This window comes from Stutzerimonas stutzeri (assembly GCF_009789555.1).
Taxonomy (GTDB): Bacteria; Pseudomonadota; Gammaproteobacteria; order Pseudomonadales; family Pseudomonadaceae; genus Stutzerimonas; species Stutzerimonas stutzeri_R.
Window position 1 is genome coordinate 3,608,070 of sequence record NZ_CP046902.1, and the last position, 115,343, is coordinate 3,723,412.

General features: G+C 61.5%; 101 protein-coding genes, 2 tRNA genes and 3 rRNA genes (2 of these 106 cut by a window edge). 50 read left to right on the plus strand and 56 right to left on the minus strand.

The window, feature by feature from the left end; translation table 11 throughout:
• Positions 1-1,061, plus strand: partial view of a TRAP transporter large permease gene (locus GQA94_RS16545; RefSeq protein WP_158189043.1) — the 3' portion only. Its footprint begins 235 nt before the window's first position; 1,061 of the gene's 1,296 nt are visible here — the last part of the coding sequence; its start codon lies beyond the left edge, outside the window; its stop codon occupies positions 1,059-1,061.
• 162 nt (positions 1,062-1,223) lie between these two features.
• On the opposite strand, the gene GQA94_RS16550 is transcribed toward GQA94_RS16545, so the two are convergent.
• From GQA94_RS16550 to GQA94_RS16575, 6 genes are all read right to left on the minus strand, one after another.
• A complete protein-coding gene (locus GQA94_RS16550; protein ID WP_158190139.1) occupies positions 1,224-2,399 on the minus strand; it encodes an NAD(P)-dependent oxidoreductase in 1,176 nt (391 codons plus the stop codon).
• Between the two features lie 306 nt (positions 2,400-2,705).
• Positions 2,706-3,206, minus strand: coding sequence for a thiol peroxidase (gene tpx / locus GQA94_RS16555; RefSeq protein WP_158189044.1), 501 nt, complete (start codon positions 3,204-3,206; stop codon positions 2,706-2,708).
• A gap of 50 nt (positions 3,207-3,256) precedes the next feature.
• Positions 3,257-4,609 carry an alanine/glycine:cation symporter family protein gene (locus GQA94_RS16560; RefSeq protein ID WP_158189045.1) on the minus strand — a complete coding sequence of 451 codons (1,353 nt, stop codon included), beginning with the start codon at positions 4,607-4,609 and terminating at the stop codon, positions 3,257-3,259.
• Positions 4,610-5,001: 392 nt separating this feature from the next.
• The gene (locus GQA94_RS16565) at positions 5,002-8,634 is read right to left on the minus strand and encodes a translocation/assembly module TamB domain-containing protein (protein WP_158190140.1); all 3,633 of its coding nucleotides are present in this window, start codon (positions 8,632-8,634) and stop codon (positions 5,002-5,004) included.
• Positions 8,635-8,690: 56 nt separating this feature from the next.
• Positions 8,691-10,418 carry an autotransporter assembly complex protein TamA gene (locus tag GQA94_RS16570; RefSeq protein ID WP_158189046.1) on the minus strand — a complete coding sequence of 576 codons (1,728 nt, stop codon included), beginning with the start codon at positions 10,416-10,418 and terminating at the stop codon, positions 8,691-8,693.
• Between the two features lie 144 nt (positions 10,419-10,562).
• Positions 10,563-11,201 carry a GNAT family N-acetyltransferase gene (locus tag GQA94_RS16575; protein ID WP_158189047.1) on the minus strand — a complete coding sequence of 213 codons (639 nt, stop codon included), beginning with the start codon at positions 11,199-11,201 and terminating at the stop codon, positions 10,563-10,565.
• A 163-nt stretch (positions 11,202-11,364) separates the two neighbouring features.
• Here GQA94_RS16575 and xthA point away from each other — a divergent pair, with 163 nt between their 5' ends.
• Positions 11,365-12,177 (plus strand): exodeoxyribonuclease III, encoded by an 813-nt coding sequence (gene xthA, locus GQA94_RS16580; protein ID WP_158189048.1) that lies wholly within the window; start codon positions 11,365-11,367, stop codon positions 12,175-12,177.
• 147 nt (positions 12,178-12,324) lie between these two features.
• Positions 12,325-13,698, plus strand: a complete 1,374-nt coding sequence (locus GQA94_RS16585) for a substrate-binding domain-containing protein (RefSeq protein WP_158189049.1) — start codon at positions 12,325-12,327, stop codon at positions 13,696-13,698.
• Between the two features lie 130 nt (positions 13,699-13,828).
• Here the strand turns inward: GQA94_RS16585 and GQA94_RS16590 are convergent, their stop codons facing one another.
• Positions 13,829-15,055 carry an acyl-CoA dehydrogenase gene (locus GQA94_RS16590; RefSeq protein WP_158189050.1) on the minus strand — a complete coding sequence of 409 codons (1,227 nt, stop codon included), beginning with the start codon at positions 15,053-15,055 and terminating at the stop codon, positions 13,829-13,831.
• Positions 15,056-15,196: 141 nt separating this feature from the next.
• On the opposite strand from GQA94_RS16590, the gene GQA94_RS16595 reads away from it, so the two are divergent.
• Entirely contained in the window at positions 15,197-16,111 is a 915-nt protein-coding gene (locus GQA94_RS16595; RefSeq protein WP_158189051.1) for a LysR family transcriptional regulator, read from the plus strand.
• A gap of 35 nt (positions 16,112-16,146) precedes the next feature.
• Here GQA94_RS16595 and GQA94_RS16600 read toward each other — a convergent pair whose 3' ends face one another.
• The 4 genes from GQA94_RS16600 to GQA94_RS16615 form a co-directional block, all read right to left on the minus strand.
• On the minus strand, positions 16,147-17,166 hold the full coding sequence (locus GQA94_RS16600) for a LacI family DNA-binding transcriptional regulator (protein WP_158189052.1): 1,020 nt from the start codon (positions 17,164-17,166) through the stop codon (positions 16,147-16,149).
• Positions 17,167-17,233: 67 nt separating this feature from the next.
• Positions 17,234-18,250, minus strand: coding sequence for a TRAP transporter substrate-binding protein (locus GQA94_RS16605; protein ID WP_158189053.1), 1,017 nt, complete (start codon positions 18,248-18,250; stop codon positions 17,234-17,236).
• A 104-nt stretch (positions 18,251-18,354) separates the two neighbouring features.
• Positions 18,355-19,632, minus strand: a complete 1,278-nt coding sequence (locus GQA94_RS16610; RefSeq protein ID WP_158189054.1) for a TRAP transporter large permease — start codon at positions 19,630-19,632, stop codon at positions 18,355-18,357.
• Positions 19,633-19,672: 40 nt separating this feature from the next.
• Complete coding sequence (locus GQA94_RS16615) at positions 19,673-20,758, minus strand: gluconokinase, GntK/IdnK-type (RefSeq protein ID WP_158190141.1); 1,086 nt, start codon at positions 20,756-20,758, stop codon at positions 19,673-19,675.
• Between the two features lie 246 nt (positions 20,759-21,004).
• Here GQA94_RS16615 and GQA94_RS16620 point away from each other — a divergent pair, with 246 nt between their 5' ends.
• Positions 21,005-21,283, plus strand: a complete 279-nt coding sequence (locus GQA94_RS16620) for a peptidylprolyl isomerase (protein ID WP_158189055.1) — start codon at positions 21,005-21,007, stop codon at positions 21,281-21,283.
• On the opposite strand, the gene zapE is transcribed toward GQA94_RS16620, so the two are convergent.
• Positions 21,271-22,419 (minus strand): cell division protein ZapE, encoded by a 1,149-nt coding sequence (gene zapE / locus GQA94_RS16625; RefSeq protein ID WP_158189056.1) that lies wholly within the window; start codon positions 22,417-22,419, stop codon positions 21,271-21,273. The genes GQA94_RS16620 and zapE overlap by 13 nt on opposite strands.
• Before the next feature lie 76 nt (positions 22,420-22,495).
• Positions 22,496-23,407: a LysR family transcriptional regulator gene (locus GQA94_RS16630; protein ID WP_158189057.1), complete on the minus strand. Its 912-nt coding sequence runs from the start codon at positions 23,405-23,407 to the stop codon at positions 22,496-22,498.
• Between the two features lie 124 nt (positions 23,408-23,531).
• On the opposite strand from GQA94_RS16630, the gene GQA94_RS16635 reads away from it, so the two are divergent.
• The 4 genes from GQA94_RS16635 to GQA94_RS16650 all read left to right on the plus strand — a co-directional run bounded on the left by GQA94_RS16635 (position 23,532) and on the right by GQA94_RS16650 (position 28,380).
• On the plus strand, positions 23,532-24,773 hold the full coding sequence (locus GQA94_RS16635; RefSeq protein ID WP_158189058.1) for a D-amino acid dehydrogenase: 1,242 nt from the start codon (positions 23,532-23,534) through the stop codon (positions 24,771-24,773).
• Between the two features lie 28 nt (positions 24,774-24,801).
• The gene (locus tag GQA94_RS16640) at positions 24,802-25,155 is read left to right on the plus strand and encodes a RidA family protein (protein ID WP_158189059.1); all 354 of its coding nucleotides are present in this window, start codon (positions 24,802-24,804) and stop codon (positions 25,153-25,155) included.
• A gap of 107 nt (positions 25,156-25,262) precedes the next feature.
• Entirely contained in the window at positions 25,263-26,234 is a 972-nt protein-coding gene (locus GQA94_RS16645) for a TAXI family TRAP transporter solute-binding subunit (RefSeq protein WP_158189060.1), read from the plus strand.
• Positions 26,235-26,415: 181 nt separating this feature from the next.
• Positions 26,416-28,380, plus strand: coding sequence for a PhoX family protein (locus GQA94_RS16650; RefSeq protein WP_158190142.1), 1,965 nt, complete (start codon positions 26,416-26,418; stop codon positions 28,378-28,380).
• Positions 28,381-28,411: 31 nt separating this feature from the next.
• On the opposite strand, the gene GQA94_RS16655 is transcribed toward GQA94_RS16650, so the two are convergent.
• Together GQA94_RS16655 and GQA94_RS16660 are read right to left on the minus strand one after the other, a co-directional pair.
• The gene (locus GQA94_RS16655) at positions 28,412-29,470 is read right to left on the minus strand and encodes an AI-2E family transporter (RefSeq protein WP_158190143.1); all 1,059 of its coding nucleotides are present in this window, start codon (positions 29,468-29,470) and stop codon (positions 28,412-28,414) included.
• Positions 29,471-29,605: 135 nt separating this feature from the next.
• Positions 29,606-30,922, minus strand: coding sequence for a Na+/H+ antiporter family protein (locus GQA94_RS16660; protein WP_158189061.1), 1,317 nt, complete (start codon positions 30,920-30,922; stop codon positions 29,606-29,608).
• A 186-nt stretch (positions 30,923-31,108) separates the two neighbouring features.
• Between GQA94_RS16660 and queD the strand changes: the two genes are divergently transcribed.
• On the plus strand, positions 31,109-31,465 hold the full coding sequence (queD, locus tag GQA94_RS16665) for a 6-carboxytetrahydropterin synthase QueD (protein WP_158189062.1): 357 nt from the start codon (positions 31,109-31,111) through the stop codon (positions 31,463-31,465).
• Between the two features lie 534 nt (positions 31,466-31,999).
• On the opposite strand, the gene rrf is transcribed toward queD, so the two are convergent.
• From rrf to GQA94_RS16690, 5 genes are all read right to left on the minus strand, one after another.
• Positions 32,000-32,115, minus strand: a 5S ribosomal RNA gene (gene rrf, locus GQA94_RS16670).
• Positions 32,116-32,269: 154 nt separating this feature from the next.
• Positions 32,270-35,158 (minus strand): 23S ribosomal RNA (locus GQA94_RS16675).
• A 251-nt stretch (positions 35,159-35,409) separates the two neighbouring features.
• Positions 35,410-35,485, minus strand: a tRNA-Ala gene (locus tag GQA94_RS16680).
• Between the two features lie 30 nt (positions 35,486-35,515).
• A tRNA-Ile gene (locus GQA94_RS16685) sits at positions 35,516-35,592 on the minus strand.
• 91 nt (positions 35,593-35,683) lie between these two features.
• Positions 35,684-37,219 (minus strand): 16S ribosomal RNA (locus GQA94_RS16690).
• The 16S, 23S and 5S rRNA genes sit together here with 2 tRNA genes alongside, the layout of an rRNA operon.
• Before the next feature lie 32 nt (positions 37,220-37,251).
• On the opposite strand from GQA94_RS16690, the gene GQA94_RS16695 reads away from it, so the two are divergent.
• The 5 genes from GQA94_RS16695 to GQA94_RS16715 all read left to right on the plus strand — a co-directional run bounded on the left by GQA94_RS16695 (position 37,252) and on the right by GQA94_RS16715 (position 41,578).
• Positions 37,252-37,704, plus strand: a complete 453-nt coding sequence (locus GQA94_RS16695) for a hypothetical protein (protein ID WP_233270175.1) — start codon at positions 37,252-37,254, stop codon at positions 37,702-37,704.
• Positions 37,705-37,931: 227 nt separating this feature from the next.
• Complete coding sequence (locus GQA94_RS16700; protein WP_158189063.1) at positions 37,932-39,263, plus strand: TRZ/ATZ family hydrolase; 1,332 nt, start codon at positions 37,932-37,934, stop codon at positions 39,261-39,263.
• Between the two features lie 136 nt (positions 39,264-39,399).
• Entirely contained in the window at positions 39,400-40,098 is a 699-nt protein-coding gene (ubiG, locus tag GQA94_RS16705; protein ID WP_158189064.1) for a bifunctional 2-polyprenyl-6-hydroxyphenol methylase/3-demethylubiquinol 3-O-methyltransferase UbiG, read from the plus strand.
• Positions 40,098-40,766, plus strand: coding sequence for an N-acetylmuramic acid 6-phosphate phosphatase MupP (mupP, locus tag GQA94_RS16710; protein ID WP_158189065.1), 669 nt, complete (start codon positions 40,098-40,100; stop codon positions 40,764-40,766). The genes ubiG and mupP overlap by 1 nt, the downstream gene beginning before the upstream one ends.
• Positions 40,767-40,837: 71 nt before the next feature.
• The gene (locus tag GQA94_RS16715; RefSeq protein ID WP_158189066.1) at positions 40,838-41,578 is read left to right on the plus strand and encodes a YciK family oxidoreductase; all 741 of its coding nucleotides are present in this window, start codon (positions 40,838-40,840) and stop codon (positions 41,576-41,578) included.
• Between the two features lie 319 nt (positions 41,579-41,897).
• On the opposite strand, the gene rluB is transcribed toward GQA94_RS16715, so the two are convergent.
• The 4 genes from rluB to zwf all read right to left on the minus strand — a co-directional run bounded on the left by rluB (position 41,898) and on the right by zwf (position 45,994).
• Positions 41,898-43,028 (minus strand): 23S rRNA pseudouridine(2605) synthase RluB, encoded by a 1,131-nt coding sequence (rluB, locus tag GQA94_RS16720; RefSeq protein WP_158189067.1) that lies wholly within the window; start codon positions 43,026-43,028, stop codon positions 41,898-41,900.
• 131 nt (positions 43,029-43,159) lie between these two features.
• The gene (locus GQA94_RS16725) at positions 43,160-43,807 is read right to left on the minus strand and encodes a bifunctional 4-hydroxy-2-oxoglutarate aldolase/2-dehydro-3-deoxy-phosphogluconate aldolase (protein ID WP_158189068.1); all 648 of its coding nucleotides are present in this window, start codon (positions 43,805-43,807) and stop codon (positions 43,160-43,162) included.
• 17 nt (positions 43,808-43,824) lie between these two features.
• Entirely contained in the window at positions 43,825-44,538 is a 714-nt protein-coding gene (gene pgl / locus GQA94_RS16730) for a 6-phosphogluconolactonase (protein WP_158189069.1), read from the minus strand.
• Positions 44,525-45,994 carry a glucose-6-phosphate dehydrogenase gene (gene zwf / locus GQA94_RS16735; protein WP_158189070.1) on the minus strand — a complete coding sequence of 490 codons (1,470 nt, stop codon included), beginning with the start codon at positions 45,992-45,994 and terminating at the stop codon, positions 44,525-44,527. Before zwf ends, pgl begins: the two co-directional genes overlap by 14 nt.
• A gap of 153 nt (positions 45,995-46,147) precedes the next feature.
• Here zwf and GQA94_RS16740 point away from each other — a divergent pair, with 153 nt between their 5' ends.
• Positions 46,148-47,011, plus strand: coding sequence for a MurR/RpiR family transcriptional regulator (locus GQA94_RS16740; protein ID WP_158189071.1), 864 nt, complete (start codon positions 46,148-46,150; stop codon positions 47,009-47,011).
• Here GQA94_RS16740 and GQA94_RS16745 read toward each other — a convergent pair whose 3' ends face one another.
• From GQA94_RS16745 to GQA94_RS16780, 8 genes are all read right to left on the minus strand, one after another.
• Positions 47,012-47,203 carry a DUF1289 domain-containing protein gene (locus tag GQA94_RS16745; protein WP_158189072.1) on the minus strand — a complete coding sequence of 64 codons (192 nt, stop codon included), beginning with the start codon at positions 47,201-47,203 and terminating at the stop codon, positions 47,012-47,014.
• Positions 47,204-47,472: 269 nt separating this feature from the next.
• A complete protein-coding gene (locus GQA94_RS16750) occupies positions 47,473-48,444 on the minus strand; it encodes a glucokinase (RefSeq protein WP_158189073.1) in 972 nt (323 codons plus the stop codon).
• Positions 48,441-50,270, minus strand: coding sequence for a phosphogluconate dehydratase (gene edd, locus GQA94_RS16755; protein ID WP_158189074.1), 1,830 nt, complete (start codon positions 50,268-50,270; stop codon positions 48,441-48,443). The genes GQA94_RS16750 and edd overlap by 4 nt, the downstream gene beginning before the upstream one ends.
• A 261-nt stretch (positions 50,271-50,531) precedes the next feature.
• Positions 50,532-51,302, minus strand: a complete 771-nt coding sequence (gene scpB / locus GQA94_RS16760; protein WP_158189075.1) for an SMC-Scp complex subunit ScpB — start codon at positions 51,300-51,302, stop codon at positions 50,532-50,534.
• Positions 51,303-51,340: 38 nt separating this feature from the next.
• Entirely contained in the window at positions 51,341-52,159 is an 819-nt protein-coding gene (locus GQA94_RS16765; RefSeq protein WP_158189076.1) for a segregation and condensation protein A, read from the minus strand.
• A gap of 64 nt (positions 52,160-52,223) precedes the next feature.
• Complete coding sequence (locus tag GQA94_RS16770; protein WP_233270268.1) at positions 52,224-53,399, minus strand: tryptophan--tRNA ligase; 1,176 nt, start codon at positions 53,397-53,399, stop codon at positions 52,224-52,226.
• Between the two features lie 77 nt (positions 53,400-53,476).
• Positions 53,477-54,100: an L-threonylcarbamoyladenylate synthase gene (locus tag GQA94_RS16775; RefSeq protein ID WP_158189077.1), complete on the minus strand. Its 624-nt coding sequence runs from the start codon at positions 54,098-54,100 to the stop codon at positions 53,477-53,479.
• A 13-nt stretch (positions 54,101-54,113) separates the two neighbouring features.
• Positions 54,114-54,980, minus strand: coding sequence for a PHP domain-containing protein (locus tag GQA94_RS16780; protein ID WP_158189078.1), 867 nt, complete (start codon positions 54,978-54,980; stop codon positions 54,114-54,116).
• Positions 54,981-55,161: 181 nt separating this feature from the next.
• On the opposite strand from GQA94_RS16780, the gene ispZ reads away from it, so the two are divergent.
• The 6 genes from ispZ to GQA94_RS16810 all read left to right on the plus strand — a co-directional run bounded on the left by ispZ (position 55,162) and on the right by GQA94_RS16810 (position 59,170).
• Positions 55,162-55,743 carry a septation protein IspZ gene (ispZ, locus tag GQA94_RS16785; RefSeq protein ID WP_158189079.1) on the plus strand — a complete coding sequence of 194 codons (582 nt, stop codon included), beginning with the start codon at positions 55,162-55,164 and terminating at the stop codon, positions 55,741-55,743.
• 8 nt (positions 55,744-55,751) lie between these two features.
• Entirely contained in the window at positions 55,752-56,051 is a 300-nt protein-coding gene (locus GQA94_RS16790) for a YciI family protein (protein WP_158189080.1), read from the plus strand.
• A gap of 76 nt (positions 56,052-56,127) precedes the next feature.
• Positions 56,128-56,511, plus strand: a complete 384-nt coding sequence (locus tag GQA94_RS16795) for a hypothetical protein (protein ID WP_158189081.1) — start codon at positions 56,128-56,130, stop codon at positions 56,509-56,511.
• An 18-nt stretch (positions 56,512-56,529) separates the two neighbouring features.
• Positions 56,530-57,207, plus strand: coding sequence for a response regulator transcription factor (locus GQA94_RS16800; protein ID WP_158189082.1), 678 nt, complete (start codon positions 56,530-56,532; stop codon positions 57,205-57,207).
• Positions 57,208-57,341: 134 nt separating this feature from the next.
• Positions 57,342-57,746, plus strand: coding sequence for a Spy/CpxP family protein refolding chaperone (locus tag GQA94_RS16805; RefSeq protein ID WP_158190145.1), 405 nt, complete (start codon positions 57,342-57,344; stop codon positions 57,744-57,746).
• Between the two features lie 74 nt (positions 57,747-57,820).
• Entirely contained in the window at positions 57,821-59,170 is a 1,350-nt protein-coding gene (locus GQA94_RS16810; RefSeq protein WP_158189083.1) for a sensor histidine kinase, read from the plus strand.
• A 4-nt stretch (positions 59,171-59,174) separates the two neighbouring features.
• On the opposite strand, the gene GQA94_RS16815 is transcribed toward GQA94_RS16810, so the two are convergent.
• Both GQA94_RS16815 and GQA94_RS16820 read right to left on the minus strand, forming a co-directional pair.
• A complete protein-coding gene (locus GQA94_RS16815) occupies positions 59,175-59,741 on the minus strand; it encodes a nitroreductase family protein (RefSeq protein ID WP_158189084.1) in 567 nt (188 codons plus the stop codon).
• 181 nt (positions 59,742-59,922) lie between these two features.
• The gene (locus GQA94_RS16820) at positions 59,923-60,306 is read right to left on the minus strand and encodes a YkgJ family cysteine cluster protein (RefSeq protein WP_158189085.1); all 384 of its coding nucleotides are present in this window, start codon (positions 60,304-60,306) and stop codon (positions 59,923-59,925) included.
• A 189-nt stretch (positions 60,307-60,495) separates the two neighbouring features.
• On the opposite strand from GQA94_RS16820, the gene GQA94_RS16825 reads away from it, so the two are divergent.
• On the plus strand, positions 60,496-61,947 hold the full coding sequence (locus tag GQA94_RS16825; protein WP_158189086.1) for a TrkH family potassium uptake protein: 1,452 nt from the start codon (positions 60,496-60,498) through the stop codon (positions 61,945-61,947).
• 6 nt (positions 61,948-61,953) lie between these two features.
• Here the strand turns inward: GQA94_RS16825 and GQA94_RS16830 are convergent, their stop codons facing one another.
• A complete protein-coding gene (locus tag GQA94_RS16830) occupies positions 61,954-62,394 on the minus strand; it encodes a nucleoside deaminase (protein ID WP_158189087.1) in 441 nt (146 codons plus the stop codon).
• 70 nt (positions 62,395-62,464) lie between these two features.
• Positions 62,465-63,394 (minus strand): DUF808 domain-containing protein, encoded by a 930-nt coding sequence (locus GQA94_RS16835; RefSeq protein WP_158189088.1) that lies wholly within the window; start codon positions 63,392-63,394, stop codon positions 62,465-62,467.
• Positions 63,395-63,594: 200 nt separating this feature from the next.
• Between GQA94_RS16835 and GQA94_RS16840 the strand changes: the two genes are divergently transcribed.
• From GQA94_RS16840 to GQA94_RS16855, 4 genes are all read left to right on the plus strand, one after another.
• Positions 63,595-63,912, plus strand: a complete 318-nt coding sequence (locus GQA94_RS16840; RefSeq protein ID WP_158189089.1) for an Mpo1-like protein — start codon at positions 63,595-63,597, stop codon at positions 63,910-63,912.
• 173 nt (positions 63,913-64,085) lie between these two features.
• On the plus strand, positions 64,086-65,474 hold the full coding sequence (locus GQA94_RS16845; RefSeq protein ID WP_158189090.1) for an adenylate/guanylate cyclase domain-containing protein: 1,389 nt from the start codon (positions 64,086-64,088) through the stop codon (positions 65,472-65,474).
• 67 nt (positions 65,475-65,541) lie between these two features.
• Positions 65,542-66,306: a helix-turn-helix domain-containing protein gene (locus GQA94_RS16850; RefSeq protein ID WP_158189091.1), complete on the plus strand. Its 765-nt coding sequence runs from the start codon at positions 65,542-65,544 to the stop codon at positions 66,304-66,306.
• A 145-nt stretch (positions 66,307-66,451) separates the two neighbouring features.
• Complete coding sequence (locus GQA94_RS16855; RefSeq protein ID WP_158189092.1) at positions 66,452-67,348, plus strand: DMT family transporter; 897 nt, start codon at positions 66,452-66,454, stop codon at positions 67,346-67,348.
• Between the two features lie 77 nt (positions 67,349-67,425).
• Here GQA94_RS16855 and GQA94_RS16860 read toward each other — a convergent pair whose 3' ends face one another.
• The gene (locus tag GQA94_RS16860; RefSeq protein ID WP_158189093.1) at positions 67,426-69,015 is read right to left on the minus strand and encodes an aldehyde dehydrogenase (NADP(+)); all 1,590 of its coding nucleotides are present in this window, start codon (positions 69,013-69,015) and stop codon (positions 67,426-67,428) included.
• Between the two features lie 197 nt (positions 69,016-69,212).
• Positions 69,213-69,494 carry a SelT/SelW/SelH family protein gene (locus tag GQA94_RS16865; RefSeq protein ID WP_158189094.1) on the minus strand — a complete coding sequence of 94 codons (282 nt, stop codon included), beginning with the start codon at positions 69,492-69,494 and terminating at the stop codon, positions 69,213-69,215.
• 71 nt (positions 69,495-69,565) lie between these two features.
• Between GQA94_RS16865 and GQA94_RS16870 the strand changes: the two genes are divergently transcribed.
• Positions 69,566-71,746, plus strand: a complete 2,181-nt coding sequence (locus GQA94_RS16870; protein ID WP_158189095.1) for a patatin-like phospholipase family protein — start codon at positions 69,566-69,568, stop codon at positions 71,744-71,746.
• Positions 71,747-71,782: 36 nt separating this feature from the next.
• Here the strand turns inward: GQA94_RS16870 and GQA94_RS16875 are convergent, their stop codons facing one another.
• The gene (locus GQA94_RS16875; protein WP_158189096.1) at positions 71,783-72,214 is read right to left on the minus strand and encodes a MarR family transcriptional regulator; all 432 of its coding nucleotides are present in this window, start codon (positions 72,212-72,214) and stop codon (positions 71,783-71,785) included.
• 165 nt (positions 72,215-72,379) lie between these two features.
• Positions 72,380-74,503, minus strand: coding sequence for a DNA helicase RecQ (recQ, locus tag GQA94_RS16880; protein WP_158189097.1), 2,124 nt, complete (start codon positions 74,501-74,503; stop codon positions 72,380-72,382).
• Positions 74,504-74,747: 244 nt separating this feature from the next.
• Here recQ and GQA94_RS16885 point away from each other — a divergent pair, with 244 nt between their 5' ends.
• Positions 74,748-75,335 carry a YecA family protein gene (locus GQA94_RS16885; RefSeq protein ID WP_158189098.1) on the plus strand — a complete coding sequence of 196 codons (588 nt, stop codon included), beginning with the start codon at positions 74,748-74,750 and terminating at the stop codon, positions 75,333-75,335.
• Between the two features lie 12 nt (positions 75,336-75,347).
• On the plus strand, positions 75,348-75,749 hold the full coding sequence (locus tag GQA94_RS16890) for a YbaN family protein (RefSeq protein WP_158189099.1): 402 nt from the start codon (positions 75,348-75,350) through the stop codon (positions 75,747-75,749).
• A 16-nt stretch (positions 75,750-75,765) separates the two neighbouring features.
• Here the strand turns inward: GQA94_RS16890 and GQA94_RS16895 are convergent, their stop codons facing one another.
• Entirely contained in the window at positions 75,766-76,362 is a 597-nt protein-coding gene (locus GQA94_RS16895; protein ID WP_158189100.1) for a tRNA-uridine aminocarboxypropyltransferase, read from the minus strand.
• Between the two features lie 96 nt (positions 76,363-76,458).
• Here GQA94_RS16895 and GQA94_RS16900 point away from each other — a divergent pair, with 96 nt between their 5' ends.
• Positions 76,459-77,130 (plus strand): glutathione S-transferase family protein, encoded by a 672-nt coding sequence (locus GQA94_RS16900; RefSeq protein WP_158189101.1) that lies wholly within the window; start codon positions 76,459-76,461, stop codon positions 77,128-77,130.
• A 26-nt stretch (positions 77,131-77,156) separates the two neighbouring features.
• On the opposite strand, the gene GQA94_RS23600 is transcribed toward GQA94_RS16900, so the two are convergent.
• Positions 77,157-77,282, minus strand: coding sequence for a PA1414 family protein (locus GQA94_RS23600; RefSeq protein WP_336508000.1), 126 nt, complete (start codon positions 77,280-77,282; stop codon positions 77,157-77,159).
• 159 nt (positions 77,283-77,441) lie between these two features.
• Complete coding sequence (aceK, locus tag GQA94_RS16905; RefSeq protein WP_158189102.1) at positions 77,442-79,178, minus strand: bifunctional isocitrate dehydrogenase kinase/phosphatase; 1,737 nt, start codon at positions 79,176-79,178, stop codon at positions 77,442-77,444.
• 152 nt (positions 79,179-79,330) lie between these two features.
• Between aceK and GQA94_RS16910 the strand changes: the two genes are divergently transcribed.
• Complete coding sequence (locus GQA94_RS16910; RefSeq protein ID WP_158189103.1) at positions 79,331-80,317, plus strand: DMT family transporter; 987 nt, start codon at positions 79,331-79,333, stop codon at positions 80,315-80,317.
• Here the strand turns inward: GQA94_RS16910 and GQA94_RS16915 are convergent.
• Complete coding sequence (locus GQA94_RS16915) at positions 80,244-81,119, minus strand: DMT family transporter (protein WP_158189104.1); 876 nt, start codon at positions 81,117-81,119, stop codon at positions 80,244-80,246. The two genes, GQA94_RS16910 and GQA94_RS16915, sit on opposite strands and share 74 nt — an antisense overlap.
• Before the next feature lie 323 nt (positions 81,120-81,442).
• Positions 81,443-82,417, minus strand: a complete 975-nt coding sequence (cysK, locus tag GQA94_RS16920) for a cysteine synthase A (protein ID WP_158189105.1) — start codon at positions 82,415-82,417, stop codon at positions 81,443-81,445.
• Between the two features lie 145 nt (positions 82,418-82,562).
• Here cysK and GQA94_RS16925 point away from each other — a divergent pair, with 145 nt between their 5' ends.
• The 4 genes from GQA94_RS16925 (at position 82,563) to GQA94_RS16940 (ending at position 86,302) form a co-directional block, all read left to right on the plus strand.
• Positions 82,563-83,639 (plus strand): DUF748 domain-containing protein, encoded by a 1,077-nt coding sequence (locus tag GQA94_RS16925; protein ID WP_158190146.1) that lies wholly within the window; start codon positions 82,563-82,565, stop codon positions 83,637-83,639.
• A 138-nt stretch (positions 83,640-83,777) separates the two neighbouring features.
• The gene (locus tag GQA94_RS16930) at positions 83,778-84,623 is read left to right on the plus strand and encodes an AAA family ATPase (protein ID WP_158189106.1); all 846 of its coding nucleotides are present in this window, start codon (positions 83,778-83,780) and stop codon (positions 84,621-84,623) included.
• Between the two features lie 52 nt (positions 84,624-84,675).
• A complete protein-coding gene (locus tag GQA94_RS16935) occupies positions 84,676-85,074 on the plus strand; it encodes a GFA family protein (RefSeq protein WP_158189107.1) in 399 nt (132 codons plus the stop codon).
• 49 nt (positions 85,075-85,123) lie between these two features.
• Positions 85,124-86,302, plus strand: coding sequence for a vWA domain-containing protein (locus GQA94_RS16940; RefSeq protein WP_158189108.1), 1,179 nt, complete (start codon positions 85,124-85,126; stop codon positions 86,300-86,302).
• Between the two features lie 43 nt (positions 86,303-86,345).
• Here GQA94_RS16940 and GQA94_RS16945 read toward each other — a convergent pair whose 3' ends face one another.
• From GQA94_RS16945 to GQA94_RS16955, 3 genes are all read right to left on the minus strand, one after another.
• Positions 86,346-86,897, minus strand: a complete 552-nt coding sequence (locus GQA94_RS16945; protein WP_158189109.1) for a DUF2937 family protein — start codon at positions 86,895-86,897, stop codon at positions 86,346-86,348.
• The gene (locus GQA94_RS16950; RefSeq protein ID WP_158189110.1) at positions 86,897-87,673 is read right to left on the minus strand and encodes a class II glutamine amidotransferase; all 777 of its coding nucleotides are present in this window, start codon (positions 87,671-87,673) and stop codon (positions 86,897-86,899) included. Before GQA94_RS16950 ends, GQA94_RS16945 begins: the two co-directional genes overlap by 1 nt.
• A 62-nt stretch (positions 87,674-87,735) precedes the next feature.
• Entirely contained in the window at positions 87,736-88,206 is a 471-nt protein-coding gene (locus GQA94_RS16955) for an MFS transporter (protein WP_158189111.1), read from the minus strand.
• A gap of 211 nt (positions 88,207-88,417) precedes the next feature.
• On the opposite strand from GQA94_RS16955, the gene GQA94_RS16960 reads away from it, so the two are divergent.
• Positions 88,418-88,858, plus strand: a complete 441-nt coding sequence (locus tag GQA94_RS16960; protein ID WP_158189112.1) for a universal stress protein — start codon at positions 88,418-88,420, stop codon at positions 88,856-88,858.
• 28 nt (positions 88,859-88,886) lie between these two features.
• On the opposite strand, the gene GQA94_RS16965 is transcribed toward GQA94_RS16960, so the two are convergent.
• Together GQA94_RS16965 and GQA94_RS16970 are read right to left on the minus strand one after the other, a co-directional pair.
• Complete coding sequence (locus GQA94_RS16965; RefSeq protein ID WP_158189113.1) at positions 88,887-89,579, minus strand: DUF6901 family protein; 693 nt, start codon at positions 89,577-89,579, stop codon at positions 88,887-88,889.
• A gap of 101 nt (positions 89,580-89,680) precedes the next feature.
• Positions 89,681-91,591: an ATP-binding cassette domain-containing protein gene (locus tag GQA94_RS16970; protein ID WP_158189114.1), complete on the minus strand. Its 1,911-nt coding sequence runs from the start codon at positions 91,589-91,591 to the stop codon at positions 89,681-89,683.
• A 281-nt stretch (positions 91,592-91,872) separates the two neighbouring features.
• Here GQA94_RS16970 and GQA94_RS16975 point away from each other — a divergent pair, with 281 nt between their 5' ends.
• The gene (locus GQA94_RS16975; protein ID WP_158189115.1) at positions 91,873-93,801 is read left to right on the plus strand and encodes a transglycosylase SLT domain-containing protein; all 1,929 of its coding nucleotides are present in this window, start codon (positions 91,873-91,875) and stop codon (positions 93,799-93,801) included.
• A 92-nt stretch (positions 93,802-93,893) separates the two neighbouring features.
• Here the strand turns inward: GQA94_RS16975 and GQA94_RS16980 are convergent, their stop codons facing one another.
• The 3 genes from GQA94_RS16980 to yegS form a co-directional block, all read right to left on the minus strand.
• On the minus strand, positions 93,894-94,697 hold the full coding sequence (locus GQA94_RS16980) for an MOSC domain-containing protein (RefSeq protein WP_158189116.1): 804 nt from the start codon (positions 94,695-94,697) through the stop codon (positions 93,894-93,896).
• A 26-nt stretch (positions 94,698-94,723) separates the two neighbouring features.
• Positions 94,724-95,656, minus strand: coding sequence for a chemotaxis protein CheV (locus GQA94_RS16985; RefSeq protein ID WP_158189117.1), 933 nt, complete (start codon positions 95,654-95,656; stop codon positions 94,724-94,726).
• Positions 95,657-95,774: 118 nt separating this feature from the next.
• A complete protein-coding gene (yegS, locus tag GQA94_RS16990; RefSeq protein ID WP_158189118.1) occupies positions 95,775-96,704 on the minus strand; it encodes a lipid kinase YegS in 930 nt (309 codons plus the stop codon).
• A 370-nt stretch (positions 96,705-97,074) separates the two neighbouring features.
• Here yegS and GQA94_RS16995 point away from each other — a divergent pair, with 370 nt between their 5' ends.
• The 10 genes from GQA94_RS16995 (at position 97,075) to GQA94_RS17040 (ending at position 109,793) form a co-directional block, all read left to right on the plus strand.
• Positions 97,075-98,511 (plus strand): undecaprenyl-phosphate glucose phosphotransferase, encoded by a 1,437-nt coding sequence (locus GQA94_RS16995; protein WP_158189119.1) that lies wholly within the window; start codon positions 97,075-97,077, stop codon positions 98,509-98,511.
• A gap of 157 nt (positions 98,512-98,668) precedes the next feature.
• A complete protein-coding gene (locus GQA94_RS17000; protein WP_158189120.1) occupies positions 98,669-99,106 on the plus strand; it encodes a low molecular weight protein-tyrosine-phosphatase in 438 nt (145 codons plus the stop codon).
• A gap of 15 nt (positions 99,107-99,121) precedes the next feature.
• Positions 99,122-101,332 (plus strand): polysaccharide biosynthesis tyrosine autokinase, encoded by a 2,211-nt coding sequence (locus GQA94_RS17005; RefSeq protein WP_158189121.1) that lies wholly within the window; start codon positions 99,122-99,124, stop codon positions 101,330-101,332.
• 178 nt (positions 101,333-101,510) lie between these two features.
• Positions 101,511-102,572: a glycoside hydrolase family 5 protein gene (locus GQA94_RS17010; RefSeq protein ID WP_158189122.1), complete on the plus strand. Its 1,062-nt coding sequence runs from the start codon at positions 101,511-101,513 to the stop codon at positions 102,570-102,572.
• Positions 102,573-102,911: 339 nt separating this feature from the next.
• Positions 102,912-104,168, plus strand: coding sequence for a hypothetical protein (locus tag GQA94_RS17015; RefSeq protein WP_158189123.1), 1,257 nt, complete (start codon positions 102,912-102,914; stop codon positions 104,166-104,168).
• Entirely contained in the window at positions 104,128-105,012 is an 885-nt protein-coding gene (locus GQA94_RS17020) for a glycosyltransferase family 2 protein (protein ID WP_158189124.1), read from the plus strand. Before GQA94_RS17015 ends, GQA94_RS17020 begins: the two co-directional genes overlap by 41 nt.
• Before the next feature lie 16 nt (positions 105,013-105,028).
• Positions 105,029-105,763 (plus strand): WecB/TagA/CpsF family glycosyltransferase, encoded by a 735-nt coding sequence (locus GQA94_RS17025; RefSeq protein ID WP_423835444.1) that lies wholly within the window; start codon positions 105,029-105,031, stop codon positions 105,761-105,763.
• Positions 105,764-105,926: 163 nt separating this feature from the next.
• Positions 105,927-106,958: a GDP-mannose 4,6-dehydratase gene (gene gmd, locus GQA94_RS17030; RefSeq protein ID WP_158189126.1), complete on the plus strand. Its 1,032-nt coding sequence runs from the start codon at positions 105,927-105,929 to the stop codon at positions 106,956-106,958.
• Positions 106,959-107,225: 267 nt separating this feature from the next.
• Entirely contained in the window at positions 107,226-108,140 is a 915-nt protein-coding gene (locus tag GQA94_RS17035; protein ID WP_158189127.1) for a GDP-mannose 4,6-dehydratase, read from the plus strand.
• Between the two features lie 564 nt (positions 108,141-108,704).
• The gene (locus GQA94_RS17040; protein WP_158189128.1) at positions 108,705-109,793 is read left to right on the plus strand and encodes a polysaccharide biosynthesis/export family protein; all 1,089 of its coding nucleotides are present in this window, start codon (positions 108,705-108,707) and stop codon (positions 109,791-109,793) included.
• A 200-nt stretch (positions 109,794-109,993) separates the two neighbouring features.
• On the opposite strand, the gene GQA94_RS17045 is transcribed toward GQA94_RS17040, so the two are convergent.
• Positions 109,994-110,182 (minus strand): hypothetical protein, encoded by a 189-nt coding sequence (locus tag GQA94_RS17045; RefSeq protein WP_158189129.1) that lies wholly within the window; start codon positions 110,180-110,182, stop codon positions 109,994-109,996.
• A 230-nt stretch (positions 110,183-110,412) separates the two neighbouring features.
• On the opposite strand from GQA94_RS17045, the gene GQA94_RS17050 reads away from it, so the two are divergent.
• Positions 110,413-112,569, plus strand: coding sequence for a TonB-dependent siderophore receptor (locus GQA94_RS17050; RefSeq protein WP_158189130.1), 2,157 nt, complete (start codon positions 110,413-110,415; stop codon positions 112,567-112,569).
• A 249-nt stretch (positions 112,570-112,818) separates the two neighbouring features.
• The gene (locus GQA94_RS17055; protein ID WP_158189131.1) at positions 112,819-113,862 is read left to right on the plus strand and encodes a hypothetical protein; all 1,044 of its coding nucleotides are present in this window, start codon (positions 112,819-112,821) and stop codon (positions 113,860-113,862) included.
• A gap of 89 nt (positions 113,863-113,951) precedes the next feature.
• Here the strand turns inward: GQA94_RS17055 and GQA94_RS17060 are convergent, their stop codons facing one another.
• Positions 113,952-114,578 carry a PQQ-binding-like beta-propeller repeat protein gene (locus GQA94_RS17060; RefSeq protein WP_158189132.1) on the minus strand — a complete coding sequence of 209 codons (627 nt, stop codon included), beginning with the start codon at positions 114,576-114,578 and terminating at the stop codon, positions 113,952-113,954.
• Between the two features lie 37 nt (positions 114,579-114,615).
• Positions 114,616-115,343: the 3' portion of a helix-turn-helix domain-containing protein gene (locus GQA94_RS17065; protein WP_158190147.1), read on the minus strand. It continues 490 nt past the right edge of the window; only the last 728 of its 1,218 coding nucleotides appear in the window; its start codon lies beyond the right edge, outside the window; it ends in the stop codon at positions 114,616-114,618.

Here is a 115,343-nt window from a genome sequence, read left to right on the forward strand (position 1 = left end):
GTCTGGTGCGCTTCGCGCAAGCACTGATCGGCCCACGGCACGGCGGCCTGGCCATGGTCGCCGTTCTGGTCTGCCTGATCATGGGCGGCATGAGCGGATCCGGCCCCGCGGACGCCGCGGCGGTGGCCATGGTGATGCTCCCGAGCATGACCCGCGCCGGCTACCCGAAGCCGTTCTCGGCCACGCTGATCGCCGCCTCGGCGTCCACCGCCATCCTGATCCCGCCGTCCATTGCGCTGATTCTCTATTCCATCGTCGTGCCGGGTGTGGACTTGCGCGCACTGTTCGCGGCGGGCCTGTTCCCGGGCATCATCGCCGGGCTGGTGCTGTTGCTGCCGGCCTGGTTGCTCTCCCGTCGCTACGGCTGGGAAACCCCGGAAGGTGCCGAGCGTCCACCCTTGGCCGAAAGTTTCCGTCAGGCGCTGCCAGCCTTGTTCGCACCTGTGCTCATCCTCGGAGGCCTGCGCAGCGGCCTGTTCACACCGACCGAAGCAGCGGTGGCGGGCGTCACCTATGGCGTACTGATCGGCCTGTTCGTCACCCGAGAACTGGACTGGCGCAACCTCTGGAAGCTCTGCGGCGAGGCCGCGGTCATCTCCGGCGTGGTAATGCTGATCATCGCCCTGGCGGGTATCTTCGCCTGGGCTGGCACCATGCTCGGTACGTTCCGTCACCTCGCCGAATGGCTGATATCGCTTTCGGACAACGCGACCGTACTGCTGATCCTGGTCATGATCGCCGTGTTGCTGGCCGGCATGCTGCTGGATGCGATTTCCATCTACCTGATCCTCATGCCGATCCTGATTCCGGTCATGCAGCACTTCGGCTGGAACCCCGTCTGGTTCGGCATCCTGTTGGCGATGAACATCGCCATCGGCCAGTTCACGCCACCGGTCGCGATCAATCTGATGGTCACCGCCGAGGTCGCCAAGATACGCCTGGAGCAGACGGTCGGCTGGGCGATGCTGTTTGTTCTGGTGATGGGAAGCGCCCTGGTGCTGGTAGCGGTCTTTCCCGAAATCGCGCTGTGGCTTCCGAGGGTGTTGGGCTACGCGGTCTAGCTGGCCGCTATCTCACCATGGGCCCCGTGACATCAACGGGGCCCAGCGACGGGAACAAGCCCCCGCGATACAACCGCTGGCAGGATAGGCGGGACGTCAAGGCGCGCGCCCTGACGTCATGCCGGGATCGCCCCCGGTCGTTCAGGCGACGGCGCGCCGCACTCAACCGCCTACCGCAACCATCCCGACCGGCGGCAGGCTCGTCGCCGGTGCCTGTGTGGACGCGGCAGCCCGCTCCGCACGCTGCTGCATCACGATATCCAGCGCTCGGCTGGGCAGGATGTCGATGTCATCGAAGGTAATCAACTGACCGGGTTCGACCGCTCGCTTGAGCGCCGTCTTGCGTAGCAGGCCGATCGGCACGTGGTCCGGGTTCTGGTCGAGCTTGAGTGCTTCGCCACGGAACTGGAACCCGCCGATCCCACGTTCGATGAGTTCACCCGGGCGCATGGCGCGCTTGGCGATGGCGCCCACACCCAGCGTTGGCGCGGTCGAGTTGTTCAGCAACACGCCGCCGCCATTGAGCACACGACGCACAGTCTTGCCCACTTCCAGCGAACACAGGTGGAAGGGTCGCACCAGTGTGTAATAGGGGCCTGCGCCGAGTTTGAAATACTCGATGGCGGCGCGCTGGTCGTCATCGTGCCGGCAGGTCAGGAACACGCCACCCGCCGGATAGCCGGAGGGAATGACATAGTCGACGAAGGGCTGGCCGAGGCGCTCGGCCATCATGCCCAACAGGTTTCCGGTTTCCGTCAGATTGGTCGAGGCCAGCCCTTCGAGCCCCTGCTTGGTGATGGTCGCGCCCAGGCCGTTTCCAACGATCACCTGTTCGATCTGCACTTTCGTGCCGTCAGTGAACGAGGTGGTCTGGTCGACGCTGATGCCCTGGCGTTTCGCCCAATAGGTCATGTCCTCCGGCGATGGGTCGTGGTTCAGGTACCCTTTCATGTTGCCGTAGACCAAGGGTTTGAAGCCCATCATCAAAGCTTCTTCGTGCAGGGCCGCCAATGAACCGGGCTGATCGCCCTCCGCCTCCGTTATGAACCCCTTGGCGGCCAGATAGGAGCCGGTGGTCACCTGCAGTTCCGCATTGATCGTCACCACAGGCAATCCAGCCTCGAAGGCGCGCTCGATGACCTCGGTGCCGTGGAAGACATCGCCACTGCACTCGACGATAAGATCAGCCTCGTCGATCAACTGGTCGATGGAATTGGTGAGCCGCTCAGCCATCGGAAAGTCGCTGAAAGCGCTCAACGGCCGGCGTGTCAGTACACGGGAAATCTCGAGATCCTGGTAGTGCTGCTTGATCAGCCGGATAAAACAGTGGGCGATCATTCCTGTGCCGGATACACCGATCTTCTTGGTAGGCGAGGTAGACATAAGCGAATCCATTCAATGGGCAACGAATGCTCTGACCGCAGCGGCAGAAAAAGATTTTGTAGCAAAATAAAAAAATCTGGCCTAACGCCATCTCCTGACGCGGCTGCGCTCATCAGGCGTGTGAATGCCTCAAGCTAAGCGTTTGCAGAGCAATTGAGCCAATTGATTAATGGCCAAGAAAGGGGGACAGCAGGTTGTATTTTTGTCGCCAGATTAAGGCGCAAAAGGAAGCGGCATTGCACCGCCTCCTATCGAACGCCGTTACTTCAGGGCCGCCATTGCCGCCTCGTAGTTCGGCTCTGTGCCGATCTCGGCGACCAGCTCGCTGTGCAGGACCTGATCCTGCTCATCCAGTACGACGACCGCACGCGCGCTTACGCCTGCGAGCGGGCCCGTGGCGATCAACACGCCATAGTCTTCGAGAAATTCCCGGCCGCGCATGGTCGACAGGTTGATGACATTATCCAGGCCTTCCGCGCCGCAGAAGCGCTTCTGCGCGAACGGCAGGTCAGCCGAAATGCACAGCACGACGGTATTGGCCAGCTCGTTGGCCTGGGCATTGAACTTGCGCACCGAGGTGGCGCATGTCGGCGTATCGATGCTCGGGAAGATGTTCAGCACCTTGCGCTTACCCGCAAAGCTGCTCAGCGTGACATCAGCCAGGTCGCCGCCGACCAGGCTGAACGGCTTGGCAGCCTGGCCCGTCTGCGGAAAAACGCCGGCGATCTGGATTGGGTTGCCTCTTAAGGTTACGTCAGTCATGTGGACTCCTGTTGGTCGTGGGCCACGGGTAAGCCCGCGGCCCGGATTGATCACGCCGCCTGGTTACGAGCGAAGTATTCCTTGGTCAACTTGACCACTACGGGGCTCAGCAGCATGAGGGAAATGAGGTTGGGAATCGCCATCAGCCCGTTGAGCGTATCGGCGAGCAACCAGGCGAAATCCAGCTGGGCGATCGCTCCGAACGGCACGGCCAGTACCCAGATCACACGGAAAGGCCAGATTGCCTTGGTGCCGATCATGAATTCCCAGCACTTCTCGCCGAAGTAGCTCCAGCCCAGAATCGTGGTGAAGGCGAATACCACGAGTGCGATGGTCAGCACGGCGCCACCGAAGCCCGGCATGGCGGATTCAAAGGCGGCCGCAGACAGTGCGGCACCGCTTTCGCCTCCGGTCCAGACGCCCGAGCAGATGATCGCCAGCCCCGTGACGGTGCAGATGATGATGGTATCGATGAAGGTGCCCATCATCCCGATCATGCCCGAGCGTACCGAACTCTGGGTGGTACCGGCTGCCTGGGCGATACCGGCTGTCCCCAGACCCGCCTCATTGGAGAAGATCCCGCGGGCGACGCCGAAGCGAATAGCGGCCATGACCGCTGCGCCGGCGAAGCCGCCCGTGGCCGCGATGGGCGAGAAGGCATGGGTAAAGATCAGGTCGAATGCCGCTGGAATCTGCTCGGCATGAACCACCAGCACCGTGACGCCGGCGATGATGTACGCCACGCACATGAAAGGCACCAGCGCCGCGGCCACCTTGCCGATCCGCTTGATACCGCCCAGGATGACCAGCCCGACGAACAGCATGGTGACCAGACCGGTCACCCACACCGGCACGGAGAACGTGGCCTCGAGCGCATGTGCCATGCTGTTCACCTGCACCATGTTGCCGATGCCGAAACCAGCCAGGCCACCGAAGATGGCGAAGGCGCCACCGAGCCACAGCCAACGCTTGCCCAAACCGTTCTTGATGGCGTACATCGGCCCGCCGACATGCTCACCGCGGTCGTCCTTCTCGCGGTAATGCACCGCCAGCACGACTTCGCAGTACTTGGTGGCCATGCCCACCAGCGCGGTGCACCACATCCAGAACAGCGCCCCGGGGCCCCCGAGGAAAATCGCCGTGGCGACGCCGGCGATGTTGCCGGTACCGACCGTCGCGGCCAGGCACGTCATCAACGCCTGGAACGGGCTGATCTCGCCCGAATCCTCGTCACCTTTGACGCGTCCGCGCCAGATCAGTGCGAAACCGGTGCCGATACGCGCCAGCGGCATGAACTTGAGCATCAGCATCAGGAAGAGACCGGTGCCAAGGATCAGCACCAGCATGGGTGGTCCCCAGACGAGACCGTTAATGCTATTGACCAGGTTTTGCAGGAATTCCATTCAAGGCACCCTTATTGATTATGTTAGACATCCTTGCCCGAGCGGCTCGCGTCGGAGCGGCGTCCAGATGCAGCGCATGGCACGCCGTGTTCGAACCCCGTGCCGAAGCGATTCGGTAACGGCCCCGACTTCATGTGCTGGGCACGACCGGGCACTTGCAAAACTCATGCTGGAGCCCTGCAATGACCGCCACGCAAGATGCGACCGAGCGATCCTACCACCACCGCGGGCGCTTGGCGCGACACCCTGCCAGTTCCGATGGCAGCCTTGGGCTACCCGCTGAGCAGCCCTCGTGTGGAGGCTCGATTGCCGGCTTCGCAAGCTCATCAGCGTAGCTCAGGCACGCCTTGTCGCCAGTGGCTGCAGCGCGAAATGGGCGCGCAGACGCGGCCTTAGAAATTGCGCCGGTAGAAGACGTCGAGCGAGCTGGCAAGCCCGCTCGCCGCTTCGAGAAAAATGCGTTTGGTCAATTGATATCGCAGGGCAACGGTATTGGCCGACTCGAAGACGCCCACGCCGTAGCGAAGCGTCAGGCGGTCGGTCAGGCGCCCGCTGGCAACGACGCTGGTTTCGGTCCCGCTGCCTTCGGTGTCGAGCTGGAAGTCCTCGATGCCCAGGCGCTGGGCGACATTCCCCGTAAACGATGCGCTACCCGCCAGGCCCAGCCCCAACGCCGCCTGCGCCAGCATGTCGTTATCGCCGGAATCGGTTCCCAGCGGCCTGCCCAGCACCAGGTATGACAATGCTTGCTCCTGACTCATCGCCGGCTCGGCGAATACATCGACTCTGGGCTGTTCCGCACTGCCGGTGATGCGCAGGCCGGCGATGACGTTATCCGACTCGATCCTTCGTATGGCCTCGATATTCAGGAACGGCTGAGAGAGCACACCGGTGAACAGCAACTGCGCACGTCGAATCGTCAGCCGCTGCCCGTAGGCGCGATACCGCCCATTGTTGAGATTCAGCTCGCCTCGGGTATCGAGGTTGTCGCCGATGTGTACGTATCCCACCAGGTCGGCGGTGAGCCCAAAGCCTGAAAATCGTAGACGGTCCTGGCCGACCTCGACGTCGATGTCCATCCGGATGGCCATTGGCGCCTGGGCTTCTTCGGCTTGCGCTCCGACGATCACCGCGTCCTCGGAAACCCTGACGGTTGACGGCGGCAACTCGCGAACGCTGATATCGCCGCGTGGCACGAGGACCTTGCCACTCACGGCCAATTGGCCATCGGCCAGCTCCAGCCGCAGGTCCGGCTCGATCTCAAGCTCGGCATAAGGCTCGACGATGACCGGCAGCCGTTGGCCCTTCACGCGCAGGTCCAGATCCAGTGCGTCGCGCCAATCCAGGGTACCGGCGATACCGCCACGCCCTTGCTCGCCGCTGCGCCAGTCACCATCGATCCGGACGCGCTCGCCGTCGATGACGGCCCGCAGTTGCAACTGCTCGAAGCTGACCGGTAGCTCGCTGCCGGCAATCTCGGCGTCGCTCAATCTCAGCTCACCGTTGACCTGCGGCTGCTGCAGGGTGCCGGACAGCTCGCCATTGCCATTCAACTGCCCGCTCATCCGTTCGACCTGAGTCACGAACGGCCGGGCTACGCCTAGGTCGAAATCACGCAGCCGGAATGCGCCGGAGATCGCCTTGGCCTCAGTGCTCGGGTCAACCTGCAGGCGCACGTCGAGCGACCCGAGTTCGCCACCCTCGAAGCGCAGCCGGCTGTCGACCCGCTTCGGTGTCAGTTCGCTGTTCAACGCCAGCGTCGTGTACGGAAAATCCAGCCATTGCTCGCCCTCGCGCATGCGCAGGGTACCCGGCCCCGCATCGACCCGGATCGCCCCGCTGGGCCCAGCGCTGGGCAGGTCAAGCGACAGGTCGGCATTGACCTCTCCTTCCCACGCCAGATTGTCGGGCAGATAAGCGGCCAACGATTCCAACGGAAAGTCGCGCAGGCGGTAGCGCAGTTGCGGATCAGGCATCAGCCGTTGGTCCTCGGCGCACAGCGTGGCGGGACCGGAGCCCCAGCAATGCGCGCCCAGTGTCAGCCGACCGCTGGCCAACCGCTGCAGCGTCGCCGGTTGCTGCAAGGCCCATTGTTGGCCCTCGGCGTCCAGCTCGGCGCGTACCAGCCGCCCTCGCCAATCGCCGCCGTGCAGCCCGCCCTGCAGCGCCAGGGCCAGATTCAGAAGCGGTCCCTGCAGACTCAGATCGATCTGATGGGTCTGCCGATCACCTTCCCCGTCCATTCGCAATTGGCCCAGGTCGGTATCGCCAGCCTGCAATCCGGCAGCGGTAAGACGCAGTTGCCCGCGCTCGCGCTCCTTCAGGCTGGCGGCCAGTTGCAGGCGTGCGACCCGGTTGCTTTGCAGCGCGACGTCGCGGCCATCGAGCGTCAACTCGCCCTGGGGTGCTTGCGGTGTGCCCGCCAGGCTGAGGTTGCCGGTCAGTTGCCCCTCGAGATCGGGCCACAGCTGCGCCAGACGCGGCAAATCCATCTCGAGGCGTCCCCGCAGGGTATCGGCCCAGCGTCCGTTGCCCTGGACACGGTTGTCGCCCAGACGCAGGTCGATGTTCGGCACATCCCAGGTGGCGTCCTGCCCGCTCGCTTGCAACTGCAACGTGAGCGGTTGCCTGCGCAACGTGCCGTTCAGGTCCAGGCCCACCAGTGCCTGCACCTGCGCACCGCGCACGGCACCGTGACTGTCAAGCGTGCCAGCCAACCGCCCAGGTAGCTCCGCGACCCAATAGGATGGGTCGAGTTCGCTGAGCGTCAGCCTGGTATTCCAGGTGAGGTCATCGGCGAAGCCAACACTGAGAGTGCCCGTTGCCTGCCCTTGTCCAGCGCGCAGTTCGAGCTGCGGCAGATGCACCTCTTCGAGGTCGCCACTGACTGGGCTCCGCAGGGTGAAATCACCGGACGGTCCGGTCATCGCCGCATCGAAGTTGCCCAGATAGCGGCCGTCGTCATACTGCAGCTGTGCGTTCAAGGTTCGCAGCGACACCGGCGGCTCTTCTACATCGGGGTACAGCCGGCGCCAGGGGAATTCACGCCAGGCCAGGTCGACCTCACCCTGCAGCCCTTCCTGCCAGCCTGCCGTTGCGCTCAGGCTGATCCGCTGCCCTTCAGCAGCCACCAGTTGCAACGCCTCGATCTGCGCATGAGCGGCATCGACCACCGCGTTCAGACTGACGCCGACCGCACCGCCCTCGCCTTGCAGGCTGCCGTCACCGACCAGGCGGTAACCGCGCTCGAGGTCGCCATCGGCTTTCAACTCGAGCCTATCCAGCCGTAGCGCATCGGGCAGTTCTGCGGTCGCCTTGAAGCCGTTCACCCGCAATGACAGGTTCGCTGGCAGTTCCGGCTCCAACGGACGTATGCGCCCATCGAGCGTGGCCTGCAGATAGCCCTGGCTCTGGGCTTCGATCGCCAGGTGCTCGCGTAGCGCGCCCTGCAGCGCGATCCTGACGGCCCAGGGTTGCCCATCGGGCGAGCGAAGCGCCGCATCGCCGGCCAGTTCCAGGGGCCAGTCGCCGCTCGGCTGCAAACGGCCGCTCATGTCCAGCCAGAGATCTTCGCGACGCAGATGCAATGCGCGGATATCCAGGCCCTCCTGACGCCAATCGGCGCGCAGCCGCAGACGCTGCAACAGCTCCCCGTCATTGAGGCGCAGCCTGCCGACCTCGATCCGCTCGATGCGCAATTCAAGCGGCAGTTTCACGTCAGGCAGACGGGTCGGTTCGGCGGGACCGTCGTCCTCTGGGCCGGGCGGGAATTGCAGATCGACATCGCCGACGACCAGTTCCTCGACACACAGAGTCATGCGCAGCAGGCACAGCGGTGACCACGCCATGCGCGGCGAATGCACCGACACGCGGTTGTCGTCCTGCTCCCAGGTCAGCCGTTGCGCCTGCCACGCGCCACCCAGGCGCCCGCTAAATTCCTCGACCTGCAGCCCGGGAATATGACTCAGGACCCAGCGACTGCCCGCATTGGTGCCCAGTAGCGCACCCACCGCGAGCAGAATCATCAGCAGCACGCTCAGCAGCCCCAACAGCGTCCAACCGACGACCCGCCCCGTGCGCCTCACAGTTCCGGCCCCATGGAAAAATGCAGCCGCACGCCCCCTTCGGCATCGAGCGGGTGCGCCAGGTCAAGGCGGATCGGCCCGACCGGCGACACCCAGCGGACCCCCAGGCCGACGCTGCTCTTGAGCGAAGGCAACTCCAGCGAATTGAAGGCGTTACCCTGATCGACGAACGTCGCCACCCGCCATTTGTCTGTCAGCGAATACTGGTACTCGGCACTGACCGCCAATTGATAACGGCCACCGATGCGGTCGCCATCCGAGTTGGTCGGTGACAGGCTCTGGTAGTCGTAGCCACGCACGCTCTGGTCGCCACCGGCGAAATAGCGCAGCGACGGCGGTACGTTGGTGTATTCATTGGTCCAGTTACCACCGACCTGCACACGACCGAGCAACCGATGGCGCCCCGCGAGCGTGATCAATCCCTTGACCGTCGTGTTCGCATGGATCAGGTCAGCATCGGACAACAGCCCTTCCTTGGCCGCCGCCAATTCAAATTCCAGCCGGTATCCGCGGCTTGGATCGATACGGTTGTCGCTGCGCAGATAGCTGTACGCCACGCCGGGCATCAGCAGCGTGCTGACGCCCGAATCGTCGCCCAGCTCGTATTGCTCGTGTCGCCATTTCAGCGCCCAGACCCGCTGCCAGCCACTGGGCAGTTTGCGATGCCACTCGGGGCCTACCGTCAGCAGCCGGCTCTCGCTGTCGCTATCGGCCAGTTGCTCGAACTGGTAACCGCCGGCGTAACGCAGCTTATCGGTCAGCGGCGGGTCCAGCGGCACGTCATACCAGAGCCCGACGTTCTGCCGTGGAGCCGACAATTCTGTTTCGATACCGTAGCTATGGCCCTGGGGATTGACCCAGTGGCGGAGAAAATCCAGCCGCATGCGCGGCCCGACGTCGGTGGAAAACCCAAGCCCGAGCCCCAGGGTTCTGGGGTCACGCGTGGTCAGTTGCACCGCAACCGGGATGCGTTGTCGTTCGGCATTGGCAGGGTTGGCGTCAACCCGCACGCCTTCGAAATACCCGCTGGACTGCATCGCCTGGTTCAGTTCGGCGACCCGTTCCGAGTCATACGGCGTCCCGGCCTCGAACGGCACCATGCGCGCCAGCAGATCCGGATCGAAGGGCGAGTCGCCTTCGAAGCGCAGTTCGCCCAGCACGTAGCGCGGGCCGCTTTCGAACACCAGTTCGACATCGGCGGCGTTCACCGAAGGGTCGATCGCGAGGCGCTGACGCGTGAATCGTCCGTCGAAAAATCCGTAGCGCGAGGCCTGGTTGAGGATCTGCTGCTTCACATCTTCGTACTGGCCGTGATTGAGCACACCACCGGCCTTGAGCGTATTGCGAGGCACCCGAAACTCACGCAATTGAGCCGCAGGACCTTCCACGCGCAGGGTGATATTGCGCAACCTGACGGGCTCGCCCGGCTGGATGCGCAGCCTGAGCTGCGGAGTGTCGCCGCCGCTCACCTCGGACTCGACCTGGCCGTTGTAATAACCCAGCGCCTGCAGCGCCTTCACCGCTTGCTCCTGGGCGATACGGCTGTAACGCAGCAGCTCCTGCTCGTTACGGTCGCCCAGCTCGCCGATGTAGTTCTCGACGTTCTCACGAAGCGCACGATTGGACGGCTCGACCCTGACATCGAGTTCCGCTGAGCAAATGCTCGTGGAAACGAACAAGGCGAGGCCAGCCGGGACGATTCGACCAACAGAGGATATGCGCATGGCGAACGATCTTAGCACGACACCGACCGAAGTTCGGGGCGGCGTCGATGCGTATGGCACGGCACATACAGCGTCAGGCTGGGCATTGGAAATGCTTCGTGGGACATCCTCTGGTTGGACTGTGCGCACCTGGCAAAATTCGCCTCAGCCCCGGTTGGCTTCTACCTGGCGCGGAGCGGGATGGAAGAACACGTGCTCGACCACTGGCCCTATGGCGACCTGTCCCACCTCTTCATAGCCCTGCCGCTCGTAAAAGCTCAGATAACGAGGGTTCCCGGTGTCGATCACCAGCCCTTGGGAGGTGGCGTCCTCCGCACACCAATTGTGCAACGCTTGCAGAAGCTGCTCGCCGTAGTGTTGCCCCTGGTATTGCGGGTGCACACCCATCAGCGGCAACACGTGGAATATGCCCGGCGGCAGGCACCCGAGCACCGCGGTGTGGTAGCTCAGATACCGTCGGGTGCAGCGAAACCCGGCGGTCAGCAGCATGCGCATGCGCCATGCCCAGCTCTCGGTGATATCGAGGCGCCGCTGCGGCGGGGCGATCAGCGCAACGGCAATCAACCGGTCATCGACCAGCAAACCCAGCGAAGGTTGGTCCTGCAGAAAATGCTGGTTGACCAACTCACGCACCGTTGCACGCACGCGCTGGTCGTAACCGGGCCGATCGGATTCGAACAGATAGGCGAACGTGGGTTCGTGCCGGTAGGCGTTGTATAGAAGCGAGCGGGCTTCACGGGCGTAACCACTGTCCAGCATTCGTATTTCGGCAGGCATTGGCATGGCGGGTCTCTTTCGATCTTGTTGTTGTAGTGCACTGTTGTCACGTTAGCACCCGCACCGCCGCTGTGCCGCGTCCGCGCGCGCCGATGGCGGTTCGCTCGATACGGCTCGCGCCGGGCGGGGCGAAACGATTAGAATCCCGCTTTTGCCGGAGCCAGAATCCATGAAGATTGTTTCTTTCAATATCAATGGGTTACGCGCCAGACCTCACCAACTGGCAGCCCTGATCGAAAAGCACCAGCCGGACGTCATCGGCTTGCAGGAAACGAAGGTCGCCGACGAGCAGTTTCCTCAGGCGGAGATCGAAGCGCTCGGCTATCACGTCCATTTCCATGGTCAGAAAGGCCATTACGGCGTCGCGCTGCTGTCACGGCAGCCTCCGCTGGAAATCCACAAGGGTTTCCCGGGCGATGGCGAGGAGTCGCAGAAACGCTTCATCTGGGGCCGCTTCGCCGACGGAGAAGGGCTGCCGGTCACCGTCATGAATGGCTATTTCCCGCAGGGCGAAAGCCGCATTCACCCCACCAAGTTTCCGGCGAAGACCAAATTCTATGCCGACCTGCAAGCCTTGCTGGAGGAGCGCTTCACCCCCGACCAGTCGGTTGCGGTGATGGGCGACTTCAATATTTCGCCAGAAGATTGCGACATCGGCATCGGCGAGGCGAATGCCAAGCGCTGGCTGCGCACAGGCAAATGCAGTTTCCTGCCGGAAGAGCGCGAGTGGCTGGCACGCCTGAAGAACTGGGGCCTACAGGACAGCTTCCGGACGCTCAACCCCGAGGTAGCTGATCGCTTCAGCTGGTTCGACTACCGCAGCCGAGGGTTCGAAGATGATCCGCGCCGAGGGCTGCGCATCGACCTGATCCTGACCACGGTCGGCCTGCACGACCGCGTCACCGATTGTGGCGTCGATTACGACATCCGCAGCATGGAAAAGCCTTCCGACCACTGTCCGGTCTGGATCGAACTGCGCTAACGCCCGCCACGTCACCCCAGCAGCGCTGGCGCCGTGTCGCGATCATCCGCGCACCGGCGCCTCCTATCGCACGATTGTCAGCGTGCCGTCATATAACCGCAAACAATGCGTCTTACTCTCCCCGCTTCTTTGAAAGGGAGTGGCTGCATGGCATTTTCCGCGTCCGCGCGCACCATAGGGAAACGGTTGTTGCGCCTGGCGTTTCTCGGCCTGTTCAGTGTCGGGCCCGCTTCAGTGAGCGGAGCCACTGTGGTGCCGACCGCGGGCGACGGCCCGATATTGCGCATACACGGATCGAACACCGTCGGCGCCAAGCTCGCGCCCATGCTGATTGCCGGCATGTTCGAAGCGAAGGGCTTGGGCTCGGTACGAATCGCCTCGGCTGGCCGCGAAAACGAACAGCGCGTGAGCGCTGTCGACAGTTCCGGTCGCACGCTTCACGCCCTGGTCGCCGCGCACGGCACAGGCACGGGATTTGCCGGACTGAAGGATGGCTCCGCCGATCTCGCCGCCGCATCGCGCCCGATCAAGCAGAGTGAGTTCGATAGCCTTGCCGAACTGGGCGATATGCGCAGCGCACAGGCCGAACAGATCATTGCCATCGACGGGCTGGCGATCATCGTCCACCCAGGCAACCGAATCGCCTCGCTCAACGTCGAGCAGGTCGCCCGCCTCTTCGCGGGTGAAATCCGAAACTGGCGCGAGTTGGGTGGCGATGATCTCGCGGTCGAGGTGCACGCGAGGGACGACCAGTCCGGCACCTACGACACCTTCAAGGAGTTGGTGCTCGGCACGCAGAACAGGACGTTGGCGAGTAATTCGGCGCGCTACGAGTCCAACGATGCGCTGTCCGAAACGGTCAGCACACGTCCTGGCGCGATCGGATTCGTCGGCCTCGCCTCGGTCGGCGCATCGAAGGCGCTGGCCATCGCCGATGGCGACTCGCAGCCGATGCCTCCCTCCACCGCGCTGGTCGCGACCGAAGACTATCCGCTATCGCGTCGCCTGTTCCTCTACGCCGATCCAGGCCGACAGTCAGACTGGACCCGCGCCTATCTCGAGTTCGTACACAGCGCTGCTGGCCAGGCCATCGTGGCGAAGTCCGGCTATATCGCCCAGGCCATCTCGGCGATCAGGCTTCCCGCCGAGGCAGGCATGCCGCCGCTCTATCAGGAGCTGGCCAGCAAGGCGCAGCGATTGACCGTCAATTTCCGTTTCGATGAAGGCAGCGCGCGCCTGGACAACAAGGCTCAACGCGACGTCAGTCGGCTGATCGACTACCTGCAGGCGACCGACAAGACGCTGAACGCAGCCGTGCTGGTGGGCTTCGGCGACGCGAAAGGAGACCGGGCACGCACCACGCTGCTGTCGAAGTTGCGCGCGATGGCGGTTCGTCGTGAATTGTCGCGTGGAGGAATACTCGTCAAGGACATCTCGGGCCTGGGCGACCAGCTACCTGTCGCGTCCAACAATGGGAGCGGTCGCATCAAGAACAGACGAGTCGAGGTGTGGGTATATTGAGCACCGAGGAAACGGTCGGCATCGTACCGGTCGTTGCCTTGTGCCCCCGCGGCAGCCAGAGCAGGCCGGACCAGCGCTGCATGAACGCGAAGCCATTTCGCATGGCTTCGCATGCGGGTGACACCGCCGATCAGCGGCTGCGCAGCATTTCCCGGGGGAAGTACTTGCCCAACTCATGCTTGGCAATGGAGGCGCGATGTACCTCGTCCGGGCCGTCCGCCAGGCGCAGCGTACGCTGCATCGCCCACCAGTGTGCCAGCGGGAAATCTTCGGAGACGCCGGCACCGCCATGGATCTGGATGGCGCGGTCGATCACTTTCAGTGCCACATTCGGCGCGACGACCTTGATCTGCGCGATCTCGCTGGCAGCAATCTTGTTGCCCACCGTGTCCATCATGTAGGCCGCGTTCAGTGTCAGCAGGCGTGCCATGTTGATCTCGATCCGGCACTCGGCGATGTGATCGAGATTGGCCCCCAGGCGCGCCAGCGGCTTACCGAAGGCTGTCCGGTTCACCGAACGCTCGCACATCAGCTTCAGGGCACGTTCGGCGACGCCGACCGAGCGCATGCAATGGTGGATACGGCCAGGACCAAGCCGGCCCTGCGCAATCTCGAAGCCGCGCCCTTCGCCGAGCAGCACGTTTTCATAGGGCACGCGTACGTTTTCCAGCAGCACTTCGGCGTGACCGTGCGGCGCATCGTCATAACCGAACACCGGCAATGGACGCAGCACTTTCAGACCTGGCGCATCCATCGGTACCAGGATCATCGAGTGCTGCTGATGGCGCGGCGCGTCCGGGTTGGTCAGCCCCATGAAGATCATCACCTTGCACCGCGGATCGCAGGCACCGGAGGTCCACCATTTGCGACCGTTGATCACCCACTCGTCGCCTTCGCGCACCGCACGGGCCTGCATGTTGGTGGCATCCGACGACGCCACGCCCGGCTCGGTCATACCGAAGGCGGAGCGAATTTCGCCACGCAGCAACGGCTCGAGCCACTGCTTCTTGTGTGCCTCGCTGCCATAGCGCACCAGCACTTCCATGTTGCCGGTATCCGGTGCCGAGCAGTTGAAGGCTTCCGGGCCCAGGCCCGAGCTACCCATGATCTCGGCAAGCGGTGCATATTCGGTGTTGGTCAGCCCCGCCCCGAGGTCGGATTCCGGTAGAAACAGGTTCCACAGTCCCTCGGCCTTGGCCTTCGCCTTGAGCTCCTCGACAATCGCGGTGGGCTGCCAACGGTCGCCTTCGCCGACCTGCTGGTAGAAGATTTTCTCGGCTGGGTAGACGTGCGCATCCATGAACGCCTGGACGCGCTCACGCAGCTCTTGAACCTTGGGGGAGTAGGCGAAATCCATGGGCAACCTTCTTCGGATTAGGTGATTTGGAAGGAATCCTAGTGCAGGGGTATGGATTTATCTAAGCTATTTTCCTCGTGTATAAACATTCATAACCGATATATGATCGGCGCAGACAACCCAGCCGGAGAGCTTGCGGAAATGAACCTGAACAAGGTCGATCTCAACCTGTTTATTGTCTTCGATGCTATCTACACCGAGGCAAACCTGACGCGTGCCGGGCAGATCGTCGGCATCACCCAGCCCGCCGTTTCCAACGCACTGGCACGCCTGCGTGAAACCTTCAACGACCCGCTGTTCGTGCGTACCGCGCAGGGGATGGTGCCGACGCCGATGGCTCAGAACATCATCGGCCCCGTGCGCAACGCGTTGCAGTTGCTGCGGGTTTCGGTGCAGGAAAGCCGGACATTCAATCCGCTGCAGGCGAACAAGACGTTCCGCATCAGCATGACCGACCTCACCGAGGCGGTCGTACTGCCCCCGCTGTTCCAGCGCTTGCGCAGGCTGGCGCCGAACGTGAAGATCGAAAGCATGCTCGCCAAACGTCGCGAGACCACCAAGGAGCTGGCCGCCGGGCGACTGGACTTTGCGATGGACGCCCCGCTCAACACGGACCCGCAGGTGCGCCACGTCAAGTTACTCGAAGATCGCTACGTGTGCGCCATGCGTCGCGGCCATCCGCTGGCCAAGGACAAGCTCAGCGTCGAGGAATATCTATCCCTGTCGCACATCCATATTTCCAGCCGGCGCAGCGGCCTTGGAATGATCGATCTCGCCCTGGGCAAGATGGGCCAGCAACGCAAGATTGCCCTGCGTTCGCAGCACTACATGATGGCGACCCAGGTCATTCAGCACACCGATATGGCGGTGACGGTGCCCGAACGCTTCGCCCGTCGTCACGATCTGCATCAGGTGCCGCTGCCGGTGGATATTCCTCCGCTGGAAACGCACATCTACTGGCATGAAAGCACCGACCAGGACCCAGCCAACCGCTGGATGCGCGAGCAGATGATCGAGATCGCTCAGCAGGTCACGGCAGCGCAACGCGCCGAGTAGTCACACCGCCGGCAGGCCCTCTTGCCGGCATCCAGTCATGCGCTTTCGCGCATCACCACTTCGAAGCCCACATCGATTCGCCGTTGCGGCGGCGTATCGCCACGCATCAGGCTGAGCAGCATCTGCCCGGCCAGTGTGCCGATTTCGCCACGAATGGTCCGTACCGTGGTCAGCGCAGGATGCATCCAGGCGGCGGCCGGCAGATCGTTGAAGCCCGCAATTGCCAGCCGTTGCGGCACGGCGAGCTGCAGCTGCCGAGCGCGGAACAGCGCGCCCAGCGCCAAGTCGTCGTTGTTGAAGAAAATCGCATCGATCTGAGGGTGCTGCGCCAGCAGCCGGTCCAGCAATTGCGCGCCAAGGCCGATGGACGAGACCTCCGGCGTCAGCAGTTCGAACGCCGCGGCGTAGCCCGATGCGTCGCGCATCGCCTGGCGGTAACCCTCCGCACGTTGCAGTGTCCGCGGGTCGAGCTGGGCGGCAGCGAAGGCGATGTTGCGATAGCCCCGTTCGAGCAACTTGCCGGTCATCGCGGCGCCCGCTTCGTACTGGGAAAAGCCGACGCAATAATCCTCCTGCGCATCGCTCAGCTCCATCAGCGTCACGATCGGGCTGGTGTAGCTGCCGAGCACTTCCCTAGCGGCATCGCTGCGCTCGAATCCGGTGACCAGCAAACCGGCCGGCTGATGCGCCAGGTAGGCGCGCAACAGGCGTTCGTCCTCATCCGGCCGGTAATGGCTGACGCCGATCATCAACTCGTAGCCGGCCGGCATCAGCACGCGCTGAACCGCCTCCACCGTATCGACGAATACGGCGTTCGACAGCGATGGAATGATCACCGCGACCAGATTCGAGCGCGCGCTGGCGAGGTTTCGTGCCGCTGTGTGCGGGACGTAGCCCAACGCCTTGACAGCTGTCATCACCCGTTCGCGCAACGCGTCCGACACCCGCTCGGGTTGGGACAAGGCTCGCGAAGCGGACATCAACGAACAGCCGGCATGGCGGGCAACGTCCGAGAGCGTGGCCCGTTCCAGGGAACGACGGCGGCGAGAACTCATAGCGACATCCAACTACCAGGGACGAGAATTCTATAACGCGGTGGCGCCCCCTGCGGGGCGCAGGCCCTCACTTCGGCGCTTTTGCGATGGCCGCCTGGACTTCGTTGAACAGCGGCTCGCCCACGGTATCGACCACGGTCTGGATCGCCGGCTTGGCCTGCTCGCGCATACGCTGGATTTCCTCGGGGCTGACCTTGTTGATCGCCATCCCCTTTTCCTCGATCTGCGCCAGTGCTTCGCTCGCCTCGGCACGGGTGTCGGCGCGCTCCGAGTCGCGCGATTTCCGGGCCGCCTCCATGATGATGTTCTGCTCGGTTTCGGACAGACCGTCCCACCAGCGCTTGGACGCCGTAACGATCCACGGGCTATAGACGTGGTTGGTGACGCTCAGGTACTTCTGCACCTCGTAGAATTTGGACGACAGTATGGTGTTGTAGGGGTTTTCCTGGCCGTCGACCGCTTTGGTTTCGAGCGCGGTGAACAGTTCGGAGAACGGCAGTGGCACGGCGTTGGCGCCCATCTGCTTGAACGTGTCGATGAAAACCGGGTTGGGCATCACGCGCAGCTTGATGCCATTGAAGTCTTCCATCGTCTCCACGGGCCGCACGTTGTTGGTCAGGTTCCGGAAACCGTTCTCCCAGTAGACGAGGCCGACCAGGCCTTTCGCCTCCAGCGCATCCATCACCTTCTGCCCGACCGGACCGTCCAACACGTAGTCGGCTTGCTTCTCGCTCTCGAAGAGAAACGGCGTATCCCAGACGGCCATTTCCTTGGCGATGCCGACCAGTGTCGCAGTGGAGCCGACCATCATTTCCTGCGCGCCACCCATCAAGGCATTCTGCATCTGGTCATCCGAACCCAGGCTGGCCGAACCATAGGTGCGAACCTTGAGTTTGCCATCGGATGCCTTGGCGATTTCTTCGGCCAGTACCTTGGCCGCCCTTCCCTGGTTGCTGTCCTCGTTGAGCCCGTAACCGAAGCGGATCATTCGCGGGCGGATATCGTCAGCCGCCTGGGCGCTGACCGAGGCGATGGCACTGCCGAGCGTGGTGGCCGCCAGCGCGGCTATGAGAAAGCGTTTCATGCTGTCATACCTTTTGTTGTTGTGATGTGTGGGTTGGGAAGATGGGTTAGCGAGTAGCGCGACGAACCCGGTGCGGCCCTGTCGACCGGAACGAGCCTCACGGTTCAGCGCAGCCATTGCAGGGGCACGGTGATGATCGACGGTACGGCGACCAACAACCCGACGATGACCAGGTAGATACAGAAGAACGGTGTGACGCCGCGCACCAGCGTCTCCATGCGCAACCGCCCTATCCCACCGACGACGTTCAGCACCGTGCCGACGGGCGGGGTGATCAGTCCGATTGAACCGATCAGCACGAACATCACCCCGAAATACACCGGATCGATGCCGGCCTTGACGGCGATGGGCGCGAGCACCGGCCCGAGAATGAGGATAGTCGGCGTCAGGTCGAGGACCATGCCGATCGCGATCATCAACAGCATGATTGCGACCATCAACAGCTTCGGATCCTCGGCCAGCGGACCGAGCATCGAGGCAATCTCGTCAGGCAGCTGCGCCAGCGTGATCATGTACGCCGAGACGATGGCGGCGGCGCAGAGAAACATCACCGATGCCGTGGTACGGCTGGCGCGCGTCAGCACCTCGATCACCCCTGTCCAGCTGAGTTCACGGTACAGCAGCGTCGACACACCCAGCGCGTAGACCGCGGCTACCACAGCCGCCTCTGTGGGCGTGAACAATCCACCACGCAGGCCACCTACGATGATCACCGGCAACATCAGCGCGGCAGCACCATCGACCAGCGCCTTGCGTCGTTCGGCCCCAGTGGCCTTCTTCTGCGGTGGCTCTTCGATCTTGCGGGCAATCAGCGTCCACGCAATCACCAGTCCGACCCCCATGATCAGGCCTGGGACCATGCCGGCCAGAAACAGCTGGCTGATCGAGGTGTTGGTTACCACCCCGTAGATCACGAAGGGCATGGACGGTGGAATGATCGGCGCGATGATCCCGCCGGCGGCGACCAGGCCCGATGAAGAACTCAGCGGATAACCGCGCTCGCGCATCATCGGCAGCAGCAGTGTCGCCAGCGCCGCGGTGTCGGCCAAGGCCGAACCAGACATGCTGGCCAGGAGCACCGAGGCGGCAATCGCGACATAGCCGAGCCCCCCGCGCTTGTGCCCGAAATAGGCCTGCGCCATGTTGATGATCCGTCGCGAGATCCCGCCGGCATTCATCAATTCACCGGCCAGAATGAAGAATGGCACCGCCAGCAGCGGAAAGCTGTCCGCACCGGCCTGCAGATTCTGCGCGAGCAACTGCACGTCCCAGAAATCCAGATACCACATCAGTACCGCGCCGGTGAGTATCAGCGCAAAAGCGATTGGCATGCCGAAGGCCATGAAGCCAAACAGTGATGAAAGGAAGACCACGACAGTCATGCTGGAACCTCGGCGGGCGCTGCCCTGTTGTTATTGGAAGTCAGTCAGCCGTTACGTTTGCGTCAGCGCCGGATTGCTGCGGCTCACGACGCCAGACGTTGACCAGCTGCACCAACGCCAGCACCGTCAACGCCACCATGCTGGCCATGACCGGCAACATCGCAACGGCCAGCGGATAGCCCACCACCGGGCTGTTGATGTTCCAGCCAAACTGCATCTGGTTCCATCCACCCACAGCGGCCAGCCCGCTGGCGACCGCCACCATCAACCAACTGATGGAGTCGACCAGACGGCGGAACAATGCCGGGAAACGGTCACGGATCATGCTGAACGCCATCAGCTCGCCACGACGCATACTGGAGGCAACGCCCACGAAGACCAGCCAGACGAATGCCAACCGTGACAGCTCTTCGGCGCCAGTCCAGCCGGTACCGAACGCATAGCGCAGCACGACGCTGCTGAACACGACGACCACCATGAATGCGAGCAGCGCGGCCATCAGCCAGTCGGTCGCACGGTCGAACCCTTGGGCAATCCTTCCGCTGTAAATGGGCGTGGTAGTCAGCCCAGCGCCATGTCCCACCGCACTGTCGGCGCGATCAAGCGGCCCCGCGGAATGGTCTTCGCCCCCGGCAATCTCCAGGCCGGACGCGTTCATCCAGGCGACTATCTCAGCCGAAACGCGCTCGGGCGATTGGCTGGCATCGACCACCCGCACGCCGGGTTCGCCCTCGGGAGATTCGAGCGTGGCGAACTGGCTGTCCACCAGAGAAATGGGCATGAAGTGACCGGTGCGTCCGCCGACCCGCCGCACCGCCGTGTCGTAGTCGATTGACAGATGAGCGAAGCGCAACGAAGGCACCGCGTCGCGCAGCAGGTCGCGGTAGCGACGCTTGAGTGCCGAACAAGCGAGCACGAAGCCCACCTCATCCTCGATGGCGCGCTGCATCTCGGTGATGAGCTTGCGCAGCCATTCGACGCGATCGGCATCCGACAGTGGCGTGCCGGCGCGCATGCGAGCGACGTTTTCTTCGGGATGGAAATGGTCGGCTTCGATATGCCGAAAACCGAGTGCTTCGGCAACCGCGTGGCTGGTATCGGTCTTGCCCGAACCGCTGACGCCCATGATTACCAACGCGCGAAAGGACGCGGGAATATCGTTGTGGGAACGGGGATCCACTCTCGATCTCCAGCAGCATCGGTGTGCTGCGTTTATGATTGTCAAGCAAGATGGTAGCGCTAACATACGGCCGCCATAACTACCATTCGTCAGGAGTTGCGGTCGACAGGCGGTCGGGGCCACCAGGATGTCGCTTCGGTTTTGTCACGACCCTGACTACAATCGCCGCCGTATCCGAGGAGAAAACCAAACATGCCCAAAGCCATGGCGCGCCACATTCTGGTCAAGACCGAAGCCGAAGCCGCACAGTTGAAAAAGCGCATCGCCGGGGGCGAGGCATTCGATGTGCTGGCAAGGAAATATTCGACCTGCCCGTCCGGCAAGAAAGGCGGTGATCTGGGCGAAGTCCGTCCGGGCCAGATGGTCCGGAGCATCGATCAGGTGATTTTCAAGAAATCGCTGCGCGAGATACATGGCCCGGTGAAAAGCCAGTTCGGCTACCACCTGGTACAGGTGTTCTACCGCGACTGAACCGGGTTCTGCTCGGTCGCACCGAACCGTTGCAACTGCATTTCGTGCAACCGGCTCAGCGTGCGACGAAACGCAAACGATAGATAACCCTCGGTATACAAGGCGTCCAGCGGCACCTGCGCTTCCAGGTACAGCGGCACAGCGCGGTCGTAGCACTCATCGACCAGCGCGATGAAACGCCGGACCGCGTCGTCGCGGGCAGCCAGCTTCGGCAGCTCGCGATCCCCTGCCTCGACTCGCTCGGCGGCATCTTCGGTACCGCGCGCGATTCGCCCTGCCCTCTGCCGGCTGCCGAGCGCCGGTACTTCGCTGATCAGGATCGCCACAGCGCGATCGCACAGCTCGATGAAGTCCAACGCCGAAAATGGCTGCTCGCAGAGGTCGACGAAACGACACCAGACCACCGACTCGCTGCGCGCCACCGTCAGCAGCGGACGGCGCCCGAGGGTCAGCGGCTCGGAATCGATAGCCTGTCCCGCCGCCAGATCATCGAACACGGCCTGCAAAGCGCTGCTGCCCCCTGGCGTGCTGATCCAGTAACGCTGCCGCGCCGCGCCAGGACGCAGCCGATGGTCCTCGCCGCCGTCGACATTCACGACCTGCATGCACTGCTCGATAGCCTCGATGGCCGGCATGAAGCGCTCACGGTTGAAGCCATCGGCATACAACTGGTTTGGCGGCTGATTGGACGTGGCGATGATGACCACGCCCTGCTCGAACATCACCTGAAACAAGCGCCCCAGGATAATCGCATCGCCAATATCTCCCACGAACAGCTCGTCGAAGCACAGCACCCGGACCTCCTCGCTCAGCGTGCGGGCCAGTGCCTGCAGCGGATCGGCGGTTCCGTTGAGCTGGTAGAGCCGGATATGCACCCATCGCATGAAATGATGAAAGTGCTGCCGACGTGACGGCACCCGCAAGCTGCCGTGGAACAGGTCCATGAGCCAGGTTTTCCCACGTCCGACCGGGCCCCACAGGTAGATGCCACATGCAGGTTGCGGGGCCGCCGGGTCGTGCAGCGCTTCGTGGCATCGCTGCAGCAGATCGACCGCACGTAGCTGAGCGGCGTCGCTGGCGAAGCCTTGACGAGCAATGGCCTGCTGATACCGGGCTTGCGGCGATTGGTGGTCCATGCAGACAGGTCGTGAGTGAAGATGGCATGCGATGGTAACGCAGGCATGCCGCAAGGCGGGACGCGCCAGCGGGAAACTATGCGCGAGGCTGCCCGCCCATCAACCTGTCGGCCTGCAACCGTACCTGCTCGAGCAGTTCCAGTTGGGCTGCGGACGCCGCTTCCTGCGCTCTTGCCAGCGCATACAGCGGGACGGGAATCAGCGGCTCCAGAGGCCGTGCCTGGATACGTTGGTCGCCACCTGCCTGAGCGGTGATCGGGTCCACCAATGCCAGTCCCTGCCCGGCCGCGACCAGGGTGCGCGCCAGCTGGTAGGTCTGCACCCAGGTATCGATGCGCGGCGGCGGATCGAGGGCCTCCAGGTGTCCACGCAGCAGCCCGCCGAGTGCATCGCGCGTATCCAGACCGATCAACGGGGCATCGGCCAGTTGCTCGAGCCGAAAGGGTTGGGCAAGCGCTTGCTGCGGCCACCAGCCGGCCGGGGCGATCACCATCATCTGCCCTTGTGCGAGAACCTGGCTGCTCAGACCCGGATGCTCCACCGCTTGCAGCGTCAGCCCGAGATCGGCCTCACGCAGCAGCACCGCCTCGATGATTTCCGTGGTGTGCTGGGTTGCGAGGTGGCACTGAGTACTGGCAAAGCGTGCACGCCAGCGGCGCAGCGCTTCGGGAACCAGCGCCTGTGCCAGCGCCGGTGTGCAGATCAGCCGCAGTGCGCGCTCTTCACCCCGACCGATGTTACCGGCCAGCCGCCGGAGATTCTGCAGGTCTGCGGCAAGCCGCTCGGTTTCCTGCTGCAAGATGCGCGCTTCGGCGGTCGGCTGGAGCTTGCCCCTGACACGGCTGAACAAGGCGAACCCGAGCTGCTGCTCGGCATGCTTGAGGATCTTGCTCGCCGCCGGCTGGGAAATGTGCAGCAATTGGGCAGCAGCGGTCAGGCTACCGGTTTGCAAGATCGCCTGGAACAGTTCGATGTGGCGAAGGCGCATGGGCAATCCTCTGGGTGTACCGCAGGAGCATAACCTCCGGTTATGCCTCGCCTCCATCCTTTCATTGGCCGCTTCGCTCGCCTTGCTCCTAGGCTTGCTCCACGAGAATTCAGGGAGCGACACGATGCGAATCGCGGTTATCGGAGGCGGCGTCATCGGTCTGACCACAGCGTACGCGCTGGTTCGCCAGGGCCATCAGGTCGAACTGATCGAAAAGCGTGACCAGATTGCGCTCGAGACAAGCTTTGCCAACGGAGGCCAGCTGAGCTACCGCTACGTATCGCCGCTCGCCGACGCGGGTGTGCCTTTGCAGGCGCTGGGCTGGCTACTGCGCGGTAATGACGCCCCTCTGCGTTTCCGTCCGCGGCTCAGTACCGAGCAGTGGCGCTGGTGCCTGCGTTTTCTATTCGCCTGTCGGCGGTCAACCAATCGAAGAAACGCGGCGCACCTGCTGCGCCTTGCCCTGCACAGCCAGCAGATATTGCGTCGTTGGCGTGAAGAGGACGGTCTGAGCGATTTTGCCTGGCGCGCCAATGGCAAGCTGGTGATCTATCGTGACCGGTCGCACTTCGCCAAGGCAGCGGCCGGGCTCGACGAATCTGCGAACCAGTTGGTGCTCGATGCCCAGCGGTGCACCGAAATCGAGCCAGCCCTGCTTCCCCTGGCCAAGCAAATGCACGGCGGCATCTACTCACCCGGCGACGAGGTTGCCGACTGTCACTCGTTCTGCCGGCGGCTGCTCGAACGGCTGGAGCAATCACCGCGATTTCACTTGCTTTGCGGCCAGACGGTTACCGCGCTGCACCGCGAGCACGGCAGGATTCGTGCGTTAAGCCTCGGCCCGCAGCGGTTGGACGTGGATCAATTGGTAATCGCCGCAGGTACCGCCAGCGTGCCACTGCTTCGCCCGCTGGGGATCGACCTGCCGATCTATCCGCTCAAGGGCTACAGCCTGACGCTACCGCTGGCCCGTTATGCCGGGATTCCGGAAACCAACGTGACCGACTATGACAACAAGGTCGTCTACGCGCGCCTGGGCAACAGTCTGCGAGTGGCCGCGATGGTGGATATAGGCGGTTGGGATGCCGGACTCGATCGGGGCAGGATTGCCATGTTGCAGCGCCTCGCCAGCGAGACCTTTCCCGCCGCAGGCGATTATCGCAACGCCACGCAATGGGCAGGGTTACGGCCAGCAACGCCTGAGGGAACACCGCTGTTGGGCGCCACTGCGCTCGATAATCTCTGGCTCAACGTCGGCCATGGCAGCCTCGGGTTCACCCTGGCATGCGGCAGCGCCGACCTTCTCTGCGACCTGATCGGCGACCAGCGCCCCGCCGTTGCACTGGATGGCTTGACCCTTGCTTGATTCCACGACAGACCCGGGAGGAACCCACATGACCTTGCAGCGCATCAACACGAACGCACGCATGTCCGCCGCCGTCACCTTTGCCGACCTGGTGTTTCTCTCCGGGCAGGTGCCGGATGACCGCAGCGTTGACGCGACCGATCAGACCCGCCAGGTCTTGGCGAAAATAGACAGTCTGCTCGCCGCAGCCGGCTCTGATCGCTCGCGGATGCTCAGCGCGCAGATCTGGCTGAAAGACATCGAAGCCGATTTCGCAGCGATGAATGCGGTCTGGAGCGAATGGTTGCCCGAGGGGTGCGCACCGGCCCGCGCCACCGTCGAAGCCCGCCTCGCCTCAGCCGACGTGCTGGTGGAAATCATGGTGATCGCCACCTGCGCCTGAACCCCCGCGCCGCCTTGGCCCGGCGGTGGCAGGCGCGATGAGTGCTCGATCGGTATCGACAAAACGATGAATAACCCAACCGACAAGAAACATAAGAGGGAATCACGATGAACCAGAATATCCGTATCGGTCTGTTGAGCTGCATGCTGGCCGGCTCGCTAGGCGTGAACACCGGAATGGCCCAGGAGCGCTTCGTCACCATCGGTACCGGCGGCCAGACCGGCGTCTATTACACGGCGGGACAATCGGTGTGCCGCTTTCTCAACCGCGCCGAGGTACAGCCGGCAATCAAATGCAACGCACCCTCCACCGCCGGCAGCGTGACCAACATCGTCTCGCTGCAAAACGGCGAATACGAATTCGGCTTCATCCAGTCCGATCACCAGCACAAGGCGTTGAACGGTCTTGCCCCCTTCGACAAGGACGGCCCGATCGAAAAACTTCGCGCCGTTTTTTCGTTACAAACCGAGATTCTCACCGTCGTCGCCCGAAGCGACAGCGGTATCGAGTCGTTCGATGACCTCAAGGGCAAGCGAGTGAACGTCGGTGTGCCGGGCTCCGGCAGCCGGGACACCTTCGATGAGGTGATGAAGGCCAAGGGCTGGACCCATGCCGACTTCGCTCTTGCCGGAGAACTCAAGCCAGCAGAAATGGCCTCGGCGCTTGGCGACAACAACCTCGATGTGATCACCTACGTCGTCGGCCATCCCAGCGGGGCGATACAGGAGGCGTTGACCAATGTCGAAGCCCGGCTGATTCCCGTCAGCGGGCCGGAGATCGAAACCTTCCTGCAAGGAGCCGATTACTACACCGCGGCCGCAATTCCCGCTGGCCTATACCCCGGCGTAGAGGCAACGGTGCCCTCGATCGGCGGCAAAGCGGTGCTGGCGACGACGGCAGACACAGAGCCAGAGGTGGTGTATCAGCTGGTCAAAGCGGTGTTCGACAACCTTGATCGCTTCAAACGCCTGCATCCGGCATTTGCCGATCTGGAAGCCAAGGACATGATCCGTGTCGGCCTCACCGCACCCTTGCATGAAGGGGCCGAACGGTTCTACAAGGAAAAAGGCTGGCTGTAAGTCCGTTTCGCCGCCCCCAACCGGGCGGCGCATTGGCAAACGGCTTGGCTCGCACCGATCAAGCGAACCGCTTGTCGGCGGTCGATCGAGCTGTCATTAAGCTGTCGCACATTGCCCCTAGCGTCACAGTTCCGTCGATTACCCATGGAGCTGCGTCGTGACTGACGATAATCACACCATCATGTTCGGCAACGGCGACGAACCGCCGAGCAACCGTTCCGCCAACGCTCATATCCAGGACGTGGTCGATGCAGGGCGACGCAAAGTCCTGGCTGGCGGCGCGGCGCTGGGCGCGCTTGCCTTCCTCGGTGGCTTGCCCGCTATGGCCGGCACTGCCGAACCCGCCAGCGTGGGCGCTGGACTGCCCTTTCAACGGCGTAGCCGGCTTCCGTTTGGCGCGGTAAGCGTCACCAGGGCCGACACCGTCACGGTACCGGCCGGCTATACGGCGAAAGCCTTCATCGCCTGGGGAACGCCTATTTGCGGAAGTTATCCGGCGTACCTCGAAGATGCCAGCAACAGTGCTCATGATCAGGCCCAGCAAACTGGCATGCACCACGATGGCATGCACTTCTTTCCCATCGATGCGAAATTCAAGGGACGCAAGAGCGACCATGGCATGCTCGCGCTCAATCATGAGTACATCGACGCACCGCTGCTGCATCGCAACGGGCCAACGGTCGTGAATGGCAAACGCGTCGATGCCGATGAAGTCCGCAAGGAGATCAATGCCCATGGCGTATCTATCGTGGAAATCCGCCGTAATGTTCGCGGCGATTGGGCAGTGTTGCCATCAGCCCGCAATCGACGCATCACCGGCGCAACCCCGATGCGGATCGAAGGGCCCGCACGCGGCCATGATTTGATGAAGACGCGCTACAGCCCGAGCGGCACTTCGGCTCGCGGAACCCTGAATAATTGCGCCAATGGTCATACGCCCTGGGGGACCTATCTGACCTGCGAGGAAAACTGGGCCGGCTATTTCAGCAGTCGGGACGCCGAACTTCCTCGTCACTTGCAGCGCTACGGCGTCCGCTCGACGAGCCGTTACGGCTGGGAAACGGTTCAGGGCGACGAGTTCCAGCGCTTCGATGCAACGCAAACCGCCGAAGACGCCCGGGCCGACTATCGCAACGAGCCCAACACCTTCGGCTGGATCGTGGAAATCGATCCGTTCGACCCCGACGCCACGCCGGTGAAGCACACGGCATTGGGCCGTTTTGCTCATGAAGGCCTGGTGTTCGCACCCGTCAAACCGGGTTGGCCGGTCGTCTGCTATTCCGGGGACGACTCGCAGAACGAGTACATCTATAAGTATGTCAGCCGCGACAAATACCGCCCGCAACGCAGCGATGGGAGCCTCCTCGACGAAGGCACCCTGTATGTAGCCCGTTTCAACCCGGACGGCAGCGGTAACTGGCTCGCGCTGGATATCGACGATGCCGGCTTTCAGCAGGCGTGTGCCACTGCGGGTGTCGACTTCGTCGATCAGGGCGACGTGATGGTCAATACCCGGATCGCGGCGGACGTGGTCGGAGCCACGAAGATGGATCGCCCGGAATGGGGGGCGGTGCACCCGGACACGGGCGAGGTCTATTTTACCCTGACCAACAACAGCGCTCGGCAGGACGCCGATGCGGCAAATCCTCGTGCGCCGAACCTCTACGGTCATATCATCCGTTGGCGCGAAGCTGGACGGAACCATGCGGGCACGCGATTCAACTGGGACCTTTACCTGCTCGCGGGGCCAGAGGGTGACAGCCGCGACCCGCGCGGCAAGCCATTGAACGATGAAAACATACTGGCAAGCCCGGACGGACTCTGGTTCGACGCCGAAGGCCGCCTGTGGATCCAGACCGACATGAGCGGCAGCCAATTGAGCTCCGGCCCCTTTGGTAACAATCAAATGTTGGTGTCGGACCCCAGAACCGGCGAAACCAAACGATTCCTGGTGGGACCGCAAGGTGCCGAAGTGACAGGCATCACGGCGACACCGGACTTCCGCACGCTGTTCGTCAATATCCAACACCCAGGTGAAGGCTCGAGCGCCACCGAGTACACCAGCACCTGGCCCGACGGACCGGGTCGCAGGCCGCGCTCCGCCACGGTCATCATCAGCCGCGACGATGGCGGACGCGTGCTCTGACCCTAATCGCGCCCGGCATGCCCGGGCGCGACTAAACCGAAGACTTGCCTTCCGGCGTCGTGAACAAGCCCCATGTGGAGATGAACAGGGCGGCAATGAGCGGACCGATCACGAAGCCATTCAGCCCAAACAGGGCGAGCCCGCCCAACGTCGAAATCAACACCAGATAGTCCGGCATCTTGGTGTCCTTCCCGACAAGAATGGGCCTCAGGATATTGTCGACCAGCCCGATCACCAAAATTCCGTAAAGCGTAAGAATGACACTCTGCAGCACCATCCCCTTCATCAGGAAGTAGATGGCGACTGGCGTCCATATCAATCCTGCTCCGACGGCGGGGAGCAACGACAGGAAGGCCATCAACACGCCCCAGAGCAATGCCGCAGGGATGCCCAGAATGGCGAAGATCACCCCGCCGAGAAATCCCTGGGTGGCAGCTACCACGATGTTGCCCTTCACGGTCGCTCTGACCACACGGGTGAATTTGCTGAACAGCCTGCGCTTCTGATTGTCGCTGAGCGGCAGGGCACGCCTGATCCGCGCGACCAGCTCTCTTCCGTCTCGAATGAAGAAAAACAGCAAATAGAGCATGACGAAAAAGCTGACCAGGAACTGGAAGGTTCCCTGGCCAAAGCTGAATGCCTTGGTGGCCAGGAACTGGCTTCCCTCCAGCGCCCCACTTGCTAGGCGCTCGCGCACCTGATCGACATTCCCTAGACCGAACCGCTGCAGTTGCATCTCCACCGACGCCGGCAACAGCTCTTTCGCGCCCCCCACCAGGCTGCCGATGTCGAGCTCTCCGCTTTCGATCTGCTTATAGAGCGATGTGCCTTCCTGGACCAGCAGGCCAGTGATCAGTATGACCGGCAATACAGCGACAACCAGGCACACCAATAGCGTAACCAGGGCGGTCAGGTTTCGCCTGTTGCCCAAGCGTTGATACAGTCGGCGTTGCAGTGGTGAAAAGATGATGGCCAGGATAACCGCCCAGAACACGGCCCCGTAGAACGGGAAAAGTATCCAGCCAAAAGCAATGGTTACGACAAGCAACAGAGCAAGAAACACTTTTTGCTCAAGGGTCGAGTTCACGATCTACATTCCTATCGCTGCGGCTGTAAAGGTTAGTCAGCGATTGCCGTTAGGAGTGCTGGTCCGGCGGGAACGAAGTGAATCAGAAAGGGCACCGTCCTTGCGACGGCGCCCGGTCATTGCGTCAGGTTCACCTCATCAAAGCGTCATGGCTGCAACCCAGCCAAACGCGAGAAGAGGAAGGTTGTAATGCAGAAATGTCGGCACCACCGTATCCCAGATATGGTTGTGCTGGCCGTCCGCGTTCAGCCCGGCAGTTGGTCCCAGGGTCGAATCCGAAGCAGGTGAGCCTGCATCTCCCAGCGCACCTGCGGTCCCTACGAGGCTGACGATCGCCAGCGGGCTGAAACCGAGCTCCAATCCAAGCGGAACGAAAATCGCCGCGATGATCGGAACGGTGGAAAAGGAAGAACCGATGCCGATGGTGACCAGCAATCCCACCAACAGCATGATCAAGGCTCCGATAGCCTTGCTGTTCCCGATCCATTGCGCAGAGGTGTCGACGAGGGTTTTCACTTCGCCCGTCTCGCGCATGACCTCTGCGAAGCCCGCAGCGGCAATCATGATGAAACCGATCATCGCCATCATCTTCATGCCTTCGGTGAACAGGTCATCGGCCTCCTTCCAGCGAACCACGCCCGAAACGGAGAAGATGACGAAGCCGATCAGCGCTCCGATGATCATCGAGTCCAACCAGAGTTGCACAACGAACGCCGCCGCCACGGCCAATGCCGCAACCACCAAGGTCAGGGGGCTGTAGCTGACGCTGATGGCTTTCGATTGGTCGACCTTGGCCAAGTCGTACACACGCGGCTTGCGATAGGTGAACATTGCTATCAGCAGACCCGCGCCCATCCCCAGGGCTGGAATCAACATGGCCTGGCTTACGTTTATTCCAGCGATATCAGCCCCGCTCTTGGCCACGTTCGCAAGAAGGATTTCGTTCAGAAAGATGCTGCCGAAACCAACCGGCAGAAACATGTAGGGCGTAATCAAACCGAAAGCCAGAACACAGGCAATCAGGCGTCGGTCGATCTGCAACTTGCTCAGCACGTACAACAACGGCGGAACCAGCAAAGGAATAAACGCGATATGAATAGGAAGAATATTCTGCGACGACACCGCGACGACGAGTAGCAGCCCGATCATTATCCACTTCAATGACCGAGCCGATTGCGATTCGCGCTTACCCACCATCATCAGCGCGCGATCGGCTAGCGCGTGAGCCAGGCCGCTCTTGCCAATCGCCACAGCGAATGCGCCAAGCAAGGCGTACGAAAGCGCAACCGTCGCACCCCCGCCCAAGCCTTTGTTGAAGGCCGCAAGACTGCCTTCGAGTCCCAATCCACCCAATACGCCGCCGGCAATAGCGCCTGCAATCAATGCCACGACGACATGGACCCTACACAGGCTAAGAATCAGCATAATGCCGACCGCCGCCACTACTGCATTCATTTCAACTCCTCGAAGTGGCATACGCCGATAAAAAGCCGGTCACTTTGCACCAAGGCTCCAAGAGTGTCAAAAGCCATGGGAACTCGTCTTGGCACATTTGCGATGCGTTATTAAATGCGCGATTCAACTGTGACCCCTGGTGCCGGAACGGTAAGATGAGCCGCAGTCTTACGTTGAGATCAATCAGTGGAAATATTCAAAGAGTTTACGTTCGAGTCCGCGCACCGGTTGCCGCATGTTCCGGAAGGCCATAAATGCGGGCGCCTGCACGGCCACTCTTTCCGGGTCGCGATCTATCTGGAAGGTGAAGTCGATGCCTACACGGGCTGGATTCGAGATTTCGGCGAAATCAAACAAGCGTTCCAGCCGATCTACGAACGACTCGATCACAATTACCTGAACGATCTACCGGGACTGGAAAATCCCACTAGCGAAAATCTGGCGAAGTGGATCTGGCGGGAATTGAAACCGCTGATGCCTGAACTTTCCCGCATTCGCATCCATGAAACCTGCACAAGCGGGTGCGAATACAGAGGCAGCTGAACACGCCTGCCTGGCGCGGGTTTGAAGCACCGCTTATTGATTGCACCTCGTCGTACCCCGCCTTGTAGTTCAGCGACCGCCGCTATGAAACCGCTGGCTGGCCCGGGGTGGCCAACGAACGCTGCCGCTCCTGTTGCGAACTGTTCATTGCCCCGCTCTTCCCAATTATGCGCCCAGGCGGCAAGCCAGCAGAGCGCTAGCGCTATCTGTATCCAGCTGTGCCAGACACGGAACGGCATTCAAGCGCCTTCAAACCCCGCACAGCCAGCCCGCAGTATGCGCCGGGATGTCAGAGCGCCTAATAGGCGATGACACCTGCAGGGCGCTACGGGCTTGACGGCCAGTGAGCCAGGGTGACCGTCGACCGGCCTGGGTTCTTGATCTTTACCGCGGGGCCTTGGCTTGAACATCAGCGGACGGCCTTGATGGCAACGTCAGCGGACGACGACAGTCTCGCGCTGCAGCGCCGGGGTTTTCCGTCGCGCAAAGACAAACCCCCGGACCTCTTTCGAGGACCGGGGGTTTGGGATTTAAGCTTGACGATGACCTACTCTCACATGGGGAGACCCCACACTACCATCGGCGATGCGTCGTTTCACTTCTGAGTTCGGGATGGGATCAGGTGGTTCCAACGCTCTATGGTCGTCAAGCAATTCGGTTGGGGACTCGGTGTTCAGTCGCGTCCCCTAATCAGGTATGTGATGGTGTCGCTGTTTCGGTATCGCTTGCGAGCGATGCGTCTTTTCGGTTTGTTTGTCGACTTCAACCGTCTGACACGCAAACATCAAATTGTTTGGGTGTTATATGGTCAAGCCTCACGGGCAATTAGTATGGGTTAGCTCAACGCCTCACAGCGCTTACACACCCCACCTATCAACGTCGTAGTCTTCGACGGCCCTTCAGGGAGCTCAAGGCTCCAGTGAGATCTCATCTTGAGGCAAGTTTCCCGCTTAGATGCTTTCAGCGGTTATCTCTTCCGAACATAGCTACCCGGCAATGCCACTGGCGTGACAACCGGAAACACCAGAGGTTCGTCCACTCCGGTCCTCTCGTACTAGGAGCAGCCCCTCTCAAATCTCAAACGTCCACGGCAGATAGGGACCGAACTGTCTCACGACGTTCTAAACCCAGCTCGGCGTACCACTTTAAATGGCGAACAGCCATACCCTTGGGACCGGCTTCAGCCCCAGGATGTGATGAGCCGACATCGAGGTGCCAAACACCGCCGTCGATATGAACTCTTGGGCGGTATCAGCCTGTTATCCCCGGAGTACCTTTTATCCGTTGAGCGATGGCCCTTCCATACAGAACCACCGGATCACTAAGACCTACTTTCGTACCTGCTCGACGTGTCTGTCTCGCAGTCAAGCGCGCTTTTGCCTTTATACTCTACGACCGATTTCCGACCGGTCTGAGCGCACCTTCGTACTCCTCCGTTACTCTTTAGGAGGAGACCGCCCCAGTCAAACTACCCACCATACACTGTCCTCGATCCGGATAACGGACCAGAGTTAGAACCTCAAAGTTGCCAGGGTGGTATTTCAAGGTTGGCTCCACGCGAACTGGCGTCCACGCTTCAAAGCCTCCCACCTATCCTACACAAGCAAATTCAAAGTCCAGTGCAAAGCTATAGTAAAGGTTCACGGGGTCTTTCCGTCTAGCCGCGGATACACTGCATCTTCACAGCGATTTCAATTTCACTGAGTCTCGGGTGGAGACAGCGCCGCCATCGTTACGCCATTCGTGCAGGTCGGAACTTACCCGACAAGGAATTTCGCTACCTTAGGACCGTTATAGTTACGGCCGCCGTTTACCGGGGCTTCGATCAAGAGCTTCGCTTGCGCTAACCCCATCAATTAACCTTCCGGCACCGGGCAGGCGTCACACCCTATACGTCCACTTTCGTGTTTGCAGAGTGCTGTGTTTTTAATAAACAGTCGCAGCGGCCTGGTATCTTCGACCGGCATGAGCTTACGGGGTAAACCCTTCACCCTCACCGGCGCACCTTCTCCCGAAGTTACGGTGCCATTTTGCCTAGTTCCTTCACCCGAGTTCTCTCAAGCGCCTTGGTATTCTCTACCCAACCACCTGTGTCGGTTTGGGGTACGGTTCCTAGTTACCTGAAGCTTAGAGGCTTTTCCTGGAAGCATGGCATCAACCACTTCTCCTTCTAAAAGAAGGATCGTCATCAGTTCTCGGCATTAAGACCCCGGATTTACCTAAGATCTCTGCCTACCACCTTAAACTTGGACAACCAACGCCAAGCTGGCCTAGCCTTCTCCGTCCCCCATCGCAGTAACTAGAAGTACGGGAATATTAACCCGTTTCCCATCGACTACGCTCTTCAGCCTCGCCTTAGGGACCGACTCACCCTGCGTCGATTAACGTTGCGCAGGAACCCTTGGTCTTTCGGCGTGCGAGTTTTTCACTCGCATTGTCGTTACTCATGTCAGCATTCGCACTTCTGATACCTCCAGCAAGCTTCTCAACTCACCTTCACAGGCTTACAGAACGCTCCTCTACCGCTCAACTTGCGTTGAACCCGTAGCTTCGGTACCTGGTTTGAGCCCCGTTACATCTTCCGCGCAGGCCGACTCGACTAGTGAGCTATTACGCTTTCTTTAAAGGGTGGCTGCTTCTAAGCCAACCTCCTAGCTGTCTGAGCCTTCCCACATCGTTTCCCACTTAACCAGGATTTTGGGACCTTAGCTGACGGTCTGGGTTGTTTCCCTTTTCACGACGGACGTTAGCACCCGCCGTGTGTCTCCCGTGCTGACACTTGCTGGTATTCGGAGTTTGCATCGGTTTGGTAAGTCGGGATGACCCCTAGCCGAAACAGTGCTCTACCCCCAGCAGTGATACACGAGGCGCTACCTAAATAGCTTTCGAGGAGAACCAGCTATCTCCGAGCTTGATTAGCCTTTCACTCCGATCCACAGGTCATCCGCTAACTTTTCAACGGTAGTCGGTTCGGTCCTCCAGTTAGTGTTACCCAACCTTCAACCTGCCCATGGATAGATCGCCCGGTTTCGGGTCTATTCCCAGCGACTAGACGCCCTATTAAGACTCGCTTTCGCTACGCCTCCCCTATTCGGTTAAGCTCGCCACTGAAAATAAGTCGCTGACCCATTATACAAAAGGTACGCAGTCACCTAACAAAGTAGGCTCCCACTGCTTGTACGCATACGGTTTCAGGTTCTATTTCACTCCCCTCTCCGGGTTCTTTTCGCCTTTCCCTCACGGTACTGGTTCACTATCGGTCAGTCAGTAGTATTTAGCCTTGGAGGATGGTCCCCCATATTCAGACAAAGTTTCTCGTGCTCCGTCCTACTCGATTTCACTTCTAAGATCCTTTCGCGTACAGGGCTATCACCCACTATGGCCGCACTTTCCAGAGCGTTCCGCTAAAATCAAAGAAGCTTAAGGGCTAGTCCCCGTTCGCTCGCCACTACTAAGGGAATCTCGGTTGATTTCTTTTCCTCAGGGTACTTAGATGTTTCAGTTCCCCTGGTTCGCCTCACACACCTATGTATTCAGTGTGTGATAACCATCTTATGATGGCTGGGTTCCCCCATTCAGACATCTCCGGATCACAGTCTGTTTGCCGACTCCCCGAAGCTTTTCGCAGGCTACCACGTCTTTCATCGCCTCTGACTGCCAAGGCATCCACCGTATGCGCTTCTTCACTTGACCATATAACCCCAAGCAATCTGGTTACTGTCTATAACGTGAAGACGACATTCGCCGAAAATCCGCATTTTGCTCCTAAGAGCATCTCGCAAATTTTACCTTGACTTGAATAATCACCAGTGAAAGTAATTACCCAAATCTACTTCTATCACATACCCAAATTTTTAAAGAACAGTTCTGGCGCAAAGACCAGAAATCAATACGCTCCATCCGGAACGGATTCATTTCTGCGCTTTCAGCGATTTTCGAGGTAATGGTGGAGCCAAGCGGGATCGAACCGCTGACCTCCTGCGTGCAAAGCAGGCGCTCTCCCAGCTGAGCTATGGCCCCATCTACAGATCGGCCACATCCCATGACAATTGGTGGGTCTGGGCAGATTCGAACTGCCGACCTCACCCTTATCAGGGGTGCGCTCTAACCAACTGAGCTACAGACCCAATCGTCTCTCTCGGGTCGAAACCCAATCGCTTTTCGCTAGTGAATCAAGCAATTCGTGTGGGAACTTATGAAGAAGCCGATGTCTTCGATTAAGGAGGTGATCCAGCCGCAGGTTCCCCTACGGCTACCTTGTTACGACTTCACCCCAGTCATGAATCACTCCGTGGTAACCGTCCCCCCGAAGGTTAGACTAGCTACTTCTGGAGCAACCCACTCCCATGGTGTGACGGGCGGTGTGTACAAGGCCCGGGAACGTATTCACCGTGACATTCTGATTCACGATTACTAGCGATTCCGACTTCACGCAGTCGAGTTGCAGACTGCGATCCGGACTACGATCGGTTTTATGGGATTAGCTCCACCTCGCGGCTTGGCAACCCTTTGTACCGACCATTGTAGCACGTGTGTAGCCCAGGCCGTAAGGGCCATGATGACTTGACGTCATCCCCACCTTCCTCCGGTTTGTCACCGGCAGTCTCCTTAGAGTGCCCACCATCACGTGCTGGTAACTAAGGACAAGGGTTGCGCTCGTTACGGGACTTAACCCAACATCTCACGACACGAGCTGACGACAGCCATGCAGCACCTGTGTCAGAGTTCCCGAAGGCACCAATCCATCTCTGGAAAGTTCTCTGCATGTCAAGGCCTGGTAAGGTTCTTCGCGTTGCTTCGAATTAAACCACATGCTCCACCGCTTGTGCGGGCCCCCGTCAATTCATTTGAGTTTTAACCTTGCGGCCGTACTCCCCAGGCGGTCGACTTAATGCGTTAGCTGCGCCACTAAGATCTCAAGGATCCCAACGGCTAGTCGACATCGTTTACGGCGTGGACTACCAGGGTATCTAATCCTGTTTGCTCCCCACGCTTTCGCACCTCAGTGTCAGTATTAGCCCAGGTGGTCGCCTTCGCCACTGGTGTTCCTTCCTATATCTACGCATTTCACCGCTACACAGGAAATTCCACCACCTCTGCCATACTCTAGCTTGCCAGTTTTGGATGCAGTTCCCAGGTTGAGCCCGGGGCTTTCACATTCAACTTAACAAACCACCTACGCGCGCTTTACGCCCAGTAATTCCGATTAACGCTTGCACCCTTCGTATTACCGCGGCTGCTGGCACGAAGTTAGCCGGTGCTTATTCTGTCGGTAACGTCAAAACAGCAAGGTATTAGCTTACTGCCCTTCCTCCCAACTTAAAGTGCTTTACAATCCGAAGACCTTCTTCACACACGCGGCATGGCTGGATCAGGCTTTCGCCCATTGTCCAATATTCCCCACTGCTGCCTCCCGTAGGAGTCTGGACCGTGTCTCAGTTCCAGTGTGACTGATCATCCTCTCAGACCAGTTACGGATCGTCGCCTTGGTGAGCCATTACCTCACCAACTAGCTAATCCGACCTAGGCTCATCTGATAGCGCAAGGCCCGAAGGTCCCCTGCTTTCTCCCGTAGGACGTATGCGGTATTAGCGTTCCTTTCGAAACGTTGTCCCCCACTACCAGGCAGATTCCTAGGCATTACTCACCCGTCCGCCGCTGAATCCGGGAGCAAGCTCCCTTCGTCCGCTCGACTTGCATGTGTTAGGCCTGCCGCCAGCGTTCAATCTGAGCCATGATCAAACTCTTCAGTTCAATACTGCTTGGGTTTTGAGAAAACCCTAAACTTGGCTCAGCAATCGCAAATCTCTTCGAAAGATCGCTCTTTCAAAAAGTCACTCAATGATTTCTCGTTGAGTATTTGTGATGCTGATAATCTTGCTGACTATCAGTCTTACCTCACAAGCACCCACACGAATTGCTTGATTCAGTTGTTAAAGAGCGTTTCGATCAAGTCTTTCGTCTCAACCGAGGCCGCGCATTCTACAGCAGCCTTGTTTCTCGTCAAGCTGTTTTTGAAGAAGTTTTTCTTTCTTCTCAACCGCTTGCGCTTCCGATCAACCTGCGTCTCTCGTCAGCGGGAGGCGAATCATACAGCGTCTGAAACCGCTGTCAACCACCTCTTTACACCGCCTCCGACCAACCCGACCGAAGCCACCAACAGCGCTCAACCACCGCCCTGCCAGCCCGGCGCATTCTACTCGAATTCACCGTCCGTGCAAGCCCTTATTTTAAGCTAACTTCTTGATTTTCAAGAGGTTTCGCCAAGGCCCTGCGCCGGAGAAGGTGCGCATTATAGGCCCTCAGAATCACACGTCAACGCTTGTTTTCGGATTTTTTACAGGGGCCTCGCCCGCCTCGCAAGCGCGCTTATATAGAGGTTATTAGTCGAGTTTCGCCATTCCTTCAAATCTAGGCTCGACAGGCTTTACACTGAAGCCCTTTCTGACTCGGTTCGAAGACTTCCATGCCGCATACAGCTGCCGACCCGCTCGATCTTCTATTGCTGCCGACCTGGCTCGTCCCGGTCGAGCCAGCCGGGATTGTCCTGACCAATCATGCACTAGGCGTCCGTGACGGCCGCATCGTGCTCATCGCGTCCCGCGAGGAAGCGAGCAAGTACGTTGCCCGAGAAACGCTCGATCTGAGCGGCCAGCTACTCGCCCCCGGCCTGATCAACGCGCACGGACACGCGGCAATGACCTTGTTCCGTGGGCTGGCTGACGATTTACCCTTGATGACCTGGCTGCGCGAGCATATCTGGCCGGCGGAGAGCCAATGGGTCGACGAAGCCTTTATACAGGCCGGAAGCGAATTGGCGATCGCAGAACAGTTGCAAAGCGGCATTACGTGCTTCTCGGATATGTATTTCCACCCGGAAGTCGTCAGCCAACTGGTCCACAAGCACGGGATTCGAGCCCAGATAACCATTCCCGTGCTGGATTTTCCTATTCCCGGCGCACGTGATGCCGATGAGGCGCTTCGAAAAGGTGTCGCACTGTTCGACGACCTCAAGCATCACCCTCGTCTAAGTATCGCGTTTGGCCCACATGCACCCTATTCAGTGGCCGACCGGACGCTGGAAAACATTCGCACACTGGTTGCGGAGATGGATATCGGCATTCATATGCACGTCCACGAAACGGCGCATGAAATGGAGGAAGCGCTGAGCAAGCACGGCGAACGACCGCTGGCCCGCCTGGCCCGCCTGCAACTGCTCGGCCCACGTTTTCAAGCCGTTCACATGACCCAGATAAATGATGACGATATCGCCCTGCTGGTCGAGCACAACAGCAGCGTAATTCATTGCCCGGAGTCCAATTTGAAACTGGCCAGCGGTTTCTGCCCAGTCGAGCGGCTATGGGAAGCGGGCGTTAATGTCGCCATAGGAACCGACGGCGCAGCCAGCAATAACGATCTCGACCTTTTGGGCGAGACCCGTACCGCCGCGCTACTTGCAAAAGCGGTCGCGGGGTCGGCCACCGCGCTCGATGCCCATCGTGCGCTGCGCATGGCAACGCTCAACGGCGCTCGCGCGCTCGGACTGGACGATCACACAGGTTCGCTGGAAATCGGCAAATTCGCGGACATGGTGGCGTTCGACCTGTCGCGCCTCGCACAACAGCCCGTCTACGACCCCGTCTCACAACTCATTTATGCCAGCGGTCGAGACTGCGTACGCCATGTATGGGTAGGCGGCAAGCAGCTGGTCGATAACCGTCAATTGACCCGCATGGATGAAGACCGCCTCGTCGCAACAGCCAGGGAGTGGGGACAGAAGATCGGCGCAAGAAACTGAGAGGCGCCCTTTTTGCAGCACTGCGACAACTTGACGTACACGGAGCACTCCACCAGAGCGCCTTCGTCTGACAGAAGCTGGCAACATGAGCACCGCCGCTCGAGCTTCTCCCTCAAGCTTTCAAACGGAACAGACCATGAGCAACGTCGACCACGCCGAAATCGCCAAATTCGAAGCCCTCGCCCACCGCTGGTGGGACCGCGAAAGCGAGTTCAAGCCCCTACACGAGATCAATCCGCTTCGGGTGAACTGGATCGACGAGCACGTTTCGCTGGCCGGTAAGAACGTTCTGGACGTTGGCTGCGGCGGTGGAATACTCAGTGAGGCCATGGCCCAGCGCGGCGCCACGGTAACCGGAATCGACATGGGCGAAACCCCCCTGTCCGTTGCCCGGCTGCATCTGCTCGAATCTGGCTTGAACGTCGAGTATCGACAGATCACCGCCGAGGCGCTGGCTATCGAGTCAGCCGAGCAATTCGATGTCGTCACCTGCCTGGAAATGCTCGAGCACGTTCCGGATCCCGCTTCGGTCATTCGCGCGTGCTACACGATGGTGAAGCCTGGCGGGCAGGTGTTCTTCTCGACGATCAACCGCAACCCGAAGGCCTATGCCTTCGCCATTGTCGGCGCGGAATATGTGCTTCAACTGTTGCCGCGCGGCACTCATGACTACCGCAAGTTCATTCGCCCATCGGAATTGGGCGCTTGGAGCCGCGAAGCAGGGCTGGCGGTCAAGGACATCATAGGTTTGACCTACAACCCGCTGAGCAAGCATTACAAGCTATCGTCGGATGTGGATGTGAATTATATGATCCAGACGATCCGGGAGGCCTGATGCGTTTGCGCGCGGTGTTATTCGACATGGACGGTACGCTGCTCGATACCGCTCCGGACTTCATCGCCGTCGCACAGGCCATGCGTCTGGCTCGCGGCCTCGATCGGGTACCCGATCAGCAGGTCCGCGATGTCGTTTCCGGGGGCGCTCGGGCGATGGTGCTGAGCGCGTTCGACGTGGACCCGCTGTCCGACGAATTCGAAGTACTGAGACTGGAGTTTTTGGACCGCTATCAGCGTCATTGTGCCGTGCAGAGCCGGCTATATGACGGCATGGAAGAGCTGCTCGCCGAGATCGAAAAAGCCAACCTGATCTGGGGCGTGGTCACTAACAAGCCGTTGCGCTTCGCTGAGCCAATCATGCATCAGCTGGGGCTTGCTTCCCGCTCAGCCGTCCTCATCTGCCCCGATCATGTCAGCAAAAGCAAGCCCGATCCGGAGCCCATGTTGTTGGCATGCAGCCAACTGGACCTGGACCCTGCGACCGTCCTGTTCGTCGGGGACGACCTACGCGACATCGAATCGGGCCGTGCGGCCGGTAGCCGTACCGCCGCGGTGCGTTATGGATATATCCACCCCGACGACGATCCCGACACCTGGGGCGCGGACGCGGTCGTCGATCACCCGCTCCAATTACGGGCATTGCTGGATCGCACCGTCTGGAACTGACCCTTGGTCAGCCCCGTTTCCATCGATAATGATCGGTGGGCCTTGGCCCACGTATGCACATGAGGTTTCAGATGTTCGAGTATTCCGCCCGTCCCGACCTGCTCAAGGATCGGATCATTCTGGTTACCGGCGCTGGCCGCGGGATTGGCGAAGCCGCCGCTAAAGCCTACGCCGCCCACGGTGCGACCGTGTTGCTGCTGGGCAAAAGCGAAGAGAACCTGAACAGGGTATACGACGACATCGTAGCCGCTGGATGGCCGCAACCCGCAGTGATCCCGCTCAATCTGGAAACGGCCCTGCCGCATCAATACGATGAACTGGCGGCCACCCTCGAGCGGGAATTCGGCCGCTTGGACGGGTTGCTGCACAACGCTGGTATCGTGGGTCCACGCACACCCATCGAGCAGTTGTCTGGTGACAACTTCATGCGCGTCATGCAGGTCAACGTCAACGCCGCGTTCTTGCTGACCAGTACCCTGCTGCCTCTGCTCAAGTTGGCGAAGGATGCTTCGGTGGTGTTCACCTCCAGCAGCGTCGGGCGAAAAGGCCGTGCCTACTGGGGCGCTTACGCCGTATCGAAGTTTGCCCTCGAGGGGCTGATGCAGGTGCTGGCGGATGAGTTGGACGGCACGACATCCGTGCGCAGCAACAGTGTCAATCCGGGCGCCACCCGTACAGACATGCGCGCCAAGGCCTACCCAGGGGAAAATCCTGCGGTCAACCCGGCGCCCGCCGACATCATGCCGGTCTATCTCTACCTGATGGGACCAGACAGCAACGGGATCAACGGCCAGGCACTGGACGCGCAATAAGGCCCCGTGACAGGAGCGCCTGTTTTCACGCGCTCCTGTAAACCCTTGAATATCCAACCGACATCATTCTGCCGTTTCGCTGACACCGCTTTTTTTGTGGGCGATCAGCGGATTCGATTGTCTGCCAGCTTGGGTTACGCCGCGTATCGTGCCTGAGCGGCTCAAAACGAATTGTTGCGCCGACCCGATCAGGCGCTAACCAGGCCAAGCGCGCAGGCTGCGACCGGCTACGCCGCCGCGTTATAAACGAGGCGAGCAATCGGATACAAAAAAGGGCGGGGCCAATTACGGCCCCGCCCTCATCGTTTCACCTCAGCACTCAAGGGCGCTTCGAGCGATCGCCCCGCCCGAAACCGGGACGCTGCCCGTCTGACGCTGGCGGCCCGTTGCGCTTGGTTGGCGATGGTTTACGATCACGCCCGACAGCGCTGGGCCGCTCCGCCACGGGCGTACCGCGGCCTGGCTTGCTGCGCTCATCCGCATCGCGCGGCTTGCGCGCGGGTTGGTCATCGCGCGAGCGACGGCCTTTCCCGCCACCGCTTGGCGCATCGGCCTCATGAGCCGAGCGCAGCACCCTGGGCCGGCGCTCGCCGCGCCCGATCGGCTTTGCCACCTTGCGTTGCATGCGGTCGAGCTTGTCCTTGGTCTTTGCCTTCATGCCCGGCAGCGCAACCGGTTTGAGACCGACCTCCTCGCTAAGGATATCCACCTCGCCCTGGGACATTTCGCGCCAGCGCCCCATCGGCAGGTCAGAGGTCATGAAGACAGGCCCGAACCGCACGCGCTTCAGCCGACTGACCACGAGCCCCTGCGACTCCCAAAGACGGCGCACCTCGCGGTTACGGCCTTCCATTACCACGCAGTGGTACCAGTGGTTGAAGCCTTCGCCGCCGGGCGCTTGCTGAATATCGGTGAATCGTGCCGGCCCGTCTTCGAGCATGACGCCTGTTTTCAAGCGCTCGATCATCTCGTCATCGACTTCACCACGCACACGCACCGCGTATTCGCGGTCCATCTCGTAAGAAGGATGCATCAAGCGGTTGGCCAGCTCGCCATCGGTGGTGAATAACAGCAGACCGGTCGTGTTGATATCGAGCCGGCCAATATTGATCCAGCGACCCTCTTTCGGACGAGGCAGGCGGTCGAAAACCGTTGGCCGGCCCTCGGGATCGTCGCGGGTGCAGATTTCGCCATCCGGCTTGTTGTAAATCAGGACGCGGCGGACCCCTTCGTTGGCTTCTTCACGCTTGAGCAGGCGCCCGTCGACCGCAATCGCGTCATGCAGGTCGACACGCTGGCCTAGCGTTGCGACGGCGCCGTTGACCTTGACCCGGCCAGCGGCAATCCAGTTCTCGACATCGCGTCGCGAAGCCAGGCCAAGACGAGCCAGCACTTTCTGCAGCTTTTCGCCGTGGGCAATATGAGGGGTTGTATCGTCGTGTTCGGTCATCTGGGCACCTCCCGGTGTGGCAGTTCCGATAGAAAGGCCGCGCACTATACGCGCACCGGTTCGTCAACGCACTAGCAAGGTTGGCAAGCGGAACCGCACGATGCGCCAGACGCATCGTGCACGCAGACTCATCATCGGTCGAGTGCCGCCAGCGCTTCAGCGGTGGCCTGCCGAATGGCCGCCCAATCGCCGTTCTTCAGTGCTGCACTGTCGATCATCCAGGTACCGCCAACGCACATCACGTTCGAAAGCGACAAGTACCGCGCCGCATTGTCGGCGTTGACGCCACCGGTCGGACAGAAGCGCACGTCGGCGAAAGGCCCGCCGAGCGCCTTGATCGCAGCGACCCCGCCGCACACCTCGGCAGGAAACAGCTTGAAGCGGCGGTAGCCGAGCGCGTAGCCACGCATGATGTCGGATGCGTTGCTGATACCGGCCAACAATGGAACCGAACAGTTCACACCGGCCTGCAACAGTTCATCGGTACAGCCGGGCGAGACGATGAACTGCGCACCCGCCGCCTCGACCTCATCCATCATGCGTTTATCGAGCACCGTCCCGGCCCCGACGCACAGCTCCGGCCGCTCTTCGCGCAGGCGGCGAATCGCTGTAAGCCCATGGGCCGAGCGCAACGTGATTTCCAATGCCGTAAGCCCGCCTGCCGCGAGCGCATCGGCCAGCGGCAGGATCTGCTCCTCGCTGCCGACGGTGATGACGGGAAGGATGCGCGCCTCGGTACAGATCCGTTCGATCAGCGCGTTTTTCTGGTCCATGGTCATGAAAAAATCCTCGGGCCTCACGGGCACCAGTAAATCTCTAGCGGGGAATGCAGAAATGCGCCGATGGGCATTTGCAAGGTTTCGAGCTGCATAGCCTGGCGCAGCGTGTCCAGCTTCTGCTGCCCCTGAATCGCCAGGCACTGGATCCGGGCGGACGCCAACAACGGATAGGTCATGCTGATGCGCTGCTCCGGTGCACTGGGCGCCCGCATCGGCAGGCAATCGACACGCCCAGCGGGATCAAGCCCTCGTGCCAGCAGTGGACTGTTCGGAAACAACGACGCGGTGTGACCATCATTGCCCATTCCGAGTACCAGCACATCGATCGGCCGACCAAGATCACGCAGCCGTCGATTCGCTTGCTCCGCAGCCTGCTCCAGTGTTTCGGCTGGCTGGTACAGGCCGATCAACTGCGCGTCGACCGCAGCGTTGCGCAGCAGGTGACGTCGCACAAGCCCTTCATTGCTGTCTGGATCGTCTACGTCGACCCAGCGCTCATCGGCCAGGCTGACCTGCACCCTCGACCAATCCAACTGGCGCGTTGACAGGGCTTCCAGGAACGCGATCGGACTACGCCCCCCCGACACCACCAGGCTGGCTTTGCCCCGGGCCGCCAGAGCCTCGCTCAGTGCCTCGCACACCCGGTCAGCCAGCGCCCGAGCCAACTGCTCGGCATCCGACTGGGGATGCGCGACCACGCCGGCCGGCAGTTCGAGTTCAGAGATCGCCATACCAAGACCTCCCGTCACGTGTGATCAGAGCGATGGATGCCACCGGGCCCCAGGACCCGGCGGGATAGGATTTCGGGGCGTCGCCGAGACGCGACCACCCATCGATGAGCTGGTCACACCACTTCCAGGCGTACTCGATCTCATCCTTTCGCACGAACAGGTTCTGGTTACCCTGCATGACCTCGAGCAACAAGCGTTCATAGGCATCGGGGACGCGCGAACGCTTGTAGGTCTCGGAGAAATTCAGCTGCAGCGGCCCGCTGCGAAGATGCATGCCTTTGTCGAGCCCCTGCTCCTTGGTCATCACTTGCAGCGAGATACCCTCGTCCGGCTGCAGGCGGATGATCAGCCGGTTGCTGGTCAGGGAGCGTTGCTCAGGCGCAAAGATATAGAACGGCGGCTCCTTGAAATGGATGACGATCTGCGAAAGTTTCTCGCCCATGCGCTTGCCGGTTCGCAGATAGAACGGTACGCCTGACCAGCGCCAGTTGCAGATGTCGGCGCGCAGCGCAACGAAGGTTTCGGTGCTGCTTTCGGCATTCGAGTTCTCCTCTTCGAGGTAGCCCGGCACGGCCTTGCCAGCGACGGACCCTGCCACATACTGTCCGCGCACCACCTGCGTACCAAGACGCTCCGGAGAGATCGGTGCCAGCGCTTTCAACACCTTGACCTTCTCGTCACGGATGCTGTCAGCGGTGAGGTCGCTCGGCGGGTCCATCGCGATCAGGCAGAGGAGTTGCAGCAGGTGGTTCTGGATCATGTCGCGCAATTGCCCGGCCTGATCGAAATACCCCCAGCGCCCCTCGATGCCGACAGTCTCGGCGACCGTTATCTCGACGTGCGAGATATGGTGCTGGTTCCATTGCGTCTCGAACAGGCTGTTGGCGAAGCGCAGTGCAATCAGGTTCTGCACGGTTTCCTTGCCTAGATAGTGATCGATCCGGTAGATCCGCGTCTCGGGGAAGTACCGGGCGACCGCATCGTTCACCACTCGCGAAGAGGCGAGATCATGACCGATCGGTTTTTCCAGTACCACCCGGGTCTGCTCGGCCAAGCCGACCGCCGCGAGGTGCTCACAGATCGAACCGTACACCGAGGCAGGCGTTGCGAAGTAGGCGATCAGCGGCAGGCCCGGCGAGACCGCGTCGGCCAATGCCGGGTAGTCCTGGGCGTTGCGAAAATCCATCGTGAACGAGTCAAGCCGCGCCTGGAAACGCCCGAGCACCGCCTCGTCAAGCTCTGCCGGGGGAACGTACCGGCGCAGCGCCTGATCGATCCGCTCCAGATGGGCCGCCGGCTCTCCATGATCACGCGAAAGCGCCAGGATGCGTGTATCGCTGTGGAGCAGTCCCGCTCGATCCAACTGGTAAAGTGCCGGGAACAGCTTGCGTAACGCCAGATCGCCCGAGGCGCCGAACAAAGCAAAGGTGGTCGCGTCAACAGTGATAGCAGGCATGATTTTATACTAACCAGTTAAGACGGCTTGACAGGTCAATTCACGCAATTTAAGCACACAATGTTTTTATTAAAACAACATACTGCGGCTTTTTTCGCGTTCAATGCAGGCAATGTGCCGCTGCGGCACTCGTAGCCCCTTGATAGAAGAGACATGGATCGCATGAAAAATCTCTTGGAACAGATAAAAAATCGGCTCGAGGAGTTGAACAAAGCGGAACGGAAAGTCGCCGAGGTGATCCTGAGCGACCCTCAACAGGCGACTCGCTACAGCATTGCGGCGCTGGCCCAGGCGGCGAAGGTCAGCGAGCCGACCGTCAACCGATTCTGCCGCTCGTTCGGCGTTGCGGGCTATCCCATTCTCAAGATTCAACTGGCGCAGAGTCTGGCCAGCGGAGCCGCCTACGTCAGCCGCGCCGTGGAAGCCGGCGACGGCCCCGAAGCCTACACGCGGAAAATCTTCGGCAGCGCCATTGCCTCGCTCGATAGCGCTTGCCAGGCGATCGACCCAAAGGTGATCAGCCACGCGGTGGACCTGATGATTCAAGCACGTCAGATCCATTTCTTAGGCCTTGGCGCTAGCGCGTCGGTCGCGCTGGACGCCCAGCACAAGTTCTTTCGCTTCAACCTGCCAGTCACCGCGCACAGCGATGTACTCATGCAGCGGATGCTGGCGTCGGTCGCCCACACCGGCGATCTGTTCGTGATCATCTCTTACACCGGGCGCACCCGCGAACTGGTGGAGGCGGCGGCGATGGCACGCGACAACGGGGCATCAGTGCTGGGCCTGACCGCCGCGGACTCTCCGCTGGCCCGGGTCTGCACGCTGAGTCTGGACATTCCGCTACCTGAAGATACCGATATCTATATGCCGATGACGTCCCGGATCATTCAACTGACCGTGCTGGACGCGTTGGCCGCGGGCGTTACGCTTCGGCGCGGCGTGGATTTCCAGCCACACCTGCGCAAGATCAAGGAGAGCCTGCTGGCAACGCGCTACCCGGCCGAAGAGGAGTGATCACCGGCCTTTCTTGCGCGCCTTGCCGAGCGCTTTCAATCGCTCGGTGGCCAACGCGTTGACCGCCTTGCGCTCCTTGTTCTTCATTTTTTTCCAGGATTTCATCTCTTCGCGGCTGCGCCCGCAGCCGATGCAGACATCGTCCTTGAGCTTGCAAATGCTGACGCATGGGTTCTTCGCCTTGTCGCCCAAATCCACCTCCCGTTCAGCGTGAGGACTACCGCTTCGCCTAAGTAGAGACCCGCCCGGCCAGGAGGTTCTAACTAAATGAAGCTATCGGGTCGATCAATCCCAACGTGTGACGACTGGCTGGCCAGACTGCCAGCGCTGTGGATCGCCCTCCGAAGCGCGCATCGCGCGCATTGAGCCTGACGCCAGACAAGGGCGATCCGCCCGTCCTGCTCCAGCACGGGCATCAAAGCCGGCAGGCTGCGCCCGTCACTGGCCGGTATCGAAGCGGGTCAGCGCGTGCGGTACGGCACCTGCAATAGTTGTTGCAACGCGACCCCGGCGCCTTCCAGGCCAGGATATTCAGCGGTCACTACCCAGACCGGAAGGTCGTCGAAGTACCGACTCATGCAGCCTTTGTCGCGAAAACTCTGGCGGAAACCACTGTGCCGGAAGAATTCGACGATGCGTGGCACGATGCCGCCAACGATATAGACGCCGCCTTGCGCGCCGGTCGTCAACACATTGTCCCCCGCAATGCGGCCCAGCCAGACACAGAACTGCTCCAATACCGAACTTGCGTAGGTATCACCCGCCAGGGCCGCGGCTGTTACCTCGGCGGGCGTAGTGAACCGTGGCGGCTGTCCATCCAATGCACAGCTGGTTCGATACAGCGCCAGCAGGCCACCGCCGCTGAGAACCGCTTCGGCATTCACATGGCCGAGCTTCTCGTGCAGCAGGCCCCACAACGCAGCCTCACGGGCCGTACCGATCGGCAGGCAGACATGCCCGCCTTCCCCAGGCAAAGCGCGCCATCCGCCATCGCCAAGCGGCAGCAATGTGGCAACCCCTAGACCGGTGCCCGGCCCGATCACCAGCCGAGCCCTGCCGGTTTCGGAGCGTCCGGGACACACCTCGATCAGCTCGTCGTCGCGCACACGCGTCATGCCCAAAGCCATGGCGGCGAAATCGTTGATCAGCAGCAGATCCTTCAAGCCCAGGTTCCGGCAAAAGGCCTGACGACTCAGGCGCCAGTGGTTGTTGGTGAATGCGAACGCGTCGCCGGAAACCGGCCCGGCACAGGCCAGGCAGACAGCCTCCAGTGCCTCGACGCGCTGGCCGACCCCTTGTAGATAAGCGCGAATAGCATCTTCCGGACAGGAGAAATCAGCGGTTGGGACGACGCGCACCGACTCGATCCGTTGGTCGCGCCACAGTGCGAAACGGGCATTGGTGCCGCCGATATCCCCGACCAGCCCCGTCACTTGAGCGCCTCCAGCGCCTCGGTGAATACGCTTGCGCCATTTTCCGCCGGGCTGAAGGCCGTACGCAGGAAACCGAACAGTTCGCGCCCGCACCCGATACCCAGGTCGCTCGGTGCCATCACCCGCTCTCGTGCGTCGAATGCCGCCTGGTCAACCAGCACACGCAACTGACCCGTCTCGCCATCGACACGGATAATGTCACCGTCGCGCACCCGACACAGCGGCCCCCCATCGAGCGCCTCGGGGCATACATGAATCGCGGCCGGAACCTTGCCCGAGGCGCCGGACATGCGGCCGTCGGTCACCAGCGCCACCTTGTAGCCTCGGTCCTGGAGCACGCCCAGAAACGGCGTCAGCTTGTGCAACTCCGGCATGCCATTGGCCTTTGGCCCCTGGAAGCGCACCACCGCGACGAAATCCCGTTCCAGTTCACCCTTCTTGAACGCCTGGGCCAGTTCGGTCTGGTCGCTGAATACGCGCGCCGGGGCCTCGACCACGCGATGCTCCGGCGCGACCGCCGAAATCTTGGTGACGCCGCGCCCGAGGTTACCTTCCAGGACGCGCAGGCCTCCTTCGGGGGAAAACGGACGCTCGGCCGGCCGTAGGATCGTTTCGTCGAGGCTGGCCGCCGGCCCTTCGCGCCAGACCAGACGACCGTCCTCCAGAAAGGGTTCGCGCATGTACTGCCTGAGCCCCTGCCCCATGACCGTATGGACATCCTCGTGCAACAGCCCGGCATCGAGCAGCGTACGGACCATGAACGGCACACCACCACAGGCGTGGAAATGGTTCACGTCGGCTTGCCCGTTTGGATAGACCTTGGCCAGGGTAGGCGTTACGGCGGAGATATCGGCCATGTCCTGCCAGGTCAGCTGGATGCCTGCCGCCTGGGCAAATGCCGGAATATGCAGCGTGTGGTTGGTCGAGCCGCCTGTGGCGTTCAGCGCCACCACGGAATTGATGATCGCCTTCTCATCGACGATCTTGCACAACGGCAGGTAGTTGCCCGATTGCGGCGTCAGGCGGGTGACCTGGCGCGCCGCCTCACGCGTCAGCTCGTCGCGCAGCGGGGTGTAGGGATTGACGAAGGATGAACCTGGCAGATGCAGTCCCATGATCTCCATCACCACCTGATTGGTGTTCGCCGTGCCGTAGAAGGTGCAGGTCCCCGGACTGTGATAGGACAGCATCTCCGACTCCAGCAATTGCTCACGGCTGGCCTTGCCTTCGGCGTAGCGTTGCCGGACTTCGGCTTTCTGCTTGTTGGGTATACCCGACGGCATCGGCCCCCCCGGCACGAAGACCGCCGGAAGATGACCGAAGCGCAACGCACCGATCATCAGACCTGGGATGATCTTGTCGCAGATGCCCAGATACAGCGCCGCGTCGAACATGTTGTGCGACAACGCAATGGCGGTAGCCATGGCGATCACCTCGCGACTGGCGAGGCTCATTTCCATGCCCGCCTCGCCCTGGGTGACACCGTCACACATGGCCGGAACGCCGCCGGCGAACTGTCCGACCGAACCGACGTCGCGCAGCGCCTGCTTGATGATGTCCGGGAAGTGCTCATAGGGCTGGTGCGCCGACAACATATCGTTGTAGGCCGACACAATCGCCACGTTGGCCTCATTCATCAACCGCAGGGCCTGCTTATCACTGGACGACGCACAACCCGCGACGCCGTGAGCGAAGTTGGCGCATTGCAACCTGCCGCGCTGAGGCCCGTCGCTTGCCGCGCCGGCCATCTGGGCAAGATACCGCTGTCGCGACGGGCGGCTGCGTTCGATCAATCGTTCGGTAACTTCTTGAATCCGCGGGTGCATGCCATCACTCCTGCTCGTGAATCTGTAGTTTTACCAACAAACCAGCGTATCAATGGGCCTGACCGACCGTGGCAGCCGGGCGAAAAGCACTCGCCTCTTGCGATATGACAGCGCCCATTGCCATTTCGACGCAATAATCGAGATCAGCTCCGATCGATTGACCGGCTGGACGCCAGACGACCCTCACCCGTCCTGCTCGAAACGCGGCACCCATTGAGCCTCCGGATTACCGAATGCATCTGAGCGATCGACAGCCGCTGATCAATAATCGCGGCGATCCTCGCCTGGAAGGCCTGACCCTTGCGCCTGCGTTTCGTCGCGCAGGTCGTCGAAATCAGTCTTGAGCCCAGTTTCCATGCTGTCCAGCTCCGCCAGAAGGCTGCGAAAGCTGGTCCGCTCACCAGGCGCGTCTTCGGCCTCAAGCGCAAGATCGGCACGAGCCTGCAACGCCGTCGGCACGGGGGCTTCTTCCACATCCACCGGCAGCGGCTCCGGCTCCATCTCTCGCAGCACCGCCAGCGGCGGCAGCTCGTCGAGGTTTTTAAGGTTGAAATGGTCGAGAAACTGTCGGGTGGTGGCGAACATCGCCGGACGTCCCGGCACATCACGGTGACCAACGACCCGCACCCACTCGCGTTCGAGCAGCGTCTTGACGATCTGGCTGTTGACCGCAACGCCGCGGATGTCCTCGATCTCGCCGCGGGTAATCGGCTGGCGGTAGGCGATCAGCGCCAGCGTCTCCAGCAATGCGCGTGAATAGCGCTGGGGCCGTTCCTCCCAGAGCCGGCCCACCCAGGGCGAAAAGCGTCCGCGAACCTGCAAGCGATAACCGCTGGCGACCTCTTTCAGTTCGAACGCGCGCCCCTTGCAGGACTTGTCGAGCACCTCCAGTGCCTTGCGCAACAGCGCAGGTGAAGGCCGCTCGGCCTCTTCGAACAGCTCGGCCATTCGATCGAGCGACATCGGTTTGCCTGCAGCCAGCAAGAACGCTTCGAGCAGGGACGCGAGATCCTTGGGATCGGAAAGATTCAACCTTGACTACCTCGATTCAGCCACAGCGCGCGCGAGCGCTATTCGACCCGCGCACGAACATGAATCGGCGCAAAGGGCTCGTTCTGCACCAGCTCGACCAAGGATTCCTTGATCAACTCCAGCACGGCCATGAAGGTTACCACCACGCCGAGCCGGCCTTCTTCCAGCGCGAACAGCGCAACGAACGGCACGAAAGCGCCACCCTTGAGCCGCTCAAGCACCTCGCTCATCCGTTCACGGGTCGACAGTGTTTCGCGCGTGACCTGATGGCTCTCGAACATATCGGCCCGGCGCAACACCTCGGCCATGGAAATCAGCAATTCCTCGAGGCTGACCTCGGGCAACAACTTGCGCGCCCGGGCGTCCGGCGCCTCAAGCCGCGGCACATGCAGTTCGCGGCCGACCCGCGGCAATTGATCGAGGTCCTCGGAGGCCGCCTTGAAGCGCTCATACTCCTGCAGGCGACGAATCAGCTCGGCACGCGGATCGAGCTCTTCTTCCTCCACTTCGGCCGAACGGGGTAGCAACATACGCGACTTGATCTCGGCCAGCATCGCGGCCATGACCAGATATTCGGCAGCCAGCTCCAATCGCACGGCCTTCATCAACTCGACATAGCCCATGTACTGACGCGTGATTTCGGCCACCGGAATATCGAGGATATCGATGTTCTGCTTGCGTATCAGGTACAGCAGCAGATCCAGCGGTCCCTCGAATGCCTCGAGGAAGACTTCAAGCGCATCGGGCGGGATATACAGATCCTGCGGCAGGTTGTTGAACGCCTCGCCGTAGACGAGTGCCAGCCGCAACTGCTCGCCGGGCGGATCGGTCGCCGCTGCGGCCTGGGGTTCTTGCATGCTTTCTCCACGGAACGAACGAATCGGGTAGCGGCGCCAGCTTAGCCCGCTTTGCCGGGTGGCCCTAGCGGTAGTTCAGGCCCATGGCCTGGCGTACGACCACCAGCGTTTCGCGAACCTCGTCGCGAGCCTGCTCAGCACCTTCGGCAAGAATGCTGCGCACCAGGTCCGGGCTTTGCTCGTAATCGAGCGCCCGCTCCTGGAGCGGCGCCAGTTCAAGCTTGATAGCGTCAATCAGTGGCGCCTTGCATTCCAGGCAGCCGATTCCAGCGCTGCGGCAGCCTTGCTCGGCCCACCGACAGACCTCGTCGGTCGAATGGGAAAGATGCATCTGCCAGACCGGGCAACGTGTCGGTTCTCCGACATCATGGCGATGCACCCGAGCCGGATCGGTGGGCATGCGCTTGATCTTGTCTTCGATCACCTCAGGTGTGTCGCGCAGGTAAATAGAATTGCTGGCCGACTTGGCCATCTTGCCGCCGTCCAGGCCCGACAGTTTCGGCGAATCGCTCAGCAGCGCCTGTGGCTCCGGCAGCAGCAGCCGGCCGCTGCCTTCCAGATACCCGAACAGGCGCTCCTGGTCACCGATAGTGATGGTCTGCTGATCCTTGAGCAATGCGCGAGCGGTATCCAGGGCTTCGAGATCGCCCTGTTCCTGGTATTGCTTTCGCAGACTGGCGTAGAGCTTGGAACTCTTCTTGCCGAGCTTGCGCACCGCCGCCTCGGCTTTCGCCTCGAAATCTTCTTCGCTGCCATAGAGGTGATTGAAACGCCGCGCTACGTCGCGCGCGAATTCGATGTGCGGCAACTGGTCGGCCCCCACGGGTACCACACCTGCGCGATAGGCCAGGATGTCGGCGGCCTGCAACAGCGGGTAGCCGAGAAAGCCGTAGGTGCCGAGTTCCTTTTGCTGCGCATCGAGCTGCAGTTCCTTGTACGAAGGTACCCGCTCCAGCCAGGCCAGGGGGCAGATCATCGACAACAACAGGTGCAACTCGGCGTGCTCGGGCACCTGGGACTGGATGAACAACGTCGCCGAGCTCGGGCTAACGCCCGCCGCCAGCCAATCGATCGCCATGTCCTGCACGTTACGGGCGATATCGGCACCGGCCGCATGATCGGTGGTCAACGCATGCCAGTCGACGATGCAGAAGAAGCACTGATATTCATGCTGCATCCTGACCCAGTTCTTCAGGACGCCATGATAATGGCCAAGGTGAAGGCGGCCGTTGGGTCGCATACCGGAGACCACACGTCGCTGCGAATCCATGGAGCTCAAAAGGGTTTCCTTCGTAGAGTTCGAAAAGGCGAATCGGATCAGGCGGTAAAGGGCGCGGGATCACCGCAACCCACCCGCACCACCTCCGGATCGCCGTCCACCAGACTGATGACCGTCGAAGCTTCGACGCCACCGTAACCGCCGTCAATGATCAGGTCTACCTGATGCTCCAGTGCATCGCGCATTTCGTAGGGATCGCTCATCGGTTCGGTGTCGCCGGGCAGGATCAGGCTGACGCTCATCAAGGGTTCGCCCAACTCGGCCAGCAGAGCTTGGGCGATCGGCTGCGCCGGGACCCGCAAGCCGATGGTGCGCCGCTTGGGATGCAACAGCATCCGCGGCACTTCCCGGGTGGCGCTCAGAATAATCGTGTAAGGTCCTGGCAGGTGCGTCTTGAGCAGGCGAAACGCCGCCGTATCCACTTTTGCGAACAGGCCGAGCTGGGACAGATCACGGCAGACCAGCGTGAAGTTGTGCTTGTCATCGAGCTGGCGCAGACGGCGGATACGCTCGATGCCCGCCTTGTTGCCCATCGAGCAGCCGATGGCGTAGGACGAGTCGGTGGGGTACACCACCACGCCGCCGCTGCGAATGATTTCAACGGCCTGCTTGATCAGCCTGGCCTGCGGATTTTCCGGGTGTATCTGAAAAAACTGACTCATGAAAACTCCCTGCTCAGCGGGCAACAGACTCGCATGGTTCATCTTCGAAATGCCTCCACAATGGCTGCAGATCGTCCGGCAAGGTCCGATACATGCCCAACTCAGACCAGTCGCCCGGCGCATGGAAATCGCTGCCGACACTGGCCATCAGGCCGAACTCACGGGCCAGGATCGACAGGCCACCTACCTGCTCCAGCGGCTGCATGCCATTGACCACCTCGAGTGCGTGACCGCCAGCGTGGGCAAACTCGATGACCAGGCGCCGCCGCTTGCTACGGGTGAATTCGTATTGCCAGGGATGCGCCAGGCTGATCCAGGCGCCGGCCTCGCGCAGGGTCGTCACCGTTTGCTCGAGGCTCGGCCAATGCTGCTTCACATCGCCGAGCTTGCCCGAGCCGAGCCACTTGCGGAACGCTTCAGCGCGGTCCCGGACATGACCGGCACGCACCAGGTATTCAGCAAAGTGAGGACGCGCCGGGGCATTGCCGCTGTCGCCCAGCTCCTGCTGCACCGCCCGTGCGCCTTCCAGCGAACCGGGCATCCCCTTCGCGTCCAGCCGCTGCGCGATCAGTTCGGCCCGACGCCAGCGCCCCTCATGCAAGGCTTCGATGGCCTTATTCAGCGCCTCTGCGTCCCGGCGAAACGCATAGCCGAGCACATGTACGGTCGCTCCGTTCCAGACACACGAAAGCTCGATGCCGTTGATCAGCCGGACGCCCAGCGAATCCGCCGTAGCGCGCGCGGCATCGAGCCCCTCGAGGGTGTCGTGATCGGTCAGCGAAAGCAGCTCGATACCGCGCGCATGTGCCCGCTGCACCAGCGCTGCAGGCGCAAGCACGCCGTCCGACGCGGTGCTGTGGCAATGCAGATCAACAATCATTCAGGACCTATTCTCCAAAGGCTTGGCGGCATACTGGTACAGACCGTCGCCGCGGGCGCTCGTGCCGTCGTGGAAACGTCGCCAAAGCTTGCGCGGCGTCCGGTAAATCGCCGGACGACAGCGTTTCGCCAAAAGCGCGGTTTGCTATTATGCCGGCCACATCCCGCTTCTGGCTCTGTTCGTGAAACAAATCGTCGACTTCATACCCCTGCTGCTGTTCTTTGCGGTCTACAAGCTCGAGCCCAGAAGCATCGAACTGGCGGATATAAGCATCACCTTCGGCGGCATTTTCAGTGCGACCGCCGTGCTCATCGCCAGCTCCATCGTCGTATGCGCCGGGCTGTTGATCCATCAGCGCCGGCTGCACAAGAGCCAATGGCTGACGCTGGCGGCCTGCATCCTGTTTGGCGGACTGACCCTGGCCATGCACAGCGAGGCCATCCTCAAATGGAAGGCACCCGTTGTGAACTGGCTGTTCGCACTGGCGTTCATCGGCAGCCATTTCATTGGCGGAAAACCGCTCATCCAGCGCATGATGGGCCACGCCGTACAGCTGCAACACGCGCAATGGACCCACCTGAACGTCGCCTGGATCCTGTTCTTCGTCGTCTGCGGTTTCGCCAACCTCTTCGTGGCCTTTGCCTATCCGTCCATCTGGGTCGACTTCAAAGTGTTTGGCAGCCTGGGCCTGACGCTACTCTTCATGGCTGGCCAGGCCCTCTACCTGATCCGCCACGTGCAACCTGAACCCGAACAATCATAGGAGTAAACATGCTCTACGCCATCATCGCTACCGACGTCCCCGATTCGCTGGACAATCGTCTGGCCGCACGCCCGGCTCACCTGGCACGTCTCGAGCAGTTGAAGAACGAAGGCCGCATGGTGCTGGCCGGCCCGCACCCCGCAGTCGACAGCAACGATCCCGGCGCTGCCGGTTTCACCGGAAGCCTGGTTGTCGCCGAGTTCGACTCGCTGCAAGCCGCCGAAGCCTGGGCCGCGGCTGATCCGTACAAGGCTGCTGGGGTCTACGGCAATGTCGTGGTCAAACCCTTCAAGCAAGTATTTCCCTGAATCGACCCGCGCAAGCCGCCAGGTCGTCGCCAGGCCGTGGATTTTTCCGCGGCCCGTTGAGGAAAAAGGAGTTCCGATGCGCCAAGGTTCGCTATCCCTGCTGCTCGTCCTGAATATCGCCATGCCTCTGGCGCATGCCGATGAAGACGCAGCCGCGCTGCCCGCCGAACGACAGGCTGAACTGCAACAGCGCCTGTCCGAAAACGAACGGCAGCGTGAACAAGTGGCCGACAATTCGGGCATATCCATTACCGCTGCCGAACGCGCACAGCTGGCACGGCTGCGCCAGGAGAATCATCGCCTGCGCACGCAGCTGCAGCAGAGCCTGCCAGAGGCCCGGCCGCAGTTGCTCAACGACCCGCAGCAATGGTTCGCCGTGGGCGGCGGCGTCGGTGTGCTGGGTTTCCTGCTTGGCGTACTGACCACGCGGGGGCGTCGCCGTCGGCAGTGGCTGAACTGAAGCGGATACGAGCGAAGCATGAGCGAATTGTTACTGATAGACGATGACATCGAACTCTGCGAGCTGCTGGTGAGCTGGCTGGCTCAGGAGGGGTTTGCCGCTCGCGCCTGCCACGACGGGCAGAGCGCGCGGGCAGCACTGGCCGAAGACCAACCGGCAGCGGTCGTACTCGATGTGATGCTGCCCGACGGCAGTGGCCTGGAGTTGCTCAAGCAACTGCGCAGCGAATACCCCGACCTGCCGGTGTTGATGCTCTCGGGCCGCGGCGAGCCGCTGGATCGCATTCTCGGCCTCGAGCTGGGCGCAGACGATTACCTGGCCAAACCCTGCGATCCCCGCGAACTCACCGCTCGGCTACGCGCCGTGCTGCGACGCAGCCAGCCAGCGAGCGCGCCGAGCCAACTGGAGCTGGGGGACCTTTGCTATAGCCCGGCGCGGGGCGTCGCCAATGTCGGCGACCATGAAGTGACCCTGACGCTGTCCGAGGGCCGCATCCTCGAAGCGTTGCTCAGCCAACCTGGCGAGCCTCTGGACAAGCAGGCACTGGCGCAACTGGCGCTCGGACGCAAGCTGACCTTGTACGACCGTAGCCTGGACATGCATGTCAGCAACCTGCGTCGCAAGCTCGGCCCGCACCCCGACGGCCGCCAGCGGATCGTCGCGCTACGTAGCCGAGGCTATCTCTACGCGTCCTGATCGGCTTTACCGAGCCTTTACCCTGCGCTGACCGCCCTTGACCTTGCGCGCCCTAGACTGGGCTCATCCGATCGAAACCAGAACCGCACAGGCGCTTCCCGGTGATCGGTTTCACACACAGGAGAGACCTCATGATGCGCAAGACACTTATTGCCATGCTTTTCGCTTCGACCCTCCCCGCCATTGCCATGGCGATGCCCGGAGAAGGCCATCGCCATCACGGCGGCAAGCACACCCCGTTCGAACAGCTTGACCTGACCAAGGAACAGAAACAGGACATGCGCAAGCTGATGGGCGAACAGATGAAAAATCATCGCGAGATCACCCAACGCTATCTCGACAAGCTGCCTGAGTCCGAGCGCAAGGCCATGCAGGACGAACTCAAATCCAGCAAGGAAACCACCCACAAGCAGATGCGCAACCTGCTCAAGCCCGAGCAGCAGAAGCGGTTCGACGAGATGCACGAGAAGATGCAAGCCAAACGTGCAGAACGTGCCGAGTTCGCGCAGTGGAAAGCCGAGCGCGAGCAGAAAAACTGACCCCGGCTGATACCAACCCGCCCGGCGAGCACCTCACGCGGTGCCCGCCGGGCTTTGCTGTGGAGAGATGACCGTTGCGATCCCTGTTCTGGCGAATCCTTGCAACCTTCTGGCTGGCAATCGCGCTGGTCGCCGGCCTCGCCATGCTGCTCGGCCACGCATTGAACCAGGACTCCTGGATCGTCAACCGGCACCCCGGGGTCAAGGACCTGGCGGAAGTCTGGACACGCGTCTACGAACGCCAGGGCCCGCTGCCCGCGCAATTCATGCTCGAACGGCACCGGCACCACTTCCATGTCGACGTGCAGGTATTGGCCGAGAACGGTCAGCCGGTCATCCGCGGAACCTTCCCAGCCCGTGCCGCCGCGTTCGAGGCGCGCCAGGAAAACCGCGCGGGGCGCCTGCCCTGGCGACGCTTGACCACCGATTACACCAGCCCGCTCAGCGGCGAAACCTACCTGTTCATTTACCGCATTCCCAACTCCGAACTCCAGGCCTGGCATCGTGGCAGCCTGTTCTGGCCGTTGAGCGCCATAGCCATCACGCTGGTGGTACTGACCGGTTTCAGCCTGTTGCTCACCCTGTCCATCACCCGCCCTCTCGATCGTCTTCGCGGCGCCGTGCATGACCTCGGACAGACCACCTATCAGCAGAACTCCCTCGCCCGCCTGGCCACGAGACGTGACGAGCTAGGCGTGCTGGCCAAGGATTTCAACCGCATGGGCGCGCGTCTGCAGAGCCTGATCGGCAGCCAGCGACAGCTGTTGCGCGACGTTTCGCACGAGCTGCGCTCGCCGCTTGCGCGCCTGCGGATTGCCCTGGCGCTCGCCGAACGCGCAACCCCGGCCGAACGTGAAGTCATCTGGCCGCGCCTGGCCAAGGAGTGCGATCGCCTGGAAGCGCTGATCAGCGAAATACTCGAGTTGGCGCGGCTGGACGCGGAGCCTGGCGCGGCGACCACCGTGAATCTGCCGTCGATATTCGACCAGTTGCAAGAGAATGCACGCATCGTGGCGCCTGCCCAGCGCATCGAAACCCGCATTGACGCCAGCATCGCACTTCAAGGCTGGCCGGACATGCTCGAACGGGCGCTGGACAACCTGTTGCGCAATGCACTGCGCTTCAATCCCGAGGGAGCGCCGATCGAACTGCGCGCCGCCGTGGACGGCGACGGGGTGCTGCTGACCATCCGCGATCATGGTCCCGGTGTGGACGAAGCCCATCTGGCGCAACTGAGCGAGCCGTTCTTCCGAGCGCCCGGACAGACCACCGCCGGTCACGGATTGGGGCTGGCGATCGCTCGCCGCGCCGCCGAACGGCATGGCGGTGAGCTGCTGCTGGGCAACCACCCGGACGGTGGATTCGTTGCCAGCCTGAAGCTTCCGCCCACGCCATCTGGAGCGAGCTTGCCGCGCCCGCATTGAGCCGTTACGCGTTGCGATCCCAGCGACTGACGAAGTAGCGCGGGTCCAGTTCAGGCGGCGTACGCAGACTGCCTTCCGGCGTGCCGAGATAAATGAAGCCGAGGACCTGCTCGTTCTCCGCCAGGCCCAGTTGTTGGGCGACATGCCGATCGTAGGCGAATTCACCGGTGCGCCAGACTGCCCCCAAGCCCTGCGCATGCGCCGCCAGCAACAGCCCGTGCACCGCGCAGGCGACCGCGAGCACTTGTTCGGATTCAGGTATTTTCGGATGAGGCAGAACCCGCGCGATGGCTACCACCACCAGCGGCGCCCGCAGCGGCATCTTGCGCGCCTTGCGTAACGCATCCTCGCCGGCCTCCGGCTGGCGCAAGCGAAGCGCCTCGACGAACAGCTCACCCAGACGTTCACGCGCGGTGTCCTCAACGGTCAGGAAGCGCCAGGGCCGGAGCTGGCCGTGATCCGGTGCGCGCAGCGCCGCGCGAAACAGCACGTCCAGCTGAACGGCTGTCGGAGCCGGCTCAGCCAGTCGGGTCACGGAAACGCGGTTCTGCAACAAGTCGAGAGCATCCATTATCACCTCCAAAACGAATCGGACATTCTAGAGGCTGTTGGCGTTTCACCGCGACCATGCCATAGCCCGCCAAGGCGAGTCGGCCACACTGCACGAGCGCCCGGAAGGCGCATCGGAGCGGTCGCCGCGAGCGAGCCGCTCGCCAGACCGAGGTGTGAGTCGATCACCGCCACCGCCAGCGTCAGGCAACTCGATCGGGGGACAGCTGCGGTTCCAGCGGAGGCGTCAGCGGAGGCGTCAGCGGAGGCAGACCGTGTGCCGCGCGTGCCGCGTCGCAATGGGCGTTGTGCTGACCATCGGCCCAGGACGCCTCGAACTCCCGGCAGGTGCTCGAGCGCTGCTCGTACATCGTGCAACGCACGCCACATCCCACGTCGCCCATCAGCCCGACGCAACGCGCCGGCTTGGATTCGGTACCCAGCATCGCGACGTGAAACGGGCTGACCTGCACGGTCGCGCTGTCAGGAACGGTACCGCCGGACGAGGCGCATTCACCCCAGAAGAAAGACACACGAAAATACGCGCAGCAGGCGCCGCACGTGAGGCAGGGATTGTCGATGGACATGGAAGGTGAACATCCAGAAACCGGGAAAGGGCCGGCGCCCGGGCCGCTATTCTATTCATCGCAACGAACTTGGGAAGAGCCCCGCGGGGCACATCCGAAAAGATTTTTCAGCGAATCGATAGCCGGTTTACTGCCGCCGTGACCCGAGTAGAATGGCGAGCCCCTTTTCGAGCCGAGCAGCGAACACAAATGGCCTTGCCGACCCTGCGTATCATCGGTTTCATCCTCGGCATTTTCCTGATCACGCTTGCGATCAGCATGGTCATCCCGATGATCACACTGTTTGCGTTCGATCGGACGGACGATCTCCAGGCCTTCCTGTGGGCCAGCCTGATTACCTTCAGTTGCGGCATCGCGCTGGTTGCGCCGGGGCGTCCGGAACTGGCGCAGATGCGTCCACGCGACATGTATTTCCTTACCACGGCCAGCTGGCTGGTGGTCTGCTGCTTCGCCGCGCTGCCAATGATGCTGATTCACCACATCAGCTATACCGATGCGTTCTTCGAGACGATGTCAGGCATCACCACCACCGGCTCTACCGTACTGTCCGGGCTGGACTCCGCTTCGCCCGGCCTGTTGATGTGGCGATCCATGTTGCAATGGCTCGGCGGCATCGGCTTCATCGGCATGGCGGTCGCCATTTTGCCGCTGCTGCGAATCGGTGGCATGAGGCTGTTCCAGACCGAATCGTCCGACTGGTCGCAGAAGGCCATGCCTCGCTCGCATGTCATGGCCAAGTGGATCCTGATCGTCTATCTCGCGCTGACGCTGCTTTGCGGTATCGCCTATTGGCTCAGTGGCATGACACCGTTCGAGGCGATCAACCATGCGATGACGACCATCGCCACTGGCGGCTATTCCACCTCCGACAGCTCCATGGCGAAATTCACCCCGGCGGCTCACTGGACCGCCGTGTTCTTCATGCTACTGGGCGGTCTGCCGTTCATCCTGATGGTTTCGACCATCCGCGGTAACCGCTACGCGCTGCTTCACGATCAGCAGGTGCAAGGGTTCGTCGGCATGCTGGTGATCATATGCCTGGCATTCGCGACCTGGCTGACGTTCCACTCGGACTACGTGTTTCTCGACGCGCTTCGCATCGTGTCGCTGAACGTGGTCTCGGTGGTGACGACCACCGGCTATGCGTTGGGCGATTACACACTCTGGGGCGAATTCGCGGTGCTGGCGTTCTTCTATCTGACCTTCATCGGAGGGTGCTCCGGATCGACATCCGGTGGTCTGAAGATATTCAGGTTCCAGGTGGCCTATTCCCTGTTGCGCGCCAACCTGGCGCAGCTCGTACACCCTCGCGCCGTGATCAAGCAGCAATACAACCGGCACACCCTCGACGAGGAAATCGTCCGGTCGATCCTGACCTTCTCGTTCTTCTTCACCATTACCATTGGCGCGCTGGCGCTCGCACTCGCCCTGCTGGGCCTGGATATGCTGACGGCGCTCACCGCAGCAGCCACCGCGGTCTGCAACGTTGGGCCCGGATTGGGCCCCGTCATTGGTCCGGCGGGCAACTTTTCGACCCTACCGGACGCCGCCAAGTGGCTGCTGTCGTTCGGCATGCTGCTCGGCCGCCTGGAAATCATTACCGTGCTGGTGATGCTGACACCGTCGTTCTGGCGACATTGACCCGCCTTACGTCTCGCCGATGTCTTCATTCCACAGCTCGGGGCTGTTGGCAATGAAATCGCGCATCATCTGGACACAGCCAGCGTCCTGCAGGACCTCTACCTCGACGCCGCGGCCACGCAACAGCAGCTCCTCGCCCATGAAGGTCTGATTCTCGCCGATGACGACTTTGGGGATGCCATAGAGCAGGATGGCCCCGCTGCACATCGGGCAGGGCGACAGCGTTGTATAGAGGACCGATTCGGCATACACGCTGGCCGGCTGCCGCCCGGCATTCTCGAAAGCGTCCATCTCGCCATGCAACACAGCGCTGCCCTGCTGGACCCGCCGATTATGTCCCCGGCCGATGATCTGCCCCCGATGAACAATCACCGAGCCGATCGGAATGCCACCCTCAGCCAGTCCTTTCCTCGCTTCGTCGACTGCCGCCTGCATGAATGCATCCATCTGCTGTGCCCTCTGATGTCATGACATGGTGTGCCTGGCGCGCCGCACCAGACGCTGCAATACGCCGCGATCAGGCTGCGTCGGCCTTGCCCTTGAACAATCGTCCACCCAGCGTGACCGCCGCGAAAACCAGCCCCCCGACGAGGATGCCGAAGGCCGCATCGAGCACCGTCGGCAGCAATCCTGCCAACACCGAGCCGACATAGGGCAACGCCACGGTGTTCTGGGCGCTGTCCTCGATGAAGTGGTGAATCGCCTGGATGCCGTGGGTGAGGATGCCACCGCCGACCATGAACATGGCCGCCGTACCGATCACCGACAACGATTTCATCAACCAGGGCGCTACTGTCAGTATGCCCCGCCCGATCGCCTGCACGGCGCCACTGGCGCTTTTGCTGAGGGCCAGACCGGCATCGTCCAGTTTCACGATACCGGCCACCAGTCCATACACCCCGACCGTCATGATGACGGCGATGCCGGCGAGCACCGCGACCTGCTCGGTGAAGCTCGCGGCGGCTACGGTGCCCAGTGTAATGGCGATGATTTCCGCCGAGAGGATGAAGTCGGTACGCACCGCGCCGCTGATCTTGCCGCGCTCGAAGGCAACCATGTCGACGCTCGGATCCGCCAGCGCTTTCAACTGCTGCGCATGGTGGTCATCGTCACGATGGAAAAAGCGGTGCGCAAGCTTCTCGAACCCCTCGAAACACAAAAACGCACCGCCCAGCATCAATAAAGGCGTGATCGCCCAGGGAATGAACGCACTGATCAACAGCGCCGCCGGCACCAGGATCAGCTTGTTTCGCATCGATCCCTTGGCTACGGCCCATACGACGGGCAGCTCCCGGTCGGCTTTGACGCCAGTAACCTGCTGGGCATTGAGTGCGAGGTCATCGCCCAGTACACCCGCGGTTTTTTTTGCGGCGACCTTGGTCATGACGGACACATCATCCAGAACCGTCGCAATATCGTCGATCAGGGCAAGCAGGCTACTGGCCAAAGCTGGGCATCCTTTGCTGATGAATCACGGAAGCGACGAAGCTAGACCGCCGCTTTTGAACAGTCGAACATTAAGGCCCTCGCGCCGCCGCACAAGTTCCGGCTTGCGTAAACGCAGCACCGCCGGGTTCTTGCGCAAACCCATGGCCAGATGGCCTCGGCGAATCTAGACTGCGACGACACAATAACAGGAGGTGCAACATGAGCACGCAAACCGCCGAACGCTTTACCCGCTTTGCCGACTTCTATCCGTTCTACCTCGCCGAGCACAGCAACCGCACCTGTCGCCGGCTGCATTACGCAGGCAGCCTTCTGGTACTGGCCATACTGGGCTATGCGCTGATCAGCCAGCAGTGGCTATGGCTGCTCGCGATGCCACTGGCCGGGTACGGGTTCGCCTGGGTCGGGCACTTCATTTTCGAGAAAAACCGACCGGCGACGTTCCAGTATCCGCTGTACAGCTTTCTCGGCGACTGGGTCATGCTCAAGGACATGCTGACCGGCAAAATCCGCTTCTGAACGGTGCGACCGAGGTCATTCGCGGTCGATATCCGCTGCCCGTCACAGCGCTGATTGGTGATTTGGCGCAACCGCAGCGACTTGGTTATGATCGCGGTCAGCGTCGCTCGATGCGCCGTCGCTTACACTGGCGCATCCTAGACCGCCGGACCTTCCAGGGATAGTTAACCATCATGCCAACCGTGACCCGCGAACGGCGTAACGGCCTCGCGACTCGCCCAATGCGCGAGTATTACGCCCGGGTTCTTGCTTACCTGACCTCCGCTGCCACGCTCGCCGCCGGCGTCTATACCCAGCAATTCGCACTCGATCTGTTGTGGATGGTGCCTTACACGCTCCTTTACCCGCATTTCGCCTATCACCTGAGCTATCGCTTCAAGCGCCAATATCCGGAACAGACCTCCCAGACCCTGCTCTGCCTCGACGCCCTCAATGCCGGTGCCGGAATCGTGCTGCTCGGCGGCCCGCTGGTGCCCAGCCTGATGTTCCTGCTCACGCTGGGGTTCAGCGCGCTGGTCATTGGCAGCCTGCGCCATTTGCTGATGACGCTGCTGATGGTGGCTATCGGTATCGGACTGACCAGCCTGCTGGTGCCACTGCGCTTCGACGGCGCGACGCCGGCGTTGGTGTCTACGGTCAGCATTCTGTTCACCACGCTGTATGTCTGCATCACCGCCTACTACGTGCACCAACAGGGAATACGACTGGCCCAGGCGCGCCAGGAAGTCGAAGCCCAGCAGGCGAAGGCTGCGCGACTGGCCCGCAATCTGGCCAAGTACCTCTCGCCGCAGGTCTGGGAATCGATTTTCTCCGGCAAACGCAGCGTACGATTGGAAACCCAGCGCAAGAAGCTCACGGTGTTCTTTTCGGACATCAAGGGCTTCACCGAACTCGCCGAAGAGCTTGAAGCCGAGGCCCTGACCGATCTGCTCAACAACTACCTGAACGAGATGTCGAAAATCACCCTCAAGTACGGCGGCACCATCGACAAGTTCGTTGGTGACTGTGTGATGGTGTTTTTCGGCGACCCCGCCAGCCAAGGCGCCAAAAAGGATGCGGTGGCCGCGGTTTCGATGGCCATCGCGATGCGCAAGCATATGAAAGTGCTGCGCCAGCAATGGCGCGCGCAGGGCATTACGAAGCCGATGGAAATCCGCATGGGGATCAACACCGGTTACTGCACGGTGGGCAATTTCGGCGCCGATACCCGCATGGACTACACCATCATCGGTCGCGAAGTGAACCTGGCCAGTCGATTGGAAAGCTCTGCCGAAGCCGGGGAAATCCTGATCTCCCACGAGACCTATTCCTTGGTCAAGGACGTCATCATGTGCCGCGACAACGGCCAGATCAGCGTCAAGGGCTTCTCGCGTCCCGTACAGATCTATCAGGTCGTGGATTTCCGTCGCGACCTGGGCGCGGCCAACAGCTTCGTCGAGCATGAGTTGCCGGGCTTTTCGATGTACCTTGACACCAACGGCGTACAGAACTTCGACAAGGAACGTGTGATCCAGGCGCTCAACCAGGCCGCCGACAAGCTGCGCGACAAGGTCATCATGTAGCCATCGCCAGGCCACGGCGCAGCACCGCAACGCCGTGCCGACCATCAGGATGTAGCCGAGGTTACCGATGCCGCCGATCCTTTCCCTGCGCCACTATGGTCATGAACAGATCGTCCACAGCCATTCGCATACCCAGTTGGTGTTCGGCCTGAATGGCCAACTGGACTTCGAGATCGACGGTCGCGGCAGCCGGATTCAACAGCAATTGCTGGCGGTGGTGCCAAGCGATGTCCGCCACGCCTGCGGCAGCGCTCGGGGAAGCCAATGCCTGGTGCTCGATATTCCAGACGGACGTTGGCTTCAGCAACGGCTCGGACACCACGGCGAGTCCGGGCGAAGGCTATTGGAAGAGCCAGCGGCGTTGCGCCTTACCCCCGCGCAAAATCAGTTGGTCAGCTGGTTGGCGGCCAGTGCGATCAATGATCCGGTCATCAGCGAACAAGGCGCCGTCCTCCTGCTGGCCAGCCTCGCCAGCGGTTGCGAGCCTGTCACACGCCGCGGTCAGCTGCCACTTGCTGCGCTCTATGCCCATGTCGACCGCCATTTGGCCCATCCGCTCGAGGTCAAGGATCTTGCGCGGCTGGCCGGGCTGTCGGTTCCTCGCTTTCATGCACGCTTCGTCAGCGAAACGGGCCTGACGCCGCTGGAATTCGTCCGACTGCGCCGCCTGCAGCAAGGGCGCGCGTTGCTGACCTGCACGCAATTGGCTGTCGGCGAGATTGCGGCGCGGGTCGGGTATGCTTCACAAAGCGCATTCACCGCCGCCCTGCGCCGCCAATTCGGTACTACGCCGAGGGGCCTGCGACGCGAGTCGCTCGACGATTCCCGATAGGGGCGCGACAGACGCGCCACGCGACAAGCCTTACCCTCTCGACGCATACCGATTCTTACAGCGCCAGATTGCGAGGTCCCATGAGCAGTACCCGCTTCCCACACCCTCCCGACGGAAATCCGTGCCACGCAGCGGGCGAGCGACCATGACCCACCGCAATGCCTTGCTGGCGATCCACTTCGGCGCACTGATGTTCGGTCTTTCAGGCGTATTCGGCAAACTGGCCGAAAGCGCACCACTGCTCATTACCTTCGGCCGCGCATTGTTCGCCGTCATCGCCCTGTCGCTGGCCGCGCAGATGTTGCGCAGCAGCGGGCACTGGCCGAGCTGGCGTCAGCGCGCAGGCCTGCTGCTCGGCGGCGTATTGCTGGGTACGCACTGGCTCACCTTCTTCATGGCGGTGAAGATCGCCGGCGTGGGTATCGCGACCCTGGGCTTCGCCAGCTTTCCAGCCTTCACGGTCTTGCTCGAAGGTCTGCTGTTTCGCGAACGCACCCGCCCGGTGGAGTTCGCCATGGTGGGACTGGTATGCGCGGGCCTGCTGTTGGTCACACCGCATTTCGATCTGGCCAACGAAACCACCATCGGCCTGCTCTACGGCATTCTTTCGGGACTGACATTCGCGTTGCTTTCACTGCTCAATCGGGCCGTTACTCGTGGCGTCGACCCGGTACAGGCCGCGCTCTGGCAGAACGGCATCATCCTGCTCTGCCTGCTACCGTTTACCTGGGCCTCGCTGCCTCAGATCCCGCCGCTGGACTGGCTATGGCTGGCACTGCTCGGGGTGTTCTGCACGGGCGTGGCCCACAGTTTGTTCGTGGCGAGCCTCAAGGTGCTGAAGGCGCGGACGACCGCGGTAATCTTCGCCCTCGAGCCGGTCTATGGCATCGCCTTCGCCTGGTGGTTGTTCAGCGAGCAGCCAACAGTTCGCATGCTGGCGGGTGGCGCACTGATCATCCTCGCCACGGTGATCACCAGCCGACTGAAAGCGCCGCCCGTGCCGACTGCACGCCCTCGCGAAGCACCAGGTTCACTCAACTGAGGGCGCCGCCCGGCCAGCGGGCGACGCGTATCGCTCCATGAAAACGAGCACGCCGATCACGGCCTCGAGACGTCGCGTCAGGGTGCCCGGAGCGCACTGTGGGTCAACTCGCCGTCCACCAGGCGGTTGATTCCCAGCGGGTTGGCGTTCTTGAGGGCGTCCGGCAACAATGCGTCAGGGAAGTTCTGATAGCACACCGGCCGCAGGAAGCGATCGATCGCCAGCGTTCCCACGGACGTCCCTCGCGGATCGGACGTCGCCGGGTACGGTCCGCCATGAACCATCGCGTCGCATACTTCCACCCCGGTCGGATAGCCGTTGAGCAACAACCGCCCGGCCTTTTGCTCCAGCACCGCGACGAGATCGCCAAACTCGTTCAGATCCGCCGGGTCCGCGATCAGGGTTGCGGTGAGCTGGCCGCGCAAGCCGTTCAGCGCACGCAACAGTTCCGCCTTGTCGGCGACCTCGATCACGACGGTGGTTGGCCCGAAGACTTCCTCTTGCAGCAGCTCGTCCCCATCGATGAGCAATTTTGCATCGGCCTTGAACAACTGCGGCCGCGCCTGGTTGCCGTCCTGCGGTGCGCCCGCCAGACGGTCGATCCCGGTATGCGCCTGGAGATGCCCGACGCCTTGGGCATAGCTGGCCAGCGTGCCCGCATTGAGCATCGTCTGTGCTGGCTGCTCGGACATGAAGCCCGCGAGCCGCTCGAGAAACGACGTAAACGCAGGCGAGCGCATGCCGATCACCATGCCCGGATTGGTGCAGAACTGACCACAGCCCATCACCACCGAAGCGGTCAGCTCGTTGGCGATGGCATCGCCACGGGCTTTCAGCGCCTCAGGCAGTACCAGCACCGGATTGATGCTGGACATCTCCGCGAACACAGGGATGGGTTGTGGGCGCGCGGCCGCCATATCGCACAATGCGCGACCGCCGCGCAGGGAGCCTGTGAAGCCGACCGCCTGGATTGCCGGGTGCTTGACCAGCCACTCGCCGACGCCCCCGCCGTAGATCATGTTGAATACCCCCTTGGGCATGCCGGTTTTCTCGGCGGCGCGAACAATCGCATCGGCGACCCGTTCGGCAGTGGCCATGTGACCGCTGTGTGCCTTGAACACAACCGGGCAGCCGGCGGCCAATGCCGAGGCGGTGTCGCCGCCAGCTGTAGAGAATGCCAAGGGGAAATTGCTGGCACCGAACACCGCGACCGGGCCAAGCCCCATGCGGCACTGGCGCAGGTCGGGACGCGGCAGCGGCTTGCGCTCAGGCAGCGCATGATCGATGCGGGCCGCATAGAAGTCGCCGCGACGCAGCACCTTGGCGAACAGCCGCATTTGTCCACTGGTTCGAGCACGCTCGCCCTGGATTCGCCCGGAGGGCAGTGCTGTTTCCTGGCAAACCAGAGCGATGAAGTCATCGCCCAGCATGTCCAGCTCGTCGGCGATCGCCTCGAGGAATTGCGCACGTTTATCGGCGGGCAGCGCGCGGTAGCGGGGATAGGCAGCAGCGGCGGCCTCGGCCGCCGCACTCACTTCGTCTTCGGTGGCCTGAACGAACTCGAACGGCAGCGCTTGGCCGCTGGTGGCGTCGTGACTCTGAAGCTTGCAAGTGCCTGCGGCACTGCGAGCGCCGGCTATGTAGTTGTGGCCGACTATGACGGACATGACATTACTCCTCTACCCGTTTGGTTCAGGGGGACTGCGCATCGCGTGCGGTGATGATCGGTGACGGAAGACCGCCCTGCGCAAATGCCATGCGCACGGTCTGCTTGCTCAGATGGTAGGCGAGATTCCCCAGCCTGTGTCACCTGTTGCGCTCCGCAGACAGCCCAGCCAGAACGACGCAGCGCGGCATGGCTCGCTTACCGATCGTTATGGCCCAGCTCACGCTGCGGGTCGAACTGATCGCGCACGCGCTGCTTCAACGTCTTGGCTTCAGGAAAGCCGCCGTCCCGCTTGCGTTCCCAGATTTGCACACCGTCGCAGCTGATATGGAATGTACCGCCGGTAGCGGGCACCAACGAGACCTTCCCAAGGTCGTCGCCAAAGGTGGACAGGAGTTCCTGCGCCAGCCAGGCCGCGCGCAGCAACCACTGGCATTGGGTGCAGTAGGTGATGACGATCTCCGGCTTGGAATCGGGCATGACAGAGCACTCTCAGGCTGACGGGGGCTTATAATAGCCGCCATTTCGCAGTCCTTGCGCCCGGTGTTGCCATGTTCCGTTTAGTCTTCCTGCTGATCCTCCTGACCCCACTGACAGGATTCGCCAATGCCCAGCCCACCACCGGCCTGGTGCTTTCTGGCGGGGCCGCACGGGGGTTGGCGCATATCGGTGTGCTGAAGGCACTGGAAGAGCACGGCGTGCGTATCGACGCGGTTGCCGGCACCAGCATGGGCGCGGTCATCGGTGGGCTCTACGCAGCAGGCTATAGCGTCGATGAGCTGGAAAAGCTGGCGCTGAGTCTCGATTGGCAGCAAGTATTGTCGGACGACCCACCGCGGCAGGATGTTCCCTTTCGACGCAAGCAGGACGACCGGGATTTTCTCGTCAAACGCAAGCTCAGTTTCCGCGACGACGGCAGCCTCGGATTGCCCCTGGGCGTCATCCAGGGACAGAACCTGGCTCTGCTGCTCGAGCGACTCCTGGTCCATACCAGCGACACACGCGACTTCGACAGATTGCCGATTCCCTTTCGTGCGGTGGCGACCGATATTGCCAACGATCAGAAGGTGATCTTCCGCAGCGGCCATCTGCCCCAGGCGATTCGCGCCAGCATGTCGATTCCTGCGGTGTTCGCGCCGGTTGAGATCGATGGCCGACTTCTCGTCGATGGCGGCATGGTCGACAACATTCCCATGGACGTCGCGCGCGACATGGGGGTGGAGCGGCTGATCGTCGTGGACATCGGCACGCCTTTACAGCCACGTGAGCAATTGCTGACGGTGGTCGATGTGCTCAATCAGTCAATTACCATGATGACTCGGCGCAATTCCGAAGCCCAACTGGCGACGCTGCGCCAGGAAGACCTGCTGGTGCAGCCAATGCTGGCGGGGTTCGGTTCGACCGATTTCGGCCGCGCGCAGGCGCTCATCGAAGCCGGCTATCGCGCCGCTAACGCCCTCGATGGCCGCCTGTCCGCCATGCGCAGCGAGAGCGGTGGCAACCTCGCCTTGAGTCTCGCCCGCTCAGCCGAACCCCGGACGCCGCTGATCACTGCGGTGCGCATCGAGAACGATTCGAAAGTGGGCGACGCGGTTATCCGCCGCCACATCCGTCAGGAAGTGGGCGAACCCCTCGACCTGCAGGGCCTGCAGAAAGACATGGGCACCCTCTACGGATTGGACTACTTCGAACAGGTCGAGTATCGCGTCGCGCATGGCAGCCCCGGCAATACGTTGATCATCACGACCCGCGAAAAGCGCTCCGGCACCGACTACCTGCGCCTGGGCATCAACCTGTCGGACGACTTCGGTGGCGACAGCGCGTTCAACATCGGCGCCAGCTATCGCAAGAATGGCATCAACGAGCTGGGTGCGGAATGGCTGACGCGCCTGCAACTGGGTGATCGCCAGGAGTTGTTCAGCGAGTTCTACCAACCCCTGGATGCCGGTTCGCGGTGGTTCGTGGCACCCAATCTGTTCGCCGAAACACAGAACGTCGAGGCGATCCTGGACAACGACCCGATCGCCGAGTACCGCCTTCAGCGCTACGGCTACGGCCTGAACCTGGGGCGACAGATCGCCAACAACGGCGAGATTCGCTTCGGCGTGGGCCAGGCCTGGGGTGAGGCGGACGTTCGCGTCGGCGACCAGCAGCTACCGGATTTCACGTTCGAGGAAGGCTATTACCAACTGCAGTACTCGTTCGACACAGTAGACAACGTCGACTTTCCTCGCGAAGGCGAGGATATCGGCCTGACCTTGCGCCAGTTCGAGCCCAGCCTTGGCTCCGATCAACGCTACCGGCAATGGCAGTTCAACCTGGACAAGGCCGTGAGTTTCGGATTGGATACGCTGGTCTTCGGAGGGCGCTACGGGCGCACCCTGGACGACGCAGAGGTCGTCACATCGAGCTTTCTGCTCGGCGGTGCGCGGCAGTTATCCGGTTTCCGCCAGGATGCCTTGTCTGGACAAAACATCAGCCTGGCACGCCTGATCTATTTTAGGCGGATGACCCCGCGTTCGTTCCTGCCGCTGGATTTCCCGCTCTATCTCGGCGCATCGCTTGAGCGCGGGCGCGCCTGGAACAATGACAACGAGTTCGACAGCGGCTACATCAATGCCGGCAGTATCTTCGTTGGCTACGAAACGCCACTGGGTCCGCTCAACTTCAGTTATGGCTTGAACGACGAGTCCGAACGTGCGCTGTACATGAACCTTGGACGCAGCTTCTAGCCGGTTCAGCCCGCGCCGCCCGCCAGGTCGACGCGACTAGCGCTTTACCAGATTGGCCAGTATTCGCTCATGCACTTGCTGGCACTTGCGCAGGTCTTCCTCGTCGATACCATCGAAAAGTTCCTCCCGGACCTGGGTCGAGATCGCTTCGATCTTCTGGATCAACGGGCGCGCCGGAGCGCCAAGGGTGATGAGCTTGGCCCGGCGGTCCCCCGGCGCTGGCTGCCGGTGGACCAAGCCCTGCGTCTCCAGGCCATCGAGTAACCTCGCCAGCGTCGGCCCCTCGACCGCCACACTTTGCGCGAGCTCGCGTTGCGTGGGATCGTGGTCGAACCGGGCCAGATGCAGCAAGACCAGCCACCGGGCCTGCGACAAACCGAGATCTGCCAGCCGCCGATCCAGTTCGGCGCGCCAGCCGCGCGACAGTTGCGCCAATTGCATGGCGAAGCGGTGTTGGTCGGGGTACATGGAGCGGCGATCCTGCAAAACTAATTATTAGCGAGCTAACCACAGCTCCAAATTGCTGGCAAGGCTACCATCGGCCCAACAACGTAACCGTGGATTGCAATCGCCGCGCTAGATCGCGCGACCGCCCAGCACAGTGGCAATACGCCGCGTGCCGGGCGTGCCACGCTAGAGCTCGAATTCAGCCTGTAGTGAGGCTCGCACACAGAACAGCACCGCCTCGGGCACCCGTCCGGCAAACAGCTCGGCAATCGCCGCAACCGACGGTAGCTCGCCCTCGCCATCCAGAAACGCTTCCTGGATCTCGCCCAGCAATGGCTCCGGTAGGTCCAGGGCCTGCTCCAGACTGAGCTGTTGCTGGCCGATCGCGTCGGCCAGCATGGCGTAGACGTTCTTTTCGCTGCAGTCGAGTTGACGGGCGATCTGAGCGGGCGTCATACCGGCCCGCGCCAGGGTAATGAGTTCATGGCGGATGTCTGCTGGCGACCTAGCCGGACTCGCCGTACCTTGCAGCACTTGCAGGAACGCTTGCCCGTAGCGTTCCAGCTTGCGCGCGCCCACGCCACTGATACGCGCCATGTCGTCAAGGGAGCCGGGCTGGCTGCGGAGCATTTCCAGCAAGGTCGCATCCGGGAAAATGACATAGGGTGGTACGCCGTGCTCTTCGGCCAGTTTACGCCGCAAGGCCCGCAACGCTTCCCAGGTTTCGCGCTCCTCGCTGCGTACCAGTTGGCTCGCCGCACTGACTGCAGACTTCGGCGCCTTGGTCGCCAATTCACGGCGCAGTTCGAGCGTCACCTCGCCGCGCAGCAATGCCCGACAGCTGTCGCTGAGCCGCAGCCCACCGAAGCCTTCCAGGTCGACGTCGGCCAGCCCGCGCGCCACCAACTGACGAAACAGCGAGCGCCACTCGCCTTCGGACAGCGCCTTGCCAACGCCGTACACCGAGAGCTGCTGATGGCCAAGGCTGCGAATCTTGTCATTGTCACGGCCCAACAGAATATCGACCAGATGCCCGACACCGTAGCGCTGCCCGCTGCGGTAGACAGCTGACAGGGCTTGGCGCGCCGGCTCGGTGGCATTCCAGGTCTGGACCCCGTCGACGCAGTTGTCGCAATGCCCGCACGGCTCCGGCATCTGCTCATCGAAATAGGCCAGCAGGACCTGACGACGGCAGCGGGTTTCCTCGCACAGCGAGAGCATGGCGTCGAGCTTGTGTTGCTCGATGCGCTTGTGCCGCTCGTCACCTTCGGAATTGTTCAGCATCTGCTTGAGGAAGATGACGTCCTGCAACCCGTACGCCATCCAGGCATCGGCCGGCAAGCCGTCACGCCCCGCCCTGCCGGTTTCCTGGTAGTACGCCTCCAGCGATTTGGGCAGATCGAGATGGGCGACGAAACGCACGTTGGGCTTGTCGATACCCATGCCGAACGCGATGGTTGCGACCATGATCAGCCCTTCCTCGTTGAGGAAGCGCTTCTGATGGAAGGCCCGCAACTCGTTCGGTAATCCGGCGTGGTAGGGCAATGCGGGAAAGCCCTGCTCGGTAAGGAAAGCGGCGATGTCATCGACCTTCTTGCGCGACATGCAGTAGATGATGCCCGCATCGCCCCGGCGCTCGGCCAGGAAGGCCATCAACTGCTTGCGCGGCTGCTCCTTGGGCACGATGCGGTAGAAGATGTTCGGCCTGTCGAAGCTGGAGAGGAACCGTTCGGCGTTTTCCAGATGCAGCCGCTGAACGATTTCTTCGCGCGTGCGCTTGTCAGCCGTGGCCGTCAGCGCGATCCGAGGGACGCTGGGGAAAAACTCTGCAAGCTGCCCGAGCTGAAGATACTCAGGGCGGAAATCATGCCCCCACTGCGAGACGCAATGCGCCTCGTCGATGGCGAACAGGCTGATCTGCAGGCGCTGCAGAAAAGCCAGCATACGCGGCTGGACCAGCCGTTCGGGCGCCAGATAAAGCATTTTGATTTCGTTGCGCCGCAGGCGATCGGCAATGTCGCGCTGCTGGTCGGCCGTGAGCGTGGAATTGAGCGCAGCCGCGGCTACGCCCAGCTCCTCGAGCGTGGCCACCTGATCGTCCATCAGGGCGATCAGCGGCGATACCACCACGGCCAAGCCCTCACGAAGCAACGCCGGAACCTGATAGCAGAGCGATTTACCGCCCCCGGTCGGCATCAGTACCAGCGCGTCTTCGCCGCTGGCCACGCGTTCGATGATCGCACCCTGATTGCCCCGAAACGCGTCGTAGCCGAAAACGTCTTTTAGAATGCGCTGTGCCTGATCGAGCATGCCGGTCTCCGAAACAAGACGCGCGAGTATACGCGACACGGGCGCAGGGTTCAGGCCGAACACCCGGATGACGCGATGGCCGGACGGCGACCGCCATCGCTGCGGAACTCCGCGCGGTTTTTCCTATCTGTCGAAGACGAAGGGGCTGAATCGCTGCCCCGGCCGCCGTGGCGTGATGGCGCGGTAGCCGGAGACCCCCAGCTCGTCTAGAATCACCGCTGTCTTCTATCCAAGGTAGTCATCGATGTCATTCGCCGAGCAACTCGCCCGCCTGCAAGTGTTTCTTGATGCAGATGATCTGCATGAAGAGGCGCTGGATTACATCGCCGCACACGGCTACCTCACCGCGCTGTGCATCTGCTCGGAGCAAGTGCCCGAGCGTGAGTGGATCGATGCGCTGTTCGCCGAGCCGCCAAAATACGCCGACGACACCGAACGCGAGGCCATCGAGGCGACCCTGGTCCAACTCAAGGCGCATATCGCCCGCCAACTGGCCAGCGACGAAGACATGGAGCTGCCCTGCGATCTCGAACTGGGCGACGAGCCGGACGAGTCCGACCTGCGCGGTTGGTGCATCGGCTTCATGGAAGGTGTGTTCATGCGCGAGTCCGTCTGGTTCGAGGACTCCGAGGAAGAAGTCAGCGAGCTGCTCCTGCCGATCATGGTCGGTTCCGGTCTGTTCGATGAACAACCTGAATTCAGCGACATTGCCGATGACCGCGATCTGGTCGAAGAAATGGTCGCGCAAATTCCGGAGATTCTCACCGCGCTGTACCTGATCTGCCATGCCCCGGAAGAGAAGCCGGCGCTTCTCAAACCGCGTAAACACTGACCGGACCTCCTCTTGGCGCACCGCGATATCCCGACGTATCGCAACCCGGTAGTGCGCTATGTGCTGCTGGGAATCGGCTGGCTCAGCGTTGCGCTCGGTATCATCGGCATCTTCCTGCCGATCCTACCGACCACGCCCTTTCTGCTCCTGGCCGCAGCCTGCTTCGTCCGCAGTTCTCAGCGCTTTTATGACTGGCTGGTGATGCACCCAAGGCTTGGTCCCTTGCTCCGGGACTATCTGGAGGGGCATGGGGTCCCGCTGAAAGCCAAGATCTACTCGATCTCGACGATGTGGCTCAGTATTGGCGTGTCCTGCTGGATCGTCCCGCTGCCCTGGGCGCGCGCCGGCATGCTGATCAGCGCAACACTGGTCACGCTGTACATCCTTCGTTTGCCTACGCTGCCACCGCGCTGAGGCGCCGCCTGCCAGCCTACCGGTGCCGACCATCCGTGTGGTTGCGGCGGAAGACGTCCTCCCCCATCGCGGCTATCTGAGCATCGATCATCGCCTCGAACGGTCTCAGCAGCGCATCGAACCGACCGGCGCCCTCCAGCGTATTCAGCGCGACCACGATCGCTTCCAATGTCGACAGTGCACCGGGCATCGGAGCCTTGCGCAGCCTATAACGAGAGACCAACCCTTCGGGCAGCGCTACGCGGGGCAGACTGGCCAGGCGCGGATTGAGGTACAACAATCGGCGGGCTTTGCGCCAGGTGCCGTCCGGAACGATCAGCCGCGACGGCCTGCCCCGCTCTGCCACCTCGACGAGCGGCACGGCTTGCTCGCCCGGAAACAACAAGTAGTTATCAAGGCCGTCGTCGGCCGGCAGGTCCTCGAACACTTCGCCAATCCGCAACTGAGCATTTACCAGGCCCAACGCAGCCAGCCGCGCCGTGTTCAACGCATGCCCGGCTTCACTTGGGTGCTGGAGCACGAGCACGGCGGTGTCGCTGGCGAGCGAAGGGATCGCAGCGCAGAGACAGTGGCTCAACGGGCGCTGGCAGCGCGGGCATTGCGGACGGGACATGGCTCCTCCTGGGCGGAGGGAAGTCTGCCACAAACGGCAGAAAGGTGACGGTGAACTAAGCTAGTCGCGGTCACCGAAACCGACGAGGGTCAATCGATGCTCACCCTGCACCATCTGGACAATTCCCGCTCGCATCGCGTGCTCTGGCTGCTGGAAGAACTGCAGTTGCCCTATGAGATCAGGCGCTACGCCCGTGACCCGCGAACCCTACTGGCACCGACGGAGCTGAAGCAGGTGCATCCGCTCGGTAAATCCCCCGTCATCACCGATGACGAGCTGACGCTCGCCGAATCCGCCGCCATTCTCGAATACCTGGTCGAGCGCTATGGCCAGGGCCGGTTGGCGCCAGCCTCCGGCTCGCCGGAATACCGCCGTTTTCGCTACTGGATGCACTACGCGGAAGGCTCGGCGATGCCGCCGCTGCTGCTCAGGCTGGTGTTCGATCGTGTATCCGGCGGACCGATGCCGTTTTTCGTTCGTCCTCTGGCCAGGGCAATCGCCAAAGGCGCCAACAACGCCTTTATCGGCCCACAGCTAAAGCTCCATCTGGATTATATGGAGAGCGAACTGGGGAAAACTCGCTGGTTCGCCGGCGAGACGTTCAGCGCTGCGGATATCCAGATGAGTTATCCACTGGAAGCGGCTCAGTCCCGCGCCGGCCTGGATAACAGCCGCCCGAAGCTGAGCGCTTTTCTAGAACGGATACGTGACCGCCCCGCTTATCAGCGAGCCATAGAACGGGGTGGTCCGGTAATGCCCGGGCACTGAAGGATCAGCCCCGGCTCTCCATGGAATCAGCGTCTTGACGTCGCCGAATCCCCTCGCTGTGCACGAACCGGAATAGGCTGCAGGCGAGGCGGTTCGATAAAGCCAAGCGCCACGGCCATGTTCCAGCACACACTGCTAAGCCACGCTTTCATGATGAACCCTCCTGCTTGTAACGGGTCTTGGTGGAGCCATGGGCTTCGTAATCAGCATAACGCAAGAACCCAGCCGCCGCCTGCGACAAATGTTGCCGATTATGCAGCCGTGAGCCTGTCTCCGGCCCTATAGATGCGACCCTCGCGGGCTACGACCGTTCACCCGGTGCCTACTTCGGTGGACCCCAGCCTCCGTCGATAAGGAAAGACGTCGATCACCTTGCCGTCGCTGATGGCTCGTTGAAGGCCCTTCCAGTAATCGGCGTCATACAGCTCACCGTGCAACTTGGCGAACAGCCGGCGTTGTTTGATATCGGCGAACAGAAAGCGCGGGAATTCTTCGGGAAACACATCGTTCGGGCCTACCGAATACCAGGGCTCGGAGGACATTTCGTCTTCCGGATAGCGCGCCTCGGGTATGTAGCGAAAATTCACTTCGGTGAGAAAACAGATCTCGTCATAGTCATAGAACACGACGCGCCCGTGCCGGGTCACGCCGAAGTTTTTCAACAACATGTCACCCGGAAAGATGTTCGCAGCGGCGAGCTGCTTGATTGCCAGCCCGTAGTCTTCAAGCGCCTGTTCGACCTGTTGCTCGCTGGCGCTCTCCACATACAGATTCAACGGCGTCATTCGCCGCTCGGTCCAGCAATGGCGCACCAGCACGGTTTCGCCCTGCACTTCGACCGTCGACGGAGCGACCTCCAACAGCTCCGAGAGACACTCCGGATCGAACTTGGACGCGGGGAAGCGGAAATCGGCGAATTCCTGCGTATCGGCCATGCGCCCAACGCGATCGACGCTCTTTACCAGCCGGTACTTCTCGATGACGGTGGCCCGGTTGACCGTCTTGGTCGGTGAAAACCTGTCCTTGATGATTTTGAACACCGTATTGAAACCCGGTAGCGTGAACACGCTCATGACCATGCCACGCACCCCCGGGGCCATGATGAAACGATCATCGGTGGTGGCCAGGTGATTGATCAGGGCACGGTAGAATTCCGATTTACCGTGTTTGTAGAAGCCGATCGAGGTGTACAGCTCCGCGATGTGCTTGCCCGGCAGAATGCGCTTGAGGAAACCGATGAACTGCGCCGGAATCGGCACCTCGACCATGAAGTACGAGCGCGTGAAGGAAAAGATGATCGAGACTTCCGCTTCGTCGGTGATCAGCGCATCGGCGACAATGCCCGTGCCCTCGCGGTGCAGCAAGGGTATGACCAGCGGCCATTGTTCGTCCCGGGTAAAGATCCGCCCTACCAGATAGGCCCCCTTGTTGCGGTACAGCACCGAACGGAACAGTTCCGCCGTCAGTTCAGGGTCCTTGCAGACCCAGTCCGGCAACGTCTCGTGCAGTTGCGCTTGAAGACGCAGCAAGTCGCCATCCAGGTCGCCGAAGGGTACCGCGAACGAGAAATCGTCGAGGATCTGCCTGAGCGTGCCGTGCAGATCACCGTCTGGTTGGTAGCGGCGCGTCTGTGCCACACGCTCATGGCTGCGGCTCGATGGCCGGGTGGTATGGATGAACATGGTTTCGTCGCTGATGCAGTCATGGCTGAACAGCGCACAGAAGATCGAGTTGTACCAGGTTTCGGCCAGCTCATCGTCGAAGCGTGGGTTGATCAGGTCGATATAGGCGCTTTTGATCTGCGGCCAACGAGCGACATCCAGCAGGACGTCCTGAGCGAAGACCGTGCGCAGGCCCGTAGCCGTCTCCCCTACCTTAAGTTCGTACAGGTTGATGCGCTGCGCCGAGGCGTGCTGGGCATCCTGCCATTGCGCACGTTCGAAGCGCGCCCGCGCGCCTTCGGTAATCAAACGGAAGTGTTCACGGTAGTCATCGAAGCCCAGCAGGATCTGCCGCGCTATTTCCGCGTCCGGCGATTTCGGCACCATGCGATCCCCCAGCGACCAAAGCCTGAGCTTATCCAGCGATTGTCCGCATTGAAAGGGCCTATGGCGGGACGCAAGCGGTTTGAAAGCGCGATTCGACTTGCCCGATGTCGAAGCCTCGCCAACACTGGGTTGTCCGTCATCGGAGCCCGACCATGCGTTCTTCGGATTTCCTGCGCCTGATAGCCCTTGCGGCTATCTGGGGCGCCAGCTTCCTATTCATGCGAATCATCGCACCGGAGCTCGGGACCTTTCCCACGGCATTCTTTCGCGTGCTGTTCGCGTGCCTGGGCCTGCTGGCGATCGTCATGATGATGCGTATCGGCTGGGATTTTCGGGGAAAGCTGAAGCTGTGCCTGGTGCTCGGGATGATCAATTCCGGCATCCCGTTCGCGCTCTATGCACTGGCGGCGCAGTTTCTGCCCACCGGCTATTCGGCCATTTTCAACGCGACCACCCCGATGATGGGTGTGATCATTGGCGCAATGTTCTTCGCCGAAGCGCTGACGGTGGCGAAAATGCTCGGCGTATTGTTCGGCCTGAGCGGTGTCGCCCTGCTGACCCGCACCGGCCCCGTGGCGTTCGACGCGCAGCTGTTGATAGGCGCATTCGCGTGCCTGGGTGCGACCGCCTGCTATGGACTCGGTGGTTTCCTGACGCGGCGCTGGATCAACCAGCACGGAGGGTTGAGCAGCGAGCTGGTGGCCTTCGGCAGTCAAGCGGGCGCTGCGCTCTGTCTGTTGCCGTTGTTCGTCCTGTCGCTGCTGGCAGCACCGCCTGTCTCCTGGGGTAACGGCACCGTCTGGCTCAGCCTTGTCGGGCTCGGCATCGTCTGTACCGCTTTCGCGTACATCCTCTATTTCCGACTGCTGGCGGATATCGGCCCGGTCCGAACCCTGACGGTCACCTTCATCATTCCGCCGTTCGGTGTGCTTTGGGGCGCTCTGTTTCTCGACGAACCGCTGGACTGGGCCTACGCCTATGGCGGCGCCCTGATCGCCGTCGCGCTCTGGCTTGTACTGAAGCGGGCCTCGGCCACCCCCGTGGCGGCACCCGCCCCCGAGGCGCCTAGTGACGGTTCGGCGCTGGTCGGAACACCAAAACCAGGCCCAGTACGATCAGCACCATACCCATCAGACTGAGCGGCGCCAGCCGGTTACCGAACACCCAATAGTCCATCATCGCCGTCACGGCCGGTACCAGATAGAACAGGCTGGTCACATTGACCAGGTTGCCTTGTGCGATCAGCCGATACAGCAGCAGGGTCGCTGCGACCGAGATCACCAGCCCCATCCAGAGCACCGACAGCCAGAAACCCGGCGTGTATGCGACGTCCATGGGCTGGAACGGCACGAACAACGAGCAAAGCAAGAGCCCGGCGGCATATTGCAAAGGCATGGCGCGAAGCGGGTCACGCTGGGCTCGCTTCTGCATCATCGAACCCAGCGTGATGCTCAGCAGCGCGAGCAAGGCGCAGGCCATACCCGCGATGGACAGTCCCTCCATGCCGAGGCTTTGGTACACCACCAGAACGAGCCCGCTCAAACCGAGCAGCAGACCGAACAGACGCAGGGGCCGCAATTTCTTTCGTTCCACCAGCACGGCCGTGAGTATCGGCTGTACACCGAGCACTGTCGCCATGACGCCAGGCGTCACCTGCAGATCCAACGCAAGCAGATAGAAGATCGGGTAGCTGCCCAGCAACACCAGACCGGTTGCCAAGGCAGCCCCGCGTGCTTTCCAGCCTTCGGGCAAGGACAGCGACGCCAGCCTCGCCACGACCATCACGGCGGCCAACGCGATCAGGAAGCGAACCAGCAGAAAGGCGAACGGCGAGGCATACATCAACCCCCATTTCGACACGATTGCACCGCTGCTCCAGAGCAGCACGAACAAGGCTGTCGTCGCATGGGCGACCAGCGAATTGCATGAACGGAACATCATCCTGCCACCTTTGAAATAGGCATGCGAAACCGCGCCAGCCAGTGGCGAACGCAGTGACGGAAGGGCCGGCGAACCGGCGTGACTCAGGCCAGCGCGGGCGGCGGTGGCGGAGCCAGCAGCAAGTCCGGCGGCGGACTCGCGAGGCGGCAGGGAGGCGCGATTGGCATGTGCCCGCGCGCTGCATGAGCGCCCGCAGCGGACGGGCGCTGATGACCAGTGGCGATGCGGCAATGGGCGTCGTTCATACCAATCTCGATACGGCAGGTATCCAGACTATAGCGGTGCCGCGCCGAATCCGCCAAGGCGGGCCGGCGCTGCGGTCGTCACTGTTGCAGTTCCTGCTCACCGAACATATCGGCGAACAGCATCGAGGACAGGTAGCGCTCGCCGGAGTCCGGTAGGATCACGACGATATTCTTGCCCTGCATTTCCGGGCGCTCGGCCATCCGCACGGCTGCTGCCATGGCGGCGCCGCAAGAGATGCCGCAGAGAATTCCCTCTTCGCGCATCAAGCGTAGCGCCATGGCCTTGGACTCCTCGTCACTGACCTGCTCGACCTGATCGACGATCGAAAGATCCAGATTCTTTGGCACGAAACCGGCGCCGATGCCCTGTATCTTGTGTGGGCTGGGCTTGACCTCCTGCCCGGCGAGCGTCTGAGTGATGACTGGCGAGCTGGCGGGCTCGACTGCCACGCTGAGAATCTTCTTGCCCCTGGTGTTCTTGATATAACGCGAGACGCCAGTGATGGTGCCGCCAGTGCCGACACCGGACACCAACACGTCGATGTTGCCTTCGGTATCGTTCCAGATTTCCGGGCCGGTGGTTTTCTCGTGAATGGCCGGATTGGACGGGTTCTCGAACTGCTGCGGCAGGTAGTAATGCTCGGCGTCGGATGCGGCGATCTCCTTGGCCTTCTCGATGGCGCCCTTCATCCCTTTCGCCGGATCGGTGAGCACCAGTTCGGCACCGAGCGCCTTCAACACCTTGCGTCGTTCCAGGCTCATCGAGGCCGGCATGGTGAGCACCAACTTGTAGCCCCGCGCGGCGGCAACGAACGCCAGGCCGATGCCGGTATTGCCGGACGTCGGTTCGATGATGGTCATGCCGGGCTTGAGCAGACCGGTCTTCTCGGCGTCCCAGATCATGGCCGCGCCGATTCGGCATTTGACCGAATGTGCCGGATTGCGGCCTTCGATCTTGGCCATGATGCTGACGCCTTTGGGCCCCAGCCGATTGATCATGACCAACGGCGTGTTCCCGATGGCCTGTGCATTGTCAGCAAAAATGCGGCTCATGACAGTGTTCCTGCGAATGAAAAAACAGATTGATGAGCCTATGCGCACTCTTGTGGCGCGTCCAGCCGAACTCACCGCTACGACGCACGGTCCACCCACAAGGAAACACTTCATCGACGACTCCTTCGACCAGAACACGCCTGCCATGAAAACACGCTACCGAACCCCGCTGTGGATACTCCTTTCATTGGCGCTGCTGCTGTTGGTCGCTCACCTGGCCCTGCCTTATCTGGTGCTCAACTACCTGAACGACAAGCTGGCCGATATGGGTGAGTACCGCGGTCACGTCGATGATGTCGATCTGGCTTGGTGGCGCGGCGCGTACCGGGTCGACGGCTTGCTCATCGAGAAGAAGAACGAACAGGTCCAGGCGCCGTTGTTCAGCGCTCCCAGCATCGATATCGGCGTCAGCTGGCGAGCACTCTGGCAAGACCGCGCCCTGGTGGGCGAGGTGACGCTGGAACAACCAACGTTGAATTTCGTCGATGGCGAGGATGCCGACGACTCACAGACCGGGGAAGGCGTCGACTGGCGGCAGCGGCTCGAAGAGCTGATACCGTTCACCCTGAACGAACTACGGGTCAACCAGGGGCAGCTGTCGTTTCGCAATTTCGCCTCCGACCCGCCCGTTCATATTTATGCCAGCGCCATCAACGCCAGTCTTTACAACCTGACCAATACCGAAGGCAGCGAGCAGGGTCGCGTCGCAACCTTCGAAGGAGCGGCCAGTTTTCTCGACCATGCGCCGATGGAAGCCACGGCGAACTTCGACCCCTTCACCAATTGGCAGGACTTCGAAGTGAACCTGCGCCTGACGGGCGTCGACCTGACCAGGCTGAACGACTTCAGCAATGCCTACGGCAACTTCGATTTCGCCGGCGGCACGGGCGATCTTGTCCTGGAAGTCGAGGCGAGGGACAGCGAGCTGTCCGGCTATATCAAGCCCTTGTTGCGCAACGTCGAAGTGTTCGATTTCGAGCAGGACGTGGAAAACGAAGACAAAGGCTTCTTCCGAGGCATCTGGGAAGCCATCGTCGGTGGCAGCGAGGAAGTGCTTCAGAACCAGAGCAAGGACCAGTTCGCAACCCGTGTCGAGTTGTCCGGCAGCACCCGGAACACCGAGGTGAGCCCGTTTCAGGCCTTCGTCGCGATCCTGCGAAACGCCTTTGTCGAAGCATTTTCGGCGCGCTTCGAACGCTCATTGAGTGAAGACGAGGAATAAGCGCACGGGTGGATTGCACATGCCCATTCAGTGACTGAATGATCCGCTCGCGTTCACACTAAAGGGCCCATCCCTTATAGTCGATCGTCTAACCACACATGAAGCGCCTGCGTGCCAGGCCCGATCAAGGAATTCCCGATGAAGTTCGAAGGTACCCAGTCCTACGTCGCCACTGACGACCTGAAACTCGCGGTCAACGCGGCCATCACACTGGAGCGCCCCCTGCTGGTGAAGGGTGAGCCGGGCACCGGAAAAACCATGCTGGCCGAGCAACTGGCCGAATCCTTCGGCGCCAAGCTGATCACCTGGCACATCAAGTCCACCACCAAGGCCCACCAGGGGTTGTACGAATATGACGCGGTGAGCCGCCTGCGCGATTCGCAGCTGGACTCCGACCGGGTCCACGACGTGCGCAACTACATCAAGAAGGGCAAGCTGTGGGAAGCCTTCGAGGCCGAGCAGCGTGTCATTCTGCTGATCGACGAAATCGACAAGGCCGATATCGAGTTCCCCAACGACCTGTTGCAGGAACTCGACAAGATGGAGTTCTACGTCTACGAGACCAACGAAACCATCAAGGCCAGGCAGCGGCCGATCATCATCATCACCTCCAACAACGAAAAGGAGCTTCCGGATGCATTCCTGCGCCGCTGCTTCTTTCACTACATCGCATTCCCTGACCGGGAAACGCTGCAGAAGATCGTCGATGTGCACTATCCGAACATCAAGAAGGACCTGGTCGCCGAAGCCCTCGACGTGTTCTTCGACGTCCGCAAGGTCCCTGGATTGAAGAAGAAGCCGTCCACCAGCGAACTGGTCGACTGGTTGAAGCTGCTGATGGCCGACAACATCGGCGAGGCCGTGCTGCGCGAACGCGATCCGACCCGGGCGATTCCGCCGCTGGCCGGTGCCCTGGTGAAAAACGAGCAGGACGTGCAATTGCTTGAACGTCTGGCGTTCATGAGTCGTCGCGCCAGCCGCTGAATGGCGGCGGTTCCGAGCGGAGCCGGCCGCCTCACTTACTGGAGGAAGAGCCATGCAAACGCATACTGGTAGTTGCCTCTGCGGTGTCGTGCGGTACCGCATCGATGCACCGATCAACGAGCTGACCCATTGCCATTGCAAGATGTGCCGCAAGGCGCACGGTGCTGCATTCGCAACCTATGCGAGCGTGCCGCTGGAGGCGTTTCACTTCTTGTCGGGCAAGGACCAGTTGGGCGTCTTCCACTCCTCCGAGCACGTGACGCGCACGTTCTGCATTCGCTGCGGATCCAACCTGCAATTCGTCGACAACCGCGAGCACGAGCTTGGCGTTGCGGCCGGGACGCTCGACTCGCCCCTGCCGGTCCCGCCGCAGGAACACATCTTCGTCGACTCCAAGGCGGACTGGTACGACATTCGCGACGGACTTCCGAAACACGACGAAGACCTCTGACCATCACAAATGCACGGCGCCGCCACCATGGCGCGCCCGAGGTTCTGCCATGCTGCTTGGCCTGTTCAATGAGATGCGTGCCGCCAAGGTACCGGTGTCGGTACGTGAGCTGCTCGATCTGATCAACGCGTTGAAACACAACGTGATCTTTGCCGATATGGACGAGTTCTATTTCCTCTCCCGGGCCATCCTAGTCAAGGATGAGCGTCACTTCGATAAATTCGACCGCGCGTTCGGCGCCTACTTCAAAGGGTTGGAGAACCTCGACCAGCACATCGAGGCGCTGATTCCGGAAGAATGGCTGCGCAAGGAGTTCGAACGCTCGCTCACCGATGAAGAGCGCGCCAGAATCGAATCGCTCGGCGGGCTGGACAAGCTGATCGAGGAATTCAAGAAGCGGCTGGAAGAGCAGAAGGAACGGCACGCCGGAGGCAACAAGTGGATCGGTACCGGCGGCACCAGCCCGTTCGGTTCAGGCGGCTACAACCCCGAGGGCATTCGCATCGGTGATGCGGGCAAGCGCCAGGGCAAGGCGGTCAAGGTCTGGGATCAACGCGAGTACAAGAACCTCGACGATCAGGTGGAACTGGGCACCCGCAACATCAAGGTCGCCCTGCGCCGTCTGCGCAAGTTCGCCCGCCAGGGCGCGCAGGACGAGCTGGACCTCGACGGCACCATCGACCACACCGCCCGCGACGGCGGCCTGCTGAACATCCAGATGCGTCCGGAACGGCGTAACGCGGTGAAACTGCTGATCCTGTTCGACATCGGCGGCTCGATGGATGCCCATGTGAAGGTGTGCGAAGAGCTGTTCTCGGCCTGCAAGACCGAGTTCAAGCACCTCGAGTATTTCTATTTCCACAACTTCATCTACGAATCGGTCTGGAAGAACAACTTCCGCCGCACCTCCGAGCGCACCTCGACCCTCGACTTGCTGCACAAATACGGGCCCGACTACAAGGTCGTGTTCGTGGGGGATGCCGCCATGGCGCCGTACGAAGTGACCCAGCCCGGCGGCAGCGTCGAGCACTGGAACGAGGAAGCGGGCTACGTCTGGATGCAGCGTTTCATGGAAAAGTACAAGAAACTCATCTGGATCAATCCCTACCCGAAGGACACCTGGGGCTACACCTCGTCCACCGGCATCATTCGCGAACTGGTCGAGGATCGAATGTATCCGCTGACCTTGAGCGGCCTGGAAGAAGGGATGAAATTCCTGGCGAAGTAAGACGCGGCAAGCGCCTGGCACGCAACCGCCGCGTCAGGCGCGCTCAGCGCTGCGTGCCGTCATTGACGCGGGCCGAGCGGGAGAGCCGACGCGAGCTGCGTGGCTTTCGCCCGAACAGGACGCGCCGGATCAGCAGCAATACGCTTTCGGCAATCCAGGCCAGTAACAATGCACAGCACAGGCCCCAGGCGATTGCTTGCGGTGCCAGCAGGACCTGGAAACGATAGCTGCTCCAGACCTGACGGCGCATCGTCTGATCGGCGCCAGCGAGCACGTGCCAGGCCTGCGCATACCAGGGGCCTTGCATGATGCGCCACTCCCGGTCCAGCAGGCGCGCGCGTTCCACCAATGCCGCGACACTGCGCGCATCACTCTGGATAACCGGATCCTCGCTGGCACGATAGTGCTCGACCAGTGCACTCAGGTTACCCTCGAAGAAGCGTCCCGCGGTTTCCTGAAAGCCCACCAGCCCCTGCTGCGCCTCGAGTCGACGCGCCTCGACATGGTGCTCGTATGCCTGAATGAAGCCGGGTACCTGAACGCCGACCAGCAGGCCAAGGGCGAACAGTGTCAGTCGCAGATAACTTCGTATCATCACTGCACCTGCCCGCGTGCGACGCACTCGCCCAAACGCCACAGCGTCCATTCGCCCGGATGATGAACCCGCCATTGTTCGTTGTCGGTCAGTGGCTCGGTCGCCAGTACCGTAACGACATCGTCAGGCGTCGTTTCGGCGTTGAAATCGACGGTCAGGTCGGCATCCCTCAACTGCGCCGGGCCGAAGGGCGCGCGCCGGGTGATCTCGGCAAGCTTGGTGCTGCAGAAACTGAACAACCATTCGCCGTTGCTCAGCAGGCAGTTGAACACGCCCTTGGCGCGATAGCCCGCGCATGCTTCCAGCAAACCGGGCAGCACGTCTTCGGCTGCAACACGCTCGGGGAAAACGCCACGCACCCGGTTGAGCAGATCGCAGAAGGCCGCCTCGCTGTCGGTGTCGCCGACCGGCTGGTAGAAACCCCGAGCAGGGCTGAATTCGGCGAGCTGCCCGTTATGGGCGAAACACCAATGCTGGCCCCACAGTTCGCGCACGAATGGATGCGTATTGACCAGCGCGACCTTGCCGACGTTGGCGTGACGGATATGTCCGATCACCACCTCGCTCTTGATCAGATAATGCTGGACCATCTTGGCCACCTCGGACTCGCAACTGGCCACCGGGTCCTGGAACAAGCGCAGCCCGCGGCCTTCGTAGAAGGCGATGCCCCAACCGTCCTTGTGCGGCCCGGTGCGCCCACCGCGCTGCATCAGTCCGGTAAAACTGAAGTGAATGTCGGTCGGTACGTTGGCGCTCATGCCGAGCAGTTCACACATGCATGATCTCCGTTGTGTCCCTGTTCAAATCAGGTGGCCAGGCGTCGCGCTGATCGCTGCGCTCATAGCCGGGGTTCGGTCCGCGCCTGGTACCCTCCGACGGGACGATAATCGTCCTGGTCGTCCTCATCCAGCCGCTCGCGCAATGTACGGGGATCATCATCCTCGCTGCGAGCGGCCTCGCGTCGCTGTTTGAGGCGGCGTTCGATGGGCCAGCGCAGCGCCACCAGTACCGCATAGAGCGCGAACGCGACAAGCCCGTAGAGCGCCAGGTCCGCAACCGCTCGCCAGGCGTTGTTGCCCACCTCGAACAGGACATCCAGTGCGGTGATGGCCACTGCCGGGGCGAACAGTTCCCGAGCGGGGTCGACGATAGTGGGCGTCAGCAGCACAACGGCGACGATCAATCGCAGCGGCTCGCGCAGCCAGCGCCACAGGGCCCGTGTGACACGAAACCACACCAGCAGGCATCCGAATGCGGCAATTGCATAAACGGTCCAGGCAAGCAGGTAATCATTGGCGAATAGGAACATGACGGTCTCTCGGGTAGGCCAGTGCGCTCACCAGCGCTCGATGCCGCGCATGATAACAGCCACGCGTCCGCTGGCTGCGAGTTCGCGATGCGATGACGCGCTGGCCATGATGCATGTAACGCCGTATAAACGCTCAAAACAAAACGCTAGAACGCCCCAATTGCGTGCCAAGAAGCCATACTTGTCACACGGATACATCAGGAGAGTCATCATGACCTACCAACATATTCTGGTCGCCATCGACCTGACCGACGAATGCCACCCGGTCGTCGCGCGCGCCCAGGCCCTGGCCGCCGCAAGCGGTGCGAGGTTGGCACTGGTGCACGTCATCGAACCCATGGCCATGGCGTTCGGCGGCGATGTCCCGATGGACCTGTCGATGCTCCAGCAACAGCAGTTCGACCAGGCCCGTGAGCGGATGACCGGATTCGCCGACCGCTACGCCAGCCTGACGGCCGAACAACGGCACCTGGCCTATGGCCAACCTCGCCAGGAGGTGCATCGCCTGGCCAAGGAACAGGGCTGCGACCTGATCGTGGTCGGTAGCCACGGCCGTCACGGGTTGGCGCTGTTGCTCGGCTCCACCGCCAACGACATCCTTCACGGCGCCCCTTGCGACGTGCTCGCGGTACGCTTGAAGAAACCCGAGTAACCCAACGAGCGCGCCTGGGCCTGAGGGCTCAGGCCGTCTCAGCCCCCTCGCCTGCGCTCATGACCAGCGGCCTGATTTTTTTCAACTGGGTTTCCAGTGAATAGGTCAGGCTGGACGCCATCGAGAAGAACGTCAGAAACGCCTTGAGATTCGAGTCCGCGTGGCAGGTGTCGTGGATGCGCTGCCAGAACGCCTGATTGACCAGCTGCAGCTGCTGGAAAGACCGGACCAGACCGCGCAGTTCCCAGTCCGCGTGGCGCCCCTCGCGCAGGTTGAAATACTGGCGAGCCAGGTACAGCGAGACCGCGCGCAGCACGAACTCCTGATTGCTGGCGAACGGCAAATGCTGATGCGCCATCGGCTTGAGCTTGGCCAGTACCGGGCAGGCGCTGGTCGCCATGATCACGCCCAGCAGCGCCCGCAGCCCCTCCTCCAGCCCGACCAGTTTGGTGTACTCGCGTTCCGGCGTGCGCACCCGCACCTGCGCTTTCTTCACGGCCGGCAGCCCCTGGAAGTCCTCGATGACGCGGTACAGGTCGACCGCGGCGGGGCAATGGCTGAAGTTGTCCCGGCTCAGCGGGCAATTGTTGCATTGCTGATGTTCCAGGCGCGTCCACTTGGGCGCCTGCAGGGCAGCCTCGTGATCGTACGCACGGTCCAGTTCGATCCGATAGCTGAACTCATGCTCGTCGTCCAGGACGATGCGGTAATCAATTGCCATCTAAGCTCCGTCGAGAGTGCTGACAGGTGTCGCTGTTATCGTAGTGACAGGTTCAGTCGCGCCATGGGGACATCGAGGGCTGCTCCATGGCATCGATGGCATCAGCCTTCCAGTTCGGCCCAGCGCTCCAGCAAATCGTCGAGTTCCTGTTGCAACGCCTCGAGACGAGATATCGTTTCGCCAGTACGCTCTGCAGTCTGCTGATAGAACGCCGGCTGCGCAATTTCGGCTTGCAACGCAGCGATGTTTTTTTCGACTGCGTCTATTTTTCCCGGTAACGCTTCCAGTTCCCGCTGCACCTTGTAGCTGAGCTTCTTCTTTGCCTGCGCGGGCTCGGCAGCTGATGGCGCGGGCGTGCCCTGCGAGGCTTCGCCCTTCGCCTCTTTCGAGTCCTTCGCATCGGCGACGCCTAGCAATCTGGCCGATCCACCCTGGCGCAGCCAATCCTGATAGCCACCGACATATTCGCGAACGACCCCGTTGCCCTCGAACACCAGCGTGCTGGTGACCACGTTATCCAGGAATGCCCGGTCGTGGCTGACCATCAGCACGGTGCCCTGGAAGCCGAGCAGAACCTCCTCCAGCAACTCGAGGGTTTCGACGTCCAGGTCGTTGGTGGGCTCGTCGAGGACCAACAGGTTGGCCGGCTTGCTGAACAGCTTGGCGAGCAAGAGGCGTGCCCGCTCTCCGCCAGACAGCGCCTTTACCGGCGTTCGGGCGCGTTGCGGGCTGAACAGGAAATCGCCGAGGTAACTGAGTACATGGCGATTCTGGCCATCGATGGTAATGAAGTCGCGCCCCTCGGCGACATTGTCGATGACGGTCTTCTCCAGCTCCAACTGGTGACGCAACTGGTCGAAATACGCCACTTCCAGGCGCGTCCCGGCTTCGACGCTACCGCTGGTGGGCTGCAGGTCGCCAAGCAGCAGTTTGAGCAGGGTGGTCTTGCCGGTTCCGTTGGCACCGAGCAGCCCGATCCGATCGCCACGCTGCAGCACCATCGAGAAATCTCGGATCAGCGGCTCGCCACCCGGATGGGCGAAGCTCGCCCGCTCGACGACGATCACCTGTTTGCCGGACTTCTCCGCCGCCTCGACCTGGATGTTGGCCTTGCCCTGGTGCTCACGGCGCTCGCGGCGCTCGGCACGCAACGCCTTGAGCGCGCGAACGCGCCCTTCGTTACGGGTACGACGGGCCTTGATGCCCTGGCGAATCCACACTTCTTCCTGCGCGAGCTTCTTGTCGAACAGCGCATTGGCTGTCTCTTCGGCCGCCAGTTGCTGTTCCTTGTGCACCAGGAAGCTGGCGTAGTCGCCGTTCCAGTCGATCATGTGGCCCCGATCCAGTTCCAGGATGCGCGTCGCCAGATTCTGCAGGAACGCACGGTCGTGGGTAATGAACAGGACCGCACCGTTGAAGCCCGTCAAGGCTTCTTCCAGCCACGCGATCGCACCGATGTCCAGGTGGTTCGTGGGCTCGTCCAGCAACAGCAGATCGGGCTCGGACACCAGCGCCTGGGCCAGCAGGACGCGCCGCCTCCAGCCACCGGAAAGCTCGGCCAGGGTCTTGTCGGCCGGCAATTGCAAACGGCTCAGTGTGCTATCGACCAGTTGCTGGAGTCGCCAGCCGTCCTTCGCTTCGAGCGCCTGCTGGACATGCATCAGCTTGTCCAGGTCGGCTTCGTTGTGGATGTTCTGGCTAAGGTGATGGTATTCAGCGAGCAATTGGCCGACGCCCGACAGGCCTTCGGCTACCACGTCGAACACCGTGCGTTCATCGGCGCGCGGCAGCTCCTGCGGCAGTTCGCCGATCTTCAGGCCAGGCGCGCGCCAGATCTCGCCATCGTCCGGCAGTTGGCTGCCCTTGACCACGCTCAGCATGCTGGACTTGCCCGTACCGTTACGGCCGATGATGCACACCCGCTCACCTCGAGCAATCTGCCAGGACACGCCATCGAGCAATGGATTGTTGCCATAGGCGAGGGACACATTGGTCAATTTGAGCAGGGTCATGGCGATCTCCGGAAAACTGGGCGCGCAGTCTAGCAGAACGCGCCGACCGGACGGGCGCCACCGAGCGCATCCCCCCTGTCATGCATGCGCTCCGACTGCCAGCCAGACCGCTCCAGACATCGATCGCCTGCTGGCCCTGCCTGCTGCGGCACGACGGGCGAGCAACACTTCGTCGGAACCTTCCGCTTTGATTGTTTCAAGCGATTAATCCTCGTTTAACTGCCTGCCTGGCCGAGCTAAGCTAGCCGCGCCATCTCCATGCCCCCGTTTTCGGAAGTCTCATGCGCAGTCGACTCTCCAGTATCTGTTTTTGCCTTCTGTTCACTGCCATCAGCCTCGAAACCGCCCACGCCGCCAGCCTTCAGCAGCAACGGCAGTATTTCGACGAAGCCAAGCGGGCGCTGGCCAAGGGAGACAGCGGCCCCTATCGGCGCTACGCCAGTGCGCTTCGCGATTATCCGCTCGAACCCTACCTGGCCTACGACGACCTGACTGCACGGCTGAAAACGGCCAGCAACGAGGAGGTCGAAAAGTTTCTGGCCGAACACGGCGACCTGCCCCAGGCCAGTTGGATGAAACTGCGCTGGCTCCGGTTGCTGGCGGCCCGTGGCGACTGGCAGCCCTTCGTCGCCCATTACGACCCGAAGATGAACTTCGCCGAACTGGACTGCCTGTTCGGCCAGTATCAGCTCGCCAGCGGTCAGACGAAGCAAGGCTACGAGACCGCCAAACGGCTCTGGCTGGTCGGAAAATCGCAGCACAACGCCTGCGATTCGCTATTCGAACGCTGGGAAGGCGCCGGGCAGCTCACCGAACAATTACGCTGGCAGCGCACCAAACTGGCGGTCGAGGGCGGCAACTACGGCCTTGCCAGCTTCCTGGTCAAGAGCCTGCCGACGCTCAAATCGCAGGGCGAGTTGCTGGTCGATGTCGCGCAGAAACCACAGATGCTGGACCAGACAAGCCGCTTCATGCCGGCCAGCGAAGCCATGGGCGATATCGTCTCGATCGGCCTGCGCCGGCTCGCGCGCACGGACCCCGAAAAGGCCCTCGGCCTGCTCGACAGCTATGCCAGGCGTATGTCTTTCTCGACCGACGAAAAGGTCGCAATCGCCCGCCAGATCGGCCTGACCCTGGCCAAGCGCTTCGATGCGCGCGCACTTAAAGTCATGGCCGAATACGACCCTGAGCTGCGCGACGATACGGTCAGCGAATGGCGCGCGCGCCTGCTGTTGCGTCTGGGACGCTGGGACGATGCCCACGCACTGACCCAACGGTTTCCGGAGGAACTGGCCAACAGCAACCGCTGGCGTTACTGGAAGGCGCGCAGCCTGGAGCTGGCGAAACCCAACGATGAGCAGGCCGCCCTGCTCTACCGGCCGGTAGCCAGCGAACGAGACTTTTATGGCTTCCTGTCGGCCGACCGCATCCAGGCGCCCTACACGCTCAACCATCAGCCGCTCGCGCTGGACCCGAAGGTGACGCAGAAAGTCCGCAACACCGCGGGCATCCGCCGCGCGATGGAATTCCATGCCCGAGGCCAGATCGTCGACGGGCGCCGCGAGTGGTACCACGTCAGCCGCCTGTTCAGCCGCGACGAGCTGGTCGCCCAGGCGCGGCTGGCCTACGAGATGGAGTGGTATTTCCCGGCCATCCGCACCATCAGCCAGGCCAAGTACTGGGACGATCTGGACATCCGCTTCCCGATGGCCCATCGCAGCAGCCTGGTGAACGCGGCGAAGGCACGGGAAATTCACCCGAGCTGGGCGTTCGCGATTACTCGCCAGGAAAGTGCCTTCATGGCCGATGCCCGCTCGCACGTCGGGGCCACGGGCCTCATGCAGTTGATGCCGGCCACTGCGAAGGAAACCGCCAAGCGCTTCGGCATCCCGCTGTCGTCCCCTCAGCAAGTGCTCAATCCCAGCGTCAACATCCAGCTGGGGACCGCCTATCTCAGCCAGATCTACGGGCAGTTCAAGGGCAATCGGGTGCTGGCGTCCGCGGCTTACAACGCCGGACCCGGGCGGGTTCGACAGTGGTTGAAGAATGCCGAACACCTGCCGTTCGACGTCTGGGTCGAAAACATCCCATTCGATGAGACTCGCCAGTACGTTCAGAACGTGCTGACCTACTCGGTGATCTATGGGCAGAAGCTCAACGCACCGCAACCCCTGGTCGAATGGCATGAGCGCTACTTCGACGGGCAATGATGCCTGCCGTGCCGCTCGAATTCCTCGGGGTTCGAGACGGCGGCGCCCGCGGCATGTACCGCGGGTTGCTGCCCTATCCGTCGGTCAGCGGGCTACTCGAGTACTTCGACCGACATGCCTACCTTCAGCACACCGGCACCCTCGGCGATAAGGTTCTGGCCGAAGAACACGCCGCCGTCGCCCTTGCGGTATTTCATAAGCGTGGCCAAGGGTTCGCGGCTCGGGTTCAGCTTGCCGTCGAGTGGATCGATGGTCGGAATGATGCAACGCGAACAGGGCTTGACCACGCGAAATTCCATCTCGCCGATGCGGATACGCCGCCAGCCATCCTCGGCGTAGGGCGCGGCGCCGGCAATCAGCAGGTTCGGCCGGAATCGACGTACGTCAAGCAACTGCCCCACGCGCGCTGACAGATCGTCGAGCGACCGCTGGCCGATCAGCAGAAACGGAAATCCGTCGGTGAATCCGGTTCTCTCTCCAGGACGCGCATAATCCTGGTCGATCTGGATGCCCTGGGCAGTCGGCAGATGCACGAGCCGGCACGGTCGTTCGAGCACGCGTGTCAGCCAGGCCGCCGCGGCATCACCCGCATCGGGCGCCTGCAGGCTTTGGCGCCAGATCGACACACCCCGGCTGGGGTTATCCGACCCGGGAACCGCCACCCGCAACGTTTCCATGCCCGGCGCGTCGAGCAGCACTGCCTCGTCTGCCTGCCACCGTGCGTCCAGCAAGGCCATGCGCGGCAATACCCGTTGCGTGAGAAATTTCCCTGTCGCGGCATCGACGACCATCCAGCGACGGTCGCCGCCCAGACCCAGTTCATCGCATCGCCCCTCATCGAGCCATTCAGCGGAACCGGACTTGAGTGGAAAACGGTACAGCGCGCAAAGGTGCATGCAGGTGCCTCGATCGGATGGACAGGTCAGCGCGTTTCGTCCAGCAACAGACGTTCGCGGACGACGTCCACCAGTTTCTCCGGCTGGAACTTGGAAAGGAAGTTGTCACAACCGACTTTTTGCACCATCGCCAGGTTGAAGCTTCCGGAAAGCGAAGTGTGCAGCACGACATGCAGGTCACGTAGCCGCGGGTCGTTGCGGATCTCGGTGGTCAGCCGGTAGCCATCCATCTCCGGCATTTCAGCGTCGGTGAACACCATCAGCAGGCGATCGGTGAGCACCTCGCCGGCATCGGCCCACGCCCTGAGCCGGTTCAGCCCTTTGAGTCCGTCACTGGCCGCATGCACCGTGATGCCGAGCTGGCTCAGGGTCTCGCGCAGTTGCGCCAGGGCAACCGTCGAGTCATCCACACAGAGGACCTCGCGGCCCCTGGCACGCTCCAACAGCGGATCTGCCAGGCGTTCAGGGGCAATGCTGGTGTTGTACGGGACGATCTCGGCCAGCACTTTTTCCACATCGATTACCTCGACCAGCCTGTCCTCGACCTTGGTGATCGCGGTGAGGTAATGCTGGCGCCCGGCCGTGGTCGGCGGCGGCAGCACCTCTTCCCAGTTGAGGTTGAGGATGCGCTCGACGCCGCCAACCAGAAACGCCTGAATCGATCGGTTGTATTCCGTCACGATAATGGTGCTGCGCTCATCCGGCACCAGCGGGCGCAGGCCTATGGCGCGCGACAGATCGATCACCGGCAACGTCTGGCCACGCAGATTGACCACCCCGCAGACGGAACCGTGGCGATGCGGCATGAGGGTCATCTTCGGCAGTTGCACGACCTCCTGCACCTTGAACACGTTGATCGCGAACTGCTGGCGGCCGGAAAGCCGGAACATGAGGATTTCCAGACGATTCTGCCCCACCAATCGGGTGCGTTGATCGACTGACTCTAGAATGCCGGCCATTGCGGGCTCCTTGCGAATACGGGACATGCCGGGCTATCGGCCGCAGCCGTCCGTGCTTTATCCGCGCGCACAAGTATTTGTGCGTGTCAGGCCGCGTGCCGACCGGCGGCCCGGCGCATCAGGCTGACGCGTGGTTGCCACGCTGCAGCGGCTCATGGCGCAGCAACGGAGAGTCTTCGGGCAGGTGCAGTCGCAGGGCCCGACGCTTCACCGAAAAACGCATGCGATTCGCCGCCTTGGGTTCGCCGTCGAGGTTGATATCGATTTCATCCGGCGCCTCGACTTCGAGCCACGGCACGCGCGCGGTGACCGAAACGGTGTCGATGCCAAGCAACCCGCCACTGAGCAGCGTGCCCAGCGTCCCCACCGTATCGGCCGGCGCCGGGACGATACAGACATCGAGCAGCCCGTCATCGATCGATGCCTGCGGGCAGAGCTGCTGGCCACCGCCTGACTGGCGGCCATTGCCAATGCCCAATGCGAGGAAATCGCCTTCCCAGGTGAAGTCAGGCCCCGCGAAACGTCCCCATGCCGCGCGCAGTTCGTTGAAACGCGACAAGCCGGTCAGCAGGTACGCGCTGCCGCCCAGGACCCGCTTCAGCTCCTCGGAAGTCGTTGCGGTCACTTTGGAGCCGAAGCCACCGGTCGCCATGTTGAGGAAGGTCTCGCCGTTCATTTCGCCGACGTCAACCCTCACCGGCTCGCGCTCGAGCAAGGTCAGCGCCTCGAACGGGGCAAGCGGTATCTCGGCGGCGCGGGCGAAATCGTTGGCGGTACCCAGCGGCACTATCGCCAGGCTGGCATCGCACCCACTGTCGATCAGGGCGCGCGTCATTTCGCGCACGGTGCCGTCGCCGCCGCCGGCAACCAGCGTTCGGTAGCCCGCGGCAAGCGCTTCGTGCACCAGGCGCTCGGTGTCACCGGCCTCCCAGGTCACTCTTACGGCCAGTTCGTTCCCCAGTTGGCGCCATTCGTTGACAGCCTCGCGCAGTTCGTCGTTGAGGGCCTGCTTGCCATGCAGGACAAGTAACGCCTTGGGTTCATTCATGCTGATCGCTTCCGTTTCGAGGCCCGCAGATAAGACCCGTCCGGTTGCAGGAAGTTGTGCCAGACCCACCGAAAGCGGGTTAAGCCGGCAAACGCCTGGCAGCGACCATCGGTCAGACGCGGGCGCTGGAAAAACGCGTCAAATCAGCAGGCTGAAAAATTTTAATCATATTTATCAGATGGTTAGATGCACCTTCTGATCCTTCCTGTCTGCTTAGTACTTTGCGTCCGGTCGGTGAACTCATTTCCAGCAAGGCGGTCGGAGCACATGTCCAGGTGAAGGGTTGCGATAGCGGCCTGCCATCAGAACCGCGGATCGCGGCGATCAAAACGAGTATTGAGCTAGCAATAGCCGTAGGAAGGAGCCTTGTATGCGCTTACAGTCCGTTGGAACCCTTGAGTACGCCCACCCCAGTTTCGTTGATTATTTTCTCGCCAGCGTTCGCCTGATTCACGGGTTGACCGCGGTGTTGCCGGGCGTCCTGTTGTTGCTGTTCCTGCCGCTCGAATTGCCGGTAGGTGGTGGAACCTTCAGCACCTTCCTGATGTTCTTCGGTGTGATCAGCGTAGTGATCTTCCAATCGGTCGGCATCTACAGCGAGGAAGTGTTCAGCACCCTGCTGCGCTTTCGCACGATGCTGGTGGCCTGGGCCGCGGCGTTCAGCCTGCTGGTCTTCATGCACCAGGGACTCGGCATGTTCAGCTACCTGGAAGCCAAGCACCTGACGTTCTGGTTCATCACCAGTGGCGTACTGTTTGGCGCCGAACGGCTGATGATGCTTGCACTGTTCCGCCGGCTGATGGCCAAGGGCGTATACCTGCAGAACGCGGTGATCCTCGGCGGTACCGACAACGGCCTGCGCGTCGCCGAATACCTGGCTCATCACCGCGACATCCGTACCGGTGTGCTTGGCTTCATCGATGACCGCCTGGAGCGCCTGCCCAAGACCCTGGCCGACCTGCCACTGCTGGGCAACACACGCGACCTGGAACAGATGATCCGCGAAGAAAAGGTCACCCAGGTGCTGGTCGCGCTGCCCTGGTTCGCCGACAGCCGCATCGGGCAGGTGATCAACGAGTTGCGCAAGCTACCGGTCAACGTGCTGCTGGTGCCGGACATGGTTGCCTTCCGCCATGCCAACAAGCGCATCACCGAGGTGGGCGGCCTGCCGACACTGATCGCTTCCGATTTGCCGTTGCGCGGCTGGTCGCCCATGTTCAAGCGCATCGAGGACATCGTTCTGTCCAGCCTGGCGCTGCTGGCCGCCGCCCCCGTGATGCTGCTGCTGGCGCTGGCGATCAAGCTGGATTCTCCCGGCCCGATTCTGTTCAAGCAGAAGCGTTACGGCTACAACAATCGGTTGATCGAGGTGTACAAGTTCCGCTCGATGTACCACGCCAAGTCCGATGCGAACGCTGAACGCCAGACCACCCGTGACGACGACCGCATCACCCGGGTCGGCCGCTTCATTCGCAAAACCAGCCTCGACGAACTGCCGCAGCTGCTCAATGTGTTCCTGGGCAGCATGTCGATGGTCGGCCCACGCCCCCACGCGACCGCCACCAAGGCTGCGGGCGTCTTGTTCGAAGACGCCGTCTCGGAATATTCCGCGCGCCATCGCGTCAAGCCGGGTATCACCGGCTGGGCGCAGATCAATGGCTACCGCGGCGAGACCGATACCCTGGAAAAGATCGAAAAGCGCGTCGAGTACGACCTGGATTACATCGAGCGCTGGTCGGTCTGGTTCGACATATACATCCTCGCTCGGACCATCCCCGCTCTGCTGCTCAACAAGGACGTCTACTGACTGCCGCTCGCATTGACAGCCTCACCACGGCGACCACCAGCCCGTGCACGAGCACACGCAGGAAGATTGAACTAATGAAGCGAGCCAATATCAGATTTGCGTTCTGTGACGCGCATGCCCACCCGCCCATGAATCCAGGGCTCAGAGGCTAAGCAGCATGTTCCAGAACATATTGATCGTCTGTGTCGGCAATATCTGCAGAAGCCCGGCGGCCGAAGCGTTGCTCACACACAGACTCCAGGGAAAAGGCCTGACGATCAGCTCGGCAGGCATAGGTGCACTAGTAGGCAACCCAATGGACAAAACCGCACATGAGGTGCTTGCGGACCACGGCCTGGAACACAGGGCCCACCGTGCTCGGCAGGTCGACAGCGAAATGCTGCACCAGGCTGACCTGATCCTCACCATGGAGCAGAGCCACGTCCAGCACATCCGCCAGATAGCGCCTGAGGTACATGGCAAGACATTCCTGATGGGCAAATGGCTGGACGACATGGAGATTCCCGATCCCTTTCGTCAATCCAAGCCCGCATTCGAACATGTTCACAGTCTTCTGACGCAATCCGTCGAAAGCTGGCTTCCCTATCTGAAATAAGAAGAAGGAACTTCAATGACCACCATGCCGCGCCCAATCTATGAAACCAAAGAGGACAAGGACATTGACCTGGCCCACCTCTTTGACACGCTCATCAACAACCGTGCCCTGATCCTGACCATTACCGGCTTCTTTGCCGCGCTGGGTGTCGCTTACGCGCTGCTTTCGACACCGGTCTACCTGGCCAGCGCCATGATCCAGATCGAGCCGAAGAACGGCCTGCCCAGCCTCACCGATGTCGTGGGCAACGCGCCCGCGGTGTCGCCGGCACAGACCGAGATCGCGCTGCTCAAGTCACGCTCCGTCGTCGGCGGCGCGGTGGAAGCACTGAACCTCGATATCATCATCGAACCCCACCATTTCCCGCTGATCGGCGGCTTCATGTATCGCCGCTTCGAACCTACCGAGGAAGGCGAACTGGGCTGGTACCCGGACGGCTTCGAATCCTACGCGTGGGGCGGAGAATCCTTGCGTGTGACGCAGTTGATCGTACCGGACGCCATGCATGGCGAAGAGCTGACCCTGGAGGCGGCCGAGAACAACGGTTTTATCCTGCGCGACCCCGACGGTGAAGTCGTCGCCCAGGGCGTGGTTGGCGAGCCGGTCGAAACGCCGGACTACGGCATTACCGTCATGGAACTCAATGCGCGCCCAGGCACCACGTTCACCGTCATCAAGAACCGCACCTACGCCACCACCGAGGATTACCGCAACCGCCTTTCCGCCGGTGAGCTGGGCAAGCAGTCCGGTATCATCAACGTCACCCTGGAAGGCACCGATCCGGACAAGGCCATCGAGGTGCTGGAAGAAGTGGCGCAGCGCTACGTCAACCAGAACGTCGCCCGCAACGCCGCCGAAGCGACGCAGAGCCTCGAGTTCCTCAGCGAGCAGGTGCCGGAGGTTCGCAAGAAGCTCGATGCCGCGCAGACGGCGCTGAACAAATACCAGACCGGTAACCGCTCGGTCGACATTTCGGCCGAGACCCAGTCGGTTCTCGATCGCATTGTGGACCTTGAAAAGCAGATCTCCGAGCAGAACCTCAAGCGCACCGAGATGGAGCGCCGCTTCACCCGTCAGCATCCGAACTTCCAGGCGCTGATGAACCAGATCAACCAACTGCAGACGCAGAAGACCGAACTCGAGAAGCAGATCGGCACCCTCCCCTCCACCCAGCAGGAGCTGCTGCGCCTGACCCGGGACGTCGAGGTGTCGTCGGAAACCTACTCGATGCTGCTGAACAAGACGCAGGAGCTGGACATCATCCGCGCCGGTACCGTGGGCAACGTGCATATCGTCGACCACGCCGATGCCGACATCGATGATCCGGTCAAGCCGAACAAGCCACTGATTGTCATTGCCGCCACGCTGCTCGGTGGGCTGCTCGCCATCGCCTTCGTCTATGTCCGCGAAGCACTCAAGCGTGGCGTGGAGAACCCGGAAGAAATCGAACGTGCCGGCATCCCGGTGTACGCCGCCATCCCCTTCAGCGAGAAGCAAGGGATGCTGGAAAAGCGCCTGGCCAACTTCAAGCGTGACAAGAGCAGCGCCTCTTATCTGCTGTCGATCAACGATCCGGCTGACCTGGCGACCGAGGCCATGCGCAGCCTGCGCACCAGCCTGCACTTCGCCATGATCGAGGCCAAGAACAACATCCTGATGATCACCGGCCCCAGCCCCGCCGTCGGCAAGTCGTTCGTCACCAGCAACCTGGCGGCCGTAATCGCGCAATCGGGCAAGAAGGTGCTGCTGGTCGACGCTGACATGCGCAAGGGCTATCTGCACAAGGTCATGCGTTGTCAGGGCGAGAAGGGCCTTTCGGACATCCTGTCCGGCCGCATCACGCTGTTCGACGCCATCCAGAAGACCCAGCTTAACAACCTGCACGTGATCGCTCACGGTCAGTTGCCGCCGAACCCGTCCGAACTGCTGATGCACGAGAACTTCTCTCGCTTCGTCAAGGAAATCAGCAGCATGTACGACATGGTGATCTTCGATACGCCGCCGATCCTCGCGGTCACCGATGCCGCCCTGGTCGGCAGCCAGGCAGGCACCACACTGATGGTGACCCGCTATGGCCTGAACGGCGTGAAGGAAATCGAGGTAGCCAAGCGCCGCCTCGAACAGAACGGACTTCTGGTCAAGGGCGTGATCTTCAACGCCGTGGTTCGCAAGGCATCGAACTACAGCGAGTACGGCTACTACCAGTACGACTATCAGAGCAAGTAAGTGCACCCGGCATGCCCGCATGCCGGACACGAACATCGCTCGCCATCCATTGGCCCGCATCGACCCATTCGCTCCGTTCGCCCGCCTCGCCAGGCGAACGGCCCGCACCGGTTGCCGAGCTGCGCAGGCAAGACCGCGTAGCGGCCAGGTGGCTCACTCGACGATCAAGGTAGAACACATGGCAGGTCTCTTTCAGTCGCCCTCTTTCGGCGCGATACGGCGGGTGGCCGCTCTGCTGTTGGCCGGCTGCGTAACGATCGCCCAGGCCCAGCCCAGCGAAAAGAGCGCAGGTATCGATCTGATCGGTATCAATATGTCCGGCGCCAATTTCGCCCCCCATATCACGCCTGGAAAAGTAGGCACCAACTACTTCTATCCGGAAAAGAAATACTTTCAGTACTACGCGCAGAAGAATATTCGACTGATTCGTTTTCCCTTCATCTGGGAACGACTCCAGCACGACCTGCACAAGGGTTTGAATTTCGACCAGATCCGCCTGCTGCGAAGGACGCTCGATTACGCCGCCCAGCATGACCAGAAGGTCATCCTGGATATGCACAACTACGCGCGCTACAAGGGCAAGCTGATCGGGTCGAAGCAGGTGCCCTACGAGGCCTATGCCAATGTCTGGCGCAAGCTGGCCCAGACGTTCAAGGACCATCCGGCGCTGCTGGGCTACGACATCATGAACGAGCCCCACTCTACTGACGGCTTGTGGCCCGCGGCGGCCCAGGCAGCCGTCGATGCGATCCGCCAGGTAGACATGAACACCCTGATCTTCGTCGAAGGCGATCGATGGGCCAGCACCTTCCACTGGCGCTACGTGAATGAGGATTTTCTCATCGAAGATCCCGCGGGCAAACTGGTCTACGAGGGGCACTTGTATTTCGACAAGGATTTCTCCGGACGTTATGCCCGCGACGAAACGGTCGATCCGATGCTCGGTGTAGAGCGTGTCCGGCCATTCGTCGAGTGGTTGCAGGAGCACAACCTGAAGGGATTCGTGGGTGAATACGGTGTGCCGGGACACTCCGAGTCGATGCTGGTCGCGATGGACAATATGCTGGGCTACCTCAACGAACACTGCATTCCCAGCGCCTATTGGGCGGGCGGTCCCGGCTGGGGCAAGTACGTGCTGGCCATCGAGCCCATCGACGGCAAGGACAGGCCGCAGATGGATGTCCTGCAAAAGCACATCGCCAACGACTGTACGCAATACGGACCGACGCCGCGCCCATGAGCCATGTCGTCTGCCCTGGCCAGCGCCGCCCGAACGGGCGCCGGTGGAGCGGCGATCGCAGTCAGAAATTTTTGGCGAAACCCGGCACTCGCACGCAACCCAACCCCCAACTGGTTGTCCAAACTTTCGACCGAGGATCAGCGGGTTAATCCGAGCGGAACTCGAATGACCCGCGGTTATCCAATGCGTCTGGTTAGCGACGCGCTGTCGGGGTTGAATCGACGCCCCGCAGCGACACATGACGACGCTTGGAAGCATCGCAAGGGCAATGTTGAACGGCTTGAGTTTGTTGCGGCGTAGTTGATCTGGACCATGGAAAAGCACCTAAGGACTCAGGTGATGACAAACATCAGCTCGAAATTATTTTATTTGCCGTTGACCGTATTGGCGTTCGTCCTGCATTTCTCCGTGTTCGGTGACAGCACGCACAACCCCATCGGAATCAAGTTTCTCAACGAAGCGTATCTGGCGGTGTGCCTGGGCACCGCATTGCTGCTGGTTCTCGCCGCTGCGGAGGATGCGTCCCGAGAGCTGCGCGTGCTCATGTACTATGCGCTTTATAGCGTCCTGGTATTTACGCTGCTGCCGGCAATATTCTCGTACTACACCTTCGGCCAACCGATCGTCTACGGCCTGATCGAAGAGCGAAGGATTCTGTTCGCCTTCGGTTTCGTGCCACTTATATTGCTCGCGAAAAAACTGACCACACGTCAATTCGAGCACGGGCTGATATATGCCGCCCTGCTGGCTGTATTCCTGTCCTGGTGTTTCAAGTTTGGAATGCTGCCGGACTGGCGCGAAGAACAGACAGCCTGGGACCGCCCGGATCGGTCATCCATCGGCCCTTTCCTGATCTGCTTTGCCTATTTCTATTGCATCCAGATCTGGGCGAAAGGCAAGTCGCCGATCAACGGCGAAACGAGGCAGCGCAACCTTTACCTGATCATCGCTGCGATTCTGCTGCTGACGCTGGTTTTCGCAACGCAGACCCGACAGCTCATCGTGCTGTGCCTGGCCTTCACGCTGTTTTGCCTCAGGGCCAAGGCGGTCGTGTGGGCCGCATCCCTGTGTGTGATTCTGTCGCCCTTCTTTTTCTATCCCGAACTGCTCGAAACGCTGGGATTGAATATCGAGTTCTACCAGAACAGCCTTGAGGGCGACGTCGACGACGGCGTGCGCCCTTATACGATCAGCGCCATCTTCAATCATCTGGAGCTGGTCAACTGGCTACCCAACGGCTCGCTGTCGCTGATGTGGCAGGACGGCTTCATTCCCTATTTCGGCGAGCATTTTTTCCTCTCCGACGTGGGCATCATCGGAACCATGTTTCGCTTCGGGTTTCTGACGTTCCTGCTGGTGCCAATGTCGCTTTTCATCTATCAGCGCATCGCTCGCAACATCAACCCGGACATGAGTTTCAACTACGCGGTCATGCTGGCGCTCTTCGTGATATGGCCGCTCAGTGGCCTGTTCGAATATGCGCAACCGATCGTCGCCATGCTTTTCGTCATACACGCTTTACGCGCACGCCATCTTCGCAGCAAGGAACGAGTACATGAACGTCGCACTTATTCTCAACTACAAAGCTGCTACTGAAACCATCAGCTGCGCAGAAAGTTTGCTCACGTTCTGCCCGACGATCGACCATATCGTCATCGTCGACAACGACTCCCAGGACGGGTCAGCCGCTGCCTTCCAGCAGTGGCTGGACGAGAAGCCGACTTCGAAGGTGACATTGCTGTGCAATCCGGAAAACAACGGTTATGCCGGAGGCAACAACTACGGCCTGCGCTGGGCGATGGCCAATCTCAAGCCGGACTATTTCTGGGTCGTCAATAACGATACCTACGTCGACAGCGATGCCTTCTCGCCGCTGCTCGAGGCGTTGCAGCGTGACGATCGCCAGTTCGTCGGTTCGCTCGTGCTCAGCGCCGATACCGGGCGGCTGGAATGCTATGGCGGCGGCAAGCTATATCCGATCCTGGGCAAGGCCCGACTGCTCGGCAAGAACCAGAGCATCGAGGCGTTGCAGCAACAGGAACACCAGCATGTACCTGACTACATCATGGGCTGCAGCCTCGCGTTTTCCGCCGCGCTGACTGAAGAAATCGGGCTGATGGATGAAAGCTATTTCATGTATTTCGAAGAGGTGGACTGGCAGTACCGCGCCAGGCGCTACGGCATCTCCATCAAGGTCATACCGCAAAGCCGCCTGTACCACTACGGCTCGCTCAGCCTGGGCAACCGCTCGGCCTTTTACCACTACTACCGCAACCGCGCGGCAACGCGCTTCAACAAGCGATTCTATGGACCGGTCTTTGCTCTTACTTCGGCATTCCTGCTGTCGGCCGTGACGACGATAAAGGAATACAGAAACCCCACCCTCGCCTGGTCGGGTATCAAGGGCGCCTTCAAGGGAGTAGCAATGAGTGTCAAGTGATACTACTGCGTTCGGGATAGATTTCTATTCTGGCACCAAGAAAACGTTATTGACCTCCATCCGTGAGTGCGTCAAGCAACCCTATTCATTCGTGGTAACGCCGAATGTCGATCATCTGGTTCAACTCGAACATGACGAGGCGCTTCGCGATGCCTACGCTAAAGCGCGCTGGCGGCTTTGCGACAGCCGCATCCTGCTGTCGCTGCTCGGCCGTCTGGGCGTGCATCTGGATGAAGTCATCCCCGGCAGCGACCTCACCCTGGACATTCTCAAGTGGGCTGACAGGGATCGCCTGCGCGTAGTGCTGATCGGCTCGTTACAGACCGAAGCCGACAAGCTCCGCGCCCTTTATCCCGGCATCGTCCTGTATCACTACAACCCGCCGATGGGGTTCATCAAGCATCCCGAGCAAGTGCAGCGCTGCCTGCAGTTCGTTCGTGAAAACCCATCGGAACTGGTGCTGTACGCAGTCGGCACGCCGCGTGGCGAGATCCTCGCCGCAGCGACCCAGCCGCAAGAACGCACCGGCATGGGTTTTTGCATTGGCGCTTCGATTTCGTTCGCGACCGGCACCATCAAGCGCGCGCCGAAATGGATGCGCGAATACAAGCTCGAGTGGCTCCATCGCATGTGCATGGAACCTCGCCGACTGGCCAAACGCTATCTGATCGATGCGATGTACATCGTGCCCGCGTTCGTTCGAGAAAAGAATTCCAGACAAAAGGCCAGCCCGGCCAAACAGGAATCCTGATTGCTATGAACCGTGGCATCGGCCCGGCTGATCATCGTTCAGCTGGCAGGCCCAGGTAACCGAATCCGGTTATCGAACGACGCGTCGCTTCCCATCCGGTATCGGTCGGATGGGAGTGCCGCACAAAGCAAACTTCAAAACCTAACCTCATACAGGGAAGAAAATGAACGCGATCATCACGGGTATCACCGGACAAGACGGCGCCTACCTGGCAGAGCTTCTGCTGGAAAAGGGCTATACGGTATATGGCACCTTCCGCCGTACCAGTTCGGTGAACTTCTGGCGAATCGAAGAGCTGGGCATCGACAAGCATCCCAACCTGCATCTCGTCGAGTATGACCTCACCGACCTGTCTTCCAGCATTCGGCTGCTGGAGAGCACCGGCGCAACCGAGGTGTACAACCTGGCCGCTCAAAGCTTCGTAGGGGTGTCGTTCGAGCAACCGCTGACCACGCTGGACATCACCGGCGCGGGCGCGGTGAACCTGCTCGAAGCCATTCGCATCGTCAACCCGAAGATTCGCTATTACCAGGCCTCCACCTCGGAGATGTTCGGCAAGGTCCAGGCCATTCCACAGGTCGAAACCACGCCCTTCTACCCGCGCAGTCCCTATGGCGTGGCGAAGCTGTACGCGCACTGGATGACCATCAACTACCGGGAGTCCTACGACATCTTCGGGTGCAGCGGCATCCTGTTCAACCATGAATCGCCCCTGCGCGGTCGCGAATTCGTGACCCGCAAGATCACCGATTCGGTGGCCAAGATCAAACTGGGCCAACTGGATGTGCTCGAACTGGGCAACATCGACGCGAAGCGTGACTGGGGCTTCGCCAAGGAGTATGTCGAGGGCATGTGGCGCATGCTGCAGGCCGACGAACCCGACGTATTCGTCCTGGCGACCAACCGTACCGAAACCGTGCGTGACTTCGTCACCCTGGCCTTCAAGGCTGTCGATACCGAGCTTCGATGGGAAGGCTCCGGCGAGCAGGAACAGGCCATCGACACGGCCACGGGCAAGGTCGTCATGCGGGTCAATCCGAAGTTCTATCGCCCGGCCGAAGTCGATCTGCTGATCGGCGACCCGCAGAAGGCCAAGGACGTGCTGGGCTGGGAACCCAAGACCTCGCTCGAGCAACTGTGCCGCATGATGGTGGATGCCGATATGCGCCGCAATCAGCGAGGCTTTTCGTTCTAACACGGATCGATTCGACGATCGAGGGAGCCGCGCCAATGCCCCGTGCCGATGTCGGCGCGCTCCTTCGATCCGGCACAGGACGTGCCGCTGCCGAGCCCTCCTCGCCCGAGGGCGCGACGGCTCATGAGTTCATCGACACAGGCGACAGGCTACGTTCGAACGCACCAAGTGACCGGCCAGCCGACCGTAACAGGGACGCAACACCCCATGCCTATACCGGGCATATACCGCTTGGCAGAAATTGGAATTCATCCTATCGGGAAGATCATGCGTAAAGTGCTGATTACCGGCGTTACCGGGTTTACCGGCCGCTACATGGCAGAGGAACTCGCCGCCCACGGTTACGAAGTTCATGGCCTCAGCTACCGCCAACCGACGGGCGATCTGCCGGTGGCCGTTTCAGCGATACATTGCTGCTCGCTGAACGATGCCGAGACATTGAAGATCCTGCTGGCGGAGATACGTCCTACGTACGTGGTCCATCTGGCTGCGGTGTCCTTTGTCGCTCATGCCGACGCGGATGCCATCTACAACGCCAATCTTCTGGGCACGCGCCACCTGCTCGAAGCCCTGCGCACGACCGCATCGGGCCTGGAAGGCGTACTCCTGGCCAGCAGTGCGAATGTCTACGGCAATGCGACCGAAGGCGTGCTGGACGAATCGTCTCCTTTCGCTCCGGCCAATGATTACGCCGTGAGCAAAGCCGCGATGGAATTCCTCGCCAGGCTGTATGACGGACGCCTGCCACTGATCATCACGCGTCCGTTCAACTACACCGGCGTCGGTCAGGCTGAGCAATTTCTGATTCCCAAGATCGTCGCGCACACCCGTCGCCGCGCGGCGGTCATCGAACTGGGCAACCTCGATATCGCCCGCGACTTCTGCGACGTTCGCCAGGTCGTACAAGCATACCGCCGACTGCTCGAAACCCCGGCGGCGATAGGCGAAACGGTGAACATCTGCTCAGGTTCCGCCTACACGCTGCAATACGTCCTCGAGCAGGCCGCGGCCCTATCCGACCATCGCCTGGAAGTCCGGGTCAATCCTGCGTTCGTGCGCAGCGCCGACGTGAAAAATCTGTTTGGATGCCGGACCAAGCTCGACGCCCTCATCGGCGACCTGCCCCGGATCGAACTGAAAGATACGTTGCGCTGGATGATCGAAGCCCCATCGGGCCACTGACAGCGGCTTCCCACAGCGCACGATGACGCGGGGGGATATCGCGACTGCATGTCCGCCACCCGGTATCACCCCACTTCAGAGAAGCGACCAGATCCGCAGGGGCAGGCCTGGGCGCTTGGCGGCACCTTTCGGTGGCATGCGTGCCGAACTGCGGCAGCTCTCGCCAAGCCTTTAATACCCGCCCCAGACCGCCTCGACCGCACCGCGCCACAACGTCCATGAGCTCGACGCTTCATTTGTGCGCGGGGTCTTGAACCCCGGAGAAACGCAGCGGTCTATGGCTACTGTGAGCAGCTGAGCGCCTTTGCAGGCATGTGAAGCGCTAAGCGAGGGCGAGCGAAACCTACCAGTAGCTCTTGCGGAACAGGTCTCACGGTAAGTCCAGGAAGTCTGACTTCCAGCGCTTTGCGGTCGCGATACAGGAGAGGCAGATATTGAATTCGTTAGTTTGCGTTCGAAACGATCACACCGGTTAGACGAATCAATCTCGCTCATTCCTTCAGCTAAAAGTGAAGCCGCCGTTTCACTTCGTAAAAACAACTATTCCGTCAAGGATGAAGAACCATGAAACCATTATTTGCTCTCGCTTTCTCTTCCGTGCTGGTGCTACAGGGGTGTGTGTATTCGCCCGGCCAATACCTTGATCCGGATGAATTCAAGGACGGCGCGCAATCGGAAGACGGTACCGTACAGCTTATTCGCATTACGCCCGACATGCTCAAGGGCGAACTGTCTTCGGACCGAGGCACTTCCAGCAAGCAGGAACTGATCGGCTACAAGCCCGAGCCGTATCGCATCGGCGCAAACGACCTTCTCTATATCACCGTCTGGGATCACCCCGAACTGACCGCACCGTCCGGCCCGCAGCAGCAACTCGACGCCAACGGTCGCCTGGTCCGCCCGGATGGCACCCTGTTCTACCCCTATATTGGCAACGTCAATGCGGCCGGTCGCACCATCGAGGAACTGCGCGCCGAAATCGCCCGCCGTCTTGCCAACTACATCGACAGCCCGCAGGTCGACGTCAGCCTGCTGCGTTACGGCAGCCAGCGCATCGTGCTGTCCGGCGCATTCAACACGGCGGGCGAAGTGCCTGTGACCACCGCACCGATGACCATCGTCCAGGCCATCGGCCAGGCAGGCGTCGACACCGAAACCGCCGACCTCTCGGGGCTGATGCTCAAGCGCGACGGCCGTGAGTACATGCTCAACCTCGACGACCTGAACCGCCCGGATTCCTGGCTGCATCAGGTTTACCTGAAGGACGGCGACCAGCTGCACCTGCCCTACAACGATCAGAAGAAGATCTATGTACTGGGTGAGGTGACCCAGCCCCAGGCGCTGAGCTTCAAGGCCTCCAGCTACAACCTGATGGATGCCATCGGCACTGCTGGCGGCATTCGCCAGGAAACCGCCGACGGCGAAGCGGTCTACGTAATCCGCGGCGCAGAAAACATCGCCACCGAACAGGCCAAGGTGTTCCAGCTGAACGCCAAGTCGCCGACTGCCTTCGCCCTCGCCAAGAGCTTCCCGCTCCAGCCGCAGGACGTGGTGTTCGTTGGGCCGGCCGGTATCACTCGCTGGAACCGCTTCATCAGCCAGCTGCTGCCCTCGGCCGCCTTCGTCGGAACCGGTGCGGCGTTCAATCGCTGATGGCATGACCCGGATCAGGCCGGCACCGGCCTGATGCCAGAACCGCAGCCCGCTCACAGCGGCTGCGGTTTTTTTTGGCCCCATCGCAGGCAATGACCGGGCAAACCGCCGCGAGTGGCCCGGCCTCTGCCGTTTCCCCAGCGTGCATAACCCGACGAGAGGCCCCGACGGGCCCTTACACAGCGACGGGCGTCGGCCAGCTACTCGGTCGGGATGGTCGGGTCGTCTTCGAACAGGTCGATGTCTTCATCGGTGAGCTCTGTCTCTTCCGGGTCTGACATCGGCGTGTCATTGATGCTGGCCCCGTCTGGATCGCCAGGCAACGGCGCTTCTGCATCCGGATCGTTAGCGGCCTGGACTCCGGCAGGTCTATTGAAATCGACTCTCATGCATCACCTCGCAGTGAGGCCGCCAATGGCCTCTGACATTTCGAACGACGCCACCGTCGTTGGTGCTGACCATCAGTCGGCGCAGCGAAGCGACGCGTGTGCAACCCCTTCTCTGTCACCCGACCGACAGCGGCTACCTGTTCATTCCAAAGCTGTGGCGCCAGATACTTACAAATGCAACGTATTCGCATTACCATCCGCATCCCAACAATAACCATTTGGAGATGCTCATGTCCCGCCGCCCAACCTTGCACCCACTTTTCGTGGCATTGCGCACCGCCAGTCTCGTCGTGCCCGCCGCATCGCTCTGCTCGGTTGCCCTGGCCCAGGCGGCGAACGAAGCGCCAGCCTCTCCTGCAACGGCTTTCGAGCTTCCCGCGCAGGAGATTGTGTCCAGCGAGTCCGAACGTGCCGACGGGCCGGTGGACGGCTACGTCGCCTCACGTTCGGCGACTGGCACCAAGACCGATACGCCAATCCTCCAGGTGCCACAATCGATCAGCGTGATCACTGCCGACCGCATGCAGGATCAGGGCGTACAGACCCTCCAGGACGCCTTGCGCTACGTCTCAGGCGTACGCGGCGAGGCGTTTGGCCTGGACGCGCGCGGCGATTCATCCAAAGTGCGTGGCAGCACGCCGGTGCTCTTTCTCGACGGCCTGCAGCAGGCGTTCGGCAGCTATACCACGTCGCGAACCGATCCCTTCACGCTCGAACGCGTCGAAGTGCTAAAGGGACCGTCGTCGATGTTGTACGGCCAGAGCCCGGTCGGCGGGCTGATCAACATGGTGAGCAAGCGCCCCCGCGATCAGCAACGGACCGAGCTTCAATTCCAGTACGGCAGTCACGATCGCAAACAGCTCGCGATCGACAGCACCGGTCCGCTGAACGACGACGGCTCGCTGCTCTATCGGGTGGTGGCGATAGCCCGCGACAGCGACTCCCAGGTCGATTACGTGGAGGACAACCGGCTGCTGCTGATGCCCTCGATCACCTGGCGCCCGACCGAGGATATCGAGTGGACACTGCTGGCCAACATCCAGCGAGACGACAGCGGCTCCACCTCGCAGTTTCTTCCGCACCGAGGCACCCTGCTCGGCGCGCCGTACGGCCATTACGACACGGACCTGTTCGTCAGCGAACCTGGATTCGACGAATACGACACCGAGCAGCTCGCGCTCACCTCGCAGCTCAGCTGGCGATTGAACGAGACCTGGACTCTGCGGCAGAACCTGCGCTACCAGGAAAGCGAAGTCAGCTACCAGCAGATCTACGGCTGGCCGCCGGTGCTCAACGCCGACAATCGAACCCTCAACCGCATCTACTACGTGGCCAAACCCGAAGTGGACGTCTGGGTCGCCGACCATCATGCGCAAGCCCTGTTCGATACCGGGCCGGTGCAGCACACCGTGCTGTTTGGCAGCGACTACCAGCACGCCGTCACCAACCGCGAGCAAGCCGGCGGTGCTGCGACGCCGCTCGACTTGTACGACCCGGTCTACGGCACGTTCGACCCCTCGATCATCCAGCTGTCGGCCGACCCCGAACAAACGCTGGCGCAACAGGGCCTCTACGTTCAGGACCAGCTCAAGTACGAACGCTGGGTGCTCACCCTGGGTTTGCGAAAGGACTGGGCGGACAATAGAACCGACGGCGGTACGCGTCAGAAAGACGATGCCGTCACTGGTCGCGTCGGGCTCACCTATCTCTTTGACAACGGTGTCGCGCCCTACATCAGCTACAGCGAATCCTTCCAGCCGATCGTCGGCCTGAACGCGGCGACCAACGAACCCTACAAGCCGTTGGAAGGCGAGCAATGGGAGCTGGGGGTCAAGTACCAGCCGGTCGACAGCAACAGCCTGTACACCGCGGCGGTGTTCGATCTGCGCGAGCAGAATCGGCAGATGCCCGACCCGGACAATCCGTCCAATACGATCCAGACCGGCGAAACGAAAGCCAGGGGTCTCGAACTCGAAGCAATGGTCGCCGTCACCCCGAACTGGGATCTGGTCGCCACCTACACCCATCTCGATACCGAGGTGCTCGAGGGAACGCCACGCGAGGAAGGGGCGCGCCTGGCAACGATCCCGGAGAACATGGCTTCGCTATGGTCGCAGCATCGTTTCGAGCTGCTGGGCATTCCCGGCTTCAGCGCTGGCGCTGGCGTGCGTTACGTTGGCGAGAGCTGGGACGGCACCGATACGCTCAAGACGCCCTCGACCACCCTGTTCGACGCGATGCTGGGCTACCGCTATCAAGACTGGGCGTTCACACTCAATGCCACCAACCTGGAAGACGAAACCTACTACACGACCTGCCTGTCGCGTGGAGACTGCTTCCTCGGCAGCCGCCGCACCCTGGTCGGCACCGTCAGCTACAGCTTCTGACGGGGGTGTACGAATGAATAGCTGATGCTTGCGTGGCGGGAGCGGTGGGTGCTGCCGCTCGGCGCCCTGTTGGGCGTCATCGGGATGTTGCGCATCGCCGCCGGATAGGTCGCGCGGCGACTCGATGTCAGCGCCCGACGGTAAGCATTTAGCTCTTTCGGTCTATACCGGCGCATGAACGGACCGACAACAATTTCCCTGCTTCGCCTGTGATGTACGAAGCTCACCCACCGCGAACAGGAGATTCCAATGTCCAATATGACTCCTCTCGCCGCAGCGCTTTTGCTGGTAGCAAGCGGCAGCATCATGGCCAACGAACATGTGGCCGAGGTCGAGCAGAGTGGCACCGACAACATCGCAGAGCAGACGCAGAGCGGCGTGATGCAGCGTTCCTACATACGCCAGGACGGCAGCCGGAACAACGCGCTCACCGACCAGTCCGGCACCAGTGGCGAGGCAAGCCAGGCCCTTATCGATCAAACCGGCACGCTTAATTCGGCCGTGATCTATCAGGTACATGCCAGCCAGCCTGGCCGGGCGGACGCGCAGATCTACCAGACGGGAGACGCCAACAACGCCCGTGTCGAACAACAGGCCAGCCTTGGCGACCTCGCCGCGACAGCGACTGTCCATCAGGAGGGCGCCGGCAACCAGCTCGACGCCAGGCAGACCTGGGTCGGTAACCAGCTCGATGTGATTTCCATTGGCCAGGACAACATCGTCCAGGTGGATCAGTCCGGCTTCAGCACGGCGGCCATTCACCAGACCGGCTCGACCAATCGCGTGCAGCTCGAACAGGTGAGTTCCGGTATCGGTGGCGGTTTTGCGGTCGTCGAGCAGCACGGCAGCGCCAACCAGGCGGACATCTACCAGGTCTCCGGCCGCTACCCCGCCGGCGACGTTTGGCTGGAGCAGTCTGGCACCGCCAACATCGCACAGATCAGGGCCAGCGATGGCTACAGCACGCTGGACTACACGCAGCGAGGCACCGGCAATGAGCTGAACGCCTCGTTCGCTGGGCAGAATTCGAGCATCGACGGCTATTCGGAAGGCAGCTACAACCAGGTCGATATTGCACAGGTTGGAGACGACAACAGCCTGGATATCGCCCAGCTGGGCTCACACAACCGGATCGAAGCCAGCCAGGGATTCAACGCCCATACCGCGTACATCGGCCAGACCGGTGACAGTAACCAGGCGTTGCTCAGGCAGGACACCCTGTCGCTCGGCGGTCATAACGCCAGCATCGTCCAGACCGGCAGTGGCAATTTCGCAAGCGTCGTGCAGCAATAGCCGGGCCGGCCGGAAAGCCCGCGCGGGCTTTCCGGCTATGGCCGTCGTACAGCCATGAGGTCACCCTACCGGCCCGTGAGATCCTGACGTCAGCTCGGGCGATCGACCGCTCTAAGCCTGCCACTCGGGCCACCGCCGCAGAAGAAGCGCCCCGCTCCATCGTATTCGAGCCCTGAGACACCTATCCCTTCCGGCATTGCCAGTGCATCCAGCACCTCGCCGGTGAGCGGGTCGATGCGCCTCAGTTCGCTCTCGCCGTCCTCCCAGACGCCGTGCCAAAGCGCTCCTTCGGCCCAGGTGACGCCCGTGACGAAACGGTTCGACTCGATGGTACGGAGTATCTCGCCAGTTGTCGGGTCGATCTGATAAATCTTTCGGTCGCGATACTGGCCAACCCAGAGCATCCCTTCCGCCCATGCCAGGCCCGACGCATCCGCAGGTGCCGCAATGGAGGCCAGTACCGTGCCGGTCGTGGGGTCGAGCGTGTGAATACGGTCGCCTGCTATCTGGTACAGGTGCTGGCCGTCGTACGCCGTCCCGGCATCGGCGCGGACATCCAGCGAACGCACGGGCTCGCCGGTGACAGGGTCGAGCGCGTGCAGTTTGTCCCCGCTTGCAAACCAGACGTGCCGACCGTCATGGCTGACCCCGTGCACGCTCTGGACGCCCTCGAAGGGGCCGTACTCGCGTGCGATCTTTGCTGCTGTTCGATTCATGTGCCGATTCCTCCGTAACAGGTGGGAAGCATCCTAGTCACATCATCATCGAGACAGGGAGTAACAAGATCGTCGCGAATCCGGGCGGGTGCGGCATCATCCAGCGACGTGACCTGCCGCTGCCGAGCGACTGTACCCGACCGGCCTGCACCAGCGTCTCCAGCGCACGCTGCACGGTGCGCTGGCTCGTCCCGAGCGCAAGACCGAGCGCCGAACTCGACCAGCACTCGCCATCCGCCAGGCAGGCGAGCACAGCGGCGTGCTTCTCCTCGACGGGGCGTGCCAGCACGACGACCTGCTGTGTCCCAAGGGGTGCCAGCACAAACCCCCGCTTCGTCGCGGTCACAGCGGCCAGCCCGTGCAGCACGGCCCGAAGACGCCCGATCTCCACGCGCAACCGGACCCTGTGCGACTCGTCGACGACTCGGGTTCGAAACGCCTGTTCGATCAAGGTGCGTCGCGGTACGTCAGCCGGCCAGGCTTCGCCCAGGACACGGACCAGTGCAAACAACAGTGGGCGCCTGATCAGCGAAATGCTCGCTCCGCCCTTGCACACCGCATGACGGCACGCATCGACGACGACCACACCAGACGCCAGTATGCGCTGCACCTCATCCAACTGAACGAGGCGGTCCTGGCGCGGCGCGATCAGCCGCGCCACCGGCTGGCTCAACGCACTGGCCACACGCTCGAGCTGTGCACTCAGCGCAGGAATGCAGGCACGGTACGCGGCATGCTGCGCGCGTGCCAGCGCCATACGCGCGC

Coding starts and splice junctions, on each gene's coding strand:
- GQA94_RS16950 (WP_158189110.1), bottom strand. CDS start 87,673: ATGTGTGAACTGCTCGGCATGAGCGCCAACGTACCGACCGACATTCAC.
- GQA94_RS23600 (WP_336508000.1), bottom strand. CDS start 77,282: ATGAAAGCGTGGCTTAGCAGTGTGTGCTGGAACATGGCCGTGGCGCTT.
- GQA94_RS16780 (WP_158189078.1), bottom strand. CDS start 54,980: ATGATTGTTGATCTGCATTGCCACAGCACCGCGTCGGACGGCGTGCTT.
- GQA94_RS16845 (WP_158189090.1), top strand. CDS start 64,086: ATGCCAACCGTGACCCGCGAACGGCGTAACGGCCTCGCGACTCGCCCA.
- GQA94_RS16830 (WP_158189087.1), bottom strand. CDS start 62,394: ATGGATGCATTCATGCAGGCGGCAGTCGACGAAGCGAGGAAAGGACTG.
- GQA94_RS16575 (WP_158189047.1), bottom strand. CDS start 11,201: ATGCCAATGCCTGCCGAAATACGAATGCTGGACAGTGGTTACGCCCGT.
- GQA94_RS17015 (WP_158189123.1), top strand. CDS start 102,912: ATGACAAACATCAGCTCGAAATTATTTTATTTGCCGTTGACCGTATTG.
- zwf (WP_158189070.1), bottom strand. CDS start 45,994: ATGCCTGCTATCACTGTTGACGCGACCACCTTTGCTTTGTTCGGCGCC.
- GQA94_RS17010 (WP_158189122.1), top strand. CDS start 101,511: ATGGCAGGTCTCTTTCAGTCGCCCTCTTTCGGCGCGATACGGCGGGTG.
- GQA94_RS16955 (WP_158189111.1), bottom strand. CDS start 88,206: ATGTTCCTATTCGCCAATGATTACCTGCTTGCCTGGACCGTTTATGCA.
- GQA94_RS16895 (WP_158189100.1), bottom strand. CDS start 76,362: ATGTCCCGTCCGCAATGCCCGCGCTGCCAGCGCCCGTTGAGCCACTGT.
- GQA94_RS16970 (WP_158189114.1), bottom strand. CDS start 91,591: ATGACCCTGCTCAAATTGACCAATGTGTCCCTCGCCTATGGCAACAAT.
- GQA94_RS16900 (WP_158189101.1), top strand. CDS start 76,459: ATGCTCACCCTGCACCATCTGGACAATTCCCGCTCGCATCGCGTGCTC.
- GQA94_RS16715 (WP_158189066.1), top strand. CDS start 40,838: ATGTTCGAGTATTCCGCCCGTCCCGACCTGCTCAAGGATCGGATCATT.
- GQA94_RS16930 (WP_158189106.1), top strand. CDS start 83,778: ATGAAGTTCGAAGGTACCCAGTCCTACGTCGCCACTGACGACCTGAAA.
- GQA94_RS16865 (WP_158189094.1), bottom strand. CDS start 69,494: ATGCCCGATTCCAAGCCGGAGATCGTCATCACCTACTGCACCCAATGC.
- GQA94_RS16585 (WP_158189049.1), top strand. CDS start 12,325: ATGGCATTTTCCGCGTCCGCGCGCACCATAGGGAAACGGTTGTTGCGC.
- GQA94_RS16550 (WP_158190139.1), bottom strand. CDS start 2,399: ATGATCGCCCACTGTTTTATCCGGCTGATCAAGCAGCACTACCAGGAT.
- GQA94_RS16995 (WP_158189119.1), top strand. CDS start 97,075: ATGCGCTTACAGTCCGTTGGAACCCTTGAGTACGCCCACCCCAGTTTC.
- GQA94_RS17020 (WP_158189124.1), top strand. CDS start 104,128: ATGAACGTCGCACTTATTCTCAACTACAAAGCTGCTACTGAAACCATC.
- GQA94_RS16795 (WP_158189081.1), top strand. CDS start 56,128: ATGCGCCAAGGTTCGCTATCCCTGCTGCTCGTCCTGAATATCGCCATG.
- GQA94_RS17040 (WP_158189128.1), top strand. CDS start 108,705: ATGAAACCATTATTTGCTCTCGCTTTCTCTTCCGTGCTGGTGCTACAG.
- GQA94_RS16945 (WP_158189109.1), bottom strand. CDS start 86,897: ATGATACGAAGTTATCTGCGACTGACACTGTTCGCCCTTGGCCTGCTG.
- GQA94_RS16825 (WP_158189086.1), top strand. CDS start 60,496: ATGGCCTTGCCGACCCTGCGTATCATCGGTTTCATCCTCGGCATTTTC.
- GQA94_RS17045 (WP_158189129.1), bottom strand. CDS start 110,182: ATGAGAGTCGATTTCAATAGACCTGCCGGAGTCCAGGCCGCTAACGAT.
- yegS (WP_158189118.1), bottom strand. CDS start 96,704: ATGAATGAACCCAAGGCGTTACTTGTCCTGCATGGCAAGCAGGCCCTC.
- GQA94_RS16590 (WP_158189050.1), bottom strand. CDS start 15,055: ATGGATTTCGCCTACTCCCCCAAGGTTCAAGAGCTGCGTGAGCGCGTC.
- GQA94_RS16800 (WP_158189082.1), top strand. CDS start 56,530: ATGAGCGAATTGTTACTGATAGACGATGACATCGAACTCTGCGAGCTG.
- GQA94_RS16910 (WP_158189103.1), top strand. CDS start 79,331: ATGCGTTCTTCGGATTTCCTGCGCCTGATAGCCCTTGCGGCTATCTGG.
- xthA (WP_158189048.1), top strand. CDS start 11,365: ATGAAGATTGTTTCTTTCAATATCAATGGGTTACGCGCCAGACCTCAC.
- GQA94_RS16640 (WP_158189059.1), top strand. CDS start 24,802: ATGACCTTGCAGCGCATCAACACGAACGCACGCATGTCCGCCGCCGTC.
- GQA94_RS16660 (WP_158189061.1), bottom strand. CDS start 30,922: ATGAATGCAGTAGTGGCGGCGGTCGGCATTATGCTGATTCTTAGCCTG.
- GQA94_RS16650 (WP_158190142.1), top strand. CDS start 26,416: ATGTTCGGCAACGGCGACGAACCGCCGAGCAACCGTTCCGCCAACGCT.
- rluB (WP_158189067.1), bottom strand. CDS start 43,028: ATGACCGAACACGACGATACAACCCCTCATATTGCCCACGGCGAAAAG.
- zapE (WP_158189056.1), bottom strand. CDS start 22,419: ATGGACCACCAATCGCCGCAAGCCCGGTATCAGCAGGCCATTGCTCGT.
- edd (WP_158189074.1), bottom strand. CDS start 50,270: ATGCACCCGCGGATTCAAGAAGTTACCGAACGATTGATCGAACGCAGC.
- GQA94_RS16615 (WP_158190141.1), bottom strand. CDS start 20,758: ATGGGCGTCAGCGGTTCGGGCAAGACCGATACCAGCCACGCGGTTGCC.
- GQA94_RS16935 (WP_158189107.1), top strand. CDS start 84,676: ATGCAAACGCATACTGGTAGTTGCCTCTGCGGTGTCGTGCGGTACCGC.
- GQA94_RS16815 (WP_158189084.1), bottom strand. CDS start 59,741: ATGGATGCTCTCGACTTGTTGCAGAACCGCGTTTCCGTGACCCGACTG.
- GQA94_RS17050 (WP_158189130.1), top strand. CDS start 110,413: ATGTCCCGCCGCCCAACCTTGCACCCACTTTTCGTGGCATTGCGCACC.
- GQA94_RS16570 (WP_158189046.1), bottom strand. CDS start 10,418: ATGCGCATATCCTCTGTTGGTCGAATCGTCCCGGCTGGCCTCGCCTTG.
- GQA94_RS16725 (WP_158189068.1), bottom strand. CDS start 43,807: ATGACCATGGACCAGAAAAACGCGCTGATCGAACGGATCTGTACCGAG.
- GQA94_RS16630 (WP_158189057.1), bottom strand. CDS start 23,407: ATGCGCCTTCGCCACATCGAACTGTTCCAGGCGATCTTGCAAACCGGT.
- GQA94_RS17000 (WP_158189120.1), top strand. CDS start 98,669: ATGTTCCAGAACATATTGATCGTCTGTGTCGGCAATATCTGCAGAAGC.
- GQA94_RS17035 (WP_158189127.1), top strand. CDS start 107,226: ATGCGTAAAGTGCTGATTACCGGCGTTACCGGGTTTACCGGCCGCTAC.
- GQA94_RS16620 (WP_158189055.1), top strand. CDS start 21,005: ATGCCCAAAGCCATGGCGCGCCACATTCTGGTCAAGACCGAAGCCGAA.
- GQA94_RS16875 (WP_158189096.1), bottom strand. CDS start 72,214: ATGTACCCCGACCAACACCGCTTCGCCATGCAATTGGCGCAACTGTCG.
- GQA94_RS16855 (WP_158189092.1), top strand. CDS start 66,452: ATGACCCACCGCAATGCCTTGCTGGCGATCCACTTCGGCGCACTGATG.
- GQA94_RS16925 (WP_158190146.1), top strand. CDS start 82,563: ATGAAAACACGCTACCGAACCCCGCTGTGGATACTCCTTTCATTGGCG.
- GQA94_RS16980 (WP_158189116.1), bottom strand. CDS start 94,697: ATGCACCTTTGCGCGCTGTACCGTTTTCCACTCAAGTCCGGTTCCGCT.
- GQA94_RS16610 (WP_158189054.1), bottom strand. CDS start 19,632: ATGACTGTCGTGGTCTTCCTTTCATCACTGTTTGGCTTCATGGCCTTC.
- gmd (WP_158189126.1), top strand. CDS start 105,927: ATGAACGCGATCATCACGGGTATCACCGGACAAGACGGCGCCTACCTG.
- GQA94_RS16820 (WP_158189085.1), bottom strand. CDS start 60,306: ATGTCCATCGACAATCCCTGCCTCACGTGCGGCGCCTGCTGCGCGTAT.
- GQA94_RS16985 (WP_158189117.1), bottom strand. CDS start 95,656: ATGGCCGGCATTCTAGAGTCAGTCGATCAACGCACCCGATTGGTGGGG.
- GQA94_RS17005 (WP_158189121.1), top strand. CDS start 99,122: ATGACCACCATGCCGCGCCCAATCTATGAAACCAAAGAGGACAAGGAC.
- GQA94_RS16765 (WP_158189076.1), bottom strand. CDS start 52,159: ATGCAAGAACCCCAGGCCGCAGCGGCGACCGATCCGCCCGGCGAGCAG.
- GQA94_RS16770 (WP_233270268.1), bottom strand. CDS start 53,399: ATGCGACCCAACGGCCGCCTTCACCTTGGCCATTATCATGGCGTCCTG.
- GQA94_RS16870 (WP_158189095.1), top strand. CDS start 69,566: ATGTTCCGTTTAGTCTTCCTGCTGATCCTCCTGACCCCACTGACAGGA.
- GQA94_RS16560 (WP_158189045.1), bottom strand. CDS start 4,609: ATGGAATTCCTGCAAAACCTGGTCAATAGCATTAACGGTCTCGTCTGG.
- GQA94_RS16975 (WP_158189115.1), top strand. CDS start 91,873: ATGCGCAGTCGACTCTCCAGTATCTGTTTTTGCCTTCTGTTCACTGCC.
- aceK (WP_158189102.1), bottom strand. CDS start 79,178: ATGGTGCCGAAATCGCCGGACGCGGAAATAGCGCGGCAGATCCTGCTG.
- tpx (WP_158189044.1), bottom strand. CDS start 3,206: ATGACTGACGTAACCTTAAGAGGCAACCCAATCCAGATCGCCGGCGTT.
- GQA94_RS16645 (WP_158189060.1), top strand. CDS start 25,263: ATGAACCAGAATATCCGTATCGGTCTGTTGAGCTGCATGCTGGCCGGC.
- GQA94_RS16960 (WP_158189112.1), top strand. CDS start 88,418: ATGACCTACCAACATATTCTGGTCGCCATCGACCTGACCGACGAATGC.
- GQA94_RS16700 (WP_158189063.1), top strand. CDS start 37,932: ATGCCGCATACAGCTGCCGACCCGCTCGATCTTCTATTGCTGCCGACC.
- ubiG (WP_158189064.1), top strand. CDS start 39,400: ATGAGCAACGTCGACCACGCCGAAATCGCCAAATTCGAAGCCCTCGCC.
- GQA94_RS16885 (WP_158189098.1), top strand. CDS start 74,748: ATGTCATTCGCCGAGCAACTCGCCCGCCTGCAAGTGTTTCTTGATGCA.
- GQA94_RS16740 (WP_158189071.1), top strand. CDS start 46,148: ATGGATCGCATGAAAAATCTCTTGGAACAGATAAAAAATCGGCTCGAG.
- GQA94_RS16940 (WP_158189108.1), top strand. CDS start 85,124: ATGCTGCTTGGCCTGTTCAATGAGATGCGTGCCGCCAAGGTACCGGTG.
- GQA94_RS17055 (WP_158189131.1), top strand. CDS start 112,819: ATGTCCAATATGACTCCTCTCGCCGCAGCGCTTTTGCTGGTAGCAAGC.
- pgl (WP_158189069.1), bottom strand. CDS start 44,538: ATGGCGATCTCTGAACTCGAACTGCCGGCCGGCGTGGTCGCGCATCCC.
- GQA94_RS16915 (WP_158189104.1), bottom strand. CDS start 81,119: ATGATGTTCCGTTCATGCAATTCGCTGGTCGCCCATGCGACGACAGCC.
- GQA94_RS16860 (WP_158189093.1), bottom strand. CDS start 69,015: ATGTCCGTCATAGTCGGCCACAACTACATAGCCGGCGCTCGCAGTGCC.
- GQA94_RS16965 (WP_158189113.1), bottom strand. CDS start 89,579: ATGGCAATTGATTACCGCATCGTCCTGGACGACGAGCATGAGTTCAGC.
- GQA94_RS16790 (WP_158189080.1), top strand. CDS start 55,752: ATGCTCTACGCCATCATCGCTACCGACGTCCCCGATTCGCTGGACAAT.
- GQA94_RS16605 (WP_158189053.1), bottom strand. CDS start 18,250: ATGAAACGCTTTCTCATAGCCGCGCTGGCGGCCACCACGCTCGGCAGT.
- recQ (WP_158189097.1), bottom strand. CDS start 74,503: ATGCTCGATCAGGCACAGCGCATTCTAAAAGACGTTTTCGGCTACGAC.
- GQA94_RS16595 (WP_158189051.1), top strand. CDS start 15,197: ATGAACCTGAACAAGGTCGATCTCAACCTGTTTATTGTCTTCGATGCT.
- cysK (WP_158189105.1), bottom strand. CDS start 82,417: ATGAGCCGCATTTTTGCTGACAATGCACAGGCCATCGGGAACACGCCG.
- GQA94_RS16565 (WP_158190140.1), bottom strand. CDS start 8,634: ATGATTCTGCTCGCGGTGGGTGCGCTACTGGGCACCAATGCGGGCAGT.
- GQA94_RS16805 (WP_158190145.1), top strand. CDS start 57,342: ATGCGCAAGACACTTATTGCCATGCTTTTCGCTTCGACCCTCCCCGCC.
- GQA94_RS17060 (WP_158189132.1), bottom strand. CDS start 114,578: ATGAATCGAACAGCAGCAAAGATCGCACGCGAGTACGGCCCCTTCGAG.
- GQA94_RS16775 (WP_158189077.1), bottom strand. CDS start 54,100: ATGAGTCAGTTTTTTCAGATACACCCGGAAAATCCGCAGGCCAGGCTG.
- GQA94_RS16850 (WP_158189091.1), top strand. CDS start 65,542: ATGCCGCCGATCCTTTCCCTGCGCCACTATGGTCATGAACAGATCGTC.
- GQA94_RS16840 (WP_158189089.1), top strand. CDS start 63,595: ATGAGCACGCAAACCGCCGAACGCTTTACCCGCTTTGCCGACTTCTAT.
- mupP (WP_158189065.1), top strand. CDS start 40,098: ATGCGTTTGCGCGCGGTGTTATTCGACATGGACGGTACGCTGCTCGAT.
- GQA94_RS16600 (WP_158189052.1), bottom strand. CDS start 17,166: ATGAGTTCTCGCCGCCGTCGTTCCCTGGAACGGGCCACGCTCTCGGAC.
- GQA94_RS16635 (WP_158189058.1), top strand. CDS start 23,532: ATGCGAATCGCGGTTATCGGAGGCGGCGTCATCGGTCTGACCACAGCG.